Below are 114,926 nucleotides of genomic sequence, written 5' to 3'. Positions count from 1 at the left end.
CGGAGCTCTCGTTGTGGGCCACGTGCCTCCCTTGCGGCGATGAAGGGGACGGCGGACGTCGCGACGTCAGCGTGCGTCCGAGTCCGGCAAAGCCGGCAAGTCCCCCGTGGTCTCGTACGCGGAAACCATACCCAGACGACGGCTGTGGCGCGCCTCATCGGTGAACTTCGTCGCCACGAAGGTGTCGACGATCTCCTTGGCGACGTCGTCGGCCGTGAACCGCGCCCCGATGGAGACGACCTGCGCGTTGTTGTGCTCGCGCGCGAGGCTCGCGAGCTCGGCGTTGTAGGCGAGCGCCGCCCGGATGCCGCTGACCTTGTTGGCCGCCATCTGCTCGCCGTTGCCCGACCCCCCGAGCACGACGCCGAGCGAGCCCTCGTCGGCCGCGACGGCCTCGGCCGCACGGAGCACGAACACCGGGTAGTCGTCCTGGGCGTCGTACGTGAACGGGCCGTGGTCGACGACCTCGTGGCCCGCGTCGCGCAGGTGCGTGGCGAGGGACTGGTGGAGCTCGTAGGCCGCGTGGTCGCCGCCGATGTGGATGCGCATGTCCGTCCTTGGGTGCGTCGAGTGGGGAAGGGTCAGGTGAAGATGGGACCGAGAGTGCGGGTGCGCTTGAGCTCGAAGAAGCCGGGCGTGCTGGCGACGAGCACGCAGCCGTCCCAGAGGCGGGCTGCGTCCTCGCCCTTGGGCGCAGGCGTCACGACGGGGCCGAAGAAGGCGACGCCGTCGACGGCGATGATCGGCGTGCCGACGTCGGTGCCGACGAGGCTGATCCCGCGCTTGTGGCTGCGGTGCAGGGCCGCGTCGTGCTTCTTGTGGTGGGCCTCCTTGGCCAGGTCGACGGGCAGGCCCACCTCCTCGAGCGACTCGCGGATGACCTCGTCGAAGTCGTTCATCTTGCGCAGGTGGATGCGGGTGCCCATGGCGTCGTAGAGCGGCTTGATGACGGAGTCACCGTGCGCCTCGACGGCGGCGATGATGACCCGAACCGGGCCCCACGCCTCGTCCATCCGTGCCCGGTAGGCGGCGTCGAGGTCGTGACGGTGCTCGTTGAGGACCGCGAGGCTCATGACCGACCAGGTCACCTCGATGTCGCGCAGCGTCTCGACCTCCATGAGCCAGCGGGAGGTCATCCACGCCCACGGGCAGATCGGGTCGAACCACATCTCGACGGCGTCGCGGCTCGTCTTCGGGCTGTCCTTCGCATCGGCCATGCGGCCCATCATGGCACTGCCACCTGCCCGCCCATCGCGGTGGTGGACGGGTCGGGGTTCCGTGCGAGGATGGCCCGCGACGACGGCGTCCGACCGACGATCCGTCGCGCCCCCAGCACCCTTCCCAGGAGGTCCCTACGTGCCCGGCAAGAACCTGACCCGCGACGAGGCGGCGAGCCGCGCCAGCATCCTGCGCGTCGACTCCTACGACGTCCGTCTCGACCTGACGACGGGTCCGGACAACTTCCACACCGTCACCACGGTCACGTTCACCTGCTCCGAGCCCGGCGCCGACTCGTTCATCGACCTCATCGCCGACTCCGTCGAGAAGGTCACGCTCAACGGCGTGGACCTCGACCCCGCCGAGGTCTTCGCGGACTCCCGCATCGCCCTCGCCGGCCTGGCCGCCGAGAACGAGCTCACCGTCGACGCCACCGGCCGCTACACCAACACGGGCGAGGGGCTGCACCGCTTCGTCGACCCGGTCGACAACGAGGTCTACCTCTACACGCAGTTCGAGGTCCCGGACTGCCGGCGGATGTATGCCGTGTTCGAGCAGCCCGACCTCAAGGCGTCCTTCCGCTTCACGGTGACCGCCCCGGCGCACTGGAAGGTCATCAGCAACTCCCCCACGCCCGCCCCGCAGGCCGCCGGCGTGGCCGACGGCGTCGAGCGCGCGACGTGGTCGTTCGAGCCGACGCAGCGCATCTCCTCGTACATCACGGCACTCATCGCCGGCCCCTACGACGAGGTCCGTGACGAGGTCGAGACCCGCAAGGGTGTCGTGCCGCTCGGCGTCTTCTGCCGCAAGTCGCTGACGCAGTACCTCGACGCCGACAACATCTTCGACTGCACCAAGAAGGGCTTCGCGTTCTTCGAGGAGGAGTTCGACCAGCCGTACCCGTTCGAGAAGTACGACCAGATCTTCACGCCCGAGTACAACATGGGCGCGATGGAGAACGCCGGCGCGGTGACCTTCGTCGAGGTCTACATCTTCCGGTCCAAGGTGTCAGAGGCGAAGATCGAGCGCCGCGCCCTGACGATCCTGCACGAGCTGGCCCACATGTGGTTCGGCAACCTCGTGACGATGAAGTGGTGGGACGACCTCTGGCTCAACGAGTCGTTCGCCGAGTGGGCGTCGACGACGTGCCAGGCCGAGGCCACCGAGTGGACGAGCGCGTGGACGACCTTCGGGACGTCGGAGAAGGCGTGGGCCTACACCCAGGACCAGCTCTCCTCGACGCACCCGATCGCGGCCGACATGCGCCACCTCGAGGACGTCGAGGTCAACTTCGACGGCATCACGTACGCCAAGGGTGCGTCCGTGCTCAAGCAGCTCGTCGCGTATGTCGGGCGCGAGCCCTTCGTGGCCGCGCTGCGCGAGTACTTCCGCAAGCACGCGTGGGGCAACACGACGCTGGCCGACCTGCTCGGCGAGCTCGAGAAGGCCTCGGGCCGCGAGCTGACCGAGTGGAGCAAGCTGTGGCTCGAGACGGCCGGCGTCAACACGCTGCGCCCCGTCTTCGAGGTCGACGCCGACGGCCGCTACAGCTCGTTCGCGGTCACGCAGACCGCGACCGAGGAGTACCCGACGCTCCGCCCCCACCGCATCGGCATCGGGCGATATGCCGTCCGGCCGGGTCAGGGCGGCGACGTGCTCGAGCGCATCGGTTACGACGAGGTCGACATCGCGGGAGAGCGCACCGACCTGGCCGGGCTCGTCGGCCAGGAGCAGCCGGACCTGCTGCTGCTCAACGACGACGACCTCGCCTACGGCAAGATCCGCCTCGACGAGCGGTCGCTCGCGACGGCGCTCTCCCTCCCCCGCGGTTTCACCGACTCGCTGCCGCGCTCGCTCGTGCTCGGCGCGACGTGGGACATGACGCGCGACGGCGAGATGCCGGCTCGTGACTTCGTCCGCTTCGTCCTCGAGTCGATGCCGGGCGAGACGGACTCCACGCTGCTGCGGGTCCTGCTCGGCCAGGTGTCGACGGCGGCCCGGCTCTACACGGCTCCGGAGCACCGGTCCGAGGTGTCGGCTCTGCTGTCGTCGTCCCTGCGCTCGCTCGCCGAGACGGCCGAGGCCGGCAGCGACGCCCAGTTCCAGCTCGTCGAGGCCTGGGCGGGCTCGACGTCCGACCCGGCCGACGAGGCTCGCCTGCGCGCGCTGCTGACCGGGACCGAGACGCTGCCGGGCCTCACCACCGACACGGAGCTGCGGTGGACCTTCCTCAAGGCCCTCGCGGCCCTCGGGGTGGCCGACGACATCGAGATCGCGACCGAGCTCGACCGTGACCCGACGGCCACCGGCAAGGAGCGCGCCGCCGAGGCGCTCGCCGCGCGACCGACCGCCGAGGCCAAGGCCGACGCCTGGGCCAAGGCCGTCGAGCGCAACGACCTGTCCAACCAGATGGTCGAGGCGGTCAGCGCCGGCTTCCGACGCAGCCGCGACCTGACCCTGCTCGAGCCGTACGTCGAGAGCTACCACGCGATGCTCGTCGACGCGTGGGCCGAGCGCAGCGTCGCCATCGGTGAGCGGGTCGTCGGCGGCTTCTACCCGTTCTCGCTCGCCAGCCAGGAGCTCAAGGACGCCTCGGACGCGTGGCTCGCGGCCAACGCCGACGCGGCGCCCGGCCTCGTGCGCACGGTCGCCGAGAACCGCGACACCATCGCGCGCGCCCTCGTGGCGCAGGAGCGCGACCGCCGCGGCTGAGCCCGTGGTGCGGGGCCGTCCGGACGGGCCGCCCCGCACCCAGGCTCCGCCGAGCCCGACTCCGAGCCTTCCTGATCGACCCTGACCGAGACCCTTGACGAGACCCTGACCGAGACCCCTGTGATCGACGCCTTCACGAACCTGACCCCTTTCGGCTCCACCCCGACACCCAGCCCGCCACCCGCCCAGGACCCAGCCATGACGCTTTCCGTGCCCGACCTGTCGACCCTGACGTGGGCCGGGGTCGGCGACTGGCTCGCCGGTGCGCCGTTGCTGATCCTGACGACCGTCGTCCTCGGTGTCGTCGCGCGCTGGGTGCTGCACCGGCTCATCGACCGGGTGGTCGCGACGGCGACGTCCCGGCGGGCGGAGCACCTCGCGAGGATCCCCGGCGCCGGGCGGGCGCTGCAGGCGGTGGGCGGCGTCGCCAACGCCCGCCACGTGCAGCGCACCGAGACCGTCGGAGCCCTGCTCAAGAGCATCACGACGTTCGTCGTCTTCGGGATCACCGCGCTCACGGTGATGTCGCTCGTGGGCATCCCCCTCGGGCCGATGCTCGCCTCCGCCAGCGTCGGCGGCGTGGCCCTGGCCTTCGGAGCCCAGAGCCTCGTCAAGGACTTCCTCTCCGGCGTCTTCATGATCGTCGAGGACCAGTACGGCGTCGGCGACGTCATCGACACGGGTGAGGTCGTCGGCACGGTCGAGAACGTGTCGCTGCGCGTCACCCAGCTGCGCGACGCGGGCGGCATGACGTGGTACGTCCGCAACGGCGAGATCATCCGCATCGGCAACAAGACGCAGGGCTGGTCGACGGCGATCGTCGACGTACCGATCGCCTACGACCAGGACGTCGAGAAGGCGATCACCGTGATCCGCGACGTCGTCGGCGTCATGGACGACGACGACGCCTTCAAGAACATCCTCCTCGAGGAGCCGAACGTCGTCGGCGTCGAGTCGATCGCGAACGGCGTCATCACGATCCGCATCATCGCCAAGACGATCGCCAACGAGCAGTTCGGCGTGCAGCGCGAGATGCGCGAGCGGGTCAAGGCGGCCTTCGACCGTGCCGGCGTGCGCAGCCCCCAGCCCGTCATGCCGCCCTACGGCGGGGCGGCCCCGCAGTGACCGCCGGCACCGCTCTGGGAGACTGGCCGACGTGACGTTCTACGACGACTTCGGTGGCCACGAGACCTTCGACCGGCTCGTGCGCGAGTTCTACCGCGGCGTCGCGGAGGACCCGCCGCTGCGTGCTCTCTATCCCGAGGAGGACCTCGGACCGGCGCAGGAGCGCCTGCGGATGTTCTTCGAGCAGTACTGGGGCGGACCCACGACCTACTCCGAGCAGCGTGGACACCCGCGGCTGCGGATGCGCCACGTGCCGTATGCCGTGACGCCCGACATGCGTGACCGCTGGCTGCTGCACATGATGAACGCCGTCGACACGCTCGAGCTCTCCCCCGAGAACGACGACCGGCTGCGTGACTACCTCACCCGGGCGGCATACTCCCTCGTCAACGCGCCGGGACCCGACGGCACCTTCTGAGCACGGCCTCACACTCCCGAGGACTCACAGCAACTCACAGCACATTCACGGGTCACGATCCTCGAGCCGGGTGTTCTCTGGAGTCAGGTGTTTCCACGGTCGGACCACGCGTCCGACGACGACGGAGGGATGCGGCATGGTGTCGATCAACAAGAAGGTGGCGGGCGTCGCCGTGGTGGGTGCCGCGGCAGCCGCCATCGGACTCGGTGTCTCACAGGGGGCCCGCGCCGACGACGCCACGACGACGACGACGACCCCCACCCCGACGGCGACCTCGACCCAGGGAGACCCCAACCAGGGCACGACCGACAGCACGCCGGGCAACGGGCGCGGCTGGGGCCCCGGTGGCCGCCACGGCGGCATGGGACCCGGCATGGGCAAGGGCGTGGACCTCGCGGCGCTCGCAACGAAGCTCGGCGTCGACCAGACCAAGCTCGAGGATGCCCTCAAGGCCGTGCGACAGGACCTCAAGGCCAAGCCCACTCCCGGGCAGGGCACGGCGACGAAGCCCGACCCCGCGACGATGCAGGACGAGCTGGCGACGAAGCTCGCGAGCGAGCTGGGCATCGATGCCGCCAAGGTCAAGGCGGCGTTCGCCGACCTTCGCGCTGCGCACGAAGCCGATGAGCAGAAGGCGTTCGACGACCGCCTCGCGCAGGCCGTCAAGGACGGCACGCTGACCCAGGCGGAGGCCGACGCGGTCAAGAAGGCCGCCAAGGCCGGCGTCATCGACATGCACGACGGACCCCACTGACGGTGGGCTGACTGCGCCGACGCAGGGCGTCACACGGGTCCCGGGTGACGCCCTCAGCGTGTCGCGAGGTGCGCCCGCAGGGAGGGCACGACGTGGTTGCGCAGGAGCGGCGCGAGGTCGGCCGGCAGCTCGTCCTCGAGACCCAGCCAGCGCTGCTCGGCGATCTCGGCGAGCGGCGCCGGGGAGTCCTCGGGGAGCAGGTGGGTGACGTAGACCGTTGCGTCGACCCAGGCACCCGGCTCGTTCGCCGCGACGTCGTGGAACCGACCCAGCGGCTCCCCGACACCCGACACGTCGAGTCCGACCTCCTCCATCACCTCGCGGACGGCCGCCTCGCGCGCGGACTCGCCCGGGTCGATCTTGCCGCCGGGCAGCATGAACCGCGTCGAGCCGGCCTTGCGGACGGTGAGCAGGTGGCCGTCCCTCACGAGGCAGAACGCCGCGGTGACAAAGGTCGTCATGCCCCCGACGGTAGTGCCGACTCCTCGGCGGTCTGCTCCCCGGGCTCCCAACGCACCCGGTGACCCGTGATCCAGGCGCTCGAGCGCTCGGTGACGACGAAGCGGAAGACGAGCCGCATCATCGCGTCGCGGACCGCGCGGCCCGCCCGTCCCGGGATCTTCGAGCTGCTGCTGCGCGCACCGGCGGCGACGATGCGCTCGACGCGCGCCCGTCGCGCGGTGTCGTATGCCGTCAGGGCCTCCTCCACGGTGCCTGCATCGCGCAGGCACGTGGCGAGGACGACGGCGTCTTCGAGCGCCAGGGCGGCTCCCTGACCCGAGCTCGGGGACGGCGCGTGCGCGGCGTCGCCGATGACGACCATCCGGTCGCGGTGCCAGCGGGCGACACGCGGCAGGTCCTGGGTGTTGTCGGCCCAGAGCTCGAGCCGGCCGCTCCGCACGAGGTCGGCGGCAGGCCCGGCGTCGGCGGCGAGCAGCCCCTCGAGGTGGTCGCGCCACTGTTCCGGGGTGCGCGCCGCGCGTTCGGCCGGGGTGATCGCCGGGCCGGGGACGTTGACGAACCACACGACGTCGCCGTCTGGCGTCGGGTGGGCTCCGAAGAAGGCGCGCGACCCGAAGACGAAGTGCCACTCCCGGGCTGGGAGGGCGCCGGCGATCGACGTCGCCTCGGTGATGCCTCCGAAGTTCGTCAGCCCGACGTAGCGCGCCGGAGCGGCTTCGGGATGGATGGTGCGACGGACCAACGAGCGGACACCGTCGGCGCCGACGAGCAGGTCGCCCTCGAGCGTCGACCCGTCCTCGAGTGTCACCGTGACCCCGTCGGGGCGGCTCGCCACGTGCACGACCCGGCTGTCGTGACGCACGTCGATCCCGCGTCGCCCGGCCTCGTCGAGGAGAGCCGCGGCGAGGCGGGAGCGCTTCATGGTCACCGCGACGGTGCCGTCGTCGAGCGGCACGCCGAGGCTCATCGTGCCGAGCACGCGACCGGTGGCGCCGACCATGACATTGCGCTCGCTCGGGAAGCCGATCGGTGCGACGAGGTGCCGTGCGCCGAGCAGGTCGAGGGCGTGCAACCCGTTCGAGGCGAGCGTGAACCACGACCCGGCCTCGCCGTCGGACCGTGGCCAGGCCTCGAGGACGACGGGCTCGATCCCGGCCTGCTGGAGGGCGAGCGCGGCGGCCGGACCGGCGATGCCACCTCCCACGACGAGAGCCTTCATCTTGATACCCTTCCTTACGAGAATCGAATGTTTCGAGATTCGAAAGGTAAGGCCGATGTCGTCCGTCCGTCAACCCCCTGACCCCGGCAGGCGCGAGCAGCTCGTCCACGCGCTCGGGGACGCGATGCAGCAGTACCAGCGCTCGGTGCAGGCCTTCGACGACACCGTCGGGCGGGCCCTCGGCCTCGGACCGGCCGATCTGCGGTGCCTCGACTGGCTCGTCGACGGCCCGAAGTCCGCCGGCCAGCTGAGCACTGCGACGGGCCTGCGTCCGGCCGCGACGACAGCCCTCATCGACCGGCTCGCCAAGCGGGGCCTCGTGCGGCGGACGCGCTCTGAGGCCGACCGCCGCACCGTGCTCGTCGAGATGACCGAGCTCGGTCAGACGCGGACGTGGGAGGCCTACGGCCCGCTGGTCCGGGCCGGCCAGCCGATGCTCGACGAGCTGGACACCGAGCAGCTGGAGTTCATGGGCGACTACCTCCGCCGGATCACGGCGCTGACCGACGAGCACCGGACGCTGCTCGCTCGGCACCCACCCGAGCCCGCCTGACCGACGCCACCCCACGGCATACGCCGTCTGGTTCGCGCGCACGACGTGGCGGGCTCACCGGGTCGTGGGCGGACCCGCCTCGACGCGGCGGCGCACCTCGGCAAGACCGTGCGGCCCCGGCCCGAGGTCCCACCAGCTCTCGATCCACCACGTGGCGCCGGCCTGCTCCCAGGCGGCCGGCTGGGCGGGCTCGAGCGCGGTGAACGAGCCCCACGAGTCGGCCTCGATGACGACGTCGTAGGGCTCCGAGGGCAGACCCACCTCCGCACGGAGCCGGTGCACCGCATCGACCACGGCCGCGAACGCCTCGACGGTCTTCGGCTGCCCGTCGGGCGGATGGATCGCGGGGATGAGGCCCTGCCAGCGCGCCGCCCGCTCGAGCGAACGCTGACGCCCACGCCCGGGCGTCGGTGCCCCGACGACCCAGACGGGCGGGTGGGGACGCTGCGGCGTCGGAGGCGGGAGCATGAAGTCGTTGGGCCCGGCGCTGTAGTGCTCACCGGCGTACGTGAAGGTCGAGGCGTCGCCGAGCAGGCCGGCGTAGATCGCCAGGCACTCGTCGAGCTTGCGGGCGCGCACCGCACGACCCTCGTCGGCCTCGAAGGCCGTCCACCCGGGGTGGAGAGCGCCGAGACCGACCGACATGAACGCCCGTCCGCCGCTGATCCGGTCGACCGAGCCGACGCGGGAGGCGAGGTCCCACGGGCGGTGACGGGAGGCCGGCGTCAGCAGGGTGCCGAGCCGGATGCGCTCGGTGACCATGGCGGCCGCGCCGAGCTGCACCCACGCGTCGACGCCGTAGAGCGCCTCCCAGCCGAGGACGGCGTCCCATCCCCGCTCCTCGCCGAGCCGCGCCAGATCGGCGAACTCACGCTCAGTGGCATACGGGACGACGAAGCCGCTCTTCATCCTCCGTTCCTACCAAGGGGCGGTGACAGCCGGGTCCTGGCGACGCGTTGCAAGAAGTTGCAGAACTTTCTTTGAGTTTTCGGCGTGATGCGGAACGATGGTGGCCCGTGACGCGATCAGCAACCCAGACCCTGAACCACCCGGCGCGCGACCTCGAGGTGCGCGAGGACGCCACGCCCGTGCACGCCGCGGACCGCCCGGACGCCGCTTGGTGGCGCCAAGCGGTGATCTACCAGATCTACCCGCGCTCGTGGGCCGACAGCGACGGCGACGGCATCGGTGACCTCCCCGGCATCACCTCGCGCCTGCCCCACCTGCGCGCGCTCGGCGTCGACGCCATCTGGCTCTCGCCGTTCTACACCTCGCCGCAGGCCGACGCGGGCTACGACGTCGCCGACTACCGCGACATCGACCCGATCTTCGGCACGCTCGCCGATGCCGACGCGATGATCGCGCGCGCCCACGAGCTCGACCTCAAGGTCATCGTCGACATGGTGCCCAACCACTCCTCCGACGAGCACGTGTGGTTCCAGGCCGCCCTGGCCGCCGGCCCCGGCTCGGCCGAGCGCGAGCGCTACATGTTCCGTGAGGGACGCGGTGAGCACGGCGAGCTGCCCCCGAACAACTGGGAGTCCGTCTTCGGCGGAGCCGCGTGGACCCGGGTCACCGAGGCCGACGGCAAGCCCGGCCAGTGGTACCTCCACATCTTCGACACGAAGCAGCCCGACTTCAACTGGGAGCACCCCGAGGTGCGCGCCGAGTTCGAGTCGATCCTGCGCTTCTGGCTCGACCGCGGCGTCGACGGCTTCCGCGTCGACGTCGCCCACGGCCTCATCAAGGAGCAGGGCCTGCCCGACACCGAGGAGGAGCGCACGACGATGCTCGGCCACTCCGAGCACGAGCACGGCCTCGAGGGGCTGCACGAGGCCGCCCCCGTCGAGGAGGCGCCGCGGATCGACCACACGAAGCGCAGCCCGATGTGGGACCAGGACGGCGTCCACGAGATCTACCGCGCCTGGCGCCAGATCCTCGAGTCCTACGGCACGCCCGACCGCATCCTCTGCGCGGAGGCGTGGGTCGAGCCGCAGGAGCGCGCCGTCGCCTACGTCCGTCCCGACGAGATGCACCAGGCGTTCAACTTCGACTTCCTCACCGCCTCCTGGACGGCCGAGGACCTGCGCGCCGTCATCACCTCGTCGCTGCACGCCGCGGACTCCGTCGGCGCCCCGTCGACGTGGGTGCTGTCCAACCACGACGTCGTGCGCCACGCCTCGCGTCTCGGCTTCGCACCGGGCACGCCCCGCATGAACGGCATCTCGGCGACCGACCCGCAGCCGGACCGCGCGCTCGGCCTGCGCCGTGCCCGCGCGGCCACCTCGCTCATGCTCGCGCTGCCCGGTGGCGCCTACATCTACCAGGGCGAGGAGCTCGGCCTGCCCGACTCCACCGACATGCCGGCCGAGTTCCGCCAGGACCCGACCTTCGCCCGCACCCACGGCGCCGAGACCGGCCGCGACGGCTGCCGCGTCCCGATCCCCTGGTCGGTCCACGGCCCCTCGCTCGGCTTCGGCCCGAGCGACAGCACGTGGCTGCCGCAGCCCTCCGTCTACGCCGACTACGCCGTCGACCGCCAGGAGGGCGTGGCCGGCTCGACCCTCGAGCTCTACCGCTCGCTCCTCGCCGCGCGCCGCGAGCTGTCCCTCGGGACCGGCTCGCTCACGTGGGTCGAGGGGTATGCCGGCGACGTGATCGCGCTGACCAACGGCTCGTCCCGGCGTGACCGGGTGCTCGTCGTCGCCAACCTCGGAGCCGAGCCCATCGCCCTCCCTGAGGGCGCGGAGCTCATCGTGGCCTCCGGGCCGCTCGAGGACGGCCTCGTCCCGACCGACACGACGGTCTGGGCCCGCTGGTCCTGATGTCCTGACGACGGGTCCACGACCCGCCCGCACGTGAGGCCCCGTCCTGCTGGACGGGGCCTCACGGCATACCCGGGCCTGTGGATGACGGCGGAGACGGCGTCGCGGGCTCTCCTACGGTCGGGGCATGACGCGCTACGCCATCGACTCCGACGGGGTGTCCCGGGAGCGGCTCGCGCTGGCGCACGACCCGGCGGAGCTGCGCGAGTGCGCGTCGCACGTGGCCACGGCGACCGCCGGCGCGATGGCCTCGACCGGCGACGAGGGCGACGTGCTGAGGGTCGAGCTCGACCGCTTCCGGGTGGTCCATGCCCACGCACTCGACGCCGTCGCCGATGCTGCCGGCGCCCTGGCCGACCGGCTCGACCGGTCGACGCTCGAGGCCCGGTCGGTGGAGCTCTTCGTGACCGCCGGTTTTGCTGGGGTAGCGGCGAGCAGCACTGTGAATCTTGGTGATCCGGTCAGCGCAGTGGCGCCGTGAGTCGCGTCCACGAGGTCGGCCACGCGTCCGCGGCGATTCCCGGCGACGTTGCGCTTCCCCTCCCGACGGGTGACGTCGCGGGTCTTCGTGCTGCGGCGCGCTCGCTCGGCCGAGCTGCGTCCCGGGCGCGTGCGACGGCCACGATGCGGGGGACGCTGGGACCGCGGCTCTCGGCCGTCTGGACCGGGGACGCGGCGACCGCGGCTCGCTCGGAGGCGGACGAGCTGGGCGCCCGCGCACGCCGTGTCGTCGAGGCGCTGCCCGACGCCTCCCGCTCGCTGCTGACGTATGCCGCCGCGCTCGACCACGCCCAGGCGCGCATCCGCTCGTTGCAGCGGCAGTGGGACGCTCTCGACGCCGAGCACGCGCTGGCTCTCTTGCGGATCGCAGCACTCCCCGATCCGACGGGTGCCATCGGGGTGCTGGTCACTGAGCGGGCTCGGTCGGAACAGGCGGAGGGGCGGGTCCGACTGAGCCGGACGTACGCCGGCGTCCTCGACGACCTGCGCGCGACGGCTCGGCGCTGCGCGAGACTCGTGGCGCGCGCTTCCGACGTGACGTTCTCGTCCGGGGCCTCGGCCAGTGCGGGACGGGTGCGCTCTGCTGTCACCGGCGGACTGTGGTTTGCCGACGGCGTGGTCGCAGCGCGGGCATCGCGCGACGCTGCTCTCGCCGACGGCCTGATGGCACGCACGGTCATGGCCGGGGGTCGCGCGTCGGGCGGGCTCACGGACGCCGAGGTGGCCGAGCTGGCGACGCATGTCCGTGCACGAGCGGACGACCCGGTCTACGCGCAGGCGCTGCTGTCGGAGATCGGGGCCGACGGACTCGCCAGGGTGCTCATGGCCGCCGGTGTGACCCGGAGCGCGTCAGGTGCAGACGTCGACACCGTCCGTGAGCTCCTCGGGGCGTTCGGCTCGCTCGTCATCACGGGCACGAGTCACGGAGCGCCCGTCGGGACCGACCCGCGGACGCGCGCCCAGCTGGCCTCCGGGGCGGCCCTGCTCGCAGACGACCTCGTCGCCGCTGTCGACACGGTCCAGGTGGACCCCGTGGGAGGGGGCCGGGCGACCGGGGCGTGGCTGTTGGGCCAGCTCCTCTCGGGCGCTCGGACCTCGGGTGACCGCCGTCGCCTACCCGGGCGGTTCGCGCGACGTGCAGCCGCCGCGGCGGCCACCGCCGAGATCGCTGAGACGCGCGATGACGACGTCGCCCTGGCGCACGGGACGACGCTCCATGCCGACGCCGGAGCGACGTTCGCGTCGTGGTTCGACGACGGCTCGCGCACCGGTGACCCCGTCCACGCCCTGCTCGGGCACGTCGTTGACGATCCAGCCGAGACGTCGGCGCTGCTGGCCGAACCGCTTCCGGACTCGGAGGTCCCTGCCGGCGCCCTGGCCAACAGCCGGGGTGACCGGATCACCCTGGGTGAGTACCTCGTGCGTCGATGGGTCGCCTACGAGGCCAACGGGATCGAGAGTCATCCCGATCTCCGGCTCTCGACGGACGCCGACCTCGCGAGACTCCTCTCGAGCGTGTCGACCGCGACCGACGAGGGGGCCGCCGAGACCCGGTCGCGGGTGATGCTCGAGGTCTCCCGCACCAGCACCCACGCGATGCTCGAGGCCTCGACCACGCACCTCTACTCGGGTGCCACCGCACCCCTCGAGCACCTCGTCGCCGACTGGCTCTCGGCGATGCGTCAGAACGTCGACGCCGCCCTCTCGACACCACTTTTGGGCGCAGCACCTGCCACGGGCTACGTCCGGCAGACCTCAGGGGGCATGGAGCCGTGGCTCGACGCCGAGGAGCTGACCGGAGTGGTCGGCGCCCTGGCCGTCGACACCGGGATGGGCTTGCGCGCCAAGGACGCCGGCGCGGCATACAGACGACTCGTCGACCGAGAGCTCCGAGCGGCGCAGGACACCGCGGAACGTGGTGGCGACGTGCCTCGCGATGTCGTTCGGCTGGGCTTCCTCGACCAGGCGGCCTCCGCCGCGCTCGTGGCCGTCGCCCGACGGCAGGACGTGCTGAACCGCTCGGCCTGGCAGGGACTTGCAGAGGCCGGTCACGTCATCGAGGAGATCCGTCGCGGGAGCCTGGCGGGCTTGGCGTCGACGGTGCGCACCTACGTCGACGGCGGGACGACGCGCACGGCCGACGACGACCTCGTCATCGCACTGGTCCGCTCCGACGTCGAGCTGGCGCAGACCGAGCTCGACGACGCACGACGGGCCCAGCTGGTGACGCGCATCGGTGCGGTCACCGGCGGTCGCGCCGACGTGCTCCCGGCCGTGCAGCTCGGAGCCGCCCGCGCTCCCCTGCTCCTGACGGTCGCCGAGCTCCGGGCGGCCCGCGACGCCGAGATCCGTGCTGCGTTCGACGCTGCCGTCAAGGACGGCTCGCGAGGCGGCGCCACCTCGGCCGCGGAACGCCTCAAGCAGCGCACCGCCCCCACCGACCGCGTCCGCGTCACGAGCCACTCGGGCGATCCACCCATCTGGCGTCCCCGAGTCGGCAGTATCGACCTGTCTCGGGTCAAGAAGATCGAAGCCCACGAGATGAGGACGGCCGAACGGCTGGCAGCCCTGGGCCACGACATCACGTTCTTGCCCCCTACACATCGAGACAAGTCCGCGGATGGGCTCGTAGATGGGGTCACGTGGGAGTTCAAGGCTCCTGAAGGGAATTCCAAGGACACGGTGGTCCGGAACCTGCGAAAGGGGAGCATGCAGTCACCGCGCGTGGTGGTAGACCTTCAGAGGTGCCCACTTTCCACGCCTGAGGCACTGCGTCAAGCCGAGCAGGCCCTGGCTCGCTACCCTCGGCTCGAGTCGATCATGATCCTCGACCAGGCCGGCATCGTTCATGAAAGGAAGCGCCAAGGATGACGTCGTGGGACATCACCATCGAGCTGCCCCCGGACGAGGTCATCAGAGCTCTGCGGGCCCTCCCCGACGCAAGCGTCCTCGACATCCCGACCGGGATCGGGATCGAGTTCGGGGACGGTCGAGCAGCGTGGGTCGACTCCGAGCCGTTTCCGGGAGATCCCGACGACGTCACCGACATCTGCATCAAGGACTACTCGACGCTCGGCGCCTGGCAGATCTACGCCCGTCTGGAGGAGCAGACGGCTGCCCCGATGTCGATGACCGACTTCGGCGGAATCCTCGTCCGTGAGCGCCGGTGGACGCCGTTCCCCCCTGAGTACGCCTCGCGCCCGGAGGACCGACGCCTGCACACCTGGGACTCCCGCGCAGTGGGTGCGCAAGTTCTCGAACAGGTCCGCGCATCCGCGTTGTCCCCGGCCGACGCACTCGAGGTCGTCCGCGCGTCCAAGCCGCTGCCCTGGCAGCTCCTGGACCGAACCTCTGATCTTGTCGCGTCGCTCGTCGACGCTGGCTTGCTCACACCGACCCCGATTTACCTGCCTGAGCCTCCCGACCTACCGGCGTGGGATTCCCCGGATCGGTGGACGCTGCGTCAGACCGTGTCCCAGGCCCACCGGTTCTTCCCCCGAGAGGGCGAACCGCCCGCTCCCGGCGGCGCCCGGTTCGCGAGCGGTCCCGTTCTGACGATGCACGGCGACGCACCGATTTCGCGGAGCGACGTCACCGAGTGGCTTCTGCCCGAGGTGGGCTGAGCAGCCACTCGGATGCGGCGGGCTGACGGCGGAACGGCAGATACCCTCGGGCCCATGGTGACGACACGGGCCTACCTCGCACACACGCCCGTGGCGCTGGCCCACCGAGGCGGCTCGCTCTACGCGCCGAACGTCGGGCTCGAGAACACGATGACGGCCTTCGGCAACGCCGTCGACCTCGGATACACCCACCTCGAGACCGACGTCCACGTCACCCGCGACGGCGAGCTCGTCGCGTTCCACGACACGAGGCTCGACCGGGTCAGCAACGCTCGCGGGCGCATCCGCGACCTGCCCTGGTCCGAGGTCTCGCACGCCGAGGTCGGCGACGGCGGGCACGTGCCGTTGCTCACCGACGTCCTCGACGCGTGGCCCGACATCAGCCTCAACATCGACCTCAAGGCGCCGGGCACGGCCGAGCCGCTCTGGCGCATCATCGAGGAGCGCGGGCTGCACGACCAGGTCTGCGTCGGCTCGTTCTCCCAGCGCAACATCTCGCACTTCCGCCGCCTGTCCCGCGGCACCGTCGCGACTGCGGCGGCCCAGGTCGGCACGGCCCTGGCCCGCTTCGGACCCGGCGTCCTGACCTCGGTCTTCCGCACGCCGGCGGACGTCTTCCAGGTGCCTCCGTCGATCCCGCTGCGCGGACGGTCGGTGCCCGTCGTCACCCGTCGCCTCGTCGACACCGCGCACCGCTTCGGCAAACAGGTCCACGTCTGGACCATCGACGACGCCGACGAGATGCGGCGGCTGCTCGACCTCGGCGTCGACGGGCTGGTCAGCGACCGCATCGACGTGCTCAAGGACGTCCTCCTCCAGCGCGGCGCGTGGACCGGGCACGCCTGAGCCGCCTCCCCGCGCCACGTCGCGACCCCGCCGCACCCCCGACCGCGGCGGACGGCATACGCCATCGGGTCAGCGGACGAGGACGTGCCCCCGCGACGTGCTGAGGCGCGTCCACCGGCCGTGGGCCGCGATCGACGCCGGCTCGCCCGGAGCCGTGAAGCCGAGCACGTGCGCACCGAAGGCGAGTCCCGCCGCGATGGGCGGCACGGTGTCGCTCATGGCACCCCAGGTCCGCCGCCGGAGCGCGTCGACCGCGTGACCCCCGGCGTTCTCGGGAGTGCCCTCGGCGACCTGCGAGATGCCTTGGCGCGCAATGGAGTCGATGGCCCCACCGTCGAGCTGGCCAACCGGCTCCCAGCCGTCCCGCGGGGGCGTGAGCCCGCTCCACGGAGCGCGGACGGTCGTCGGCGGGACGCTCAGCAGGGCGCTCGCGCCGTCGCGGGCGAGACGGTCGGCGACCGACGCGAAGGACACGGTGGTGTCGATGGCGTCGGAGGGCGCGATCGTCACGACGCGCATGCCGAGGACGGTGCCGTCACCCATGAGCCCCGTGCCCTCGATGACCGCCACCGTGGTGACGAGGAGAGTGCCGAGCACCTGGAGGCGCACGGCACCGTCGGGGTTGGCGCGGCTCGCCCGGGCGAGGTAGGTGCCGAGGTCGGCGAGACCGCGCGGGTCGCCGAAGTCGATCTGCGGCGTGCCGGTCACCGGCGTCGCTTCCGGAAGGGCGCGGGACCGCCGACGTGGACCTGCACCGACGCGCGCTCGTCGGGGCGCATGCGCCGCGGCGCCTCGCTCGCGAAGTCGTAGAGCGCGAGCTCGGTCTCGGCGACGGCGTAGACCGGCCGCTCGCCCTCGCCGACACCGTCGGGGTCGGTGACGATGTAGGCGACGTCGAAGCCTGCGCCACCCACTCGCGAGACCCACATCTGGATCTCGACGGGGGCGTGTCGGAATCCGAGGGGGCGGCGGTACTCGATCTCGTGGCGCGACACGAGCACGCCCTCGTCGAGCAGGGTCTTGTCGCCCGCCCCCCCGCCCTCGAACCAGTCGCGGAACGCGATGACGCGCGCATCCTCGAGCAGTCGCAGGAACTGCACGTTGTTGATGTGCGCGTAGGCGTCCATGTCGGACCAGCGCAGCGACACGTGGGCGGCATACGGCGTGGCCTGCGGTTCGGTCTCCGTCATGCCCCCATCCTTCCAGCCGCCCGTCTCGCCGCTCGTCCACATCCCCTCGGTGGGACGCGGGCCCCTCCACAGCCTGGGTATGCCGGTCGGCCCGGTCGGTGGGGACCCGTAGGTTGGGTGCCATGACGTCACCCCCCGCCGCTCCCCCCGTTGCCGACGTCGACCCCGCCCTGCGCGAGCGGGCGACGACAGCGCTGCGGCGCCTCGTCGGGCGCGACGACGTCGACTTCCGCGACGGGCAGCTCGAGGCCGTCAACGAGCTCGTCGCCGGTCGTCGGCGCGTGCTCGTCGTGCAGCGGACCGGGTGGGGCAAGTCCGCCGTCTACTTCGTGTCCACCGCGCTGCGCCGTGCCGAGGGTGCCGGGCCGACCGTCATCGTCAGCCCCCTCCTCGCTCTCATGCGCGACCAGATCGCTGCCGCCGAGCGCGCCGGCATCAAGGCCGTCACCCTCAACTCGACGAACGCCGACGAGTGGGGCGCCGTGTCCGGTGCCCTCGCCCGCGGCGAGGTCGACGTCCTGCTCGTCAGCCCCGAGCGCCTCAACAACCCCCGGTTCCGCGACGAGCAGCTGCCCGCCCTCGCCGAGTCGTGCGGGCTCCTCGTCGTCGACGAGGCCCACTGCATCAGCGACTGGGGTCACGACTTCCGCCCCGACTACCGCCGCATCCGCGACCTGCTCATGACGCTGCCCGAACGGACGCCGGTCCTCGCGACGACGGCCACGGCCAACGCGCGCGTGGTGACCGACGTCGTCGAGCAGCTCGGCGCTGGTGGCCGTGACGTCCTGACCCTGCGCGGCCCCCTTGCCCGGGCGTCGCTGCGGCTCGGGGTGCTGCCGCTCGCCGCACCAGAGCAGCGTCTCGCCTGGCTCATCGCGCACCTCGGTGAGCTGCAGGGGTCGGGCATCGTCTACGCCCTGACCGTGGCCGCTGCCGAGGACGTGGCGGTCGCGCTGCGCGAGGCCGGCCACAAGGTCGCTGCTTACACCGGCCGCACCGAGCCCTCGGAGCGGATCCGCCTCGAGGAGGCCTTGCGCGACAACGAGGTCAAGGCCCTCGTCGCGACCTCGGCCCTCGGCATGGGCTTCGACAAGCCCGACCTGGGCTTCGTCCTGCACCTCGGGGCACCGTCGTCACCCGTCGCGTACTACCAGCAGGTCGGGCGAGCCGGCCGCGCCACGGAGCGCGCCGACGTCCTCCTCATGCCGGGGCCCGAGGACAAGGACATCTGGCGCTACTTCGCGTCCGCGTCCATGCCCAAGCAGGACCAGGCCGATGCCGTCGTGCGCGCCCTGTCCGAGTCCCCCCGGGCCCTGTCGACGGTCGCCCTCGAGTCCATCGTCGACGTGCGCCGCACGCGTCTCGAGCTGCTCCTCAAGGTCCTCGACGTCGACGGCGCCGTGCACCGCGTGCCCGGCGGATGGACCGCCACCGGTGAGCCGTGGACCTACGACGCCGAGCGCTATGGACGCGTCACCGAGGCGCGCGAGCGCGAGCAGCAGCTCATGGTCGACTACGAACGCACCGACCGCTGCCGCATGGCCTTCCTCCAGCAGACCCTCGACGACGACTCCGCCGAGCCCTGTGGGCGGTGCGACCGGTGCACCGATCCCTGGTTCGACACGACGATCCCCGAGGCCGCCGTGAACACCGCCCGCTCGCGCCTCGAGCGCCCCGGCGTCGTCCTCGAGTCCCGTGCGCAGTGGCCGTCGGGCATGGACCGTCTGGGCGTCCCGCTCAAGGGCAAGATCGCGCCGTCGGTCTCGATGCAGGAGGGCCGCGCCGTCGCCCGCCTCAGCGACCTCGGGTGGGGTCAGCGGCTCCGTGAGCTGCTCCGCGGCGAGGACCGTGAAGTCCCCGCCGAGGTCGTCCGCGCCTGTGTCGACGTGCTCGCCGGGTGGGGGTGGCAGGAACGGCCGGCGGCCATCGTCTCCGTGCCGTCGCGTCGGCGCCCGCTGCTCGTCGAGTCGCTGGCCGCCGGCCTCGGACAGCTGGGACGGCTCCCCTACCTCGGTGCGCTCGACCTCGTCGAGGGCGGCCCCGTCGGCGAGCCCGGCGGCAACAGCGCCTTCCGGCTCGCCAACGTGTGGGGTCGGCTCGCCGTCGGCCCCGAGCTCGCGGCCTCGCTCAACGGCGTCCCGGGTCCGGTCCTGCTGCTCGACGACGTCAGCGACTCACGGTGGACGCTCACGGTCTGTGCCGGGCTGCTGCGCGAGGCCGGTGCGCCGGCTGTCCTGCCGATGGCCCTGGCGATGGAAGGGTGACGCGCGTCGCGGGCAGCAGCGAGCACTCGTCCGGGGCCACTAGGGTCGACCTGTGAGTGCCGACGCCCCCGCCGAACCGCGCCCGCTGCCCCCACTCGAGGACCTCATCGAGGTGCTGACCCTCCGTGACGTCGGCACCGCGCAGATCGCCGTCACCGACGTCCAGGGACGTGACGCCGCGGAGTCGATCGGCGCATCATCCGCCCGGGTCTTCGAGGGGCGCAGCCAGAAGATGCCGCACGGGCGCGTCTTCGGGGGTCAGGTCCTCGCCCAGTGCGTCATGGCCGCCGGCATCACCGTGCGTGACCTCAACGACGGCGACGGCGCGCGGCCGATTCACTCGCTGCACGGCTACTTCATGCGGCCGGGCGACGACACGCTGCCGATCCGCTTCGCCGTCGAGGAGATGCGCGACGGCAACTCGTTCTCGACCCGCCGGGTCCATGCAGTCCAGAAGGGCGCGCCCATCATGTCGATGGTGTGCTCGTTCCAGGAGCGTGCAGGGGGTCTCGACCACCAGAACGCGATGCCGCAGGTCGCCGGACCCGACGGGCTCACGTCGCTGGCCGACGCGTTCCGCGGCGTCGACCACCCCGGCGCCCGGCACCTCGCCGAATCGCGACCGATCGAGCTGCGGCCGGTCGAGAGCAACATGTTCCTCGACGCCGGGCCCGAGCAGGTCGCGACGAACCACGTGTGGATGCGCGCCATCGACCGCCTGCCCGACGACCCCCTGCTGCACGCCGCGGTCCTGGCCTACTCGAGCGACTACTCGCTCCTCGAGCCGGTGCTGCGCCGGCACGGTCTGGTCTGGACCGACCGTCGCCTGCGGGTCGCGAGCCTCGACCACTCGATGTGGTTCCACCGCGACGTGCGCGTCGACGAGTGGCTGCTCTACGCCCAGCAGTCTCCGTCGGCCGTCAGCGGTCGCGGCCTCTCGATCGGTGACATCTTCAGCCAGGACGGCACCCTCGCCGCCACGACGGCCCAGGAGGGCATGGTCCGCGTCAAGGAGTCGTGACGCACCGGGGTGGGCTCCGCCAGATCGACCGGCAGTGGGCCCTGCCCCCTCGCTCGCTCGCTCGTCCGCCCGCTCGCGTCAACGCTCGGTCTCACTCGAGTGACCTCTTCACCCCACGCCTACCACCGAGGGTGGGACCAGAGTGACGTGGCGGCCACTCGAGCTGCTGGGCGCTGGGACCAGGGAGACGTGGCGGCCACTCGCGTGGCGTCTGAGGTCAGGCGGTCGTGCGCAGGACGGCGACGTCGTGGCCGTCGAGGCTGACACCGTGCGAGTCGACGATCGGCGACCGCCCCCACGAGGCGAGCACGTGCTCGACCTCGCCCGCGAACGGGACGACGCCGGCGCGGCCCGCGAGGTTGGCCACCACGTGCACCGACCCGCGCGACAGGATCATCCAGCGGGCAGTCTCGTCGAAGGTCACCGTCGTGGCACGCAGGTCACCCGAGGCGACGTCCGGCTGCGTGCGCCGGACCTTGATGAGCTCACGGTAGAAGTGGAGCATCTCGTTGTGGCCCGGCGCATTCGGCTCGCTCCAGTCGAGCACGCTGTGCGCCCGGGTCGCGGGGTCCTGGGGGTCGGGGACATCGGCCTCGTCCCACCCGTGGGCGGCGAACTCGGCACGTCGGCCGGAGCGCACCGCGTCGGCCAGCCATTCCTCCTCGAAGGAGGTGAAGAACGCGAACGGCGTGCTCGCACGCCACTCCTCGCCCATGAAGACCATGGCCGTGAACGGGGAGAGCAGGTAGAGGGCGGCGCCGATCGCCTGCTGCCCGGGCGAGACCTGGTCACTGATGCGGTCACCCGTCGCGCGATTGCCGACCTGGTCGTGGGTCTGCAGGTAGGCGAGGAACTCGTGCCCCGAGCGCGTCTCGGGGTCGACCCGCGCGCCCCAGCGCTCGCCCCGGAAGGTGGAGACCCGACCGTCGTGCAGGAAGGCGTCGGTGAGTGTCTTGGCCAGCACCGAGATGGCGCCGCCCTCGGGCCACGCCTCGTTGCCGCCGGCGAAGTCGGCGTAGTAGCCCTGCGTCTCGCCGGTCAGGGCGACGTGGAGGGCGTGGTGGATGTCGTCGTCCCACTGGGCCGTCATGCCGCGGCCGCCCTCGGCGGTGGGCGTCACCATGACGGCGTCGTTGAGGTCACTTTCGGCGATGAGGTCGAGTGGCCGGCCGAGCTCGTCTGCGAGAGAAGCGGTCTCGCCGGAGAGCTGGGCGAGGATGTGCGGCTCGGACGTGTCGCGCAGCTCGTGCACGGCATCGAGCCGAAGCGCGTCGACGTGGAAGTCGCGGAACCACCGGACGGCGTTGTCGACGACCCAGCGGCGCACCTCGTGGCTGCCGTCCGCGTCGAGGTTGACGGCGGGCCCCCACGGCGTCGTGTGGGTGTCGGTGAAGTAGGGCCCGAACTCGGCGAGGTAGTTGCCGGTGGGACCGAGGTGGTTGTAGACGACGTCGAGGCACACGCCAAGGCCCCGGACGTGGCACGCGTCGACGAAACGCTGGAAGGCGGCCGGGCCGCCGTACGTCTGCTGGACGGCATACGGCGCGACCCCGTCGTAGCCCCAGCCGTGTGTGCCGGCGAAGGCGGCGACGGGCATGACCTCGACGACGTCGACTCCGAGCTCGACGAGGTGCTCGAGGTGGGCGATCGCCGCGTCGAAGGTGCCCTCCGGCGTGAACGTCCCGATGTGCAGCTCGTAGACGACGCCGCCGAGGACGCCACGGCCGTCACGGGTGCCGCGCCACTCAGCGTCACCCCAGGTGTGAGCCGCCGCGTCGAAGGTGCGGCTCGCCGCGTGGACACCGTGCGGCAGCCAGGCACTCCGCGGGTCGGGCCTGGGGTCGCCTCCGTCGATGCTGAAGGAGTAGTCCAGGGTGACGTCGTCCGGGCGCGGCCACGTCCACCAGCCGCCGTCGCCGGCGGTCATGGCGTGCCGCTGCGCCGCCGAGGTCGGCTCGGCGCCGGACCCGTCGACCCGGGCGACGACGACGTCGACCCGTGACGCTGATGGCGCCCAGACGCTGAGGCTCTCGGGGGTCATGACTCGTCCCGTACCCGCACGAGCAGCGCGACGGGCAGGCCGTCGTCACCGACGAGGTCGGCGAGGCGCGTGCGCCCACCGTCGAAGGTGCGCGCGGACACGACGTCGGACCAGCGCCCCTCGGGCAGGTCGAGGGTGGCGTCCCCGAAGCCGCCGGCGTCGGCGAGCCGGCCGGCGAGCCGCGTCACCACGGTCACGACCTCCACGTCGTCGCCCGTGCCCCGACCGAAGGCCACGGCGTGCTCGGAGCCCGTCGCGACCGGGACATACGTTGCGTCCTCACCCGTGAAGCACTCGGGCCACTCGCGGCGCGTGCGCAGGGCGGCCGTGGTGACGAGCAGCTTCTCGTCGTCGAGGTCCGCCGGGGCACCGCCGCCGACGAGGCGGGCGAGCCGGTCGCGACGGTCGTCGTAGTCGACGAGCCGCCGGTTGTCGGGGTCGACGAGCGACAGGTCGACGAGGTCGGTCCCCTGGTAGACGTCAGGCACGCCCGGCATCGTCAGCTGGACGAGCTTCTGGCCGAGGACGTTGGCACGCGTCTCGCGCCCCGTCGAGTCGACCCAGTCCTCGACGTGGGCCACGATCTCCGGTGTCGTGACGACGCCCGAGACGAACCGCTCGACTGCCGACTCGTAGGCCTCGTTCGGCTCGGTCCAGCGCGTGAAGAGCTTCGACTCGCGGATCGCCTTGAGCGCGTAGGCCTGCAGCCGCTCCTCACTGATCGGCCACGCCCCGACGAGGGTCTGCCAGAGGAAGTACTCGGTGAGCGTGTCGAGCTCCTGGGCGCGGACCGGTGTCGCCAGCTCTCGTGCCGCGCGCACCCAGGTCGCCCACGCCTCCGGTCGTTCCGCGAGCACGAAGAGCCGCGCCCGCACGTCCTCGGACCGCTTCGTGTCGTGCGTCGAGAGCGTCGTCATCGACTGCGGCCACTCACCGAGCAGGTTCTCGGCGAACCAGTGGAAGGCGGACGTCGGCAGGCCCACCCGGGTCGGGTCGCCGCCGACCTCGTTGAGCCCGACGAGCCGGACGTACCGGTAGTACGCCGTGTCCTCGATCGCCTTGGCCATGGCGGGACCGCACGTCTGCTGGAACCGCACGACGAACTCGTCGCGCGCCGGCTCGTCCTGTGAGTCCCCCTCGCCGAGGGCGAGGTCGACGAGACCTTCGACGCACGCGCGGTCGAGCGAGTCGTAGCGGGATCCGGCTCCCTCGACGACGGCAAGCTCGAGCGGCTCGGCCGACAGACCTTCGCGTGGGTGGCCGGGGCGGATGTAGACGCGGTAGCGGTCCATGCCGACGAGCATCGCCTCGAGCACCTCGCGAGCGGCGACCTCCTCGAGGTCCGGCCGCGCCCGCGCGACGAGTCGCATGAGCCGGCTCACCTCGGTGGCAAGCATGACCTGGACGACCCACCGCTTCGACTCGGTGACGATGTCCCCGAGGTCCTGCCGCTCTCCGAGCAGCTCGGTCGACAGGTCGTCGAGGGGCTCGGCCCCGGCGGGGTCGACGAAGAGCCCGCCGATGCGTAGCAGCGCGTCGTAGCCGGTGGTGCCTGCCGTCCGCCACGAGTGCGGCAGCTGCTCCTCGCCCTCGAGGATCTTCTCGACGACAACCCACGCGCCGCCGGTCGCCTCGGCGAGCCGCTCGAGGTAGCCCTCGGGGTCGGCGAGGCCGTCCGGGTGGTCGATGCGCAGCCCGTCGATCGCGCCGGAGCGGATCCCGTCGACGAGGAGGGCGTGCGTGGCGTCGAAGACCTCGGGCTCCTCGACCCGCACCGCGATGAGCGACGTGACGTCGAAGAAGCGGCGGTAGTTCAGCTCGGAGTCGCCGACCGTCCACGACGCGAGGCGGTAGTGCTGGGCGTCGAGCAGCTCACCGATCGGCAGCCGCGGGTCCGTGCCGGGCGCGAGCGGGAAGACGTGGTCGTAGTACTGCACGACCGCCTCACCCTCGTGCTCCCCCACGGAGATGTCCCCCGCTGCGAGAACCTCGTCGAGCGGCGCCCCGAGCACCGGCATGAGGAGGTGCCCGTCCTGGGCGTCCCAGTCGACGTCGAACCACGTGGCGTATGCCGACTGCCGGCCCTCGCGGAGCACCGACCACAGCGGGCGGTTGAGCGAGAGCGGCGTCGGTGTCGTCATGTGGTTGGGCACGACGTCGACGACCACGCCGAGCCCGGCCTCGTGGGCGGCCTCGACGAGGCGGGCGAAGCCGGCGTCGCCGCCGAGCCCTGCCGCCACCGACGTGTGGTCGGTGACGTCGTAGCCATGCTTGGATCCGACGGTGGCCTGCAGGATCGGCGACAGGTAGAGGTGCGTGATCCCCAGTGCCGCAAGGTGTTTCACCTGCGCGAGCGCGTCGTCGAGGGTGAAGTCCGGCTCGAGCTGGAGCCGGTGGGTCGAGACCGGTGCGCTGGCATACCTCACGCGGTGGCCTCCTCCGTGACGCCCGGGATGATGGGCGAGACGATCTCGCGTGGGCACCTCAGCACGACGATGCTGCGGGGCTGCACCTGGATCTGCCACGTGGCGTCGAGGTGGTTGGCCTCGACCTCGTGCAGTGCCGTGTCGATGACCGGGATCCACTCGGCGCCGTACTCCTCGTCGGGCAGCGTGAACGTCAGCGGCTGGTCGTGGGCGTTGAACATCACGAGGAACGAGTCGTCGAGGATCTGCTGGCCGCGCGGGTCCGGCTCGGGGATCGCCGAGCCGTTGAGGAAGATCATGAGCGACTTGGCCAGGCCGTTGCTCCAGGCCTCCTCGTCCATGTGCTGTGCCTCGGGCGTGAACCAGGCGATGTCGCCGAGCTCGCTCTCGCCGCCGTGGTCGGCGTTGCCGGCGAAGAAGCGGCGACGACGGAACACCGGGTGCTCGCGCCGCAGCTTGACGAGCGACTGGGTGAAGACGAGAAGCTTCTGGTCGTCCTCGTCGAGGACCCACTGGATCCACGAGATGTCGTTGTCCTGGCAGTAGCCGTTGTTGTTGCCGCCCTGCGTGCGACCGAGCTCGTCGCCGTGCAGCATCATCGGCACGCCCTGCGAGAAGAGCAGCGTCGTGAGGAAGTTGCGCTGCTGGCGCAGCCGCAGGTCGCGGATGACCGGGTCGTTCGTCGGCCCCTCGACACCGCAGTTCCACGAGCGGTTGTGGCTCTCGCCGTCGTTGTTGCCCTCGCCGTTGGCCTCGTTGTGCTTGTCGTTGTAGGACACGAGGTCGCGCAGGGTGAAGCCGTCGTGCGCCGTCACGAAGTTGATCGAGGCGATCGGCTTGCGGCCCGAGTGCTCGTAGAGGTCGCTGGATCCGGTGAAACGAGAAGCAAACTCGCCGAGGGCACCACCCTCACCGCGCCAGAAGTCGCGCACCGTGTCGCGGAACTTGCCGTTCCACTCGGTCCAGAGCGGCGGGAAGTTGCCCACCTGGTAGCCGCCCTCGCCGACGTCCCACGGCTCGGCGATGAGCTTGACCTGGCTGACGACCGGGTCCTGCTGGATGAGGTCGAAGAAGGCCGACAGCTTGTCGACCTCGTGGAACTGGCGGGCCAGCGTCGCGGCGAGGTCGAAGCGGAAGCCGTCGACGTGCATCTCGGTGACCCAGTAGCGCAGGGAGTCCATGATCAGCTGCAGCACGTGCGGACTGCGCATGAGGAGGCTGTTGCCCGTGCCCGTGGTGTCGTAGTAGTGGCTGAGGTCGTCGCTGACGAGGCGGTAGTAGCTGTTGTTGTCGAGCCCGCGGAAGGCCAGCGTCGGGCCCATGTGGTTGCCCTCGGCCGTGTGGTTGTAGACGACGTCGAGGATGACCTCGATGTTCGCCGCGTGCAGCGCCTTGACCATGGCCTTGAACTCGAGCACCTGCTGCCCGCGCTGGCCACCGGCGGCGTACTCGTTGTGCGGGGCGAGGAAGCCGATGGTGTTGTAGCCCCAGTAGTTGGACAGGCCGCGGTCGACGAGCGGCGCGTCCTGGACGAACTGGTGCACGGGCATGAGCTCGATGGCGGTGATGCCGAGGTCGCTCAGGTGCTTGATCATCGCCGGGTGCGAGATGCCGGCATAGGTGCCGCGGATCTCCTCCGGGATCTCCGGGTGGAGCATCGTCAGGCCCTTGACGTGGGCCTCGTAGATGATGGTCTCGTGGTACTCGTGGCGCGGCGGGCGGTCGTCGCCCCAGTCGAAGAACGGGTTGATGACGATGGAGTGCATCGTGTGGCGCACGTTGTCGTAGGTGTTGATCTTCGTCGTCGTCGCTGCCTTGGCGTCGCCGAAGGTGTACGAGTAGAGCGACTGGTCGTTCTCGGCCTGGCCCTCGATCGCCTTGGCGTACGGGTCGAGGAGGAACTTGCTCGGGTTGCAACGGTGTCCGTTCGCGGGGTCGTAGGGTCCGTGCACGCGGAAGCCGTAGCGCTGCCCGGGCTGCACGTAGGGCACGTAGCCGTGCCACACGAAGCCGTCCGTCTCAGGCAGGTCGAAACGCGTCTCGTTCAGGTCGTCGTCGAGCAGGCAGAGCTCGATGCGTTCGGCGACCTCGGAGAAGACGGCGAAGTTGACCCCCGAGCCGTCGTACGTCGCTCCGAGTGGGTAGGGCTTGCCCGGCCAGATCTCCATGGACCTTCTTCCGTCGTTCGGTCGCGGCAACGCCGCGGCGCCACGGCGTGGCGACCTGCGGACGACGGTGGCCGCACAGCGCATTCTCCCCTGCCCGGGCCCGTCGAGCGCAAGCGGCCGTATGCCGGTCGGCGCGCCGTGCCGCGACGCGCCGTCCGGGCGGGGTGGAGAAAGGCGCTGCTCAGCCGGAGCGTCCCTGCTTCCAGTACCCCATGAAGGCGACCTGCGGACGGGGCATGCCTCGCTCGCCCACGAGGAGGCGCCGACAGGCCTTGACCGTGTCGGAGTCGCCGGCGACCCAGGCATACGTGTCGCGATCGCCTGGTCGTGGCCGCGCCCGCCGGGATGCCGTGACGTCGTCACCCGAGGAGCTGTGGGCCGGGGTCTCCCACACGGCGTCGTCGAGGTCGGTCGATGGGCCGAGGGACGAGGCGTCGGCGACGGCACGCTCCGGGTGCAGGTCCAGGCGCTCGCGCAGCACGGCGAGGGTCTGCTCGCCCCTGGGGCGGGCCCCGCGAGCGATCCAGTGACGCTCGATCCCGGCCGGGAAGCGGACGTCGAGGAAGTCCGTGGCGTCCGGCACCTCCACGACGGCCACGCCCCGGGTGCAAGCCGGCAGGGACTCGACGATGGACGCGAGCGCAGGCAGGGCCGTCTCGTCGGCGACGAGGAGCAGTCGCCCCGCGGCGCCCGGGTCGAACTCGATCCCTCCGAAGGCGTGTTCGTGACCGCGGCGCGGGGCAAGCAGGCCGACCTCGTCGCCGACGGCGGCTCGCGCCGCCCACGTGCCGGCGGGACCGGCAGCCGCGCCGCCTGCGCCGAGCGGGTTGGCCGCGCCGAGCGGGCCGTGACCGTGCAGCACGAAGTCGACGACGAGCTGGCGGTCGTCGCCCTCCCCCTCGACGCCGCGGGCCGTGTAGGTGCGCAGGTGACCACGGTCGGCCTCCGGCAGCGCGAGCCACGCGGCATACCACCCGTCGGGGTCGAGGAGCGCGCTCGGCGCCGGCCTCCCCGGCGACGGGATGAGCAGCTTCACGCGTTGGTCGAGCGTGGGCCCCTCGGGGCCGAGGTGCTCGAAACCGTTGCCGCCCAGACGGATCCGGACGAAGGACGGACTGAGTCGCTCGACCCGTCGGACGACGGCGGTCAGGAGCAGGACGGGGCTGACGGCGGTGGTGGTCACGAGGTGGCTCCGCTCTGGTGGTGGGTGGAGGTGGGCACGACGAGCGGCGAGCCGGTGACGGGGTCGGCGATGACACGGCTGCGGAGGCCGAAGACCTGCGCCACGAACTCCTCGTCGACGAGGTCGGCCGGCGCGCCGCTGCCGACGAGACGGCCGTCGCGCAGGGCAACGACGTGGTCGGCGTAGCGGGCCGCCAGATTGAGGTCGTGCAGCACCATGACGACGGTCGTCCCCCGGCTGCGGTTGAGGTCGCGCAACAGGTCCAGGACGTCGACCTGGTGCGCGAGGTCGAGGTAGGTCGTGGGCTCGTCGAGGAGCACGACGTCGGTCTCCTGGGCGAGGGTCAGGGCGATCCACACGCGCTGTCGCTGGCCGCCGGACAGCTCGTCGACGGGTCGCTCGGCGAGCTCGATGGTCCCGGTCGCCCGCATGGCCCTGGTGACAGCCTCGTCGTCGGCCCGCGACCACCGGCGGACCAGTTTGCGGTGCGGGTGCCGGCCGCGGCCGACGAGGTCGACGACGGTGATGCCCTCGGGCACGGGCGGGCTCTGCGGGAGGAGCGCGACGTGGCGGGCGAACCCCTTGGGCCGCAGCCACCAGACGTCGTCGTGGGCGCCGTCGGAGGCGAGGTGGACGCTGCCCTCGGTGGGGCGCAACAGACGTGCGAGCCCGCGCAGGAGGGTCGACTTGCCGCAGCCGTTGGGCCCGACGACGACGGTGATCCTGCCCGCCGGCACGTCGAGGTCGAGGTGCTCGACGACCCGCCGACCGTCGTAGGAGAGGGTGAGGTCGCGGGCACGCAGGGCCGTGCCGTCCACCGGGGTGGGGGCGAAGGTCGTGGAGGTCATGTCAGGCCTTTCCGGCTCGGCCCGCGGTGACGACGACCGCGAGCATGAGGGGTGCGCCGAGGGCGCCCGTGACGACGCCGACGGGGAGGTTGACGTCGGGGATGAGGTAGTCACCGGCGAAGTCCGACAGCACGACGACGACGGCCCCGATGAGCGCCGCCGCCCACAGCGAGGGGCGCCCACCGCAGAGGCGTCGCGCGATCGGCCCTGCCAGGAAGGCGACGAACGCGATGGGACCGGTCGCGCTCGTCGCGACGGCGGCGAGGGCCACGGCGACGACGAGCCCGAGACGAGCCCGACCTGCGGGCGCCCCGAGGGTCGCCGACAGGTCGTCCCCGAGCTCGGCAAGCCGCATCCACCGCGCGCACACCGCGAGCAGGGGCGCGAGCACGAGCACCGCGACCGAGAGCATCCCGATGACGGGCCACGTGGCGCGTGCGAGGCTCCCGGTGAGCCAGACGAGGGCAGCCTGCGCGTCCTGGATCGAGGTGCGCGTCATGACGAACTGGATGACGCTCGACAGGAGGGCGGCGACGCCGATGCCGACGAGCACCATGCGCTGGCCGGCGAGCGTGGTCCCCCGACCGACGGCATGCATGAGCAGGCCGACGGCCACCGCACCGACGAGGGCTGCGGCCGGCAGCCAGAGGCCCTGCGCGTCGAGGAAGGTCAGGGCGATGACTGATGCGGCGGACGCGCCGACGCTGATGCCGATGATGTCGGGGCTCGCGAGCGGGTTGCGCAAGGTGGTCTGGAACATCGCACCCGCCGCCCCGAACGCCAGACCCGCGAGGAGCCCCAGCAGGGCACGCGGCAGCTTGGCCTCCATGACGATGAAGGAGGCGCCCGGAGCGTCGGGGAGCGCCTCGCCCCGGAGGATGGGCAGCAGGTCGGTGAGCGCGACGACGTAGTCGCCGAGGAGCACGCGGACGAGGACGGCGGCGACGGCAGCCACCGCGAGGGTCGCGATGACGAGGCGCACCCGACGCGCGGGACGCCTGCGGGCTCGCACGACGCGGGCGAGGTCGGCGGGTTCTTCCGCGGCAACGGCACGCGGGTCGGCGCAGGCCCCGGTCGGGGTGAGCACGTCGGCGGTCACAGGCTCGCCATCCGTCCGCGGCGCACGAGCACGACGAAGAAGGGCACGCCGATGACAGCGGTCATGATGCCGGCCTGCACCTCGCTCGGCCGGGCCACGAGCCGTCCGACGATGTCTGCGGCGAGCAGCAGGATCGGCCCGGCGGCGAGACACACCGGGATGACCCGCCGGTGGTCGGGGCCGACGACGGAGCGGGCGACGTGCGGCACGACGAGGCCGAGGAAGCCGATCGGCCCTGCGAGCGCGGTCGAGGCGCCGCAGAGGACGGCGACGCCGACGGCGACGGTGGCCCGGGCGAGGATGACGTTCTCGCCGAGACCGCGGCCCAGGTCGTCGCCCAGCGCGAGGGCGTTGAGCCGGCGCACGGCGAGGAGGACGACGACGAGCCCCACGGCGAAGAACGGCAGCACGGTGACGACGAGGTCGAGCCCCCGGCCCCCGATGGTGCCGACCTGCCAGAAGCGGAAGGAGTCGAAGGACTGCTTGCTCGAGACGAGGAGCCCGGACGACCAGCTCGCGAGACCAGCCGCGACGGCGGCCCCGGCGAGCGTGAGGCGCAGGGGCGATCCACCACCGGCGAGCCCGGCGAGCGCGTGGACGAGGACGGCCGCGAGGCCGGCACCGGCCATCGCCCACCAGACGTAGCCGCTGAGCGAGCCGACGCCGAAGACCGAGATCGCCACGACGACGGCCAGTCCGGCGCCGGCGTTGACGCCGAGCAGTCCCGGGTCGGCGAGAGGGTTGCGGGTCAGCCCCTGCATCGCCGCGCCCGCGACGGCGAGGGCCGCACCGACGAGGACGCCCACGACCGTCCGGGCGACGCGGGCCTCGACGATGCCGCTGTCGGCCACGCCGTCGCCGTGGCCCGTGAGCACCTGCACGACGTCGCCGAGAGGAATCGCTGTGGATCCCAGCACGATCGACGCGACGACGGCCATGACGAGCACGACGAGCAGGGCGAGCAGGAGGGCTGCGAGCCCGGGGAGGGTCGCCTCGCCGGGGGCCACCCGCTCCTCCCGTGCTGCGGTCTGGGTGGCGCTCATCGGGCGGCGTCGGCCTTGTCGGCCGCGGCCGCCACGAGGGGCACGAAGAGACGGGTCATGTAGGGGATGGACAGCGGCGTCGGCGAGCTCATCGTCAGACCGACCTTCTGGTCCTTCGTCGCGACGAGCGCACCCGCCTTGATCGCGGGCACCTGGCCGACGAGCGGGTCCTTCGTCATGACCCCGACCTCGGAGTCCTCGGTGATGTACGTGAGGAAGACGTCGGCCTCGAGCGTCGAGGCACGCTCGGCGCTGACGGTCAGGTAGAACTCCTTGGAGCCCTTGGCCTGTTCCTCGACGACCGGCGCGTTCTTCATGCCGAGCTCGGTCAGCATCTGCGGCCGGAGGTCGCTCGGGGTGTAGAAGCCGATCTGCGACAGGTCGGTCGGGGCGACGTAGCCGTAGATGAAGGTCTTGCCGGCGAGCTGCGGGTACCTCGCCTTGGCCGCCTCGAGCGCCCCGACGGTCTTCGCCTCGACGGCAGCCGCCTGCTTCGAGCGCCCGAGCGCCTTCCCGATCGTCTCGAGCGAGTCCTGCCACGGCGTGCCGTAGGCGACCTCCGGGTAGGCGACGACGGGTGCGAGCTTGCTCAGCTTGTCGTACTCGTCCTTCGTGATGCCGGAGTTCGTCGCGAGGATGAGGTCGGGCTGCAGCCGGGCGATCTCCTCGACGGGGTTGCCGTCGGCGTCGTCGAAGCGTGTCGGCGCGGTGCCGCCGAAGGTGGCCAGCTGCGCGTCGAACCAGTCCGTCGAGAGGTTCGCGTTGCCGCCCCACGTCACCTTGGGGGCACCGACGGGGGCCACCCCGAGCGCCGCCACGTGGTCGGCGTCCGACCAGCCGAGGGTGACGACCCGCTGCGGCTCCTTCGTGATGGTGGCCGTCCCGAAGGCGTCCTTCAGGGTGACGGGGTATGCCGTCGGGTCGGCTCCCGTGGCGCCGGACCCTGCCGCTGCTGCGCCCGCGGGGGTCGGGGCGGAGCCCCCGGTGGGTCCGGTGGTGCAGCCGGCGAGGACGAGGGCCGCGGCGACGGCGGCGAGGAGGGCGGTGCGAAGTCGCGACACGGTGGGATCTCTCTGTCGAGTCGACGAAACATTAGGTGAGGCTTACCTTAGTAAGCCTCACCTAACTGATGTCAAACCCGACCCGGCATGCGTCCGGCCCCGTGCGCTCGCACGGGGCCGGACGGCATACGTCGTCGTCGAATCGCCTTGCGGCGGAACGAATCTCCTAGAGGGCGCCACCCAGGGTGACGCCACCGTCGATCGTCAGCGTCTGACCGGTGACCCACGACGCGTCGCCGCTCAGCAGGAAACTGACGGCGCCCGCGACGTCCTCGGGCAGGCCGAGGCGCTTCATCGGATAGGCGCGGACGACCTTCTCCTCGCGCCCCTCGTAGAGCGCCTCGGCGAACTTCGTCTTGACGACCGCGGGGGCCACGGCATTGACCCGCACGTCGGGACCGAGCTCGTAGCCGAGCTCGGTCGTCAGGTGGATGAGCGCCGCCTTGGACACGCCGTACCAGCCGATGACGCCGCTCGCGCCCTGGCCGGCGACGGAGGCGAGGTTGACGACCGACCCCGGATGGGCCTCGTCGCCGAGCCCGGCCGCGACGGCCTTCTTGATCCACGAGAAGGCGGCGACGACGTTGACGTCGAGCACCTTGCGCGCGATGTCGAGCCCGGTGTCGAGCATCGGCCCGTAGACAGGGTTGATGCCGGTGTTGTTGACGAGCAGGTGCAGCCCGCCGAACGTCTCGCGCGCCGCGCTGATGACCTCGTCCTGGTGGTCCTCGTCGGCTGCGTTGCCGGCGATGCCGAGGGCGTGCTCCGGACCGCCGAGCGTGGCGACCGCCTCGGCGAGCGCGTCCGGCTTGCGCGCCGTGATGACGACCTTGGCCCCCTCGGCGACGAGGCGCTCGGCGATGCCGAGACCGATCCCGCGGCTGGCACCGGTGATGATCGCGACGGCACCTTCGTGGCGCCCGCCGCGTGCGTCGGCCGCCATCAGAAGCCGAGGTCCCGGCCGATGAGCTCCTTCATGATCTCGTTGGAGCCGGCCCAGATCTTCGTGACGCGGGCGTCGCGCCAGGCGCGGGCCACGCGGTACTCGTTCATGAAGCCGTAGCCGCCGTGCAGCTGGACGCAGTGGTCGAGCACGTCGTTCTGCACCTCCGAGCTCCACCACTTCGCCTTGGCGGCGTCGACGGCCGAGAGCTTGCCCTCGGCGTGGGCCGCGATGCAGTCGTCGACGTAGGCCTCGGCGACCTCGATCTTCGTCACGAGCTCGGCCATGAGGAACTTGTTGTGCTGGAAGGCGCCGATCGGCTGGCCGAACGCCTTGCGGTCCTTGGCGTACTGGATCGTCTCCTCGAGGATCGCCTTGGCGTGCGCGACGTTGGAGACGGCGGCGCCGACGCGCTCCTGCGGGAGGCGCTGCATCATCGAGATGAAGCCCATGCCCTCTGGGCCGAGGCGGTTCTCGTCGGGAACGCGGACGTTCTCGAAGAAGAGCTCGGCCGTGTCGGACTCGTCCATGCCGACCTTGTCGAGCTTGCGGCCGTTCTCGAAGCCCTCCATGCCGCGCTCGACCATGAGCAGCGTGATGCCCTTGGCACCCTTGGACGGGTCGGTGCGCGCCGCCACGATGACGAGGTCGGCCTGGTAGCCGTTGGTGATGAAGGTCTTGGAGCCGTTGAGGATCCACGAGTCACCGTCCCGCACGGCGGTCGTCTTGAGCGCGGCGAGGTCGGAGCCACCGGAGGGCTCGGTCATGGCGATGGCGCAGATGAGCTCACCGCTCGCCATGCCGGGCAGCCAGCGCTGCTTCTGCTCCTCGGTGCCGAGGTCGACGATGTAGGGCGGGCACACGTCGGAGTGGATGCCGAAGCACGAGCTCGTCGCGGCGTTGAAGCGCGACATCTCCTCGGCGACGACGGCGTTGAAGCGGTAGTCGTCGACGCCGGCGCCGCCGAACTCCTCGGGGATGTCGAGGCCGAAGAAGCCCTGCTTGCCGGCCTCGAGCCAGATGTCGCGCGGGATCGACTTGCCCTCGATCATCTCCTCGGCGCGCGGCGCGAGCGTGCGGGCGACGAACTCGCGCGCGGAGGCGCGCATCGCCTCGTGGTCCTCGTCGTAGATGTTGCGGGGCATAACGTCCTCCATCGGGCGTGCTCACGGGTGCGATGCGCTGGTACCCGTCGGTAACTAAGCGCTTGCTTAGTTTCCCTCCCCTGCGGCATGCTGTCAACGTGCCGCAGCCCACCACGACCCCGCCGTCCGTCGGCGCCCGGACGTCCGACCCCGACGCCTCGACCGTCGAGCGGCTCCTCCAGGCCGCGGCCCACGCATTCGCCGACAAGGGCTTCCACGCCACGACCACCCGTGACATCGCCTCCGGGGCCGGGCTCTCGCCCGCCGGGGTCTACGTCCACTTCGGCTCCAAGGAGGAGCTGCTCTTCGCCCTGAGCCGCAGCGGCCACGAGTCCGCGCTGCGCCTCCTGCGCTCGGCCATCGCCGAGGGCTCGACGCCCGCCGAGGAGCTCGTCACCGTCATGGCGCGCTTCACCGAGTGGCACGTCGAGCAGTACCAGGTGGCCCGCGTCGTGCAGTACGAGCACCACCACCTGACCCCCGAGCACCACGCCGAGGTCCTCAAGCTGCGCAAGGAGATGGACTCCCTCGTGCGTGACGTCCTCGACCGTGGGGTGGCCGACGGCACGTTCTCCGTCGACGACAGCGCCGACACCGCGCTGGCCCTGCTCTCGATCGTCGTCGACGTGGCCCGCTGGTACTCCCCGACGATCCGACGCAGTCCCGCCGAGATCGGCGCGACGAACGCCGCACTCGCGCTGCGGCTCGTGGGCGCCGGGCACTGAGCGTGCCCCCATCGTGACCTCGGCCGTCACCGGCCACTCGGTGCTCCAGGTGCCGGTGCCGGCCCTCGAGCCGTTCGTCCTCGCCCGCACGCGGCACTACGACGCCGACTACGTCTCGGCAGACCCGGACTTCGTCCACGCGCACGTCACGGCGCTCGCGCCGTTCCTCGACCTCGAGTCCCTGACGCAGACAGCGCTCGACGTCGTCGCCGAGATCGCCGCAGCGACAGAGCCTTTCGCGTTCACGCTTGAGGCCGTCGACACCTTCCCCAACGGGATCGTCCACCTGCTGTCCGAGCCGTCGGCGCCCTTCGCCGCCCTCACCTCGCGGCTGTGGGACGCCTTCCCCCAGTGCCCGCCGTATGCCGGTCGCTTCGGTGACGTCGTGCCGCACCTGACGCTCGACGCCCTCTCCGACGTGGTCACCGAGGAGTCGACCCGCAGGCTGGCCGCTCCCCGTCTCCCGGCCCGCTGCCGGGCCGAGCGACTCGACCTCGCGTGGTACGAGCCGGGCGCCTGCAGGGTGCTCCGGTCCTGGCGCCTCACCGGCGCCTGAGACGTCAGCTCGTCGTCGAGCCCATCGCCGACGTCGGCGTCACGGGGGCGGCGGCGCCCTCCTCGGGCGCGGCGGCGCCCTCCTCGGGCGCGGCGCCGTCCTCACGCGGCGGCGCTCCCGCAGGGCCGAGGTCGATGGTCAGCCGGGGCAGGAAGAACTGGACCAACGGGCCGATCGTCACGGCATACAGCACGGTGCCGAGGCCCACGGGTCCACCGAGCAGCCAGCCGACCGCGAGCACGACGACCTCGATGGTGGTGCGGACGAGCCGGATCGACAGCCCGGTGCGCCGCGCGAAACCCGTCATGAGCCCGTCGCGGGGGCCGGGACCGAGCTGGCTGCCGATGTAGAGGCCCCCGGCGACGCCGTTGAGCACGATGCCGGAGGCGAGGAGCGCCACCCGGGCCCACATCGCCTCGGGCGGCGCGATGAGCGCGAGGCCCGCGTCGGCGGCGAGGCCGATGACGACGACGTTGGCCACGGTGCCGAGACCGGGCCACTGTCGCAGCGGCACCCAGAGCAGCAGGACGAGCGCACCGACGATGATCGTCACCTGCCCGAAGGTCAGCGGCACGTGCGTGGCGATCCCGGCATGGAAGACGTCCCACGGGTCGAGGCCGAGCGTCGAGCGGATCATCATCGCCATGGAGACGCCGTAGAGCACGAGTCCCACGAGGAGCTGGACGACGCGGCGCGGGAGGCGGCCGGCGCGCAGCTGCTGGCGCGGCGTGAGGTTCGCGAGGGGGACGTGACGTCTCATACCGTCCATGATGCCGGCCAGTGGACTGCCTTTTAAGGGCCAGTCGTGGGACAGTGGACCGGTGCGCACCATCTCGGCCCGGTCACTGGCCCTGCTTCTCGGGTCCGGTCCTCTCCCCCGGCCGGCCTATCGCGGCCTCGCCGACGGCATCCGCCGGCTCGTCTCCGACGGACGGCTCCTCGTCGGGACGCGGCTGCCGAGCGAGCGCACGCTGACGACCGAGCTGGGCCTGAGCCGCACGACCGTCGGTGCGGCCCTCGACGCCCTGCGCGACGAGGGGTTCGTCGCGACGCGGCGCGGCTCGGGAAGCGTCGTCTGCCTTCCGGCCGGGCCCTCGGGTCTCGCGCTGTCGCAGGCCGGCCTCATCCCCACCGACGTGCCGCCGGACGTCATCGACCTCACGTATGCCGCCCTCCCGGCCGCCGCCGGTGTCACCGCGGCCTACGAGCGGGCCCTTCTCGAACTGCCGCGCTTCCTCGCGACCGCAGGCTACGACCCACGCGGGCTGCCGGAGACACGCGCCGCGGTGGCCGCCTGGTTCGAGGGCCGGGGGCTGTCCACCTCCCCCGACCAGGTCGTCATCACCTCCGGTGCGCACGGCGGACTGTCGGCCGTGCTCCGCTCCCAGCTGGACACCGGTGACCGGGTCCTCGTCGAGAGCCCCACCTACCCGAACGCCATCGTGGGGGTGCGGCGTTCGGCATACCGCGCAGTGCCCGCGCAGCTGACGGCGACGGGGTGGGACGTCGAGGCGATCGAGGTCGGGCTGCGTCAGAGCGGTGCTCGGGCGGCATACCTCATCCCCGACCACCAGAACCCGACCGGACTCGTCATGGATGCGCCCACGCGACAGGCGCTGGCCGGCGTGCTGGCCCGGGCGAACACCGTCCCGGTCATCGACGAGACGTTCGTCGAGCTCGGCCTCGACGACCCGGACGGCGCGGCACGAGCGGCGCCCTTCGCGGCCTCCTCCCCCGCCGCCCACACCCTCGGCAGCGCCGGCAAGACGTGGTGGGGCGGCCTGCGCGTCGGCTGGGTGCGAGCACCCCGCGGTGGTGCCGAGGCCGTCATCGAGGCCCGCCACAGCCTCGACCTCGGCACGGCGATCCTCGAGCAGCTCGTCGTCACCGACCTGCTGCGGCAGGGTGAGTCCCTGCTGACCGAGCGCCGGCGCGAGGCGCGATCCCGGCGCGACGCCCTCGTCACGGCCCTGCGCCAGCACGTCCCCGACTGGCGCCTCACGGTGCCCTCGGGCGGCCTCAACCTCTGGTGCGAGCTGCCGGAGGCCAGGGGCGACGAGCTCGCTCGGGTCGCCGAGTCCGCCGGCGTCCGGCTGGCCCGCGGTGGACAGTTCGGGGTCGAGGGCGGTTTCACCCGCTGGGTCCGGGTGCCCTTCTGCGTCGCACCCGACGAGGCCGACGAGGTCGGCCGACGGCTCGCCACCGCCTGGCAGCTCGCGCTCGGCGAACGCCCCACGACTCGCGAGGTCACGCCCCTCATCGCCTGACCGTGCCAGCGCCTCGGGGCTGCGAGACTGGCCCGGTGAGCAACGACGGAACCGGGCGCATCACCTCCTGCCGGTGGGAGCACGGCAAGGTCGTCGACGAGGGCTTCCCGCTCGAGGACGTGTCCGAGCTGCTGGGTCGCGAGGACTCGCTCATCTGGGTCGACCTGTGCGAGCCGGACCACGCCGGCCTGCGCGCCCTGTCCGCGGAGCTCGGGCTCGACCCCCACGCCGTCGAGGACGCCATCTCCGCCGGCGAGCGACCGAAGGCGACCCGGCACGCCAAACACACCTTCCTCACCGTCTATGCCACCCGGCTCGAGCCCGGCGGCACCTCGACGGGCGCCAACGGTCCTGAGCCCCTGGGGCCGGAGTCCCGCCTGCGCACGGCACGGATCTCGGCGTTCGTGTTCCCGGGCGGCATCATCACCGTCCGCGGCAGCGACGAGGTCGACATGCAGCAGGTGCTCGACCGGTGGAACGACGACCCCGAGCTGCTCGCGCTCGGCGTCGGAGCACTCGTGCACGGGCTGCTCGACACCGTCGTCGACGGGCACTTCGAGGCGATCCAGCAGCTCGACGACGCGATCGAGGACCTCGAGGACCTCCTCTTCGACGAGAGCGGCCGCACGCACGCCGTCCAGGTGCGCACCTACCGGCTGCGCAAGGAGCTCGTCGAGCTGCGACGTGTCGTGCTGCCGATGCGCGACGTCGTCAACGCGGTGCTGCGTCACCGGGGCGAGCTCGACCAGCGGCACACCGAGCTCGACGGCTTCTACGACGACCTCTACGACCACGTCCTCCGGGCTGCCGAGTGGACCGAGTCGCTGCGCGACATGGTGACGACGATCTTCGAGACCAACCTGTCGCTGCAGGACGCCCGGCTCAACACGGTGATGAAGAAGCTCACCGGCTGGGCCGCGATCATCGCCGTCCCGACCGCCGTGACGGGATGGTTCGGCCAGAACGTGCCCTACCCCGGTTTCGGTCGACCCTGGGGCGTCCTCTTCAGCGCGGCCGTCATCGCCGGCGTGGCCGTCACGCTCTACGGCGTCTTCCGGCGCAAGGGCTGGATCTGACGCGAGAGGGCCGGGATGCGTGCATCCCGGCCCTCTCGTCGACGGCGTCGCCCTCGCTCGCGGTCAGTCGCGCGTCAGCTTGCGGTAGGTGACGCGGTGCGGACGGGCGGCCTCCGGACCGAGGCGCTCGACCTTGTTGGCCTCGTAGGACTCGAAGTTGCCCTCGAACCAGTACCAGCTGGCGGGGTTCTCCTCGGTGCCCTCGTAGGCGAGGATGTGCGTCGCGACGCGGTCGAGGAACCACCGGTCGTGGGTGATGACGACGGCGCAGCCGGAGAACTCGAGCAGCGCGTTCTCGAGGGAGCCGAGGGTCTCGACGTCGAGGTCGTTGGTCGGCTCGTCGAGGAGCAGCAGGTTGCCGCCCTGCTTGAGCGTGAGCGCGAGGTTGAGACGGTTGCGCTCACCACCGGAGAGCACGCCCGAGAGCTTCTGCTGGTCGGGGCCCTTGAAGCCGAACTGCGACACGTAGGCCCGTGAGGGGATCTCGACGTTGCCGACCTTCATGTGGTCGAGGCCGTCGGACACGATCTCCCAGAGGTTCTTCTTCGGGTCGAGACCCTCGCGGCCCTGGTCGACGTAGGAGATCTTGACGGTCTCGCCGATCCTGACCTCGCCACCGTCCGGCTCCTCGAAGCCGACGATCGTCTTGAAGAGGGTCGACTTGCCGACGCCGTTGGGGCCGATGACGCCGACGATGCCGTTGCGCGGGAGGGAGAAGGAGAGGTTGTCGATGAGGACGCGCTCGCCGAAGCCCTTCTTGAGGTTCTTCACCTCGATGACCGTCGAGCCGAGGCGCGGGCCCGGCGGGATCTGGAGCTCCTCGAAGTCGAGCTTGCGGGTGCGCTCGGCCTCGGCCGCCATCTCCTCGTAACGGGCCAGACGTGCCTTGCTCTTGACCTGACGACCCTTGGCGTTGCTGCGGACCCACTCGAGCTCGGTCTTGAGCCGCTTGGCCAGCTTGGCGTCCTTCTTGCCCTGGATCGTCAGTCGCTCGGACTTCTTCTCGAGGTAGGTCGAGTAGTTGCCCTCGTAGGGGTAGAGGCGACCGCGGTCGACCTCGGCGATCCACTGGGCGACGTTGTCGAGGAAGTAGCGGTCGTGGGTGACCGCGATGACGGCGCCGGGGTAGCCCTCGAGGTGCTGCTCGAGCCAGAGGACCGACTCGGCGTCGAGGTGGTTGGTGGGCTCGTCGAGCAGCAGCAGGTCGGGCTTCTGCAGGAGCAGCTTGCAGAGGGCCACGCGGCGGCGCTCACCTCCAGAGAGGTTGGTGACGGGCGAGTCCGGCGGCGGGCAGCGCAGGGCGTCCATCGCCTGCTCGAGCTGGCTGTCGAGGTCCCACGCGTCGGCGTGGTCGATGTCCTCCTGCAGCTTGCCCATCTCGGTGAGCAGCGCGTCGTAGTCGGCGTCGGGGTCGGCCATCTCGGCCGAGATCTCGTTGTAGCGGTCGAGCTTCGCCTTGATCTCGCCGGCGCCCTCCTCGACGTTGCCGAGGACCGTCTTGTCCTCGTTGAGGGGCGGCTCCTGCAGGAGGATGCCGACGGTCGCCCCGGGGGCCAGACGCGCCTCGCCGTTGCTCGGCTGGTCGAGTCCGGCCATGATCTTGAGGATCGTCGACTTGCCGGCGCCGTTGGGGCCGACCATGCCGATCTTCGCGCCGGGGTAGAAGGACATCGAGACGTCATCGAGGATGACCTTCTCGTTGTGTGCCTTGCGCGCACGGGTCATGGTGTAGATGTACTCGGCCATGCGCAGAAGGCTATCTGTCAGCGAGCGCGGCACCGAATCGGTGTCCGCGCTCGCGGACCCTCGTCGGCGTCAGGCCGTGAGCCGCTCGACGACCTCGTAGTCGTCGGTCTCGGGATCACCGGTGGCGAGCACCCCGCCGGCGTCGTCGCGCGCCCCGTCGGCCGGGTCCGCGCCGGGGTCGTAGTCGTCGTCGACGACCCCGTCCGCGTCGACGTGGGCGGGGCGCTGGTCGGCGACGGCCGACTCGCCCTCGGTCAGGGCGCGCACGGACGCCTGGACGTCGGGGTCGGCCGTGCGGTCCTGGCCGAGCGCGGCCGCGCGGCTGACGCGCTCGAAGCTCGCGCGTCCCCACGACAGGTCGTGACCGACGTGGTCGGCGTCGATCTCGGGCGAGGTGCGCGGCTGGCCGTCGTTGCCGACGTACTGCTTGATCGACAGGTTGCCCTCGACGATGACCGGCTGGCCCTTGCGCAGCGCCGAGGCCGCATTGGCCGCGAGCGCGTTGAACGCGATGACGCTGTAGAAGCTCGTGTCCCCGTCGACGAAGCGACCATCGGCAGTGCGGCGGTAGGGCGTCGTGGCGACGCGGAAGGTCGTGAAGATGCTGCCGTTGCGGCCGTGTCGCTCGACGGGCTCGGTCACGACGTTGCCGTGCACGGTGATGCGGGTCTCGTTCATCGCTGCTCCTCGGAGGGTTCCAGGGGCGGCCTCGCGCCGCCTGCACCCACCCTCGGACGCGACGGGCCCGGGCGACAGCGGACGTCAGCCGCCTGTGGACACCAGGACTCCGGGCCGAGGGGATGTGGACAGCGCCCCCTGCGCCCGGGGGCGCGTCAGCCGGCTGCGGCCTCGAGGTGCTCGCGGGTCTCGCGGTGACGCAGGAGGACCTCGTCGACGGGGATGAGGATGTGCTCGTCGGCCACGGCCGCCACGGACTCGGTCAGCCGCTTGCCGACGACGGTCCGCCGGTGCCGAGCCCCGACGCGCGCCCACCACCGGGACAGGATCCCGAGCCCGACACCGATCAGCACGCCGACGACGAGCATGACGAGCGGGAGCGGCAGGATGCCGACGGCGGGGGTCTCGGGGCGCGGGAGCTGCAGCAGCGCGAAGCCCCACAGCACGGCATACCAGATGAGCCCGGCCAGGGCGACGAGACCCAGCACCCACTGGAGGATGTTGACGACGAACCACCAGACCGGCCGGCGCGCGCGAAGGGAGGTGCCGATGACAGCACGGTCGAGCGAGTCGCTCAGCGCGCCGTCGCCGCCGTCGACGGCGTCCTCGACGGCCTGGGCCCAGCGGACCGGCAGCCCCTCGGACGCGTCGCGCACGAAGCTGCGCGTGGCCAGGTCGACGGCAGAGGCGGTCGACACGGTCGGGGCCGGGATCGACGACCGGCCGAGCACGGCACGCACGTCGGCGCCGTCGATCTCGACGGGGATCGGCGGCCGTCCGCCGGTGCGGTCGAGACGGAGACGACGGAGCGGGTCCGAGGCGAAGCCCTTCGTCCATCGGGCGAAGAGCCAGCCGGTGTGCGCGAACGCCTCGCGACGGTAGTCGCGCGCGACGGCGTCGAGGACGATGGGGACACCCGCTGCGCGAGCCAGCGAGGTGTCGAGGGCCTCGCGCGGGACACGGCCCACGTCCGCCTCGGAGTCGGCGACCCCGGGACGCAGCTTCGTCGCGGCACCGACGACATCGGCCTTGAGGCGCTGACGCGAAGCGGCATGTCCGGCAACGGCATTCGCCAGTCGCTGCTTGAGCTCGGGAATCCCCTGGCCGGTCAGGGCGGACGTCGCGAGCACCTTGGCGTCGGCGACTCCGTCGGCCACGAGGAGCTTCGTGAGGTCCTGGGTGAGGACCTTGACACCCTCGGCGGTCAGACGGTCGGCCTGGTTGAGCACGCCGAGGGTGACGGCGTCGTGGTGCGACAGGAGGCTCACGAACTCGTCGTGCAGGCGGGCGTCGGCGTACTTCTGTGGGTCGGTCACCCAGACGAAGACGTCGACGAGCTCGAGCACGCGCTCGGCCTCACGACGGTGCTCGAGCTCGCGGGAGTCGAAGTCCGGCAGGTCGAGGAGCACGAGCCCGTCGAGGGAACCGGCGACCTGGACGGGCCTGTCCCCCGCACCGGCCGACGACTCGACGACGTGACGGGAGGCCACCCCCAGCCACTCGAGCAGCTCGGACGCGTCGGCGTCGCCCCAGAGGCCGGCCGTCGGGCGGGACGTCGTCGGGCGACGGGCACCGATCGTGGCGACGTCGGCGCCGACGAGGGCGTTGAAGAGCGAGGACTTGCCGCTGCCCGTCGCCCCGGCGAGGGCGACCACCGTGTGGTCACCGGCGATGCCGGAACGCTCGACGGCCCGGTCGACGACCCGTCGCGCGACCTCGACGCCCGAGGGGTCGAGCTCGTCGGCACCCGACACGAGCGCCATCGACAGCTCGGTCGTGCGCGTGCCCAGCTCAGCCGCCGAGACCGTCGCCACCCGGGCGCGGCCCATCCTGATCGGGCTCATCGCGCAGCCTTGACCGCTGCAGCGGCCGCGGTCAGGTGCTCGGTCTGGTCGGTGTCGACGTGCAACGTCGTGACAGCTCCTTCGTAGCGGGCGAGCTCGGCGGCATACAGCACGTCGACGCGCGCGGTCAGCTGCTCGCGGGCCTGGCGCGCGAGCTCTCGGACGGCCTGGTCGCCGAAGACGGCCTCGAGCAGCTTCTGGCCGACGACGGCCGTGCCGCCCGCGATGCCGACCTCGGCGCCCGTGATCCCAGCCGTGCTCGCGAAGGTCACGAGCATGAGGACCACGCCGAGACCGTTGACGCCGTAGGCCATGATCCGGGCCGTCGTGCGGCGGTCGCGACCCTCGTCGCGGACCATCTGGAGGATGTCGCCCTGCCAGTCGCGGACGAGGCGCTGGATCCGCTTGTCGAGGTCGGTGCCCGAGCGCGCGAGGGCCGGGTCGGCGGTGAGCAGCTGGTCGCCGCCGGGCAGGGTGCGCCACGAACGCGAGATGGCGCCCGCCGCGAGCTCGGCGCGGTTGACCACGAGGGACTCCACACCGGACTGGAGCGCCTCGCCGAGGTGGTCGGCCCGGGCCGGCTCTCCCTTGAGGAACGACGTGAACCGGTCGCGCACCCTCGAGACGGTCGACTCGACCTGCCGGAAGAACTCTCCGGTGCCGACGAACTCCTGCCAACGGGCGAGCACCTCGCCGCGCAGCAGCGTGCCGTCGAGCATGCCCGCGTGGACCTGCGCCCTGGCCTCGTCGTAGGCCGCTGCGGCCGCGTCGACGAGCGCCCGGCCCGCCGCGGTCTGGTCCTCGGAGGCGGCCACGAGCGACTGGGTGCGGGTGTCGAGCGAGACCAGCGCCCCCTGGAGGGTCTGGCGCACGACGTCGGCGCGAGCCTGCGCATCACCGGCGAGAGCCGCGAGCCAGCCCCGCAGCCGTTCGGTCTGGTCGGCAGGCAGCAGGCCGTCGACCAGCTCGGACTCGACGACCGTGAAGATCGGCGCCTGGTCGAGCCCCTGCTCGCGCAGCATCGACGCGAAGTGCGTGCGGATCTCGTCGACGGCGCCGGCGGGCACGCGGTCGAGGACGACGGCGACGGCGGTGCCGCGTTCGAAGGCCTCGCGCAGCAGCTCCCACGGCACGGCGTCGGCGTAGCGGGCGGCCGTCGTGACGAAGACCCAGAGATCGGCGGCCGCGAGCAGCTGCGTCGCCAGGTCACGGTTGGCCTCGACGACGCTGTCGTTGTCGGGCGCGTCGAGCAGGGCCAGCCCGGCGGCGACCTCGTCCGTCGAGACGAGGCGCACCGCGCCCGGGCCGTCCGACGACGAGTGACGACCGGTGATGCGGGCGAGGGTCGGCAGGATGCGCGGACCCGAGAACCACGCGGCGTCGGAGGGGTGGTGGATGAGCACCGGCGAGCGGGTCGTCGGCCGCAGGACGCCGGGCAGGGTCACCTCGCGCCCGACGACGGAGTTGACGAGCGTCGACTTGCCGGCGCCGGTCGAGCCGCCGACGACGGCGAGGAGCGGGGCGTCGAGCGAGGTCAGGCGCGGGATGACGTAGTCGTCGAGCTGGTCGAGCAGACGGGTGCGCGCCAGGCGCGCAGCCGGGGCCGACGAGAGGTCGAGGGGCAGGGAGGCGTCGGAGACGGCAGACCGAAGTGCCTGAACGCTCGCGAGGAGACGGGCATTGCCCACCCCTGAATCACCTGCCACGCCCGTATCCTTCCGTGTCGCACTGGCACAACCAAACTGAAAGGCGGCGCGCCTCTACGACATACCCCGAGTCGTGACCTGAGAGTGCCACGCGGGCACCGGATCCGCCCGGTGGACACGGGCGTCCGGCCGCTCACTCGTCCGGCCGACCAGCCCGTTCCCGGCGCTCGGCCGCCACGGCACGGGCGACGTTGCCGTGGAGGTGGTCGGCACCGAGCCGTTCCATGACGCCGTCGAGCTCGAGCGTCGACCGCACCGAAGCCTTGAGCCTGGCCAGCCGCAGGACGACCCCGGAGTCCTCGGCCAGGTCGAGCACGTCGGCCAGCTTGGCCGACCCCTGGGAGTCGACGTAGTCGATGCCGCCGCAGTCCAGGACGATCCCCTTGACAGCCGGGTCCTCGTGGATGACCTCACGGACGCGGTCCTCGAGGGCGTCGGACGTGGCGAAGAACAGCCCGCCGTCCATCCGGATCACCACGATGCCGGGGACCGTCTCACCGTCGGGGTGGTCGGCGAGGTCGCGGTAGACGTCCGTGCCCGGCTCGCGTGCGAGCGTCGGGATGTGCGGTCGGGTGGAGACCTTGATGAGCCAGAAGATCGACAGCGCCACCCCGATGATGACGCCGGCCAGCACGCCGAAGACGAGCGCGCCGAGCAGCGCCGCGACGGCCACCGCGAAGTCGAAACGCTTGACACGGAAGAGGCGTCGCATCTCCGGGAGATCCATCATCCCCATGACGACGGCCTCGATGATGATGGCGGCCAGCACCGGCTTGGGCAGGTCGGAGAAGAGCGGCGCCAGGAGCAGCAGCGTCAGGAGGACCGCGAATCCCGTGGTGAGCGAGGCCAGCCCCGACTTGGCGCCGGAGTGGTCGTTGAGCGAGCTCGCCGACAGGCTGGTCGAGACGGGCATCCCCTGCAGGACGCCCGAACCGGCGTTGGCGAACCCCTGCGCGACCGACTCCTGGTCGATGTCGATCTGGTAGCGGTGCTTGGCGGCGAAGGCGCGCGCGTCGCCGGCGGTCTGGGAGAAGCCGATGAGCACCAGGGCGAAGGCCGCCACGGCCCCGACTCCGACGTGGTCCCACATCAGCTGCATGTCGGGCAGCACGAGGGTGGGCAGACCTCTCGGCACGTCTCCGACGAGGGCGACGCCGTGGTCACCCAGACCTAACAGCCACGAGGCGAGCAGACCGCCGACCACCAGCACGAGCGCACCCGGCACCTTCGGCGCGACGACGCGCAGACCGAAGACGACTGCCAGCGAGAGGACGCCCACCAGCACCGTCGTGCCGTGCGCGTCGCCGAGCGTCGTGAACCACGACCGCAGCTCCTGGAGCGGGTTGCTCCCCGACACCTTCGTGCCGGTGAGCTTGGGCAACTCGCCGATGACGACGTCGATCGCGGCCCCGAAGAGGAATCCGGTGACGACGGCACGGGAGAGGAACTGGGCGATCCACCCCATCTTCAGCACCGCGACGAGCAGGTAGAGGACCCCGGACGCGAGGGTGATCCCCGCGACGAACGACGCGACGGCCTTCTCGTCGGCGATGCCGGCCGCGAGGACGGCGCTCGCCGCGACGGCCGCGAGTCCCGAGCTCGGCCCGACCGAGATCTGCCGGCTCGTGCCGAAGATCGCGTAGAGGATCGCCCCGGCGGCTGCCGCGTAGAGGCCGTTCTGCACGGGAATCCCTGCGATGCCGGCATAGCCGAGGTTCTTCGGGACGACGAGCGCGAGGACGGTGACGCCGGCGATGAGGTCTCCCCTGAGCCAGCTGCGGTCGTACGAGCGCAGCCAGCCGATGATGGGGATCCTGCTGACTCCAGAGGCTCGATCCGACATGAGCGCGCCGCCCTCCCGTCAGGCGCGCGGGCGACACCGGGGGCGGTGCGATCCATCACACGCCGGCTGACGCCTCCAGCATCGCAGCCGACGACGGAGCGCGCCGAGTATTCCGGCAGGCCGGTGCACAGTGCCCCCGGCAGGACTCGAACCTGCGACCAAGAGATTAGAAGGCTCTTGCTCTATCCGCTGAGCTACAGGGGCGGGTCGCCCGATCCGGGCGCGGTCCAATGATAGGCACCGCGAGGCGCCGCGCCGGCTCAGGTCACGGGCGAGCCGACGAAGTCACGACGGTGCGACGTGATCGCCTCGAGCAGCACCAACTCGCGCTCCGACGCCCCGTCCTCGGCGGTGCCGTGGACGAGCCGCGAGCGCAGCAGCGCCAGGTCGCTCGCGCTGTCCTGGAAGGCGTCCATCGACCGCTTCGCAGGGCGACCGCCGTTCTGCCGCGCCCAGGCCCGCGCCGCACGACGCAGCCGCAGGTGGGAGAGCATCGTGACCTCGGCGTGGGTGAGCCAGCCGGCGTCGGCGTACGGCGAGAGGTAGCGCCCGATGAGCCGACCCTCCCGCCGACGCAGCCAGAGAAGGAAGCCGATGAAGGCGAGGAAGAGCGGCACCTGGTAGGAGACGTAGGCCGCGAAGAAGCCGTCCATCCCCGCGAGCGCCGAGAGGTTCCAGAGGCCGTGGAGCAGCATGGCGCAGAACCACCCGGCGAGGATCGAGACGACGCGCACCGCCGGACGTCGGGCGGACACGGCGATGCCGATCCCGATGCCGGTCAGCGACGTGAAGAGCGGGTGACCGAACGGACCCATGAGCCCACGGACGAGGAAGGTCGACGTCAGGCCCTCACCGCCGTACTCGTTGTAGGCCTGCCCGAGGTAGAGGATGTTCTCGCTGAAGGCGAAGCCCGCCCCGATGAGCCCGGCGTAGACGATGCCGTCGATGATCCCGTCGAACTCGCGCCGACGGAACAGGTAGATGAGCAGGATGCCGAGGCCCTTGAGCGTCTCCTCGGTGACCGGCGCGAGGTAGACGGCACCCGTCTCGAGCGGGTCGGTCCAGCGCGCCTCGACGAGCATCTTGAGGCCGAAGGTGTTGAGGAAGAAGGCACCGACGACGGCGACGAGCGCCCCCCAGAGGAAGGCGAAGACGATGTAGCGCGCCGGCTCCGCCTCGTAGCGGTCGAGCCAGAGGAAGGTCGGCACGATGACGAGCACCGGGATGATCGCCATGAGCGCCGACGTGACGATCGTCTGGGTCGTGAGCCGGTCGCCGAGGATGCCGAGCAGGATGAGCAGGCAGACGAGGAAGACCGACGCGGCGACGCCGATGGTGAGCGCGGTGCGCAGCATCGGCCGTCGGGTCGGGTTGCGCGCCGGGCTCCATTGCTGCTCCTGCCCGCCCGGGCTCGCGCCAGTCCCCTGTGTCGTCACGTCCCCTGAGGTCATGAGGGCAGGCTAGTGCAGCGCTGTGGCCGCCGACCGGGGCTCGTCCCCCTCAGCCTCTATGGTGGTCCGGTGAGTGACACCAACCACCGAGCCATCGCCGACCGGATCATCTGGATCGACTGCGAGATGACGGGCCTGTCCCTGAAGTCCGACGCCCTCGTGGAGGTGGCCGCCCTCGTCACGGACTTCGAGCTCAACCAGCTCGGCGACGGCATCGACGTCGTCGTCAAGCCGCCGGACGAGGCCCTCGAGCAGATGGACGACTTCGTCCGCGACATGCACACGAGCTCGGGTCTCATCACCGAGCTCGACTCCGGGGTCACGCTCAAGGAGGCCGAGCACATCGTCCTCGACTACGTCCGCACCTTCGTCCCCGAGCCGCGCAAGGCCCCGCTCGGCGGCAACACCGTCGCGACCGACCGCGGCTTCCTGTCGCGCGACATGCCCGTGCTCGAGTCCTACCTGCACTACCGCATCATCGACGTCAGCTCGATCAAGGAGCTCTCGCGCCGGTGGTACCCCCGGGTCTACTTCAACGCCCCCAAGAAGTCCGGCGGGCACCGGGCGCTCGCCGACATCCGCGAGTCGATCGCCGAGCTGCGCTACTACCGCCAGGCGGTGTTCGTGCCGCAGCCCGGCCCCGACAGCGCCACCGCCAAGGCGCTCGCGTCGCCTCACGTCATCGAGCACTGAGCGCTCCGGAGCAGCCCTTCGGGCGATGACGTATGCCGTCAGCGGTGCCGTCGACGGGGTGGTCACGAGCACCTCACGAGAGCCTGTAGCATTGTCGACGCCGTGACACGGCGCCGAGCCCTCGGGCCCGGCTCGTGTTGTGCATGGTGGGTGTAGCTCAGCTGGTAGAGCACCTGGTTGTGGTCCAGGTGGCCGCGGGTTCAAGTCCCGTCACTCACCCCAACGGTCCTGCTCGTCAGGACGAACGCATGGCCCGGCTCCCCGAGGGGAGCCGGGCCGTGCTGCATCTCGGACCGTTCCCGGGCTGAGGCAGGCCGGCGCCGATAGGCTCGTGCCAGCCGCTCACACCGGCCCGCAGCCCGCAACGCTGCTCTGCGGTCGCTTCCCCGACGACCCCGAGGTGACCCATGAACGACCCGAGCGCGCCGTCGGTGGACGCGCGGTTCTCACCGTCTGCCGGTCAGACCCTGGGCGTCGAGTGGGAGATCGGTCTGCTCGACCCGGCCACGCTCGACCTCACCTCGCGCGCTGTCGAGCTGCTCGGCCTCGCCAACGGACCCGAGGACACCGGTCACGCCCGACCGACGAAGTCGCGGTCGACCGTGACGCAGGAGCTGCTGCGCAACACCGTCGAGATCGTCACGGGCATCTGCGCGAACGCCGAGGAGGCAGCCGCGGACCTCGCCGACGGACTGGGGCGCGTCCAGCGCGCGGCCTCCGAGCTCGACGTCCTGCTCTACGGCGGCGGCGCGCACCCGTTCGCCCGGTGGGAGGACCAGGAGGTCACCGAGGGCCAGCGCTACGCGACGCTCATCGACCGCACCCAGTGGTGGGGCCGGCAGATGGTGATCTTCGGGGTCCACGTCCACGTCGGCGTCCGATCCGCCGCGAAGGTCTGGCCCCTCGTCAACGCCCTGCTGACCTACCACCCGCACCTCACGGCGCTGTCGGCGTCCTCCCCCTACGGCTCGGGGGCCGACACCGGCTACGCGAGCAACCGCACGATGCTCTTCCAGCAGCTGCCGACAGCCGGCCTGCCCTTCCAGTTCGAGACGTGGGCGCAGTACCGCGCCTACCTCCACGACGTCTTCACGACCGGGGTCGTCACCGACGCGAGCGAGCTGCGCTGGGACGTCCGGCCGTCGCTGCGCCTCGGCACCATCGAGGTCCGGGCCTGCGACGGCTTCTCGCGCCCGCAGGACGTGGCCGCCGTCGCCGCCCTCATCCACTGTCTCGTCGCCCACCTCGAGCACCAGCTCGACGAGGGCGTCCTCGCCCGCCCGCTGCCCCCGTGGCACGTGCAGGAGAACAAGTGGCGGGCGGCCCGCTACGGGCTCGACGCGATCATCATCCGCGACGCCGACAACACCGAGGTCCACGTCGTCGACGACATCCACGACCTCCTCGAGCAGCTGCAGCCGACCGCGCGGCGCCTCGCGTGCACGCGTGAGCTCGCAGGGATCGAGGACATCCTGCGCGACGGCGCGGGCTACCAGCGGATGCGCGCGGCCGTCATGGACGACGGCACCGGCGACCTGAGGGCCGCCGTGCGCGCCATGCTCGTGTCAGACGGCCGGTGACGTCCGGCGGGGCCCGGCGGGCAACCGCGTCCGCTACTCCCCGACCGTCGCCATCGCCGTGCGTGCGGTCTCGCCATCAGTGTCGGGCGGGAGCACCGTGAGGACGAGCCTGCCGTAGTTGCTCAGTGACAGCAGGACGTGGTCGGGGAAGCGACTGTGCTCGAACCAGCCGAGGTGCGTGATCCCGATCGGGCTGCGCACCGTGCGAGGTCCGTCCTCCCACCCGGCACGCTCGTAACCGAACCGTGCGATCCGAGCGCGGGTGCGGTCGTGCACGGCGACGTCGAGCAGCGGCACCTCCACTCGGAGGTCGCTCGACCTCGGCCACCACACGCCGTCGGAGGCACTCATCCCCGGATGGGGCGACAGGGCGAGGCGACTCGTGAGCTCGTCGAGCGGCGGCCCGGCCGCGGCCTTCGGGAGGGAGGTGTCGATGGGCGGGGACAGGGGCATGGCGTTCACGGTGGCTCCTCCGGGAGCATGACGAGATGGGTGGCCGCGGCTCGCTCGTCACTTCCTGCCCTGGAGGACCGACGCCGCGCAAGGGTCGGGCCTCTGCTGCCGACGGGGCACCCTGACCGGGTGACCCTGTCTCCACTTCAGCGTACGCCCGCGGCGACGCACCGGCGCCTCCGCGGCATACCGCACAATGGGGTCATGCTCATGGGGAACAAGAAGGCCCAGCGGATCACGGTCGGTGTCATCATCGGTGTCATCGTCGTCAGCCTCGCGCTGTCACTCATCTCGACGGCGAGCGCGACCCCGTAGTCACGCGAATCCGCCCGCAGCACCGGGTCGCCCGGTCGCTGCGAGGGTCCTGGTGCGGGGCTCGGGACACCTCCGAGCGACCGATTTTGTCCCGGCGCGGGACGGCTGCTAACGTTTCCCCTCGTTGCGCCGCTAGCTCAATTGGCAGAGCAAGTGACTCTTAATCACTGGGTTCGGGGTTCGAGTCCCTGGCGGCGCACTTCAAGACCCCCGTTCGGAGCGATCCGGACGGGGGTCTTCCCTTTGTCCCTCTTGATTCGCGTATCAGGCTGACAGCGCCGCGCCTCCCTTGGACGATGGAGGTTCCACCCGGGGCGCGGGTGACCGCGTCGCCGGCTCGAGGGGAGATGCGATGAGCGGCTGGGACGACGAGCTGGACCGAGGCGACCAGGGCGAGCGGGAGGTCACGCCCGACCTGCCGTGGACCGAGGAGCCACCACCCCCGGGCGGCGGCGACCGCGGCGTCACGGTGCGCGGGCCGGGAGCGAGCGTCGGCAAGGCGCGCGCCTTCACGACGTACCTTCCCGTCGGGATGTGCTGCAACTTCGTGTGGAACTGCATCGCCGCTCCGCACACCTTCGGGCTGGCCGACGCCAACGCCGCCTGGGCACGCGCGGCGCAGCGCCGCGGTGGCACCGACGCCCCTGCGGGCGCCCCCGTCTACTGGGCGGGCGGCAAGCACGGCCACATCGCCCTGTCCGTCGGCGCGGGCCGGGTCCGTTCGACGGACTGGCCCGCCAAGGGCAAGGTCGGCGAGGTCGACATCGACGTGATCACGAAGGCCTGGGGCATCACCTACCGAGGCTGGTCGGCCGACTTCGCGGGCACCGCGATCCCCGGGCTGGGCGCGGGCCAGACCGCGCTGGCCGGTGGTGGCGGCGGCGCCGTCGACGACGAGGCGATCCGGCCGGGCAAGCGCAACCCCTCGGTCCGGCGCTTCAACCAGGCGCTGTGGGACTCGATGCCCGCCGACTACCGCGCCTCTCACCAGAAGGCGTGGATGAGCGAGGCCTCCGACCTCTACGGACCGGTGTCGCAGCAGGTCTGCTTCGACAAGTACGTCATGCTCAACCAGAAGGACCCGAAGAAGTGGCCACTGCCGACCAAGCCGGTGTGGCCCGGTCCGGGACTGCTGCGCAAGCTCGGACTGCGCCCCGACTGACGCCCGACCGACGCCCGACCGATGCCCCGACCGACGGAGCGAGCCTCAGAGGTAGAGGCCGGTCTGGCCGTCCTCGACGCGTCGCGCCGCGACGGCGTGGATGTCGCGCTCGCGGAACAGGACGTAGTCCCTGCCGTGCAGCTCGACCTCGCCGCGGTCCTCCGGGTCGAAGAGGACGCGGTCGCCCAGCTCGACCTGGCGCACGTTGGCGCCGGTGGCGACGACCTCGCCCCACGCGAGGCGCTTGCCCACCGACGCGGTCGCGGGGATGAGGATGCCGCCGCCGGAGCACCGCTCGCCCTCGTTCTCGAGGGAGACGAGGACGCGGTCGTGCAGCATCCGGACGGGCAGTCGGGCCGCCGCTGCGGCAGCATCCTTCCTGGCCACGGCAGTGGGTGGGCCGGCCGGCCGGATCAGCGCCGGCGACGCAGGAGGCCGACGGCGACCACGACGACGACGGCTGCCGCCACGACGGCGCCGATGCGCTCGATGCGCAGCTCGCCGTCCTCGGTGTGGGTGGCCGCGGCGAGGCGCAGCCTGAGGCCCTGCACCTGACGCTGGGCGATGACCTGCGGCTGGGCGCGGTAGGCCAGCTCGTTGACGGTGCCCTCGAGGCGCGCGCGGGCGGCCTGGATGTCCTGCTCGATCCGTGCGGTGTCGCTCATCTGGCTTCCTTTCGGGGGACGGTTGCGACTCTAGTCGGCGATGCCGAGGTCGCGGCGGAGCTTGGCCACGTGGCCGGTCGCCTTGACGTTGTAGAACGCATGGCTGACCTTGCCCTCCTCGTCGACGACGAACGTCGACCGGATGACGCCCTCGACGGTCTTGCCGTAGAGCTTCTTCTCACCCCAGGCGCCGTATGCCGTGTGGACCGCGAGGTCCTCGTCGCTGAGCAGCGGGATGGTGAGGTGGTCGCGCTCGCGGAACTTCGCCAGCTTGGCCGGCTTGTCCTTGGAGATGCCGACCACCTCGTAGCCGTCCTTCTTCAGCGAGTCCAGCGACTCGCTGAAGTCGCAGGCCTGCTTGGTGCAGCCCGGCGTCATGGCGGCCGGGTAGAAGTAGACGATGACCTTGCGGCCCGCGAAGTCGGCGAGGCTGACGGTCTGGCCGGTGTCGTCGGTGAGGCTGAAGGCAGGCGCCTGCTCGCCGGGCTCGAGTCGTGCGGTCACGATCTGCTCCTTCGTCGTCATGTCTGCCGGGCTCGTACCCGTTCCGGACACGAGGTCGGTCCGGCTGGTGCGGACGGCGGGACTCGAACCCGCACACCTAGGGCACAGGAACCTAAATCCTGCGTGTCTACCAGTTCCACCACGTCCGCTCGCGGGGTGCGCGGCCCCCACTGTAGTTGGCGGCGCCCGGGTATCAGGAGCCGCCGTCCGCGCTCCGTCTCCCATGACCCACGGACGAGGAGGTGCGTCATGGACAGGACGAACGCATCGGTCGGGGCCGTGCTCGACACGACGACGTGCCCGGAGTGCGGAGCCCTCGCCGAGGTGACGGAGCGCACGGTGCTCGAGAGCACCGACGGGCCCGTCGAGCACGCACGGGTCCTCTGCGTGGCCCGGCACTGGTTCCTCCTGCCGGCCGCGTCCCTGTCGAGCCCACCCGCACGCTCACCGGTCAGGACTAGCCTGCGCTCATGAGGCGCAACATCGGCACGGGCGGTCCGTGGGAGGGCGTCGTCGGCTACTCGCGGGCCGTCCGCGTCGGGGACACCGTGCACGTGGCGGGGACCACGGCGATCCGCGAGGGCCGGGTCGTCGCGCCCGGCGACGCGTACACGCAGGCCAAGGTCGCGCTCGAGATCGTCGTCGAGGCGCTCGCCGAGTGCGGGGCCTCGCCCGCGGACGTCGTGCGGACCCGGATGTTCGTCACCGACATCCGTGACTGGGAGTCGGTGGGTCGCGCGCACGGCGAGGTCTTCGCCGACGTGCGGCCGGCCTCGACGATGGTCCAGGTGACCGCCCTCATCGACCCCGACCTGCTCGTCGAGATCGAGGCCGAGGCCGTCGTCGGCTCAGGGACCCCCGGCGTCACTCCACCCTGACGTTGACGACGTGGATGCCGGTGGCGCCGTCGGGTGCGGGCGGCTCCTCGAGCGGCGACTGCACCTGCCCCTTGGCGTCGTAGGCGCGCACGCGGATGTCGTGGCTGCCCGGCGTCGCGTCCCACTCGTAGACCCACTGGCGCCACGTGTCGATGCTCGCGTCGGCGGCGAGGCGAGCCTCGGTCCAGGGCTGCTGGTCGACCTGCACCTCCACCTTGGAGATGCCGGTGTGCTGCGCCCACGCGACCCCGGCGACGGCGACCGTGCCGGCCTTGACGCTCGCCCCGGCCTTGGGGACGTCGATGCGCGAGGCCGTCTTGATCGGTCCGGTCGCCGACCAGCCACGCGGCGTCCAGTAGGCCACGTCGGCGGCATACGTCGTCACCTTGAGCTCGGTGACCCACTTCGTCGCCGAGACGAAGCCGTAGAGGCCCGGCACGACGACACGCACGGGAAAGCCGTGCTCGAAGGGCAGCGGCTCGCCGTTCATCCGGATCGCGAGCAGGGCGTTGCGGTCGTCGGTGAGCGCGCCGAGCGGGGTCGAGGCGGTGAAGCCGTCGATGCTCGTCTGGAGCACCATGTCGGCACCGGCCTTGGGGCCGGCCATTGCGAGGAGCTCGCGCACGGGCCAGCCGGTCCAGACGGCGTTGCCGATGAGGTCGCCCCCGACCTCGTTGGAGACGCACGTCAGGGTGACCAGCGCCTCTTGCATCTGCTTGCCCTGCAACGTCTTCCAGTCGATCTCGACCTCACGGTCGACCATGCCGGTGACCTTGAGCTTCCAGTCGTTGGCGTCGATGCGCGGCACGACGATCGCCGTGTCGATGCGGTAGAAGTCGGCGTTCGGGACGATGTACGGCGTCAGACCCGGCACCTTGAGCTCGGCGCCGGCGGGGATGGCGAGCTTCGTGCCCTTGAGCGGCGTGCTCTTGAGCGCGTCGCGCGAGACCGTGGCGGCCGCCGAGTCGCCCCCGAGGTAGCTGCCGGCGTATGCCGCGACGGCGCCGACCGCTCCCCCGATGACCCAGCGTCGGCCGGGACCGGCAGCGCCCGTCACGCTGGACGAGGGGGCCGAGGCGCGGCTGAGGAACCAGATGCCGGCTGCGGTGCCGAGGATCGTCGGCAGGACGTCTGCCGGGCCGGCGCCCGGACGGGTGAGCACCGCGGCCGCGCCGACGACCCCGACGACGGCGAAGACGACGAGGCCGGCGACGAGGTGGCGGCTCGCGAGCACGCCGACCGCGGCACAGGTGAGGGCGAGCACGACGACGGTGCCGACGAGCAGGGCCCGCTTGTCGTTGGTGCCGAAGGTCGCGATGGCGAAGTCCTTGAGCCACGGCGGCGTCCGGTCGATGAAGGCCCCGCTGACCGCCGCGATGGGTGCCGGCTGGCCCGAGGACTGGCCGACGGCCGTCAGCAGCGCTGCGGCGAGCGTCGCGAGCCCGACCGTGAGCAGCCCGGCCACCAGCCCGTCGACGGCGCCCCACCAGAGCGGACGGGCCGGCTGCTGTGGGGCGGTCTCGGGACGGGTCGCCGGGCTGGTGGTGGTCATGGCCTCAGGTGCTCCTTCAGGTGTGGCACGAGTGCACGGAAGGCGAGCGCCCGGTGCGAGACGTGGTTCTTCTCGTCGGCGTCGTACTCCGCCAGTGTGCGTTCGTTGCCGTCCGGCTGGTCGGATGGCAGGAAGATCGGGTCGTAGCCGAAGCCGTTGGTGCCCCGCGGCTCGCGGCCCACGGTGCCGGGGAAGCGCCCGAGCTCCGCGGCCGAGCGTCCGTCCGGCAGCACGATGGCAGCGGCACAGACGAAGGCGGCGGCGCGGTGCTCGTCCCGGACGTCGCCGAGCTGTGCGAGGAGCAGCTCGAGGTTGGCGCGGTCCCCGCCCCCACCGGACCAGCGGGCGCTGAAGATGCCGGGCGAGCCGCCGAGCACGTCGACGGCCAGGCCGGAGTCGTCGGCGAGGGCGGGCAGGCCCGTCACGTGTGCCGCGGACGCGGCCTTGAGGATGGCGTTCTGCTCGAAGGTGACGCCGTCCTCGACGACGTCCGGCGCGTCGGGGAAGCCGTCGAGACCGACGATCTCGAGCCCGAGGTCGGCGCTGACGTCGGCGAGGATCTCGCGAAGCTCCTCGAGCTTGTGGGCGTTGCGCGTGGCGAGGACGACCTGCGTCACGGGGCGACCTCCCCGGCCAGGGCAGCGTGCTGCCGGTCGGTGAGGTCGGCGCAGCCCTTCGTGGCGAGGTCGAGCAGCTGGCCGAGCAGGTCGCGGTCGAAGGGCGCACCCTCGGCGGTGCCCTGGACCTCGATGAAGCGGCCGTCGCCGGTCATGACGACGTTCATGTCGGTCTCGGCGGTCGAGTCCTCGGGGTAGTCGAGGTCGAGGACGGCACGGCCCTCGACGATGCCGACGGAGACGGCTGCGACCGAGCCGGTCAGCGGCTGGGCCTTCTTGCCGATGAGGCCCTGGGAGCGGGCGTGCTCGACGGCGTCGGCCAGGGCGACGTACGCGCCGGTGATGGCGGCGGTGCGGGTGCCGCCGTCGGCCTGCAGCACGTCGCAGTCGAGGACGATGGTGTTCTCGCCCAGGGCCTTCGTGTCGATGACAGCGCGCAGGCTGCGCCCGATGAGGCGGCTGATCTCGTGGGTGCGGCCGCCGATCCGGCCCTTGACGCTCTCGCGGTCGGAACGGGTGTTGGTGGCGCGGGGCAGCATGGCGTACTCGGCGGTGACCCATCCGGTGCCCTTGCCCTTGAGCCAGCGCGGGACGCCCTCCGTGAAGGACGCCGCGCACAGCACGCGCGTGCGCCCGAACTCGACGAGGACGCTGCCCTCCGCGTGGTCGAGCCAGTTGCGGGTGATCCGCACCTCTCGGGTCTGGTCGGGGGCACGGCCGTCATGTCGGTCAGTCATGCCCACGAGGCTAGCCATGACTCCACGCTAGGCCTCAATCGCGGGTGCGGGGACGGGCCCGGACGGCTCGTTCGTGAACCGTAAGGACCCGTCCCCGCGACGCGTGACGGGCTGTTCAGTCGAGCGTCTCGGCTGAGAGTCGCTCGACCACGTCGGCCGACAGCTCGAGGTCGACGGCCTGCACCGAGTCCTGGATGCTCTCGGGACGGGAGGCGCCCGGGATGGGCACGACGGTCGGCGCGAGCGCCAGCTCCCATGCGAGGGCCACCCGCTGCGGGCTCACGTCGTGTGCCTTCGCCACCTCCGCGAACGCGTCGTGCCGGCTACCGAGGTCACCTGCCCTGCTGATGCCGCCCAGCGGGCTCCACGGCAGGAAGGCGATGCCGAGCTCGGCGCACAGGTCGAGCTCCGCGCGGCTGCTGCGGAAGGCCGGCGAGAACTGGTTCTGCACCGACGCGAGGCGGCCGCCGAGCACATCCTGCGCCTCGCGGATCTGGGCCGGGTCGGCGTTGGAGATGCCGGCCATCTCGATGACGCCCTCGTCGAGCAGGTCCACGAGCGCACCGACGGACTCGGCATACGGCACGTCGGGGTCGGGCCGGTGGAACTGGTAGAGCCCGATGGCCTCGCCGCCGAGCCGCTGGAGCGAGGCCTTGGCGGCCTCCTTGAGGTGGTCGGGGCGGCCGTTCTGGGTCCAGGACCCGTCCCCCGGGCGCAGGTGCCCACCCTTCGTGGCGACGAGGACGTCAGCCGCGCTGCCGGACCACGACGAGAGCGCCTTGGCGATGAGGGACTCGTTGTGGCCCACCTCGCCGGCGTCACGGTGGTAGGCGTCGGCCGTGTCGATGAGGGTCACGCCGGCGTCGAGCGCGGCGTGGATGGTCCGGATCGAGCGGTCCTCGTCGGGCCGCCCCTCGATGGACATCGGCATGCCGCCGAGACCGATCGCGCTGACCTTCCTCGATCCGATGGTTCGCTGCTGCAACGGTGCCTCCTTGGTTCGGTCGTTCCGGTCGTCGGCGGACGTCCGGCGACTGCCGGGCGCGCGACGCACCGTCAAGGTCCATACCCGGCTTCGGGGGCCGTCACCCGCAGCCGGATCCGTCAGAGGCGGTAGGTGGCGTCCGGCTCGGCGAGCTCGACGCAGCCCGGCCACACGGCGGCAGCCTCCGCCCGACACACCTCGGCGTCGTTCCAGGCCGGGATGTGGGTCAGCATGAGGCGACGCACTCCCCCGGCCCGGACGGCCGCCTCGGCGGCCCGGCGACCCGAGAGGTGGATGTCGGGCACCGTGTCGCGGCCCTCGACGAAGGCCGAGTCGGCGAGCACGAGGTCGGCGCCCGTCATGAGCTCGTCGAGCTGGTCGCACGTGTCGGTGTCGCCGGTGTAGGCGAGCACACGACCGTCGGCCTCGACCCGGAAGCCGTAGGCCTCGACCGGGTGGTTGACGTGCACCGGCGTGATCGTGAACGGCCCGACCGTCACGGGCTCGCGGTGGCGCAGATCGTGGAAGTCGAAGACGGACAGGACGCCCTCGGCCTCGCCACCGCCGTAGGCGCGGGCGAGGTGCACTCCGGTGCCCGCGGGGCCCCAGACCGGCATCGTCGCGCGCCCGGGCCCGCCGGGGAGGTAGCGCATCATGACGTAGAGCCCGCACATGTCGATGCAGTGGTCGACGTGCAGGTGGCTGAGCAGCACCGCGTCGACGGCATACGGCTCGATGTGGCGCTGCAGGGCGCCGAGGGCGCCGTTGCCGAGGTCGAGCACGATGCTCCACGTGCGACCCTCGTGCTCGGTGCGGACGAGGTAGGACGAGGCGGGCGAGCGTGGACCCGCGAAGGATCCCGAGCACCCGACGATCGTGACGTCCACGTGACGAGCCTAGGTGCCGGCACCGACTCCGGCCCGGCGACATGGCGTCGGGTGCGTCACACCGTGCCGTCCGGGCGCCGGCCTTCGTCGTCGTCGACGTCCTCCTCGAGGTCGTCCTCGACGTCGTCGTCGTCGTCGTATGCCGCCACGACGTCACGCAGGTCGGTTCCCATGAGCGCGTGGGTGAGGGTCTCCTGCAGCCAGGTGAGGAAGTCGTACCACGCCATCGCGTAGCCGAGCGGGTCGTCGTCGTCGATGTCGTCCATCGCGGCGTGCAGCGCCTCGGCGTCCTCCTCGGTGCGCATGCCCATGCGTTCCCCGAGCAGCAGGCGCACGTCGGTGAGCGCCATGAGGAAGGCCGGCGCCTGCGCCTCGTCGAGCACGACCCGGTTGCCGACGGCCCCGTCGACGCACGCGAGCGCGACGTCGAGGTTGCCGCTCTTGCGCTGGCGCAGGCCCTCCTCGGTGAGGCGACGGAACTCGGCCGCGATCTCGTCGTCACCGCGATGGGCCGTCGGCAGGAGCCGGTCGAGAGCCGGGTCGCGGTCGTCGAGCGACGCCGAGTCGGTCTGCTGGTCGGCTGCGCTCAGCGACAGGCCCATGGACGCCACGAGGTCGTCGAACGCGTCACCTGTCGGCTCGATCTCGGGCGAGAGCAGCAGGCGCGTCTGCTGCATGAGGCCGAGGAGCACCGTGCGCTCGGTGGACTCGAGGAGCGCGACGTAGTGGTCCTTCTCGCGCAAAAAGGCGCGGGCCATCAGCTGTCCTTCTCGAACGTGGCCCAGAGGCCGTAGCCCTGCAGCGCCTCCGCGTCGCGCTCCATCGACTCGCGGGGGCCGTTGGAGACGACCGCGCGGCCCTTGACGTGCACGTCCATCATCAGCTTCTCCGCCTTCGGACGGGCGTAGCCGAAGTAGGTCTCGAAGACCCACGTCACGTACGTCATGAGGTTGACGGGGTCGTTCCAGACGATCGTCACCCACGGCACGTCGGGTGCGACGACCTCGTCCGTGGAGGTCACCTCCTGCTCGGCGGGAGCGAGGGAGAGGGTGGCTGCGGTCACAGGGCCACCCTAGGTCCACCGAGGGCGCGAGGCAGACGGTCCCCGAGGCCCGCGACACCTAGGGTGGGCACGTGAGCCCGACGAGCCCTCGCGCCGCGAGCACGGCGCTGCTGACCGACCACTACGAGCTGACGATGCTCCAGGCCGCCCTCGCCTCGGGCGAGGCGCACCGGCGCTGCGTCTTCGAGGCGTTCGCGCGCCGGCTGCCCGACGGCCGCCGCTACGGGGTCATCGCGGGAACGGGCCGGGTGCTCGAGGCGCTCGAGCAGTTCCGCTTCGGCGACGATGAGCTGCGCTTCCTCTCCGACCGCAAGGTCGTCGACCGGGCCACCGTCGACTGGCTCGCCGACTACCGCTTCTCCGGGGACGTCAGCGGCTACGCCGAGGGCGAGTGCTACTTCCCGCAGTCACCGGTGCTCGTCGTCGAGTCCACCTTCGCCGAGGGCGTCATCCTCGAGACTCTCGTGCTCTCGATCCTCAACCACGACACGGCGATCGCGTCCGCTGCCTCGCGCATGACGACCGCCGCCATGGGCAGGCCTTGCATCGAGATGGGCTCACGACGCACCCACGAGGAGTCGGCCGTCGCGGCCGCTCGCGCGGCCTACGTCGCCGGGTTCGACGCGACGAGCAACCTCGAGGCCGGGCGTCGCTACGGCGTGCCCACGACGGGCACGGCCGCGCACGCCTTCACCCTCCTCTACGACTCGGAGAAGGAGGCCTTCACCGCGCAGGTCGAGTCGCTCGGCAAGGGCACGACCCTCCTCGTCGACACCTACGACGTGCGGACGGCCGTCGCTCTCGCCATGGAGATCGCCGGGCCCGGCCTGGGGGCGGTCCGGCTCGACTCGGGCGACCTGCTCATCCTGGCCACCGAGGTGCGCGCCCAGCTCGACGCGGCGGGCAACACCGACACCCGGATCATCGTCACCTCCGACCTGGACGAGTACGCCATCGCGGGCCTGGCTGCCGGACCCGTCAGCGGCTACGGCGTCGGCACGGCCCTCGTGACCGGCTCCGGAGCCCCCACGGCATCCATGGTCTACAAGCTCGTCCAGCGCGAGGACGCGTCCGGGCAGATGCAGGGCGTCGAGAAGAAGAGCAAGGACAAGACGTCGGTCGGGGGCCGCAAGTGGGCCATGCGGCGCCTTCGCGACGACGGGATCGCGCAGGCCGAGGTCATCGGCATCGGTGAGCAGCCGCGCGACGACGGCAACGACCGCCGGCTCATGATCGACCTCGTCCGCGCCGGCGAGGTCGTCGACCACCAGGACATCCACGAGGCCCGTGCCCGCCACGAGGCCTCGCGCGCGGAGCTGCCCCGGGCGGCGGCCCAGCTGTCGAGAGGCGAGCCCGTGATCCCCACTGTCTACGAGAAGGACTGAGCCATGGCCGGACCCACGCATGCCGACGGCGCACGGGCGCTGATCATCGTCGACGTCCAGAACGACTTCTGCGAGGGCGGGTCCCTCGCCGTCACCGGCGGCACCGACGTCGCCCGCGAGGTGAGCGAGCACGTGGGCCGGCACGCCGCGGACTACGACCACGTCGTCGTGACCGCCGACTGGCACGTCGACCCAGGACCGCACTTCTCGTCGACCCCCGACTTCGTCGACTCGTGGCCGGTGCACTGCGTCGCAGGCAGCGAGGGTGCCGAGTTCCACCCGAGGCTCGCCGGCGCCCTGGGTCACGTCGAGGCGGTCTTCCGCAAGGGCGAGCATGCGGCTGCCTACAGCGGATTCGAGGGACGGTCGGTCGACGACCAGCACAGCACCCTTGCCGCATGGCTCACCGAGCGCGGCGTCTCCCGCGTCGACGTCGTCGGCATCGCCACCGACCACTGCGTGCGGGCCACCGCGGCCGACGCGCAGCGTGAGGGCTTCGAGACCACCGTGCTGCTCGACCTCACCGCGGGAGTCTCCAGGTCCACGACCGACGCGGCCCTCGCAGAGCTGCGCGAGGAGGGTATCCGGCTGCTCGGCACACCACGGGTCGGCGGCTGACCCCGCCCCTCCCACGCGAGTGAGCGCCACGTCCCATCTGCGTTGGGTCACAAGGGAATTCGCTCTCACTCGACTGGGGCTGAGCGCTCACTCGACGGGGGGAGGGTGAGGGGTCAGCGAAGGACGGCTCGGAGGGCGCGGGCGGCGTGCTCGAGCCGCGGACCCACGGTGCGCACGTCGAGCGGCTCGAGCGAGACGACACCGACCGAGGCCTCGACGCCACCCGGGGCCGGGTCGGTGCGGGTCGACAGCGACACCGCGAGCCCGTGCGCCCCCGCCTGCAGCTCCCCGTCGGTGCCGACGACGCCGCGCTCCCCCGTCCGACCCGCGAGGATCGCCCGTCCCGCAGCGCCCTGGTCGAGCCGGTGCCGGGCGCCGGAGCGGTAGGCGACGTGGACGTCGGTCCACGACGGCTCGACGACGACGAGAGCCAGTGCCTCGTCGCCTTCGGCGATCGTCAGGTGTGCCGTCGCCCCCACGGCGTCGGCGAGCTCGCGCAGCACGGGCCGGGCCTCGCTGCGCACGACGGGAGTCACGGCCGAGGCGAGTCGGCTGATCCCCAGCGCGAGACGCACCCGCCCGTCGGATGCCCGGGAGACGAGGTGGTGGTCCTCGAGCGTCGTCACGAGACGGTAGACGACCGGCCGTCCGACGCCGAGGCCTGCCGCGAGCTCGGTGATCGTCAGACCGGCCGACCCCTCGGTGCCCGCCAGCGTCTCGAGGACGCGGATACCGCGATCGAGGGTCTGGGAGGACTCACCTCGAGGGGCGGCCGGACCGGGCACGCGGTCAGCCCTCGGAATGGGCGCCGCCGGGCGTCCTCGCGCGGCCCCCCTTGGACCACGACATCGCGTAGAGGCCGTCGTCGACGGCCACACCGCCCTCACCGAGCTCGAGCGGGCGGAACGTGTCGACCATGACGGCGAGCTCGTCGAAGCTCTCGACGCCGATCGAGCCCTCGGTCGCACCGGGCTGCGGGCCGTGCGGGTGGCCGCCCGGGTGCACCGAGACCGACCCCTTGCCGATGCCCGATCCCTTGCGGGCCTCGTAGTCGCCATCGACGTAGAACATGATCTCGTCGCTGTCGACGTTCGAGTGGTAGTAGGGAACGGGGATCGCGAGCGGGTGGTAGTCGACCTTGCGGGGCACGAAGTTGCAGATGACGAAGTTCCAGCCCTCGAAGACCTGGTGCACGGGCGGCGGCTGGTGGACGCGGCCGGTGATCGGCTCGAAGTCGCGCACGTTGAAGACGTAGGGGTAGAGGCAGCCGTCCCAGCCGACGACGTCGAGCGGGTGGAACGGCAGCGTGTGGATCGTGCCGACGACGCCACCCGGGCCGTTGCCGCGGTGCTTGATGTGGACGTCGGTCTCCTCGTCGGGGCTCGCGCCGACGTCCTCGGCGAGCAGCGGACCCTCGGGCTGGCGCAGGTCGCGCTCGCAGTAGGGGGCGTGCTCGAGGAGCTGGCCGTACTTGCTGAGGTAGCGCTTCGGAGGCGCGATGTGGCTGTTCGCCTCGATGCAGTACGCCCGCAGCGGCTCGTCGCCGGAGACCTCGGGGAGCCATCGGTGCGTCGTCGCCCTGGGGATGATGACGTAGTCGCCCTCGGCGACGTCGAAGGCGCCGAAGACCGTCTCGACGCGAGCCCGGCCGCGCTCGACGTAGACGCACTCGTCGCCGATCCCGTTGCGGTACCACGGGCTCGGCGCGCCGGCAACGGCATACGAGATGCGCACGTCGCCGTTGCCGAGGACGAGGCGGCGCCCCGTGACGACGTCGGTGCCCTCGACGGACGCGGCGTCGAAGAGGTCATGGAGCTTGAGGTGCCGAGGTGTCAGCGGGTGGTTCGGCGTCGTCGACTGGTCAGGCACCTCCCAGACGGCGGAGCCGACCGTCGTCGAGGGGATGTTGCGGTGGTAGAGCAGCGAGCTGTCGGAGCTGAAGCCCTCCTCGCCCATCAGCTCCTCGTAGTAGAGCTCGCCCGGGGCGCTCCCGGCGCCGGGTCGGCGGTGCTGGGTGTGCCGCTTGGGCGGGATGCTGCCGACCGACTGGTAGTGCGCCATGTGCGAGGGCCTCTCCGTCGAGCGCGTCCGATGAGCGGACGCTGGTGTATCGCTATTGCAACAGTGGAGTACGCTCCCGGTCATGTCAAGGACGCCGTTCGCGCCCCTCTTCGACCGCCTCGTCGACGACGCCGCGGTCTTCCCGCCAAGGCTGGCCCCGCTCGACGTGGCCGTGCGCGAGCACCTCGACCGACGCACGGGTCCGTATGCCGTCCACATCGGGCCGCTGCTCGTCCCCGCCGCGTCGGCGGGCGAGCTCGCAGCCTTCGCCGCCACGGACCCCCGCACCGCCCAGGCACCGCTCGAGGTCAGCCTCGTCGTGCGCCCCGGCAGCCCGGCGCGGCCCCTCGTCGACGCGCTCGCCTCGCTGCGCGACGACGAGCGGGTGCTCGTCACGGCAGCCGAGCTCGGATGGTCACCCGAGTGGCGGCAGGTCCTCGACGCCGAGATCCCCGTCGTCGTCGAGGTGGGCCTCGGGGACGACCAGGCTCGCGGCCTCGACGACATCGCTGCCGCCGTCGACGAGGAGCACGACGTGATGGCGAAGTTCCGCACCGGGTCGACCCCGACGTGGCCGTGGCCCGACGAGGCGACGCTCGGCGGCTTCCTCGACGCCGTCGTGCTGCACGGCCTCCCGTTCAAGCTGACCGGAGGCCTGCACCACGCGGTCCGGGGCAACCACGGCGGCGAGCCGATGCACGGGCTGCTCAACGTCCTGCTCGCGACGCACGAGGCGCTGGGCGGTGCCGAGGCGCACGACCTGGCCGGCATCCTCGCTCGTCACCACGCCGAGGTGCTCGTCACTGCTGTCTCGAGCCTGCCCACGGAGGACGCGGAGCAGGTCCGCGAGAGCTTCACCGCCTACGGCTGCTGCGGCGTGCTCGACCCCCTGACCGAGCTCGAGGCACTCGGGCTGATCACCACCGAGGAGTCCCACGCATGACGCCGCCCACCCGGCCGAGCACCTGGCTCGACGTCCTTGCCGACCACCCGTTCGGCATCGACACCCTCCCCTACGGCGTCTTCAGCACGGTAGGCGACCCGGACCGGCGCGTCGGGGTGCGCATCGGTGACCTCGTGCTCGATGCCGGAGCCGTCGCTGCGATCGGCCGCGACGCCGGGCTCGTGGGTGACGGACCCGATCTCGCGACGGCATGGCAGACGCCGAGCCTCAACGCCTTCCTCGCCCTCGGCCGCCCGGCGTGGACCGTCGCCCGGGAGTGGCTGACCGAGGTGCTCCGCGACGAGGTGCACCGCGACGGCGTCTCGCCGCACCTGCACCCCGTGGAGGAGGTCACGCTCCACCTGCCCGTCGACGTCGCCGACTACGTCGACTTCTATGCGAGCGAGGACCACGCGAGCAACGTCGGCCAGATCTTCCGCCCGGACAACGCCGCGCTCCCACCCAACTGGAAGCACCTGCCCATCGGCTACCACGGCCGCGCCGGCACCGTCGTCGTGTCGGGCACCGACGTCGTCCGCCCGACGGGCCAACGCAGGGGCCCGAACGACCCCACCCCCGTGTTCGGCCCGAGCATCCGCCTCGACATCGAGGCGGAGCTCGGCTACGTCGTCGGCGGCGCGACCGCTCTCGGGTCACGGGTCTCGGTCGACGACGCGCCCGACCACCTCTTCGGCGTCGTCGTCCTCAACGACTGGAGCGCCCGCGACATCCAGGCCTGGGAGTACGTGCCGCTGGGCCCGTTCCTCGGCAAGTCCTTCGCCACGTCGGTCTCCGCGTGGGTCACCCCGCTCGAGGCGTTGACCGCGGCCCGCGTTCCCCTTCCGGGACAGTCGGATCCGGAGCTGCTGCCGTATCTGCGCGGTGACGCCTTCGGCCTCGACGTGCACGTCGAGGTCAGCCTCAACGGCACGGTCGTCTCGCGCCCCGAGCACGCCGGGATGTACTGGTCGCCGGCACAGATGCTCGCGCACCTCACCGTCAACGGCGCCTCCCTGCGTGACGGCGACCTCTTCGGCTCGGGCACGATCAGCGGCCCGACGCGCGACACCCGGGGCAGCCTGCTCGAGCTGACGTGGAACGGCACGGAGCCGCTGACGCTCGCCGACGGCACGACCCGCGGCTTCCTCGAGGACGGCGACACGGTCACCATGACGGCCTGGGCGCCGGGACCGGACGGCTCGCGCATCGGCCTCGGCGAGGTCACCGGCACCATACGACCCGCCCGCTGAGGGCTCTGGGGGCCGGCCTCAGTGGATGACGACCGGCGCCGCCTCGGCCTGGTCGTCGAGGAAGTGCGACTCCTCGTGCTTGCGGGGCAGGAACGACGCCGGGATCAGCGTCAGCGCCACGAGGATCGCGGCGACGAGGAAGGTGGCTCCGAACGCGTCGGCGGCCTCGGCCAGGCCCTGTTGCACCGCGGCCGGCCCGCCGACGTCGTCGACGAGGGTCGGGTCGTGCAGCGCCGCGATGGCCGGGCCGGCCAGCGCCGAGGCACTGAGGTAGTTCGTGAAGACCACGGAGATGACGGCGACACCGACCGAGCTCGCGATCTGCTGGGTGATGTTGAGCAGCGTCGAGCCACGCGCCACCTGGTGGCTCTGCAGCGTCTTGAGCGCCGAGGTCATGAGCGGCATCATCGTGCCGCCCATGCCGAGACCCATGACGAAGAGCACCGGGACCATGAAGCCCCAGTACGGGGTGTCGACACCCACCTGTGTCAGCGCGAACATCCCGCCCGTGATGGCCAGCAGCCCGAAGGGCACGATGCGGCCCACCGGGATGCGGTCCGAGAGGGCGCCCGCGATCGGCATCGTCACCATCGCGCCGAGGCCCTGGGGCACCATGAGGAACGCCGCGTGGAGCGTGTCGAGTCCCCGCACCTGCTGGAGGTAGGTCGGCACGAGCAGCAGGCCACCGAAGAAGGCCGCGGCGAAGAGGAACATCGTGATCGTCGCGACGCTGAGGCGGCGGTTGCGGAAGAGCCGCAGGTCGAGCAGCGGGTGCTCGGGCCGGAAGCTGTAGAAGACGAAGGTGACGAGCATGACGAGCCCGATGCAGAGCGGGACGAGCACCTTCGTGGAGATGATCGTGCCCTCGCCGGGGATCGAGCTGATGCCGTAGAGGAAGAGCGCCAGGCCGGGCGACATGAGCAGCATGCCGACGACGTCGAAGGACTCGGAGGGCTCAGGGGCATCGGACGGCAGGGCCCACAGGGCGTAGAGCGCCGCGACGATGCCGATCGGCACGTTGATGAGGAAGATCCAGTGCCAGCTCGCGACCTCGATGAGCCAGCCACCGAGGATGGGTCCGAAGATCGGGCCGAGCAGCATCGGGACACCGAGGATCGCCATCAGCCGGCCCATCCGGGCCGGGCCGGCGGCGCGCGTCATGATCGTCATGCCGAGCGGCATGAGCATGCCCCCGCCGAGTCCCTGCAGCACGCGGAAGCCGATGAGGAACTCGATCGACCCGGCGGTGGCACACAGGGCCGAGCCGGCGGTGAAGAGCGCGACGGCGAGGACGTAGAGCCGCTTCGTGCCGAACCGGTCGGCGGCCCAGCCCGTGAGCGGGATGACCGTCGCGAGCGCGAGGGTGTAGGCCGTCACCGTCCACGCGACGGTGGAGTAGGGCAACGGCTGCTCGGGGCTCTCGGCGAAGACCGTCTGGAAGGTCGGCAGGGCGATGTTGACGACGGTGATGTCGAGGATCGACATGATCGCCCCGAGCACGACGACGCCGGCGATCTTGAGGACCGGCCCGTCGATCTTGTCGGGGTAGCTGGGCTGGCTGGTGGCGCTGGGAGCAGACACGATGACTCCGGGGGACGAGGGGTGCGCGACGGCATCGGCGCCGTGGGCGCGGGACTACCCGCGCAGTCTCCATTGTCGCGCCGACCACCGACGACGGCGCAAGGGAGTTACGCCGCCGGCCGAGCCGTCAGGGCATCAGCCCTGCTTGCGCGGCTGCTTCCCCTCGACGACCTGGGTGCTCGCGACCTTGTCGTGCAGGGCCTGGCGCTTGTCGTCCCACAGCGGCCAGAGGCCGTCGAGCAGGGACAGGAAGGGGACGAACTGACCGGCCAGCGGGACGAGCCGACGCATGACTGCGGTGCCCAGCGGCAGCGGGCCGGGCTCGGCGGCACGGCGGACGCTGATGCCGAGCGCCATCTTGCCGGGGGTCTGAGCGATCGTCGTCCAGAACACGAGGCAGTAGGCCGTCGCCACGAGCCACAGGAAGAGCGAGAACTGCACTGCGGGTCCGGTGAGCTCGTTCTGGATCTCGACGAGGCGCGCCTGGTCGCCGGCCTGGGCGGCGGTCACCATCTGGGAGAAGAGCTCGGACAGTCGAGGCGTCGCGAACCACGAGATGATCCCGCCGATGACGGCGAGGATGAGCCCGTCGACGACCCACGCCGCAAAACGCTTGCCCCACGGGGCGAGGGGCACCCCGTCGGCGGTGGTCTTGATGTTGTGCATCCACTGCGTGTTGGCGGGGGCCTGCTGGTAGTAGCTCTGCTGCGCCGGTGACTGGGTCTGCCAGCCGCTGCCCTGCGGCATCGGTGTCGTCGGCGTCGGGACGCCGGTGCGGTCCGGCGGGACCTGTCCCTGCGGGCTCTGCGGGCTCTGGTGCGGCAGGCCGATGGTGCTCTGCGCGATGGTCGGCGACTTCTTCGGGGCGGTGTGGTTGGTCCACGACACGCCGTCCCAGTAACGGAGCATGTCGGTGTTGCTGGGGTCGTCGTACCACCCGGAGGGCTGCTGGCTCATGCCCCAACTGTGCCACGGCATCGGCGTTCCCAGACCAGCGGCGCCCCGACTGGTGGCGGGTGCGCCTCGGCCCCGGCCCGTTCCCGCCCGAAGGCAGGGACCGGACCGGGGCCGAGGGTCACGTCGGTGCGACTCAGAGGTTGCCGCGCTTGTCCTGCTCGCGCTCGATGGCCTCGAAGAGCGCCTTGAAGTTGCCCTTGCCGAACCCGAGCGAACCGTGCCGCTCGATGAGCTCGAAGAAGACCGTCGGGCGGTCGCCGAGCGGCTTGGTGAAGATCTGCAGGAGGTAGCCGTCCTCGTCGCGGTCGACGAGGATCTTGCGCTTCTGCAGCTCCTCGATCGGCACCCGGACGTTGCCGATGCGCTCGCGCAGCTCGGCGTCCTCGTAGTACGAGTCAGGGGTGTCGAGGAACTCGACACCGTTGGCGCGCAGGGCATCCACCGAGGCGAGGATGTCGTTCGTCGCGACGGCGAGGTGCTGCGCGCCGGCGCCGCGGTAGAACTCGAGGTACTCGTCGATCTGGCTCTTCTTCTTCGCGATGGCCGGCTCGTTGAGCGGGAACTTGACGCGGTGGTTGCCGTTGGCGACGACCTTGCTCATGAGCGCGGAGTAGTCGGTGGCGATGTCGTCACCGATGAACTCGGCCATGTTCACGAAGCCCATGACGCGGTTGTAGAAGGAGACCCACTCGTCCATGTGGCCGAGCTCGACGTTGCCGACGATGTGGTCGAGGGCCTGGAAGAGACGCTTGGGCTGGCCCTCGCGGCGGACGATCGACGACGCGGTCGGGACGTAGCCGGGAAGGTACGGGCCGGCATACCTCTGCCCGTTCACGGCACGCTGGACGAGGGTGTGGCGGGTCTCGCCGTAGGTCGCGATGGCGGCGGTGCGCACCGTGCCGTGCTCGTCGGTGTGGTCGGTGGGCTGCTCGAGGACCGTCGCACCGGCCTTGACGGCCTGGGCGACGCACTTGTCGACGTCGGGCACCTCGAGGGCGATGTCGACGACGCCGTCGCCGTGGCGGCGGTGGTGGTCGGCGAGGGGGCTGTCAGGGTCGACGGCGCCCTTGATGACGAAGCGGATCGAGCCGCTCTTGAGGACGAACGCCTTGTGGTCGCGGTTGCCGTTCTCGGGGCCCGAGTAGGCGACGAGCTCCATGCCCCAGGCGCTCTGGTAGTAGTGCGCGCTCTGCGTGGCGTTGCCGGCGACGAAGACGATCGCGTCCCATCCGGTGACGGGGAAGACGTCGGTGTTCTCGTCGTACTCGACGAGACCGACGAGCTGCTTGAGCTGGTCGAGGTCGAGGTCGGCCTCGCGCTCCTGGTCGGTGAGGTCGGCGGCCGGAGACGGCATCGTGTCGGTCATGGAGCGAGAGTGACCGAGAGCGTCGAGGTGTGCAACAGCGGCCCTCGTGGCTGAACACAGTGCACAAAGTGTTGCCCGTATGCCAAGTGGTGATGGACACTCTGTCCATGACCTCAGGAGCGGGACCGTCGGTGCGCGCACCGGTCGACGCGCTCGACTGCCGCATCCTGCTCCTGCTGCTCACCGAGCCGGGCATCGGCGTGCTCGGCGCCTCTCGCCGCCTGGGCGTGGCCCGCGGCACCGTGCAGGCCCGGCTGGACCGGCTGCAGCGCACCGGCGTGCTCCGCTCGATGGCCCCGGACGTCGACCCGGCCGCCATCGGCTACCCCGTGACGGCGTTCTGCACCCTCGAGATCCGGCAGGGGCGCGGTGGGCACTCCCCCGTCGTCGACCACCTCGCCGCCATCCCCGAGGTGCTCGAGGCGCACACGATCACCGGCTCCGGTGACGTGCTCATCCGCATCGTCGGTCGCGACAACGCCGACCTCCAACGGGTCATCGACCGCGTCGTCGACGACGCGCACGTGACGCGGGCCTCGACCGTCATCTCGCTCGCCACGCGCCTCGACCACCGCACGATCCCGCTCGTCGAGCACCTCCTCGACACGTCGTCCTGACGTGCGACGCTCGCGCCACCTGCAGCACCGGAACGACCCACCGCACCACTCATCCCACCGAGCCGGACCAGGAGCCACCCGTGACCGCCAACCCCTACGCACCGCGGCCCGACGTCGAGCTGACCCACCCGGAGTGGAGCCACAGCGCGACGATCTACCAGATCAACCAGCGCCACCTCACGCCCGAGGGCACGTTCCGGGCCGCCGAGGCGCACCTGCCCCGCATCCGCGACCTCGGCATCGACATCGTGTGGCTCATGCCGGTGCACCCGATCGGGGAGCTGAACCGCAAGGGCGTGCTCGGCAGCCCGTACGCCGTCAAGGACTACCTCGGCGTCAACCCGGAGTTCGGCACGCTGGAGGACCTGCGCCACTTCGTCGACACGGCCCACGGTCTCGGTCTGCGCGTCATCCTCGACTGGGTCGCCAACCACACCGCGTGGGACAACCCGCTCGTCGAGGAGCACCCAGACTGGTACGCCCGTGACTGGAAGGGCGACCTGCGCCCCACGCCCTGGTGGGACTGGGACGACATCATCGACCTCGACTACGACAACCCCGACCTGCGTCGCTACATGACCGAGGCGATGAAGTTCTGGGTGCGCGACGTCGATGTCGACGGGTTCCGTTGCGACGTGGCCGGATTCGTGCCCGTCGACTTCTGGGACAACGTCCGCCGCGAGCTCGACGAGATCAAGCCGGTCTTCATGCTCGCCGAGTGGGAGTCGCGCGACCTGCACGTCCGCGCCTTCGACATGACGTACGGCTGGAGCTGGAACGAGACGCTCCACAAGATCGCCCACGGCAAGGCCGACGTCGAGGCCCTCAAGGTCTACTACGCGTGGAACGACCGCTTCTACCAGCGCGACGCCTACCGGATGCTCTTCGTCAGCAACCACGACAAGAACGCGTGGGAAGGCACCGAGTACGAGCAGTTCGGCGACGCCCTCCTTCCGGCGATCGTCCTGTCCGTCGTCAGCGAGGGCATGCCGCTCGTCTACAACGGGCAGGAGGCGGGCAGCGACAAGCGGCTCATCTTCTTCGACAAGGACGAGATCGAGTGGCGCGAGGACGAGCAGGGCGAGCTCTACCGGCAGCTCTTCGCCCTCAAGAAGGCGCACCCCGCGCTGTGGAACGGCGCCGCGGGCGGGCGCATGGTGCGCGTCCCCAACTCGGCCGAGGCGGCGGTGCTGAGCTTCGTGCGAGCCGTCGGCGACGACCGGGTCTTCGGGGCGTTCAACTTCAGCGACGAGGACCGGACCGTGACGCTCGGCGACGGCCCGCAGGCGGGCTCGTGGCGTGACGCCTTCAGCGGCGAGACCCTCGAGCTGGCGCAGGGCCAGCAGTACGCCCTGCCGGCCTGGGGCTACCAGGTCCTCGTCGGCGCCTGACGCGACGGAGCAGGGCCTCGGGCGCTCCTCCACGGGCGGCCCGAGGCCCCGGACGGCACAGGGGTCGTGTCCCGTCGACTGGTAGACGATCGAGCGCCCAGATCATGACGTGATCCCGTCGAAACCGTGCACGCAGCGGCCTTCGATCCGCGAGAATGGAGATGCGTACCCGTCGGTGCTCCCCTGTCCCGGCGGGTACGCCTCTGCCGTGCCGACGTCCCACCAACCGGTCGGCCGGGACGGGGCGTCCCGCTGAACTCCCAGGCGGCGGGACGCCCCCCGAGCGGACGGGGCAGCCGCCGGCACGGGTCAGCGGCGGCGCGCCTCGACGAGGTGTCGCGTCGAGTGGGCGACGAACGGCCGGCCCGCCCGCATCCCGGCGTCGAGACGTTCGAGGGTCTCGCGGTAGGTCTCGACGGTGAAGTCCGGGACCCACCAGACGCACCGACGCAGGAGCCACACGACGGCGCCCACGTCGTACAGCTCCATCCGGCACCGCGCGGTCTTCAGGTCGACGACGTCGAGGCCCGCCGCGCGAGCCTCCCGGGCCTCGGCCTCCGGGTCGCGACCCAGCCGCTCCCGCGGGAGCGGGCCGAGGAACTGCTCGATGAGCTCGAACGCCGAGGCCGGGCCGACGTGCTGGGCGAGGTAGGTGCCGCCGTCGACGAGCACCCGCGCGATCTCGTCCCAGGCCGGCCGCACCGGGTGGCGGCTCGTCACGAGGTCGAAGGTCGCGTCCGGGAAGGGCAGCGGGTCACCCGGCGTGACGGGCACGACCTCGACGCCGCGGGGCCCGAGCAGGGCGCGCGCCCGCTCCATGTTGGGCGCCCAGCCCTCGGTGACGACCATCCGCTCCGGCAGCACCGGAACCTGCGCGACGATCTCGCCACCGCCGGTGTCGAGGTCCAGGGCAACCGTGGCCCTCGACAGCCGAGCGGCGAGGAGCCGGGCGTAGCCCCAGACCGGCCGCTCCTCGGTGGCTCGGCCGTCGAGCCAGCCGAACCCCCAGCCGGTCACGTCGGCGTCGACCGCCTCGTCCACGAGCTCCTCGAACGCACGCATCCGCTCATCCAACCGGCCCGTGGGCCCGGCCTCCACCGGATAACCGACGACGGCACCGGCCCGGCCGGGGCATCCCGGCCGGGCCCGCGACGTCAGGGCGTGACGGTGATCGGGCTCCCGTTGCTGACGAGCTTCCAGTCGACGCTCGAGAAGGCCGCCGGGTCGATGACCTGGTTGGCGGTCGCCCAGTCGATGAGCAGCTGGCGGATCTCGATCTGACGGTTGTAGACGACCGGGGCGGCCACGACGCCCGGGAAGTTGCCGCCTCCCGACTGGCGGTAGTTGTTGATCGCGACGACGAAGCGCGCGTCCGGCGCCACCGGGCTGCCGGCATACGCGAGGTTCACGATCCGCGAGCCGACCGCCTTGGCGAGGTCGATGTCGTAGGTGAGGTCCGCGTCGAGCCCACCCATGACGTCGTAGTTGTAGTCGGGGGTCGCGTTGGCGTTGGTGATCGTGTCGGCGGCGACCGGGCCCGTCGTCGTGCAGGGCTTGAAGTACTCCGCGCTCTTCTCGAGGTACGCCTTGACCTGGGCTCCGGTGAGGACGATGCCGAGGAGGGTGTTGTCGTAGATGTAGAGGCCCGCCACGTCGCGGATCGTCACGTCGCCGGCCGGGATCGCGGCGAGCTTGTTGAACGGCGCGGCGATCGACAGGACCGGCAGGGACGCCTCGGGCGTGCCCGCGAGCGCCTTCTTGACCGCATCGGCCTGGACGTAGTTGATGAAGTCGATCGCGGCGGTGTCCTCGTAGCGCGACGTGGACGCCGACATGGCCTGCGTGCACGTCCCGATGACGCCGTTGACGTAGGTCAGCACCTTCTGGTGGGCGGCTGCGACGGCGCCGGTCACAGCGGGGTCCTCGGGCGCGACGTTGGAGTTGTAGAGCGTCGCCTCGGAGTGGACGACCTGCCACTGGCCGCGCACCTTCTGGACGTCGATCGACATCCGCGTCACGCGCATGCCCCAGTAGTAGGGCTCGGAGAGGAGGACCTTCTTGCCGGTCTGCGCGTTCGTGACGTAGCGCTGCGGGATCTCGAGGTGCGCGTGGCCGACGAGGACGGCGTCGATGCCGGGGACCTGCTCGGCGAGCAGCGCGCTCGCGTTCTCGACGTAGGGCAGCGCGTCGCCCCACGACGACTTGCCGTTGTCGCCTGAGTGGCACGCGACGATGACGATGTCGGCGCCGGCGGCCTTGAGGCGGGGCACCATGACCTTCGCCTGCTCGATGATGCCGGGGAACTTCACCTTGCCCTCGACGTTGGCCTTGTCCCAGATCGCGACGCCGGGCGTCACGAGGCCGAGGATGCCGACCTTGATCGCCTTGGTGTCGGGCAGCTTGACCGTCTTGATGACCCACGGCTTGAAGACCGGGGCGCCGGTGTTCCAGTCTACGGAGTTGGCCGACAGGAGCGGGAAGTTCAGTTGCTTCTCGAAGGCGCGCAACGTGTCGAGGCCGTAGTTGTACTCGTGGTTGCCGAGCGCGGCGGCGTCGTAGCCGACCTGGTTCATCGCCGCGGCCATGGGGTGCGTCGAGCCGCCGGTGATGGGGTCGATCTTGGCGTAGTAGTACGCGAGCGGCGTGCCCTGGATCGTGTCGCCGGCGTCGATCGTCAGGGTGCGCTCTGCGCCGACCTCGGCCCGGATCGCCTTGATGATCGAGGAGGCCTTGGCCACGCCGATGTCGTTGGCCTTGGCGTCGGTGTACTCGGCGTTCTTGAAGTAGTCCCAGTTGTAGACGTTGCCGTGCAGGTCGGTCGTGCCGAGCACGGTCAGCCGGACGACCTCGCCGTTGGTGCCCGGGGCGGTGGCCGCCGGAGCGGCGTCGGCGGGCACGGCCGAGCGCACGGCCGCGAGCCCGGCGCCGCCGACGGCGGCGAGGGCCAGCAGCTGGCGACGGGTGGTGGAGGATCCGAGGAGGTCAGGGGTGTGGTCGGTGCTCATGTCGTCCTTCGCTGTCAGGTGCTCGATCGGAGCAGTCCCGGTTCACGGTGCGCGGCTCGCCCCCGAGGCGCAGTGCACGACCATAGCCGGACACTTCCGCCCATAGGCCGACAGCACCGGTCGGTTTCGTGAACCCTCAGCGTCGGCCGACGAGCCAGAGCCGGATCTTGTCGATGCGCTCGGTGACCTGCTCGGTCGAGGCGGCCGCGAGGTCGGGTCCGCCACAGACACGCCGGAGGTCCATGTGGACGTTGGCGTGCGGCAGCCCCTTCTGACGGGCATACGTCGAGACGAGCGTGTTGAGCTCCTTGCGCTGGGCGGCAAGGGCCCGGTGGGCGGCGACGGGCATGGGGGCGGTGGCGCCCTGGGGGGCCTTCTTGACCTGACGGCTCTGCCGCTCGCGGAGCAGCGCCGACACCTGGTCGGGCTCGAGCAGGCCCGGCAGGCCGAGGTACTCCTCCTCGTCCTCCGACCCGATCTGGGCGTGCATGCCCCACTGCTGCTTGTCGAAGAGCACGTGGTCGAAGTGGGCGTCGGACTCGAGCGCCTCGAAGGCGCCCTCGTCGAGGGCCCCGCTCGCCTTGTCGGCCCGGTTGGCCTCGTCGAGCAGGCTCTGCTCCTCGGCCCACATCTGGCCGATGTCGTCGGGGTTGGGCTTGCGGTCGAGGGCGTGGTCGCGCTGCTCCTCGAGGCGCGCCGCGTGGTCGAGGACCACGGGCACCGAGGGCAGGAAGACCGACGCGGTCTCACCCCGCCGTCGGGCGCGCACGAAGCGTCCGACGGCCTGGGCGAAGAAGAGCGGCGTCGAGGTGGACGTCGCGTAGACCCCGACCGCGAGCCGCGGCACGTCGACCCCCTCGGACACCATGCGGACGGCGACCATCCAGCGCTCGTCGCTCGCCCCGAAGTCCTCGATGCGCTTGCTCGCGCCGAGGTCGTCGGAGAGGACGACCGTCGGGGCCTCGCCGGTCAACGAGCGGAGGATGGCGGCATACGCCCTCGCCTGGGTCTGGTTGGAGGCGATGACGAGGCCGCCGGCGTCCTCGACGTGGCGCCGCACCTCGGTGAGGCGCCGGTCGGCGGCGGCGAGGACCGCGGGGATCCACTCCCCCTTGGGATCGAGCGCCGTGCGCCACGCGTGGGCGACGAAGTCCTTCGTCATCGGCTCGCCGAGGCGCGCCTCGAGCTCGTCGCCGGCCTTGGTGCGCCAGCGCATGCTGCCGCCGTAGGCCATGAAGAGGACGGGTCGCACGACGCCGTCGCGCAACGCCTCGGCGTAGCCGTAGGTGTAGTCGCTCGAGCTGACGAGGGTGCCCTCGGCGTCGAGCTCGTACGTGACGAACGGGATCGGCGAGGTGTCGGAGCGGAAGGGCGTGCCGGTCAGCGAAAGCCGACGGGTCGCGGGCTCGAAGGCCTCGCGGATGCCGTCGCCCCAGCTCTTCGCGTCACCGCCGTGGTGCACCTCGTCGAGGATGACGAGGGTCGAGCGCGACGTCGTCAGCTCGCGGTGCAGCGACGGGCGCGAGGCGACCTGCGCGTAGGTCACGGCGACACCGTGGTAGTCGTCGCTGTGCCGGCCGATGCTGTTGCTGAACTTCGGGTCGAGACTGATGCCGACGCGGGCGGCGGCGTCGGCCCACTGGGTCTTGAGGTGCTCCGTGGGAGCGACGACCGTGACGCGCGAGACGATGCCCGCGCTCAGCAGCTCGGTGGCCACGCGCAGGGCGTACGTCGTCTTGCCGGCGCCCGGTGTGGCGACCGCGAGGAAGTCGCGCGGCGACTTGCCGAGGTAGAGGTCGAGTGCCTCCTGCTGCCACGCGCGCAGCTTGCTGGCGGTACCCCACGCAGCCCGCTCTGGGAAGGCGGGTGGGAGGTGGAAGGCGGCCCCTGAACTCATAGAGAGGCCACCGTAACGAATCCCCGAGGACGACATGCCGAGGCCCCGCCTTGCGGGCGGGGCCTCGGCCTGGATGGTATGCCGCTCAGTCGGTTTCGCGACGTCGAGCAGGCGCGCTGGTGGTCACCGGCCGGCGCGGTACGCCGTCCACTGGGCCTGCATGCGCGAGACCTGGCCGGTCGTGAAGGTGTTCATGCAGGAGTCGTACGTGTAGTCCATGAAGTTCTTGATCGGGTCGAGGCCGGGGCTCGTGCACGTGTCGCGGCCGGTCGGGCACTGGTAGGCGGCGCTGGCCTCGGCGGGCGTGTCGTCGACGTAGTCGCCGTTGCCGTTACAGCCGCCCTGGAAGGTGTGGTATAGCCCGACCCAGTGGCCGACCTCGTGGGTGGCCGTGTCGCCCTGGTTGTAGTTCGTCGCGCTGCCACCGGGCAGGGAGGCCGTGAGGATGACGACGCCGTCCATGGCGTCGTAGGTGCCCTTGGGGAAGGTCGCCCAGCCCAGCAGCCCCTGACCGATGTTGGCCGAGTAGAGGTTGAGGTCAGCCATCGTGCCCTTGCGGAGCGTCGTCTTCATGCTCTTCTCGGCCGCCGAGCCGGGCGTCACGGTGTACCAGGACGAGTTGCTCGTCGAGTCGGAGCCGGCGAGGCTGAAGCTGAGACCGGTCCCCGAGTAGGCCTTGTTGAGGACGCTGATCTGGCTGCTGATCGCGCTGCCGCTGACGGTGCCCTGAGTGCCGTTGGTGATGGTGTGCCAGTAGACCTTGACCGTCGTCGGTGCGAAGGTGCTGCCCGTGCCCGGCTTGCCCTGCTGGCCCTCCCTGACGACCTTGCCCGACGAGTCCCGGGTCAGCCCCTTGGCCTCGAGGGCATTGGTCAGGGCCGCCTCGTTGGCGCGCACCTGTGCGTCGGTCAGCTCGTGCGGGTCCTTGGCGGTGCCGTGGGTGCCGCGGGCTCCGACCGCGCCCACGGCCGCCGGGTCGAGGCACGCGGCGCTGCCGTGGCCCTCCATCACGGGCGCGGCCTGCGCCGGTGCGCCGAGGGATGCTGCGGCGAGTGCGAGCGGTGCCGCGAGCATCAGGGAGCGAAGCTTCATGGGGTGACCTTTCTCGTCCGACACGACGCCCGATCGGGCGACGATCCCAGCGACTGTAGGTACGCGACAGTCAGTGGCGGAGCCGGGGCGAGTAAAGAACCCTTAAGGAAAGCCCCTCGGTCGGGCGGTGGTGGTCAGGCACCCGCAGACGCGTCGCTCAGGACTGTCCGCCGCCGCCCTGGTCGCCGTCGCCGCCGTCCTGGGGGTCGCGAAGGCCTTCGTAGATCTCCTTGCAGACCGGGCAGACCGGGAACTTCTGGGGGTCGCGGCCCGGGACCCAGATCTTGCCGCAGAGGGCCACGACGGGCTCACCCGACAGCGCGCTCTCGAGGATCTTCTCCTTGCGCACGTAGTGCGAGAAGCGCTCGTGGTCACCGGGCTCCTGGAGCTCCTCGCGAACCTCCTCACGCTCGATCGTGGCCGTGCTCGTGCGCCGCAGCGGCTCGGGCTCGGGCTCGAACGGGTCGGGAGGCATCGTGCTCATGACGAGAGTGTATGCCGCCCTGCCGCACCCCGAAGGAGCCGCTCCCCCGCGGGATAGGCCCCCCACGACGCCGGGAGCGCGCCGGGTCGGCCGCTGAGCAGCACCGCCTCGACGCCGGCCTCCGGGGCGTCCGGCGCCGGCTCGAGGCCGAGGCGCCGCAGGGTCTGGCGGGCCACCGCGACGGGAGAGTCGTGGATCGTCACACCGTCCCCGAGGGCCGCGACGATCCGGTCGACGACGAGCCCGTAGTGGGTGCACCCGAGGACGAGCGAGCGCACGCCCGCGGGAGTCTGCGACGCGGCATACGCGATGCAGGCGTCGACCGCGTCGGGGTCACCGGACTCGATGGCCTCGGCGAGCCCCAGGGCCGCGACGGCACACGTCTCGACGTCGGCGGCGAAGGCGTCGACGAGGCCCCTGAGGTAGTCGCTCGACGTCGTGGCAGCCGTGGCCCACACGGCGACCGGCCCTCCCCCGGCGGCCGCCGGGCGGATGGCCGGCACCGTGCCGATGACGGGGACGGCCGGCTCGAGCTCGGCGCGGAGGGCGCCCAGCCCGTGCACCGAGGCGGTGTTGCACGCGACGACGATCGCGGCCGGCTCGTGGGGAAGGGTGGCGCGCGCCGAGGCGAGGATCAGTCGCTGGACCTCGGCGGGCGTGCGCGGGCCGTAGGGCATGTTGTCCGGGTCGAGCGACAGCACGAGCCCGAGGTCGGGCCGCAGCGCGTGGAGGGCGTCGGCGTACCCGAGGAGCCCGAGACCGCTGTCGACGAAGGCAACTCGCCTGGTCGACCTCGGCATCCCGGGATGCTCCTCGGTGTCCGGCCGCACGGGCCCCGTGACGCCCATGTCAGTTCATCGACGGGTCGTCGGGGAAGTTCGCGACGTACGCGAGGCTGTCGCGCTGGCGTCGGAGCACCTCACGCCACAGCCCCTCCGGCCGCGGCGTGAAGGCGTCGCGCACCTCCGCATCGACGACGTACCAGTCGCCGCGCAGCACCTCGTTCTCGAGCTGGCCGGACTCCCACCCGGAGTAGCCGGCGAAGATCCGCAGCCCCGCCAGCTCGGCCGCGACGACAGGGGTCGGCACGTCGAGGTCGACGAGGCCGATCGAGCCGAAGAGGCGCTTGACCCCGAGCGGCTCCGGCTCGTCGCCCGGCACCGTGACGAGCCCCAGCGCCGACGACGTCGACACCGGCCCGCCCTGGAAGAGGACGTGCGGGGCGGTCACGACACGCTGCCAGCCCGGCAGCACCGAGTCCACCTCGGCCGACAGGGGCTTGTTGAGCACGACGCCCTGGGCGCCGCCGTCGTCGTGGTGGAGCATGAGGATGACGGACCGATGGAACACGTCACCCCCGACGGACGGCGTCGCCACGAGGAGGCGGCCGGTGTGGAACATCGAGCTCACGGGCCCAGCCTTCCACACCGGCGACTGCTCAGAAGCGCGCGCCCCGCTGACCACGGCGGTCGTCGTCGCCCCAGCGGGACACGAGACCGTCACCGCGGTCGGTGCGACGGCCCCGACGGTCGTCGGAACGACCGCCACCGTGCTGCGGACGCGAGCCGCTGCGCTGGCCCTGGCGCGGACCGCGCGGACCGGCCGGCCCACGACGATGCGCCTTGGGACCGGCGATGAGGCGCTGGAACTCGTCCTCGGCGATCGCGACACCGCTCGGGGTCGTCGCACCGGTCGCCGCGATGATCGCATCGCCGGGCGTGGCCCGCACGGGCGAGATCTCGAGACCGGCGTCCTTGAGCTGACGCTCCATCGTCCGACGCTGGTGCGGCAGGGCGAGGGTCACGACGGTGCCCTTGTCACCGGCGCGAGCCGTACGACCGGAGCGGTGGAGGTAGTCCTTGTGGTCGGCCGGCGGGTCGACCTGCAGGACGACCGAGACGTCGTCGACGTGGATGCCGCGGGCCGCGACGTCGGTCGCGACGAGCACCGGGAGGGTGCCGTCACGGAACGCGCCGAGCACGCGGTTGCGCTGGCCCTGGTTGAGGCCACCGTGGAGCGCGGCCGCCATGACGCCCTGCTCGCGCAGCTGGAGCGCGATGCGGTCGGCGCCGAGCTTGGTGCGACAGAACACGACGGTGCGGCCCTCGCGGTTGGCGACCTCGGCCGTGATGACCTTCTTGTGCTGCGGGTCGATGAGCAGGACGTGGTGGTCCATGCCCTCGACCGACGCGGTGGCGTCGTTCGTCGAGTGCGTCACCGGGTCGGTGAGGTACTTCTCGACGAGCGCGTCGATGCCGCGGTCGAGCGTCGCCGAGAAGAGGAGGCGCTGGCCGTCGGACGGGATCTTGTCGAGGCTCGTCGTGATCTCGGCCATGAAGCCCATCTCGGCCATGTGGTCGGCTTCGTCGAGCACGGTGATCGCGATGTCGTCCATCTCGACGGCGCCACGCTCGAGCAGGTCGTTGAGGCGGCCCGGCGTCGCGATGAGGATGTCGACGCCCTTGTTGAGCGCGTTGATCTGCGTCGTGTAGCTGAGGCCACCGGCGACGAGCTTGTGGCGCAGGCCGGCGACGTGCACGAGCGGCTCGAGCGCGTCGGAGATCTGCATCGCGAGCTCGCGCGTCGGCGTGAGGATGAGGGCGTGCGGCTTGCGCGGGCGACGCTTGAGGTCGGCCTCGAGCAGCCGGGCGATGAGCGGCAGGCCGAAGGCAAGGGTCTTGCCCGAGCCGGTCTGGCCGCGGCCGAGGACGTCCTTGCCGGCCAGCGCGTCGGGGATCGTCGCGGTCTGGATCGGGAACGGCGAGGTGATGCCCTCCCGGGCGAGGCGCTCGACGATCCGCTCGGGCAGGCCGAGAGCGGCGAAGCCGTTGTCGGCGGCGACGTCGACGGGTCCGTCGGACACGTCCGCGCGGGTCGACTTGGTCCAGGTGTCGGCGTCCATGCGCTCGGCCTCGGCGTCGTCGAAGCTCACGGGAGCCCGGTCGGCGAAGCGGTCGGCGAAGCGGTCGGCGCCACGGTCGTCGCGGCGCTCGAAGCGCGGGCGGTCCTCGCGGCGCTGGAAGCCACCACGGTCGCCACCACGGTCATCGCGGCGCTCGAACGACGGRCGGTCCTCGCGACGCTGGAAGCCGCGGTCACCGCGGTCGTCACGACGCTGGTAACCGCCACGGTCGTCGCGGTCGCCACGGGGACGGTCGAACGACGGACGGTCCTCGCGACGCTGGAAGCCGCGGTCACCGCGGTCGTCACGACGCTGGTAACCGCCACGGTCGTCGCGGCGGTCGGACGAGGGGCGGTCGTCGCGGCGCTGGTATCCGCCACGGTCGTCGCGACGCTCGAAGCTCGGGCGGTCCTCGCGACGCTGGAAGCCGCGGTCGTCGCGGCGCTGGTAGCCACCACGGTCATCGCGGCGGTCGTCGCGGCGGTCCGAGGAACGGTGCTCGTCACGCGGGGCTCGCCACTCGCGGCCACCGACGTGCGAGGAGCCCGACGATGCTGGGCGGGAGGTCTTGGGGCCGGAGAAGGAACCGGAGGACTTCTGTCCACCCTGTCCGCGGTGCGGCTTCTTGGTCGCGGCGGCCTTCTTCTCGGTGGACCAGCGGGCCTTCTTGGGCGCGCCGGAGGAGGTGTGCTTGGGCATTGCGTATTCAACTCTCTTGACTCGATGCAGACTTCGCCTCGAGCCGTGAGTCACACCACGACCATGCAGACGAGCCTCAGGCGCAGGAATCTCTGCGCCCCATGTGTACCGGTCCCCGGCATCTGTGCCGTCCGGTGTTCGGATCCGCTCCGCGTCGGTGCCGGGCCGCGCCGTCTGCGCGGTCTTCCGGTAGGGGTGTCACCTCGTCGGACGAGCCTGCCCGCCGGGCATCCCCGGCGCCATCTCTTCCGTCGTGATCCGAGGAGACCTCGGAGTCGGATGCCGCCAAGTCTACCAGCGACGCAGCCGGGGCCCGACCACGAGCACGGCCGCCCCGAGCGCCACGCCGACGAGGTCGACCACCGCGTCCCACACGTCGCCGGAGCGCCCGGGGAGGAGGAAGTGCTGCACCAGCTCGCTCACCGGGGCATGGATCGCGAAGATGACGACCGCGGTGCGCACGGACCGCAGGGCGCGCCCCACGGCATACGTCGGCACGGCGAAGACGAGGAGGTGCACGACCTTGTCGGTCCAGCTCACCGGGCCCTCGACGGTGACGACGGGCCAGTAGAGGACGAGCAGCTGCGTCACGACGGCCGCGACCGCCAGGCCGACGACGAGGCGCGAGGTGGGGGCGGACCGTCGCGGGAGGCTCGTCATGGCACCGCAGTCTAGGTAGGTTGCGACGAGGGCCCCGACCCGCTCCGCGAGGGCCGCGACGAGAGGAACCCCATGGGCAAACGCACGGTCACCGTCAACGGCGCCGGCAGGGCCGCCGTCTCCCCCGACGTCGTGCGCCTCGACCTGCGGGTCGGGCACGACGCCGACGACGTCGCGACGGCCCTCGCCGGGGCGGCCGAGGGCATCACGAAGGTCGGGGCGGTCGTGCGCGACCACGACGTGGCCGACGCCGACATCCGCACCCTCGACGCGGGCGTCAGCCAGCGTTGGGACAACACCGGTGTCGCGGTCGGCTTCACGGCCCAGCAGCGGCTCGCCGTCACCGTGCGCCGGCTCGAGTCGGTCGGCGAGATCCTCGAGGCCGCCGCGTCCGCGGTGGGCAACGCCCTGCTCGTCGACCAGGTGCGCCTCGACGTGTCCGACCGCAGCGAGGGACTGCGGCGCGCCCGGGAGGCCGCCTTCGCCGACGCCCGCGACAAGGCGCAGCAGTATGCCGCGCTCTCCGGCGCCGAGCTCGGCGCAGTCCTCGGGGTGGCCGAGGCGGGCGCCATCCCGGTCCAGCGCCGCGAGATGAAGCTCATGGCGGCCTCGATGGACGCCGGCGGCATGCCCGTCGAGGGCGGTGACCTCGACCTCGGGGCTTCCGTCACCGTCACCTGGGAACTGCGCTGAGGGCGGAATACCCGTCACACGCCGATCGTTGGGAGAGACATGGCTACCACTGACCTGACCGCGCAGTCCTTCGAGAAGACCGTTCTCGACAACGACATCGTCCTGGTCGACTTCTGGGCGTCCTGGTGCGGCCCGTGTCGGCAGTTCGCCCCGGTCTACGACGCCGCGTCGCAGAGCGGTGACAACGAGGGCATCGTGTTCGGCAAGGTCGACACCGAGGCCGAGCAGTCCCTCGCATCGGCGGCGAACATCACCTCGATCCCGACCCTGATGGCCTTCAAGGAGGGCGTGCTCGTCTTCGCCCAGCCCGGTGCGCTGCCGCAGTCCGCGCTCCAGGACGTCATCGAGCAGGTCAAGAACCTCGACATGGCCCCGATCAAGGAGCAGATGGCGGCCGAGGCGGCCGGCGCCGCTTCCGGCGGCCAGACCGAGCAGGCCTGACGAGCCCGGACAGACGGCATACGGCACAGACGAAGAGGGCGTCCCGCGAACGGGACGCCCTCTTCGTGCTTGTCAGCGACAGCGTGACGTGGCCACCACGTGAGTGGTGGAGGTGGCGGGAATTGAACCCGCGTCCGATGACGAGAAACCAGGGCTTCTCCGGGTGCAGTGCGCTATGGCTTTTCTCGGCCCCAGGGCTCGCACGCACGCGTCCCCTGACAGGCCCAGTTGAGTAAGAGTCCCGTGCAGCCCCCCAACATGACTGCACAGCAAGTTTCCTAGCTGATGCCAGACACTGAGTCGGAAACTAGCTCAGGCTGACAGACTTCGAGGCTCGCTCAGGCGGCGAGGGCGAAGTCGGTGCGCTTGGAATTGGCACCTATGGTTTTGCAAGGAGCGTTTACGAGATAACCCTGCATCCTCGACCCGCTTCCCCTGACATGTCGACCACCGTCGAAACCGATCACCCCCATGAGGGGTGTCCACGTCACGCTGTTCACTTGTCAAGCTGCTCTGCGTCCCACCGGGGTGGAGTCCACAGTATGCAGGAGGAACGCTCGGGCGGTCCAAGCCATTCCCGTCTCGGATGGGAACACCCCTCTCGGGAGCGACAGGCCCGCCACTAGGCTGCCGACCGTGGTCGACGCGGACCACACCCGTCGCCCCCGGCACCCTGGAGGTCCGATGTTCCGCAAGGTTCTCGTCGCCAACCGAGGCGAGATCGCCGTCCGAGCCTTCCGGGCCGCCACCGAGCTCGGCGCCCGCACGGTCGCCGTCTTCCCCTACGAGGACCGCAAGAGCGAGCACCGGCTCAAGGCCGACGAGGGCTACCAGATCGGCGACGAGGGCCACCCGGTCCGGGCCTACCTCGACCACGAGGCCATCGTCGCCCAGGCCGTCGAGGCCGGGGCCGACGCGATCTACCCCGGCTACGGCTTCCTGTCGGAGAACCCCCTTCTCGCCGAGGCGTGCGACGCCGCCGGCGTCACCTTCATCGGTCCCCCGGCTTCGGTGCTGCACCTCACGGGCAACAAGGCCCGCGCCATCGCCGCCGCGCGTGACGCCGGCCTGCCGACGCTGCGCGGCTCCGAGCCCGGCACCGACCTCGACACTCTCGAGGCCGCGGCCGAGGACATCGGCTATCCCGTCTTCGTCAAGGCGGTCAGCGGTGGCGGGGGTCGGGGCATGCGCCGCGTCGAGGGCCGAGATGGTCTGCGCGACGCGCTCGAGGCCGCCCAGCGCGAGGCCGAGTCGGCGTTCGGTGACCCGACGCTCTACCTCGAGGAGGCCGTGGTCAACCCGCGCCACATCGAGGTCCAGGTGCTCGCCGACAGCACGGGTGAGGTCGTCCACCTCTACGAGCGCGACTGCTCGCTCCAGCGCCGCCACCAGAAGGTCGTCGAGATCGCGCCGGCGCCCAATCTCGACGCGGCGACGCGCGAGAGCATGTGCGCCGACGCCGTCGAGTTCGCGCGCTCGATCGGCTACGTCAACGCCGGGACGGTCGAGTTCCTCCTCGGCGAGGACGGGCGCTACGTCTTCATCGAGATGAACCCGCGCATCCAGGTCGAGCACACGGTGACCGAGGAGGTCACCGACATCGACCTCGTCGTCATGCAGATGCAGATCGCGTCGGGCGACACCTTCGCGTCGATGGGCCTGCGCCAGGACGACATCCGCACCAAGGGCTTCGCGATGCAGTGCCGGATCACGACGGAGGACCCGGCCAACGGCTTCCGCCCCGACGCGGGCACCATCACCGTCTACCGCTCGGCCGGCGGCAGCGGCGTGCGCCTCGACGGCGGGACCGTCTTCGTCGGTGCCGAGATCAGCGCCCACTTCGACTCGATGCTCGTCAAGCTCACCTGTCGTGGGATGACCTTCCCGATCGCCGTGCGCCGGGCCCAGCGCGCGCTGGCGGAGTTCCGCATCCGCGGGGTCTCGACCAACATCCCCTTCCTCGAGGCGGTCCTCGGCGACCCGGTCTTCCAGGAGGGCCTGGCCACGACGTCGTTCATCGACCAGCGTCCCGAGCTGCTCTCCGCGCGGATCAGCGCCGACCGCGCGACGAAGCTGCTCAGCTACCTCGCCGACGTCACCGTCAACCAGCCCAACGGCCCGGTCACGACGCGGATCCGCCCCCGCACCAAGCTTCCCCAGCTCCCCGACGCGCCCCTGCCGCCCGGCGCCCGCGACCGTCTCGTCGCCGACGGGCCGGCGGCCTTCGCGCGAGCGCTGCGCGAGGCGAACGACGTCGCCGTCACCGACACGACGTTCCGGGACGCACACCAGTCGCTCCTCGCGACCCGCATGCGCACCCGCGACCTGCTCCATGTCGCCAAGCACGTCTCGCACCTGACGCCGCAGCTGCTCTCGATGGAGGCCTGGGGCGGCGCGACCTACGACGTCGCGCTGCGCTTCCTGGCCGAGGACCCGTGGGAGCGGCTCGCCGCGCTCCGTGAGGCCATGCCCAACATCCCGCTGCAGATGCTGCTGCGCGGGCGCAACACGGTCGGCTACACCCCCTACCCGACGGCCGTGACCGACGCCTTCGTGCGCGAGGCCGCGTCGACGGGCCTCGACATCTTCCGCATCTTCGACTCGCTCAACGACGTGTCGCAGATGCGCCCGGCCGTCGAAGCGGTGCTCGAGACGAACACCGCGGTCGCCGAGGTGGCGCTCTGCTACACGGGCAACCTGATGAGTCCCGGCGAGAAGCTCTACACGCTCGACTACTACCTCCACCTCGCCGAGCAGATCGTCGACACCGGCGCCCACGTGCTCGCCATCAAGGACATGGCCGGGCTGCTCCGCGCTCCGGCGGCGGCGCGGCTGGTCCGCGCGCTGCGCGAACGCTTCGACCTGCCGGTGCACCTGCACACGCACGACACCGCGGGCGGCCAGATCGGCACGCTCCTTGCCGCCATCGACGCCGGGGTCGACGCCGTCGACGCGGCCACGGCGACGATGGCCGGCACGACGAGCCAGCCCTCGCTCTCGGCCCTCGTCGCGGCGACCGACGACACCGACCGCCCGACGGGGCTCGACATCGAGAACGTCTTCGCGCTCGAGCCCTACTGGGAGGCCGTGCGTCACCTCTACCGGCCCTTCGAGTCGGGACTCGACTCCCCCACCGGCCGGGTCTACTTCCACGAGATCCCCGGCGGCCAGCTGAGCAACCTCCGGCAGCAGGCGATCGCCCTCGGTCTCGGCGACCGCTTCGAGGCGATCGAGGACATGTATGCCGCGGCGAACCGGATCCTCGGCAACGTCGTCAAGGTGACGCCGAGCTCCAAGGTCGTCGGCGACCTCGCGCTCGCGCTCGTCGGCGCCGGCGCCGACCCGAAGGACTTCGAGGACGACCCCCAGCGCTTCGACATCCCGGACTCGGTCATCGGCTTCCTCAACGGCGAGCTCGGCGACCCTCCCGGTGGGTGGCCAGAGCCCTTCCGCACCAAGGCGCTCGCCGGCCGCCAGTCCAAGCCGCGCCTCACCGAGCTGACGCCGGAGCAGGAGCAGGCTCTCGTCGAGGCCCCGCGACGCACCCTCAACGAGCTGCTCTTCCCCGGACCGACCAAGGAGTTCGAGAGCTCGCGCGAGTCCTACGGCGACCTGTCGGTGCTCGGCACCGTCGAGTTCCTCCACGGCCTCGAGGCAGGTGAGGAGTACGAGGTCGAGATCGAGCCGGGCAAGCGGCTCATCCTCGGGGTCCAGTCGATCGGCGAGGCCGACTCCAAGGGGATGCGCACCGTCATGTGCACCCTCAACGGGCAGTTCCGACCCATCACCGTCCGCGACCGCTCGGTCGAGGCAGACGTCAAGTCCGCCGAGAAGGCCGACGCGGGGGTCACGGGCCAGGTCGCAGCGCCCTTCGCCGGCGTCGTCACCCTCGCAGTGTCCGAGGGTGACACCGTCGAGGCCGGCGGCGTCGTCGCGACGATCGAGGCCATGAAGATGGAGGCCAACATCACGAGCCCCACCGGAGGCACCGTCTCGCGGGTCGCCATCGGCGCGCACCAGCAGGTCGAGGGTGGCGACCTGCTCGTCGTCATCGGCTGACGTCAGCCGCGTCAGCCGCGTCAGCCGCGTCCGAGTGCACGCACGAGGCCCAGCGCCTCCTCGACCGACCCCGTGACGTCGGGGATCGGGAAGAGGGTGGCGCGCACGACACGGTCCCGGTCGACGACGAACGTCTGGCGCTTGAGCCGGGTCGTGCCGCCCGCACGGAAGGTCGGCAGGCGCAGCGCGGTCGTCAGCTCGAGGTCGGCGTCCGAGAGCAGGGGGAAGCGGATGCGGTTCGCTGCAGCGAACGCGGCCTGCTCCCCCGGTCGCTGGGTCGAGACCCCGACGACCGAGGCCCCGAGGTCGGCGAACTCGCCGAGCCGGTCGCGGTACGTGCACGACTCGAACGTGCAGCCGATGCCACCAGGGATCTCGTCGGCGCCGGGGAACGCGTTGCCGGGGTAGCAGTAGACCACCGTGAACGGCTCGTCGGTGACGGGGTCCAGGGCGTGCAGGCGCGGGATCGCCTGTCCGACGAGGCCGCTCACCCGGGTGACCTCGTTGGAGTCGGTGGCGGCACCGGCGTCGGGGCTCCCGTCGCCGAGCAGCCACGTGTCCCCGAACTCCTGCAGGGCAGCGAGGACCGGGAGCGCCCCCCGGCCGAGGGCGGTGAGGACGTACTCGTGCCGCGGCGGACGGTCGGAGTAGGCGCGGCGCTCGAGGACGCCGTCTGACACGAGGGCGTCGAGACGCTGCGCGAGGACCTTGCGCGAGATCCCCGTCTCGGCGACGAGCTGGTCGAAACGGGTGCGCCCACCGGCGACGTCGCGCAGGACGAGCAGGCTCCACGGGTCACCGAGGACGCCGACGGCGTGGGCGACGCCGCACGGGTCGACGGCGCTCGCGTGCCGCCTGGTCATGGCCTCATTCTAACTGAGTTCCTAAAAGAGACTCACTGTGGTCTGATGTTCGGGTGCGCGACCTCCGTGACCTCCCGAGCGTCGTCTGGGTGCTGGCCGCCGGGCGCTTCGTCAGCTCGGCCAGCGCCTTCCTCATGCTCTTCCTCGTGCTCTACCTCACCGGACCGCGGGGGCTGGGCGTCGTGCCGGCGGGCATCATCGCCGGCTCGAACGGTGTCGGCGCGCTCCTCGGGAACGTCACGGGCGGCCGGTTCGGCGACCGCTACGGCCACCGCCGGGTCCTGCTCCTCACGGCCAGCGTGGTCGGCGTCCTCACCGCCCTCATCCCGTGGCAGCCGGTGTGGCTGCTCGCCGTGACGATGCCGCTGACGGGCTACCTGGGCGCCGTCGCGTCCCTCGGGCAGGGTGCGCTCGCGGCACTCGCCGTGCCGGCCGGGTCACGCCGGTCGTCGGTCGCCGTGAGCCGCGCCGCCTCCAACGCGGGCTTCGTCATCGGCCCTCCCGTCGGCGCCCTGCTCGCCACGCACGGCTACGACACGCTCTTCGTGGTCGACGGCGTCCTCACCCTCGTGCTGCGCCACGCCACGTCGCGCTTCCTGCCCGACGAGGCGCCGGTGGCCGCGGAGCCCGACGCCCCGGCCGGCCTCTGGCGGGCGGTCCGGGCCGACCGGTCGCTCCTGCTCCTCCTCCCGGGCGTCGTGCTCGTCGACCTCGTCTACCGTCAGCTCTACTCGACCCTCCCCCTGCACCTGCGCGACCACGGGCAGCCGCTCGCGCTCTACACGCTCCTCGTCGCGATCGGGTCGGGGCTCATCCTCGCGCTCGAGATCCCCGTGGCCCTCTGGCTCCGAGACCGACCTGCCATTCCCATCATCGCGACCGGATACGCCCTCGTGGCAGTCGGTTTCGTCATCTTCGGGCTCACGTGGATGGGCGTCACGGCCGCAGCAGTCGTCGCCATGGTGGTGCTCACCGCCGGCGAGATCCTCTACAAGACGACGGCAACCGCGCACGTCCTCGACGCGGCGCCCGCCCACCTCGTCGGCCAGTACCAGGGCCTCTACACCGGCGCCGCCACGAGCGGGACGATGCTCTCCGCCCCGCTGGGCGGGATGGTGTATGCCGTCGCGCCCGGTCTGCTGTGGCCGCTCTGTGGCGTCGTGGCCGGCGTGGGAGCCCTGCTCGCCCTCGCGTCGCGACGACCGTCCCGAGACGCCGAGCCGGCAGCGTCGTAGCGACGGCGTGTGTCACCGGGACCTGCCCCGCACCGAGGGTCACATCGATCGTGCGGGCTACCAGGAGCCGGAGGACGACCCGCCGCCACCGCCGCCGGAGAAGCCACCGCCGCCGGAGAAGCCGGACGATCCCGACGAGCCCGGCGTCGAGGTGAAGGTGCCCGTCGACGTCGTCGAGAAGGAGTCGACACCGTCGGCGATGCTCGTGAAGTCGGGGAAGGCGTTGCCGCTCCAGACGTACCACGTCGGCATCACGAGAGGCTGGTTGGCGGCCTCGGCCGCCTTCGCGACGTCGGCGAACGTGCTGGCCCACCGGTCCGCGACACCGAAGACGACGGCATACGGCAGGTAGCGGCTGAAGATGTTGGACGCCTCCTCGAACTCGATCTGCCCGGCCTCGGCGGTCGTGAGGTACTCCTTGAAGCCGAGGGACTGGGCGAGCACGGCCGAGCCCTCGGCGGTCTTGGCGGCCATCCGCCCGCCGAGGAACCAGACGATGAGGCCGGCGACGACGAGACCGATGCCGAGGGCGACCCCGCCACCGAAGCTGCCGCCGAGGATCGCGCTGATCGCAGGTCGGCCGTAGAAGAGCATGAGCCCGCCGAGCACGGCGATGACGAGCCCGAGGCCCTGCCACGCGCCGCGCTGGGTCTGGGGCGAGGAGCGGAACCATCCCCGTGTCACGACCTCCTCGTACATCCCGGACTGGATGCGCTTGAGGGTGCTCGCGAAGGTGTTCTTCATCTCCGAGAGACGCACGACGTCGCCCCGGCTGGAGAAGATGCCGTCGAGCAGCTGGCGCTCGTAGGGCAGCAGTCGCTCGTCGGCCGGGGGCGCGAGCCGGGTCAGCGTCCAGTCGGTGCGGCTGAAGGCTCCCCCGCCGTCGCTCTCCTCGATCCGGATGAAGCCGCGCACCGCGAGGTCGATGACCGTGGCCGAGACGTCGATCGGGTTGGCGGTCTCGTCGATGATCGTGCCGACCATGCCCGGCTGCACGCCCTTCGGCGGCTGGAACTGGACGGCGACGGTGGACGACCCGCCGCGCACCGTGGCGGCACTCGGGGTCCCGTCGCCCGCCGCGCCGGTGCCGTACGCCGGCGAGAGGCCCGGCGTGAGGTCGGCGTAGCGCTCGTCCCGACCGCGGGTCCAGACGAGGGCACCCATCACGGCCAGTGCCAGCACCGGAGCGCCGATGGCGCCGGCCCAGGCGGCGGCGTTGGCGGCCGGGGCCGCGTCGGAACCGATCGAGGACGCCGAGTCACCCTGTCGGACGTCGGGGCGCACGTCGCCGAAGGCCGAGGCCGGGTAGGAGGCGAGCACCGACATGGCATCCCCCGCGGTCAGCCCGGTGGCCGCGAACCTGGCCGGGTCGCCCTTCGTCGCCTGGCAGGGCGTGTCCGACCGGTTGACGCCCTGGTAGCAGGCCACCTGGGTCGGCGTCGCCGGCGCCGTGACGGTGATCGACACGCGGTCACGCACGGTGGTCTCGTTGGTCCCGAAGACGTTGTAGTAGAGCTCGACGGTGTCGGCCGTGCTCGAGTCGGCGGCCGGCTTGCCGTCGGCGGTGATCGGGTTGAGCACGTCATGAAGCGTGTAGCTGATGGTGTAGACCTGAGTGCCGCTGGTGTACTCGTCGAGGGAGCCGATCCGGATCTCCTTGGCCGCACCGCTGTCGGTGACGCGGAAGGCGTCGGGGGCGCCGCTCGGGCTCGACACCGCGACGTCCGTCAGGTCGTAGTAGCGGTAGCGGTTCTCCTCGCCGTTCCAGCCCATCCGCACCACGACGTCGCGGAAGATGCCGTGCTTCTGCTCGCCGCTCGGGAAGCGCCACGTGATGGTCTCGGTGACCTTCATGCTGCCGTCGGGCTGCACGTCGTAGACCGCGGCGAAGGAGTCCATGCCCTCGTCGCCGGCGGCCTGCGCGGCGGCCGGTACGAGCAGGAACAGCGCGGCTGCCAGGAGCAGACCCAGCACCCCGAGTCGCCGGCCGCGCGTCACGCTCGATCGGGTCGGTCCGGTCGGTCCAGCCATCGGAGTGCCTCCACGTCGTTGGTCCCTTGCATCCTGACACCGGACGCTGCGCCGGGTCGCGCGGTTCCGGCGGAAGGGTCAGCGGCGGCGGTTGGCCGCGCTCATCGCCCGGTCGGCCTCGCGGTTGTCCTGGCGCTCGCGCAGCGCGTGGCGCTTGTCGTACTCCTTCTTGCCGGTCGCGATGGCGATCTCGACCTTGGCGCGGCCGTCCTTGAAGTAGAGGGCCAGGGGCACGATGGTGCGCCCGCTCTCACGGGTCTTGTGCGCGATCTTCGTCAGCTCGGCGCGGTGCAGGAGCAGCTTGCGCTTGCGACGCGGGGCGTGGTTGTTCCACGTGCCGTTGAGGTACTCGGGGATGTGGACGTTCTCGAGGTAGAGCTCGTCACCGGTGAACATGGCGAAGCCGTCGACGAGGGACGCGCGCCCCATCCGCAGCGCCTTGACCTCGGTGCCGGAAAGGACGATGCCCGCCTCGAAGGTGTCGTCGATGAGGTAGTCGTGTCGGGCCTTGCGGTTGCTCGCGATGAGCGACCGCCCCTTCTCCTTCGGCACCAGACCGTCCTTCCGCCTTGAGGGTGTGTGGTCAGCGCACCAACGCTACCCCGAAGGGGCCCTCGGCTCAGAGTCGGTTTTGTCCGGGAGGGTTGGTCAGAGCCACTTGCGGGGGTTGACCGGCGTGCCGTCCTCGTAGGTGCCGAAGTGCAGGTGACAGCCCGTCGAGTAGCCCGTCGTGCCGGAGTAGCCGATGAGCTGGCCGCGGTTCACGCTGCCGCCGAACTTCACGATGCTCGACAGGTGGTTGTAGCTCGTGACGAGGTCGACGCCGCGGTGGATCCCGTGGTCGATGAGGATCTGGTTGCCCCACCCGCTCGCCCGCCAACCCGCGCGGATGATGTCGCCCGGCGCCGCGGCATACACCGGCGTGCCGCACGCGATGCCCCAGTCGAGACCGTCGTGCAGCATCCACTTCTGGAGCACTGGGTGCCACCGCATGCCGAAGCCGGAGGTCGTCGGGCCGATGGCGGGGTAGCTGAGGTAGTTCGACGGAGTCGGGTCGCTCTGCACCGGCGGCGGCGTCTTGGGGATGTAGACCTGTCCGCGCTTCTTGGCGGCGGCGGCCTTGGCCCGCTCGGCGCGGATCTTCGCGGCGCGCTCGGCGCGCAGCCTGGCCTGGCGCTTCTGCTCGGCGATCCGGGCCTGGCGGGCCCGCTCGACGAGGACGGCCTGCAGGCGGGCCGACTCGGCGCGGGCGGAGGCGAGGTCTGCGGCCTCGCCCTGCTTCTGCACCGCGAGGTCGGCGGTGTAGGCCGACTGCTTGGACTTCAGCTGGTCGAGCTGCGTCTTGGCCGCCGCGGCGTTCTGCGCGGCGGTGACGGCGTTGTTCTTGGCGATGATCGCCTGGTTCTTGGCCTGAGTGGCGGCCGCGGCGGCCGCCTCGGCCCCGCGCAGGGCGGCCTCGGCCTGTCGCTTGAGCTCGGCGATCTCGCCGCGCACCGAGGTGAGGTACGAGCGGGTCGAGGTGTTGTCGGCCGTCATCGCGGCGAGCTTGTCGATGGTGTCGCTGGCGACCGCGCTCGCGGTGTCGGCCATGACGAGCCGGTTCGCGAAGTCCTCGGGTGAGGTGGATCCGAAGACCATTCCGAGCTGCGACTCCTGGCCGGACCCCTGGAAGACCTCGGCGGCGTACGAGTCGAGGGCGTCCTGGCTGCTGACGAGGTCGGCGCCGCTCTTGGCGAGCTGCTCCTTGGCGCGCTGCTCGTTGGCCTTGGCCACGGCGAGCTTCTGGGCCACGGCCTCGTTGTGGGCGCGGGCCTTCGCCTCGGCGGCGATCGCGCGGGCCTCGGTGGCCTCGGCCGCCACCTGGGCGGCCTGGGCGCGCGCCTGGGCCGCCTGCGCGGAGGTGACGCGCTGCTGGGCGATCGGGAGCGCGGCGTTGGTGCGCTGGAGGTTGACGTAGGCGCGCGCGAGCGCGGCGTTGGTGCCCTCGAGCTGCTGACCGAGCGCGGCGATCTTCTGGTCGTTGCGCTTCTTCTGGTCCGACACGGAGTCGGCACGCGCGACGAGCGCCGATCCCAAGGACACGGAACACGTGATGACGAGCCCGGCGGCCGTCAGCCTGGTCGCCGGCCCGCTCTTCTCAGAACGCCTCATGAGCCACATATGCTCCATTGGTACCACACGTCACTCGCGTTGGGGAGAAATCGTCACGATCAGGGCCGCATACGGCCCGGGACAGCATGCGACGCCGCCTCGGCCCCCTGCAGCAAATTGGGGAAATTGTGCAGTTCGGGCCGCGTCAGACGCGCAGGTAACGGCGCAGCGTCACCCAGGACGTGAGGCTCGAGAGCACGATGACGCCGACGACGACGAACGGCGCGACGTAGTAGACGTCCGCCACCCCGATGAAGGCGGTGTCCGTCAGGGTCTGGCTCAGGAAGCCGACGACGCCGTAGCGCACCGTGGCCCAGAGCATGCCCATCGCCAGGACCGCGCCGAGCACGCTCGCCAGGACGGTCTCCATGACGAACGGGAAGCGGATCGTGAAGTTCGAGGCGCCGACGAGGCGCATGATGCCGGTCTCACGCCGACGGCTGAAGGCGGTCTGGCGGATCGTCGTCGAGATGAGCATGACGGCCGCGAGGACCATGAGTGAGGAGAGCGCGATCGCCGCCCACGACACGGTGTTCATAAAGGTGAAGAACTTCTCGAGGAGCTTCTTCTGGTCCTGGACGTCGGCGACCCCGGGCATGCCCTTGATCGAGCTCGCGACGACGTCGAACTTCCCGGCGTCGTTGAGGTTGACCCGGTAGGAGTCGGCGAAGTAGGACTCCCCCGCCCGCGCGAGCGGCGAGTTCTTGTAGGTCTGCTTGAACCGCTCGAACGCCTCGTCGCGCGACTCGTAGTAGACCTCCTTGACCGTCGGCTTGAGGGCCTCGAGCTCGGCCTTGATCGCCGTGCGCTGGGCGTCGGTCGTGGCCTCGCCCGCACAGTTGGTGAAGCGGGTCTTCTCGGCGCAGAGCATCACCGTGACCTGGACGCGGTCGTACCAGTAGTCCTTCATGGTGTCGACCTGCCGCTGGCCCATGAGGCCGAGGCCGAGGAGGTACATCGAGATCATCGTGACGATGACGACCGAGACGGCCATCGAGAGGTTGCGCCGGAGGCCGTTGCCGATCTCGCCGACGAGGAACTGGAATCGCATGTCGTGTCTCGCTTCGTCTCGCGCTCAGCGGTCGCTCGTCTGGACGGCCTTGTGCCGCCGGAAGATTCCGCTCTTGCCGCGTGGCGCGTCGGCATCGCGCCCGATGGGCGGCAGGCCCTCAGACTCGCCGTCCGGGTCGTATGCCGTGGGGTCCCCGTCGTCGTAGCCATCGGACACCTCGGGCTCGGCCGCGCGACGCGGCGCCTCGGCCTCCTCGTCGAGCCGGATGCGCGGGATGGAACCGGTCGTGTAGTCGCCGGCCTCCATGTCGCTGACGAGCACGCCGCGGTCGAGGCGGATGACGCGCTTGCGCATGGCGTTGACGGTGACGGTGTCGTGGGTGGCCATGACGACGGTCGTCCCGGTGCGGTTGATGCGGTCGAGCAGCTGGACGATGCCCAGGCTCGTGTCGGGGTCGAGGTTGCCGGTGGGCTCGTCGGCGAGCAGGACCGGCGGCCGGTTCACGAAGGCCCGGGCGATGGCGACGCGCTGCTGCTCACCACCCGAGAGCTGGTGCGGCAGGCGCTTCTCCATGCCGGCCAGGCCCACGAGCTCGAGCGTCTCGGGCACCGTCTGGCGGATGCGGGCCCGGCTGCTGCCGAGAACCTGGAGGGCGTAGGCGACGTTCTGGAAGACCGTCTTGTTGGGCAGCAGGCGGAAGTCCTGGAAGACGCAGCCGATCTCGCGCCGCAGGGCCGGCACCTTGCGCTCCGGCAGCCGGTCGAGGTCGCGCCCCGCGACGAGGATGCGCCCCCGGGAGACGTCCTGCTCCTTCATGACGAGCTGCATCATCGTCGACTTGCCCGAACCGGACGTGCCGACGACGAAGGCGAACTCACCGCGCGGGATCTCGAGGCTGACGTCGTCGAGGGCCGGACGAGTCGTCCGCGGGTAGGTCTTCGTGACGTTCTCGAAGAGGATCATGCGACGGGCCTCGACTCGTACTGGACATCAGCTGGGCATCAGCGGGACGGCGGCTGGCCCCGGTGGCACGTGACGGCATACGCCGGCGTGAACAGGACCGGCTCCGAGGCTACGGGCCGACGGACGAAACCCCCGGAAAACGGCCGGCCCCGGCGTGGCGGCCGGCGATGCCCCGCCGGGGCTCAGCAGACGAGCGTCGTGAGGCCCTGGGCCGACTCCGAGCCGGCGCGGGAGAGCTTGCCCCAGCCCTGCGTGCAGAGCGAGGTCGTGCGGACCGGGGTCGAGTAGCTCAGCTGCTGGCGGCTGGCGCCCGTCGTGAAGCCGCGCGCCTCGGGCTCACCACGCACGGCGACGCCGGCGAGCGAGCGGTAGGCGAAGCCGCGCACGTGGTACTGGTCCCAGACGTAGACGGACGTGAAGTTCATCCACGCCGACCCTCGGGCGTCGCGGCACCAGCCGACGTACTGGCGGACGGTGAAGGCGGACATCCCGAGGTCGGAGACGACCTTCCGGTCGCCGATCTGGCGGACGCTGCTGCATGACGGGGAGGCGCTGGTGGCGGCCGACGCCGCGGGAGCCAGCCCGACGGTGACGGTGGCGGCGACGAGGAGGGCGGCGAGGGTCGTGACGAGGCGGTGGAGGGGTGACATGGGCGGAACCTCTCAGGCGGGAGCGTGAGCTGCGCCGACCCACCCGTGGGCGGGGGCCGTCGGGTGGAGCCGACGACGCGACCCTACGAGCGCGGAGGCCGGCGCGCCCGCCGAAAGCGGAGATCGCCCGAGATGTCAGTCCTCGCGGCGGTTCTCACCGATCTGCCACCGGATGCCCGCCTCGATGAAGCCATCGATGTCACCGTCGAAGACGGCGCTCGGGTTGCCGGTCTCGAACTCGGTGCGCAGGTCCTTGACCATCTGGTACGGGTTGAGCACGTAGGAGCGCATCTGGTCGCCCCAGCTCGCCTTGACGTCGCCCGCCATCTCCTTCTTCACCGCGGCCTCCTCGGCCTTGCGCTGCAGGAGCAGGCGCGACTGGAGGACGCGCAGGGCGGCGGCGCGGTTCTGGATCTGGCTCTTCTCGTTCTGCATCGAGACGACGATGCCGGTCGGGATGTGCGTCATGCGCACCGCCGAGTCGGTCGTGTTGACGCTCTGGCCACCGGGACCGCTCGAACGGAAGACGTCGACCTTGAGCTCGTTCTCGGGGATGTCGACCGAGTCGTCGCTCTCGATGAGCGGGATGACCTCGACAGCCGCGAAACTCGTCTGCCGACGACCCTGGTTGTCGAACGGGCTGATCCGGACGAGGCGGTGCGTGCCGGCCTCGACGGAGAGGTGGCCGAACGCATACGGCACGTTGACCTCGAAGGTGGCGGACTTGAGGCCGGCCTCCTCGGCGTACGAGGTGTCCATGACCTTCGTGGGGTAGCCGTGGCGCTCGGCCCAGCGGAGGTACATCCGCATGAGCATCTCGGCGAAGTCGGCGGCGTCGACGCCACCGGCACCGGAGCGGATCGTCACGACGGCCTCCCGCTCGTCGTACTCCCCCGACAGCAGGGTGCGGACCTCGAGCTCGCCGACGTCCTTCTTCAGCGTGGAGAGGTCGCGCTCGGCCTCCTCGAGGGTGGCGGCGTCGCTCTCCTCCTGGCCCATCTCGACGAGGGTCTCGAGGTCCTCGATGCGCGCGTCCATCCCGAGGATGCGGTCGCGCTCGGAGTTGGCGCGGGAGAGTGCGCTCGTGACCTGCTGCGCCGCGTCGGGGTCGTCCCAGAGGTCGGGGGCGGAGGCCTGCTGCTCGAGCTCGTCGATGGTCCGGGCGAGCTCGTCGAGGTTCGTGACCCCGCGCACGGAGTCCATCGTCGCGCGCAGGTCCTTGATCTCTTGCGTGAAGTCAACAGCCACGATCGAACAGCCTACGGCAGCGGCGAGCCGCCCCGCGCACGCCGGGCTGCGCGCTCCCGGGGCAGCTCCCACCCCGTGACCGGGGTCGCCGGTACGCGCATCGGGCCCACGGCATACGCCGTGGGCCCGATGTGGTTGTGGTGCAAGCTCCCCCGAGCAGTGGTGCGGGTCGATCAGTAGTTGCCGGCCATCCAGCGGATGTCGGCGGCCGTCGGCCGGGTGAGTGCCGTGTTGGAGTTCGTCGACGGGTACATGACGCTCTTGGCCGACGTCGAGTGCGGCAGGCCGCCGCAGTGGCCGAGCTCGTGGATGGCGAGGTGCTCGCCCGCGTACATGGTCGCGAACAGCGGGTCGAGACGAACGATGCAGCCCGTGATGACACCTCCACCACTGACGAGGGTTGCATCACCGATCGCGCCGTCCGAGGTCGCCTGCTGCGCGAGGACCTTGATGTTGGCCTTGGTGGCGTCGCTCGTCATGGCCACGTTCCACCCTGACTTGCGCCACTCCGAGACTGCCTCGGCGACCTTGTACGAGTTGTTTCCGCCGGTGGAGTCGTAGACGAGTGCCTGGGTCGCCCAGTGGCCCCAGTAGGCCGCCGTGACGGTGGGCGTGGGGGTGGGCTTGGCGGCCTGCGAGGGTGCGGCCGCGCCGATGGCGAGACCGACGGCTGCGAGGACGACGAAGATGATCCGCTTCATGTGCCTTCTCCTGCTGTGGGGGATGTGCTGGGGGCTCAGGACTGATGGGGCTCCATGCGGTGTGTTCGGACAGACGCCGAGACCACCCGTGGGGTAGGTGGTCTCGAGGGGAGTTGGCGCTGTTTGTCCAAATTATCGACTTCGTGACGTAATGCGGCCTTTTTGACGATCTCTTGACCATTACTGGCGCGTTGGTGGGACAACTCCCAGACATGGGGGCACGACGAAGGCCCGCCCCGGATGCGGGGCGGGCCTTCGATGTGCGGCGTCGGTCGTGCGGAGCTGGGCTCAGCAGTACTTCGCGGTGCCGCCCCCGCTCCACGCGCACGTGTCGACCGTCGTGCCCGAGGCGTTCTTGAGGTATGCCGTGTCGCCCGAGTTGTTCCAGACGTACCAGGTCTTGTTGTAGTAGCGGTGCGTCGACGTCGCGGACCCGCGGCCGGTGTGGACCGTCACGGTGGCGCCCGCCTTGAGGGTGAAGGTCGGGAACCGGTAGGTGTAGCCGGTCTTGTCGCGCAGGGTCCAGCCGGTGAGGACGCGGTTGCTGCGCGTCGTGTTCTTGATGACGACGAACTCCGCGTTGAGGCTCGTGTTGCTGCCGGTGTCGGAGCCGGGCGAGTCGTACTGGACCTTGTAGATCATGATCGCCGGGAGCGCCTGGGCCGAGCTCGCGGCGGCGATGGGTGCGGCCACGGCGAAGCCGAGACCGGCGGTGGCCACGAGGGCCTTGGTGATGAACGTGCGCATGCTTCCCTGTCTGTCGTCGCGACCCCGTGGTCGCGGCACGTGCGGATGGCGCCGCCCTTCGGACGGCGCCATCACTCCCTGTCTCGACGCGCCACGCCGCCAGGCCTTGGACGTGCTGGGCGGTGTGGGCGTCGTCGACGGACGCTAGTGCGGATCAGTCTGGCGTGTGAGCGTTTTGGGGGTTTTCACGTCGGTGAGTGGGCGATCAGGGTTGGCGACGTCCCGGGTGCGACCCAGCTTCCCCCGCGCCGGCGCGAGCCACGACCCCCGCCGCGAGGACGGTGTCGGTGTCCACGTCGAGGCACAGGTAGGACGTGGACTGGGTGCCGTCGGTCGAGAAGCGGTCGGCGAGCCAGAGTGCGCGGCTGGACGTCGTCATGGTGACGTCGCCCTTGCCGGAGCGCACGAGCACCGCGTGCGTGGTCGGCCGCTCGTGGTCGGAACATCCACCGGCTCCGGGCGCGAGGTGGAGCCACTCGAGCATGCGCGCCGTCGCCCACCCCGACCGACCCGTGGCCGGCGTGGCTTCGACCGAGACGAGGAACGCGTCGACCTGGGCGAGCACGAGCGTCCCCTTGTCGGCCACGAGCGTCACGGCGGCCAGGTGCTCCTGTCCGGCAGCGAGGCCGAGGCGCGCTACCTCGACGGCATCCTCCAGGGACTGCTCTCCGAGTCCGGGACGGGCGGGTCGGCAAGGAGGTCGGCGAGCTCGGCCTTCGCCTTGGCCAGCACAGCGGTGGCCTCGGCCAGCGCAGCGGGTGGCCTCGGCCACGGCTGCGGTGGCCTCGGCCACGGCGGTGGCTGTTCCCGCCTTGGCGGTCGCGAGTCGCCCCCAGGGCGAAGGTGCTCACGGCGGCCCGCGAGGCGACCGAGCCGTTTCTGCAGCGGACTGCGACCCAAGGTCCGGAAGGTGTCGAGGGACACCGTGCACCCGGCAGTGGCGAGTGCGTCGACCACCGCGACCGCGCACGTGGAGTCCTCGCGCGTCACGGCAGACGTCGCGCCGCGGCCTTGTCCGCCACGGCCCGGGCCTTGTCCACTGCGGCTTGCTGGGCCTCGCGCCGCAGGTCAGCCGGAAGGTGCTCGAACGGATCGGGGTCGGCCACGGGAACTCCTGTCGATCGGCGACGCGGATCAGGCGGTTGCGCCACGTATCTCCGTCACTCCTCTCGACGGACGGTGATCACGACAGGTGGTCCGTGTGCCGCGCGGCGCCGCCCCGAGTCACCCGAGCGGCGCACGGGCCCGGGACGTCACGGTGATGGTGACGCTGCCGCCGAGGGACTCGAGGACCCACCCACTCATCGGCAGCGTCGCCGTCCCCTGGATCGTGACGACGGCTGTGGCGCCTTCGCTCGTGCCGGTGTCGGGGACGACGGACCACGCGGTGATCCCGGACGGCAGCGGCGTGCGCGCCAGATGGGCCGTGGCGGCGCTGGCCACGGACTCGTCGGTGATGGCGAGCTGGTCGAGGACGCCGGCCTCGTAGGCGGCGCGCTCGTCCAGCGCGTCGGCGGCGTCGAGAGCCGCCGAGTCTGCGGCGTCGAGCAGGCGCATCCGCGCCAGCTGGGCCGCAGTGACGTCGACGGCGCCGAGGACCAGGAGGGTCGCGAGCACGAGCAGGCCGAGGGCGAGCACGCCGATCTGGCCCTCGTCGCGGACTCGACGGTGACCTGTCCGAGCGCGGAGGCGACGGACGACGGCCCGGAGGCGGACGGCATACGTGCTCGTCATCGCGCCACGAACCGGTCGACGGAGGCGACGTGGACCGACGAGATGGTCACGGAGGCCGGCACGTGCGAGGCGATGAAGTCCGGCACGAGCGGGAGCCGGACCTCGATCGTCGCCGTGGAGGTCACCGTTCCGTCGGGGCGCAGGCAGGGAGAGCCGTCGCACGCCACGGACACCGCTGCGGCGTCCTCGAAGGAGAAGTCGGTGAAGGCCAGCTGGGCCGCCGCTCGGGCGCGGGCATAGCCGTCGTCGTCGGACCGCGCCGTGACGAAGGCTCGACCGGCCTCCCGCCCGGCCAGCGACGCCGAGAAGGAGGCTGCCTGGAGCCGAGCCGCGGTGAGCACGAGATAGGTGAGCGGTAGCAGGAGCAGGAGGCCGAGGAAGATGAACTCGAGGATGGCGCGCCCAGCCTCGACGTCACTCCAGCCGGCAGCCCGACCGGCGGCCCGACCGGCGGCCCGGGCGAGGACGTCCTGCGGCCGGATCATCGGGTGCCTCCGGCCACGACCTGCTCCTCGCTGAAGGCGCGACCGGACACCGTGAGCGCGCCCGCGGGTCCGATCGGACCGATGACCGGCAGCGGCGCCGTCACGCGGACCTCCACGACGCGCACCCCCGAGGCGGTGACGGAACGGGTGGCGCTCACGTCCTGGGCGAACGTCGAGCTCAACGCCGAGGTGATGAGCGCCTCGGTGCGTGCGATGCCGTCAGCGGGCTGCGCATCGGCTCGAGCGCCGTAGCGGGCGCCCTCGGACGCGGCCGAGATCAGCGCGTTGCGGACGTAGAGCGCCAGGCCGAGCTGGAAGACCCCCATCGCCACGACCAGAAGGAGGGCAGCCACCATGACGAACTCCGCTATGGCAGAACCACGCTCGCGATCAGGTGCGCTGGTCGAGCGGTGCTCCAGTCGGGCCAGGAGCGACCCGGGCGTCACGGGCCCTTGACGTCCGAGATGGCGTCGCTGAAGAGCTGCCCGAGCTGGGGGCCGGCGAGGGCCCACAGCGCGGTGACGAGCCCTGCGGTCATGATCGTGATGAGGACCCAGCCGGGGACGTCCCCGCGGTCACGAGGGCCGGCGATCCGACGCGACACGGCGGTCGTGACGGCCGCTCGGGCTCGGGCGTGTGTGGTGATGATGCGGTTCATTCTCTTCTCCCTGTGTGGGACTGCGGTGACAGGACACTCGGTGGGCCGGGTGTCAGAGCTTGAGGTGGAGGAAGCTGAGGCCGGGGTAGAGCGCGAAAAGCACGGTCACGGGCAGGGTGAGGAAGACGATGGGGACCATCATGTAGATCTCCTTCTTCCCGCCCTCCTCCATGAGGGTGCGTCGCCCGTCCTCGCGGACGTCCTGCGCCTGGGCCCGGAGCACGTCGGCGAGCGGCGTCCCACGCTCGACGGCGACGACGATGCCGTCGACGAAACGGGTCAGGCTCATCAACCCGGTGCGGTCGGCGAGACCCTGGAGTGCCGTGGGCAGGTTGGCCCCCGCCCGAGCGTCGGCCAGGCACCGACGCAGCTCGTCGGAGAGCTCTCCGCGGGACAGGCGGCAGACGCGTTCGAGCGCGCCGACGGCACCCTCTCCCGCGCTGACGGCAAGGGCGAGCAGCTCTGCGACGGTGGGGAACTCGGTGAGCATGCGGGCCTCGCGCCGGCTCGCGGCACGGCTGAGGAGGTAGTCGCGGCCGGCGATCCCGCCGAGCACCCCGACGATCACCATCGACACGAGGACCGGCACCGGAAAGCGTCGCTGCGCGACGGCGACGACGGCAGTGAAGGCGAGACCACCCAGTCCCCCGACTGCCCCGGCCATGACCTGCTCGGCGCGAAACCGTTCGACGTCCGCGGGCTGCCCCGCGCGGAGCTGTCGACGCGCCACGGACGGGGCGCCGCCGACGAGCGCGCCCACCCCGGACCCCAACCTGGCCACGTAGGGCGCGAGCAGCTCACCGAAGCCGAACGGACCACGCGACGGGGCCGGCCGGGCGAGCAACGTCGACGGGCGGGGCGTGTCGCGCAGGTAGGGCTCCAGGCGGTCGTCGAGGGTCGGGCGGCGGCTCGCCGGCAGTCCGGCGACGACGAGAGCGACGCCCGCGACGAGGCACACGCCCGCGCTCGCGCCGACCCACGACCACCCGTCGGCGACGAGCTCGCCGAGTCGACCCGCCAGCCCGTTCACCGGAGGACCCGCTCTTCCTCGGGGAGTCGCCCGATCCACACCATGGCCCGGTAGGCCACGACGCACAGCGCAGCCCCGACCGCGAGGACAGCCCAGCCCGCTGGCGATGAGTAGGCCGCGAGCGAGCTGCCGTTGAGGGCGAGCAGCCCGAGGACGACCCACGGGGCGCCGGCAGCGAGACGGGCTGCGTTGACCGTCCAGCTCTGCCGGGTCTCGAGCTCGGAGCGGGTGCGGGCATCCTCGCGCAGGAACGACGACAGGGTGCGGAGCAGCTTCCCGAGGTCGCTGCCACCCACCTCGCGGGCGATCCGGAGCGACTCGACGATGCGGTCTCCGACCGGGTCGCTGAGCCGGTCCTTGAGCCGGTCGAGACAGTCGTGGAAACGCCCTGTCGTCCGGTAGTCCTCCGCGAACGCGGCGAAGGCCGGACGCAGCTCGGCCGGACCGCGGACGGCGAGCTGCGACAGTGCCTCGGGGAGCGCCAGGCCCGCCCGCACGCCCGACGTGATGTTGTCGACGACGTCGGGCCACAGGTCGCGAAGCTTGTTGCGGCGCTTGCGCGCTCGCATTCGCACGAGCGAGAGCGGGATCGCGCCGGCCATGAGGCTGAAGCACAACGAGATCGGGACGACGCGCGTCAGGGCGAGGACCAGGACGAAGGCCACGACGAAGAGCACCACCGACCCGGCGACGACGTTACCGGGCGTGACCGACGAGTACCCGGCCTGGGTGAGGTGGTCACGCAGCTCGACCATGAAGCCGCCCCTGTCGACCTTCTCGCGGGCGGGCTCCTGAGGCCAGGACGACCAGTAGACGAAGAAGACGCCGACACCGAGCAACAGGCCGATCGCCAGCGGCGAGATCACGAGTCCGCCTGGCCGAGAAGGGCCGCCACGTCGTAACCCGCCCGCTCGAAGGCCTCCCGGTGGGGCGGGAACCCGTCGGCCCGTCGCAGGGCACCCTCGCGCGTGACGAAGAGGTCGGCGATCTCGATGACGTCCCCCTCGGCCCGTCCGGGAACGGCAACGATCTCTCGGACCCGTCGGACGCCGTCGCGCTCGAGGGCGACGTGGACGACGACGTCGACCGCCGCCGCCACCGTCGGAACGACGAAGCGGCTCGAGACGTTCTCCCCGGCGAGCAGAGGCAGCGTGCACATCTTCGTGACGGCCTCGCGGGCGCTGTTGGCGTGCACGGTGCACATGCCCGGCACGCCGCTGTTCAGGGCGATGAGCAGGTCGAGGCTCTCCTCCTGCCGCACCTCGCCGACGATGATGCGCGACGGACGCATCCGCAGCGCCTCCTTGACGAGGCGGCGCAGCGGGACCTCGCCCGTGCCCTCGAGGCTTGGTTGGCGGCACTGCATGGCGGCCACGTCGCGCTGCGGGATCTTCAGCTCGAAGACCTCCTCGCAGGTCACGATGCGCTCGCGGGGCGGGATCGCGGCGGCGAGGCAGTTGAGCAGCGTCGTCTTGCCCGCCTGGGTGCCGCCGGCCACGAGCACGTTGAGACCGCTCGCGACGGCGGCCTCGAGGAACGTCGCCGCCTGTCGGGGCATCGTGCCGAGCCGGACGAGGTCGTCGAGGTGGTCGGCCTTGACGACGAACTTGCGGATGTTGACCTGCCAGTGCGCCCTGCTGATGTCGGGGATGACGACGTGGAGCCGCGAGCCGTCGGCGAGCGTCGCGTCGACGAAGGGACTGCTGAGGTCGACGCGCCGGCCGCTGCTCTTGAGCATCCTCTCGACGAGGTCGCGCACGTCGTCGGCCGTCAAGATCGTGGGGGTCAGCTCGGCGAACCCGCCGCGGGCCACGAAGACGCGCGAGGGCTCGTTGATCCAGATCTCCTCGACGGCGGCGTCGTCGAAGTACTGCTGGAGCGGACCGTAGCCGGCGACGACGGCGAGGATCGAGTGAACCGCGAGTCGCTGGTCTCCGAGCGTCGGCAGACCCCCGTGGAGGGAGCGCTCGTCGTAGTCCTGCACGGCGTCCTCGACGAGACGGCGTACGGCCTTGGAGTCATGTGCGGGATCGAGACCCGAGCGACGGATCAGCTCACGGACCTCGCCCTCGACGTGGCGCACCGCTTCCTGTGTGGACATGCGTTCCCCTGAACCCTGTGAGTTGCTACGCCCGACATCCTGCCCGGACTGTCGCGATCTGGCGCGTCCAAGCTAGGTCAAATGCGTCCAAACGCGTGATCTTCTTCCACAGGGTCGCCGTGGGGTGGCGCGAGCGCCGGGCACCGTAGCGGGCCCCGGGATCTCGCCGCCGCCATCGTCCACACCTGTGCACGCGGCCCAGGGCGACCGGCTCGCGGGCTGTCTCATGGGGGCACACGAGAAGGAGGATCCGGTGCGCCTGACCATGACCGTCGTCGACACCCGTGGGCTGGGCGCACGTCCGCGACACGTGACGATCGAGGCCCCGGCGGGCACATGCTTCGGCGAGATCCGTCCCGAGCTCACCGACGTCGCCGGCGTCCCGGGCTGCGGCTTCCGCACCGACGGTCGGCTCGTCACCGACGACGCCCTCGTCGGGGCACCGCCCCTCCTGCGGGGTGCCCTGCTGACCATCACCCGGCCGGGTGCTCCCATCGCGGTCGCGACGGGTCGAGGCGCCGTGCAGCTGCGGCTCGCCGGTGGCGTCGGCGCGGGGCGGGTCGTGTCCCTCGGCCGGGGCGAGCACGTCATCGGGCGAGCCGCGTCCGCGGACGTACGCCTCGACGACCCGGGCGTCTCCCGCGCCCACGCGGTCGTGACCGTGACGCCTCACCACGTCAGCGTCGTCGACCACCACCCGACCAACGGGTCATCCATCGAGGGGACGTTGCTGCCGAGCGACGGCGCGCGCCTCGAGCCCGGTCAGCTGCTGACCGTGGGGTCGACGACGCTCGTCCTGGGCGGCGTGGACGTCCGCGGCGGCCACCACGATGTCGTGGACGGCGAGGTCCGGATCCACCGCCAGCCGCGCTTCCGCGACGCGGGCGTCCCTCCGGCCGTCACCTTTCCCGAGGTCCCGTCGCGCCCGGACCGCCAGCGTGTGCCGCTCCTTGCCTCGCTGGCTCCGGTGGCGCTGTCGGCCGTGCTCGCCGCCGCGCTCTCCTCCCCCGCCCTCCTCCTCTTCGCCCTCATGTCGCCGGTCCTCCTCATCGGACAGTGGTGGAGCGACCGACGCGCTGGTCGGGTGTCGTATCGCCGGCAGGTCCGTGAGCACGCCGCGCTGCTGGCCCAGGCCCGCAGCGCCCTCGCAGAGGCCGTCGCGGCCGACGCGGCCGGCCTGCGCGCGGACCATCCCGACCTCGGCCACCTCGAGGCCGTCGCCCGTCGGCGCGGGACCCGGCTGTGGGAGCGACGGCCCTCGGACGACGACCACCTGGTGCTCCGCCTCGGGACCGCGACCCAGCCGACCCGGGTCGACGTGTCCGGTCCGGCACCCGACGGCGTACCCCACGTGAACGGGCTCCCCGCCCTGCTGGATGTCGCGACCTCGGGTGTCGTCGGGGTCGCGGGCCCCCGGGCCCACACGCTCTCGCTCGTCGGCGGCCTGCTCCTGCAGGTGGCGACGTGGCACACGCCCCGCACCGTCCAGGTCCATGTCCTCGCCGACACCCATGAGCACGCGCTCGACTGGGAGTGGGCCGCACACCTCCCCCACGTCCGGGACGACGACGGCTCGCCGGCGCGCGTCACCGGCCGCGCGGCAGACGTGGCACGCCATGTCTCGGCCCTCCGCGAGCTCGTCGACAGCCGACGTGGGGCGGACGACGGTCGCTGGACAGGTTCACGACGTCCTGCTCCCGACGTCGTCGTGCTCCTCGACGGAGCCAGCGGGCTGCGGTCCCGTCCGGGGGTCGCCGACCTGCTGCGCGACGGACCCACGGCCGGGATCGTCGCCGTCTGCGTGGACACGGACGTCTCCGCGCTTCCGGCCGAGACGCGCGCCACGGTGGAGCTGGACGCCGCCGCACCGGCGGCCACGGTTCGTGCGGAGGGGCACACCCTCACAGGGGTGGTCCCGGACCTGCCGTCGGTCGGCTGGCTCGAAGGCGTCAGCCGGGCCTTGGCGCCGTACGTCGACGCCACACCGGAGTCAGGATCGGCAGCGCTACCCCGTGACGTGTCGTTCGTCGAGCTGCACCGGGGCGCGGGCGTCGACCCCACGACCGGCGACGGCCTGGCGCTGTCGTGGGCACGCAGCACCGGTCGTCCGGTCGCCCTCCTCGGGCGGTCGACCGACGGCGACCTCATGGTCGACCTGGCGACGGACGGACCGCACGTGCTCGTCGGCGGGACCACAGGGTCGGGCAAGTCGGAGCTGCTCCAGACCCTCGTGACCGGCCTCGCCGTGAGCAACCGCCCGGACGAGCTCGGCCTGCTCCTCGTGGACTACAAGGGTGGCTCGGCCTTCGGCGACTGCGCGCGGCTGCCGCACACGGTCGGCCTCGTCACGGACCTCGACGCACACCTGACGGCGCGGGCGCTCACCTCGCTCGATGCCGAGATGAAGCGCCGTGAGCGGCTGCTCGCGCGGGCGTCCGCGCGCGACCTCGACCACTACCGGCGCTCCGCTGGCGTATGCCGTGAGCTCCCTCCGCTGTCCCGCCTCATCATCGTCGTGGACGAGTTCAAGGCCCTCGCCGACGAGTTCCCGGACTTCATCGCGGGCCTCGTGCGCGTCGCGGCCCTCGGTCGGTCGCTCGGTCTCCATCTCGTGCTGGCGACCCAGCGCCCGGCAGGCATCGTCTCCGCCGACATGCGGGCCAACATCGCCCTGCGCATCGCGCTCCGGGTCCGTGACCGCGCCGACAGCGAGGACGTCGTCGACGCCGCAGACGCCGCGTCGCTCGACCCGCGAGCGCCCGGACGAGCCTGCCTGCGCTCCGGCGACCGGAGCCTGACCATGGTGCAGACCGCCTACCTCGGCGGCGCGCTGGCCGAGGGGCCCGATTCGGCGGATCGCACCCGCGTCGTCCCGCGCGACCTGCTGGCCCCGATCGCCCCTCCCGAGGACGTCTCGGACGAGGAGCCCCGCCCCAGCGAGCTCCTCGCCGTCGTCGACGCAGCACGCGACGCCGCTCGTCGCGCCGGCATCCCCTCCCAGCCCTCTCCCTGGCTGCCGCCGCTGCCGACCGAGCTGACCCCGGCCGACCTGATGGTAGATGCGGCGACATCGTCGGGGTCGACGACGCTCGACGTGCCGATGGGTCTCGTGGACGTGCCCGACGAACAGCGACGGGACACCCTCTGGTGGCGCGCAGGCGACCGCGGCCACCTCGGCATCGCCGGTGGGCCACGCTCGGGTCGCTCCACCGCGCTGGTCACCCTCACCCTCGGCCTTGCCGGGAGCACCTCACCCGACGACCTGCACGTGCACGTGCTCCAGGGCGTCGCCGGGCCGTGCGCCGCACTCGCGTCGCTCCCGCACGTCGGGACCGTGACCGACGGCGCAGACCCGACACGCACCCGACGCCTCGTCGCCCGCCTCCTCCGACTGGTCGACGGCGACGAGCCCGCGGCCGCCCGCACCGTCGTGCTCGTCGACGGCTGGGAGTCGCTCGAAGAGGCCCTGTCGAGCCTCGACCACGGCGCCGCCGTCGACGAGCTGCACCGCCTGCTCCGAGACGGCCCCCGGGCGGGGGTGAGGTTCGCCGTCACGGGTGGCCGGGCCATCCTCTCCGGCAGGCTGCCGGGCCTGCTCGACCAGCGGTTGGCCCTCCACCTGCCCGACCCGCTCGACCTCACCCTGGCCGGAGTCTCCCCGGAGCTCGCCACCACGGCGAGGACGCCCGGACGGGCGATCGACCTCCGCACCGGCCACGAGGTGCAGCTGGCCGCGACCTCACCCGGCGAGGTCGCGGAGGCCGTGGCCCGGGCCGTGGACGTCCACCGTGCCGGCTCCCGGGACCGAGGCGGCTGCGTCCCCTGGCGCATCTCGGCGCTGCCGCAGCAGGCGCGGCTGGAGGACCTGCCACCGGTCCGGGACGGCTTGTGGGTCGGTGTCGGCGGTGACGACGCCGCACCCCTCGCCCTGCCGCTCGGGGCCGGTCACCGTCGCGTCGTCGTCGCGGGACAGAACAGGTCCGGGCGCTCGACCACCTTGGTGACCATCGGCGAGCAGCTGCTCAGGCTGGGACGAAGCGCCTGCGTCGTCAGTCCCCGCCGGTCCGTCCTGTCCCTGTGGGCGGCCGGCCGCGAGTGCCCGACCCTGACACCGCACGACGCCACAGAGCTCATCGGCATGCGACGTGACGATCCAGATCTGTGCCTGCTCGTCGACGACGCCGAGCTCGTGGACGGCAGCCGGGTCGAGGCGCCGCTCGTCGAGGCTGCTCGCCTCGTCGACGACACGGAGGGCATCGTCGTGGTCGCAGCGGAGCTGACCCGCGCGAACGGCGCCTTCCGCGGACTCCTCCCCGAGGTGTCGCGCGACGGGATCGGGATCCTGCTCGGTGCGACGGCCCCGGGCGACGGCGACGTGCTGGGTGTCCGTCTCGAGATCGACAGCACGCGCCGCGCCGGTCGCGGCCACCTCGTCGTCGACGGCCGCTCGACACCGGTCCAGGTGGCCCTGCTCGACCCCCCGGCGCACCGGACGTCGGACTCACCGCCCACGACGGCCCCCGCTCTGCCACTCTCGTGACCCACACCCCAGGCCCCCAGGAGGACCCATGCCGCGCGGCGCCCGAGAGATCACCCTGCGCTTCCTCGCCGCACCCACGGACGCGGGCTACTCCGGCACGGTCGGGGGCGGACGTGTGCTCGAGTGGATCGACAAGGCCGGCTACGCCGCGGCCGCGGGGTGGAGCGGGACGTACAGCGTCACGGCATACGTCGGCAACGTGCGCTTCACCCGGCCGGTCGAGGTCGGCGACCTCGTCGAGGCCACCGCTCGCATCATCCACACCGGAACGACGAGCATGCACATCCTCGTCACCGTCTCGGCCGGCAACCCCAAGGACGGCGACCTGCGCCCGACCACCGACTGCATCATGGTCTTCGTCGCCGTCGACGAGCACGGCCGGCCCACCCCGGTCGCCCAGCTCGTCCCGGAGGACGAGCACGACCGCGAGTGGCAGGAGAGCGCGGTCACCCGGATCGGTCTGCGCAACGAGATCGCCGCCGCCATGGCCGCCCAGACCTACAGCGACGCCGGCACCGCGCCCCGCGTCGTGCTGCGCTTCCTGGCCGCCCCGACCGACGTCAACTGGGGCGGCAAGGTGCACGGCGGCATCGTCATGCGCTGGATCGACGAGGCCGCGCACGTGCTCGCCACGCAGTGGACCGGCTCGGCGTCCAACGTCGCCGTCTACGCCGGCGGGGTCCGCTTCTACCGTCCGCTCCGGATCGGCCACCTCGTGGAGGTGGAGGCGCGACTGCTCCTCACCGGCACGTCGAGCATGCACATCAGCGTCCACGTCCGCTCCGGTGACCCCTCGACCGGCGACCTCGACCTGACGACCCACTCGCTCATCGTCTTCGTGCCGCTCGACGTCGGCGGCACGGCCCTCGCCGCGCGGCCCTGGGTGCCGGTCAGCGAGGAGGACGTGGCGCTGCGCGACCACGCGCAGGCCCTCGTCGAGATGCGCAACGAGGTCGACGCCGAGCGCCACATCCCCTGACCACGCCGCTCGCTGACGGCCGGGCCACCGCCGGACCACGTCTGGCCCAGTCAGCCACCGACGGCGATGGCCTCGACCGTGCCGACGATCGCGGACGCGTCCGGGAGCGCCGCGATCTCTTCGGCCAGCGCGCCCGCCCTGGAACGGATGGCGGTGTCGCCGAGGACCCGGGTGAGGGCGCCGGCCAGCTCGGGCATCGCCTCGTGGCGACCTCCGAGGCGAAGTCCCGCCCCGACCTCCTCGATGCGCCGGGCGTTGACCTCCTGGTCGAAGGCGAAGAGCGGCACGAGCACCTGCGGCACTCCGGCGATCAGCGCGGACATCATCGTGCCGAACCCGCCGTGACCGACCACCGCCGACGCGAGTGGCATGACGTCGTCCTGCGGCCACCACCGCTCGACGTGAGCGTTGTCCGGCCACGGCCGCAGGGTCTCGGGGTCGCCCGCGTGCCCGGTCGTGAGGAACACGCGCACGGGCAGGTCGGCGAGCGCGTCGAGCGAGAGCCGGAAGACCGAGCTCAGCGCGTCGAAGCCCGCCGTCACCGACCCGAACGTCACGTAGACGAGAGGGAGGTCGGGATCGCCCCATCCGGACGGGACCTTCCCCGAGCCGGAGCGCGCCGCACCGTCGCGATAGCGGGTGACCCTCGGGACGTCTTGAACCGCACCGTCGCTCGTGCCCGGACCGTGGTCCAGAACGTCGAGACTCGGTGGGACCTGTGACAGGACGGGCGCCGACGACATCGCCGCGGCGCACGACCCGTCGTCGAGGCCGGTGACGCCGTCGAGCTCGCCGAGCGGATCGACGAGCGCCTGCCCGGCCCACTGCTGGAGGCTCCCGAGCCCGATCGCCATCTCGACGTGCGGCACACCGGACCGCACCGCGGCGGCGAGCGACCCGAACTCGCACGGCTCGCGCAGGACGACGTCCGGCGCCCACGCGTCGACGAGCTCCTGCACCCGCGGCCAGGCCGCCTGCGCGTCGAGCCGACCGAAGACGTCCCGGACCACCGTCGCGTTGGCCTCCTCCGGGGTCATCGACGGCAGTCGCGCGAAGACCGGGCCCATGACCTCCTGCGGTACGTCGTCGAACGGCACGTGCTCGAGTCCGGCCCGCGCCACGTGGTTCGCGAAGGACTCCGGGGCCGCGACCCGCACCTCGTGCCCTGCCTCGACGCACGCCCGGGCCACCGGGACCATGGGGCCGAAGTGCCCCGTTCCCGCCGTCGTCGCGAAGAGCATCCGCATGTCGACCAGAGTCCCACCCGCGGCGGCGCGCGACGAGTGGTGTCGGACGGCATACGCCGCCTGACGAAGGGGACACGCGGAGTTCACCCGATGGCCACCGAAGGAGCACCCACCCGCTCCCCCGGCGCTCCTAACGTCACAGACGGTTCCCAGCCGCGCCGACCAGAGGGGCGCGGCGGACTCACTCGCCGAAGGAGCACCCGCGTGACCCCCAAGCTTCTCCCCCTCATCGCCACGCCACGTCACGGCTCGCGCAGCCGCATGACGTGCCACTACCGCTGCAACGACGCCTGCGACGCCCCGGTCCCCAACGAGAGCGCCAACCCCGCGATGCGCGACCTCGTCGAGGGCGCTCTCGCCCGCCGGTCCGTCCTCAAGGGCGGCGCCATCGGCGCCGGCGCACTCGTCGTCGGCGGCCTCGCGACCGCCACCCCCGCCGCGGCCGCCGGCGCCAGCGCCGCATCCGGCCGAAGCCGCACCACCGCGGACGTCGGCCGCGCCGCCTTCACGCCCGTCGCGCCCAACCGGGCCGACGCCGTCACGAACGCCCCCGAGTTCACCCACAACGTCGTCATCCGCTGGGGCGACCCGGTCGAGGCCGGCGCGCCCCGCTTCGACGCGCACGCCCAGACGCCGGAGGCCCAGGCCAAGCAGTTCGGCTACAACAACGACTACGTCGGCGTGCTGCCCCTCGAGGGTCGACGCGCCCTGCTCGTCACGAACCACGAGTACACCGACGAGACCCTCATGTTCCCGACGGGCGAGTACGACGACGCCATGATCAAGAAGATCGCGATGGCGGCCCACGGCATGTCCGTCGTCACGATCGAGCGCGGACGCGCCCAAGGATCCTGGATCCGCGCCGATCACCGGCGGGCCCACCACAACCGCCGCATCACCGTGCACACCGAGTTCGCCTTCCACGGCCCGGCCGCCGGCCACAGCCTGCTCCGCACCGCAGCCGACCCGACGGGGACCCGCGTCAACGGCACCTTCGGCAACTGCGCCGGCGGCACGACGCCGTGGGGCACCGTCCTGTCCGGCGAGGAGAACTTCAACGGCTACTTCGACGCGAGCGGCGCCGTCGACCCGGCGAACGCCACGTCGTTCAAGCGCTACGGCCTCGCCACCGCAGCCGTGACGAACCGCGGCTGGTCGACCGTCGACGAGCGCTTCGACCTCAGCAAGCACCCGCACGAGGCCTACCGCTTCGGCTGGGTCGTCGAGGTCGACCCCTTCGAGCCCGACTCGACGCCGGTCAAGCAGACGATGCTCGGCCGCTTCAAGCACGAGGGCGCCAACGTCACGATCTCCGACTCCGGCCACGCCGTCGCCTACATGGGTGACGACGAGCGCGGCGACTACCTCTACAAGTTCGTCTCGGCAGAACGCTTCCGCAAGGGCGACTCGCGCGCCGCCCGCGCGCACAACAAGACCCTCCTGACCAAGGGCACCCTCTACGTCGCGAAGTTCGTCGGCGACGGCACGGGCGACGGCGAGTTCGACGGCGCGGGCACGTGGATCGCCCTCACCTCGGACACCCGGTCCCACGTCCCCGGCATGAGCGTCGCCGAGGTGCTCGTCAACACCCGGCTCGCCGCCGACACCGTCGGCCCGACGAAGATGGACCGTCCCGAGGACGTCGAGCCCAACCCCGTCAACGGCAAGATCTACGCCGCCCTGACGAACAACTCGGACCGCGGGGTGAAGTACCCGACCGACGAGACCAACCCGCTTGCCTCGAGCATGGTCCGCGCAAGCCTGGACGCACCGCTCACG

102 protein-coding genes, 4 tRNA genes and 1 other RNA gene (1 of these 107 only partly in view) are annotated in these 114,926 nt (G+C 71.5%); 36 read left to right on the top strand and 71 right to left on the bottom strand.

Annotated elements, in window-relative coordinates; translation table 11 throughout:
• Positions 1-66: 66 nt before the first annotated feature.
• Positions 67-549 (bottom strand): ribose-5-phosphate isomerase, encoded by a 483-nt coding sequence (locus ASH01_RS11835; protein ID WP_056775923.1) that lies wholly within the window; start codon positions 547-549, stop codon positions 67-69.
• A gap of 32 nt (positions 550-581) precedes the next feature.
• Positions 582-1,217: a mycothiol-dependent nitroreductase Rv2466c family protein gene (locus ASH01_RS11830; protein WP_056775921.1), complete on the bottom strand. Its 636-nt coding sequence runs from the start codon at positions 1,215-1,217 to the stop codon at positions 582-584.
• 139 nt (positions 1,218-1,356) lie between these two features.
• Here ASH01_RS11830 and pepN point away from each other — a divergent pair, with 139 nt between their 5' ends.
• The 4 genes from pepN (at position 1,357) to ASH01_RS11810 (ending at position 6,227) form a co-directional block, all read left to right on the top strand.
• Positions 1,357-3,930: an aminopeptidase N gene (pepN, locus tag ASH01_RS11825; protein ID WP_056775919.1), complete on the top strand. Its 2,574-nt coding sequence runs from the start codon at positions 1,357-1,359 to the stop codon at positions 3,928-3,930.
• 198 nt (positions 3,931-4,128) lie between these two features.
• Entirely contained in the window at positions 4,129-5,055 is a 927-nt protein-coding gene (locus tag ASH01_RS11820; RefSeq protein WP_056777613.1) for a mechanosensitive ion channel family protein, read from the top strand.
• A 31-nt stretch (positions 5,056-5,086) separates the two neighbouring features.
• On the top strand, positions 5,087-5,473 hold the full coding sequence (locus ASH01_RS11815) for a globin (RefSeq protein WP_082619777.1): 387 nt from the start codon (positions 5,087-5,089) through the stop codon (positions 5,471-5,473).
• A gap of 136 nt (positions 5,474-5,609) precedes the next feature.
• A complete protein-coding gene (locus ASH01_RS11810) occupies positions 5,610-6,227 on the top strand; it encodes a hypothetical protein (protein WP_056775917.1) in 618 nt (205 codons plus the stop codon).
• A 53-nt stretch (positions 6,228-6,280) separates the two neighbouring features.
• Here the strand turns inward: ASH01_RS11810 and ASH01_RS11805 are convergent, their stop codons facing one another.
• Entirely contained in the window at positions 6,281-6,688 is a 408-nt protein-coding gene (locus ASH01_RS11805; protein WP_056775915.1) for an NUDIX hydrolase, read from the bottom strand.
• On the bottom strand, positions 6,685-7,908 hold the full coding sequence (locus ASH01_RS11800; RefSeq protein ID WP_056775913.1) for an FAD-dependent oxidoreductase: 1,224 nt from the start codon (positions 7,906-7,908) through the stop codon (positions 6,685-6,687). Before ASH01_RS11800 ends, ASH01_RS11805 begins: the two co-directional genes overlap by 4 nt.
• A 55-nt stretch (positions 7,909-7,963) precedes the next feature.
• On the opposite strand from ASH01_RS11800, the gene ASH01_RS11795 reads away from it, so the two are divergent.
• Positions 7,964-8,461 (top strand): MarR family winged helix-turn-helix transcriptional regulator, encoded by a 498-nt coding sequence (locus ASH01_RS11795; RefSeq protein ID WP_056775911.1) that lies wholly within the window; start codon positions 7,964-7,966, stop codon positions 8,459-8,461.
• Between the two features lie 54 nt (positions 8,462-8,515).
• Here ASH01_RS11795 and ASH01_RS11790 read toward each other — a convergent pair whose 3' ends face one another.
• The gene (locus ASH01_RS11790; RefSeq protein ID WP_056775909.1) at positions 8,516-9,370 is read right to left on the bottom strand and encodes an LLM class flavin-dependent oxidoreductase; all 855 of its coding nucleotides are present in this window, start codon (positions 9,368-9,370) and stop codon (positions 8,516-8,518) included.
• Positions 9,371-9,477: 107 nt separating this feature from the next.
• On the opposite strand from ASH01_RS11790, the gene ASH01_RS11785 reads away from it, so the two are divergent.
• From ASH01_RS11785 to ASH01_RS11765, 5 genes are all read left to right on the top strand, one after another.
• The gene (locus tag ASH01_RS11785) at positions 9,478-11,286 is read left to right on the top strand and encodes a glycoside hydrolase family 13 protein (protein ID WP_082619776.1); all 1,809 of its coding nucleotides are present in this window, start codon (positions 9,478-9,480) and stop codon (positions 11,284-11,286) included.
• A gap of 127 nt (positions 11,287-11,413) precedes the next feature.
• Complete coding sequence (locus ASH01_RS11780; protein ID WP_056775907.1) at positions 11,414-11,767, top strand: hypothetical protein; 354 nt, start codon at positions 11,414-11,416, stop codon at positions 11,765-11,767.
• Positions 11,764-14,658, top strand: coding sequence for a hypothetical protein (locus tag ASH01_RS11775; RefSeq protein WP_056775905.1), 2,895 nt, complete (start codon positions 11,764-11,766; stop codon positions 14,656-14,658). Before ASH01_RS11780 ends, ASH01_RS11775 begins: the two co-directional genes overlap by 4 nt.
• Complete coding sequence (locus tag ASH01_RS11770) at positions 14,655-15,410, top strand: hypothetical protein (protein WP_056775903.1); 756 nt, start codon at positions 14,655-14,657, stop codon at positions 15,408-15,410. The genes ASH01_RS11775 and ASH01_RS11770 overlap by 4 nt, the downstream gene beginning before the upstream one ends.
• 54 nt (positions 15,411-15,464) lie before the next feature.
• Positions 15,465-16,256: a glycerophosphodiester phosphodiesterase gene (locus ASH01_RS11765; RefSeq protein ID WP_056775901.1), complete on the top strand. Its 792-nt coding sequence runs from the start codon at positions 15,465-15,467 to the stop codon at positions 16,254-16,256.
• A 69-nt stretch (positions 16,257-16,325) separates the two neighbouring features.
• Here ASH01_RS11765 and ASH01_RS11760 read toward each other — a convergent pair whose 3' ends face one another.
• The gene (locus ASH01_RS11760; protein ID WP_056775899.1) at positions 16,326-16,964 is read right to left on the bottom strand and encodes a hypothetical protein; all 639 of its coding nucleotides are present in this window, start codon (positions 16,962-16,964) and stop codon (positions 16,326-16,328) included.
• Positions 16,961-17,446 (bottom strand): acyl-CoA thioesterase, encoded by a 486-nt coding sequence (locus ASH01_RS11755; protein ID WP_056777605.1) that lies wholly within the window; start codon positions 17,444-17,446, stop codon positions 16,961-16,963. The genes ASH01_RS11760 and ASH01_RS11755 overlap by 4 nt, the downstream gene beginning before the upstream one ends.
• Positions 17,447-17,568: 122 nt before the next feature.
• Here ASH01_RS11755 and ASH01_RS11750 point away from each other — a divergent pair, with 122 nt between their 5' ends.
• Together ASH01_RS11750 and ASH01_RS11745 are read left to right on the top strand one after the other, a co-directional pair.
• On the top strand, positions 17,569-19,710 hold the full coding sequence (locus ASH01_RS11750; protein ID WP_056775896.1) for a RecQ family ATP-dependent DNA helicase: 2,142 nt from the start codon (positions 17,569-17,571) through the stop codon (positions 19,708-19,710).
• A gap of 52 nt (positions 19,711-19,762) precedes the next feature.
• Positions 19,763-20,731: an acyl-CoA thioesterase gene (locus tag ASH01_RS11745; RefSeq protein ID WP_056775895.1), complete on the top strand. Its 969-nt coding sequence runs from the start codon at positions 19,763-19,765 to the stop codon at positions 20,729-20,731.
• 217 nt (positions 20,732-20,948) lie between these two features.
• Here ASH01_RS11745 and treZ read toward each other — a convergent pair whose 3' ends face one another.
• The 10 genes from treZ to ASH01_RS11695 form a co-directional block, all read right to left on the bottom strand.
• Entirely contained in the window at positions 20,949-22,772 is a 1,824-nt protein-coding gene (treZ, locus tag ASH01_RS11740) for a malto-oligosyltrehalose trehalohydrolase (RefSeq protein WP_056775893.1), read from the bottom strand.
• Positions 22,769-25,198: a malto-oligosyltrehalose synthase gene (gene treY / locus ASH01_RS11735; protein WP_056775890.1), complete on the bottom strand. Its 2,430-nt coding sequence runs from the start codon at positions 25,196-25,198 to the stop codon at positions 22,769-22,771. The genes treZ and treY overlap by 4 nt, the downstream gene beginning before the upstream one ends.
• Complete coding sequence (gene glgX, locus ASH01_RS11730) at positions 25,195-27,366, bottom strand: glycogen debranching protein GlgX (RefSeq protein ID WP_056775888.1); 2,172 nt, start codon at positions 27,364-27,366, stop codon at positions 25,195-25,197. The genes treY and glgX overlap by 4 nt, the downstream gene beginning before the upstream one ends.
• Before the next feature lie 181 nt (positions 27,367-27,547).
• Entirely contained in the window at positions 27,548-28,549 is a 1,002-nt protein-coding gene (locus ASH01_RS11725) for a siderophore-interacting protein (protein WP_056775885.1), read from the bottom strand.
• Complete coding sequence (locus tag ASH01_RS11720; RefSeq protein WP_056775881.1) at positions 28,546-29,397, bottom strand: ABC transporter ATP-binding protein; 852 nt, start codon at positions 29,395-29,397, stop codon at positions 28,546-28,548. The genes ASH01_RS11725 and ASH01_RS11720 overlap by 4 nt, the downstream gene beginning before the upstream one ends.
• Position 29,398: 1 nt before the next feature.
• Positions 29,399-30,496 (bottom strand): FecCD family ABC transporter permease, encoded by a 1,098-nt coding sequence (locus ASH01_RS11715; protein WP_056775879.1) that lies wholly within the window; start codon positions 30,494-30,496, stop codon positions 29,399-29,401.
• Entirely contained in the window at positions 30,493-31,539 is a 1,047-nt protein-coding gene (locus tag ASH01_RS11710) for a FecCD family ABC transporter permease (protein ID WP_056775876.1), read from the bottom strand. Before ASH01_RS11710 ends, ASH01_RS11715 begins: the two co-directional genes overlap by 4 nt.
• On the bottom strand, positions 31,536-32,600 hold the full coding sequence (locus ASH01_RS11705; RefSeq protein WP_056775874.1) for an iron-siderophore ABC transporter substrate-binding protein: 1,065 nt from the start codon (positions 32,598-32,600) through the stop codon (positions 31,536-31,538). Before ASH01_RS11705 ends, ASH01_RS11710 begins: the two co-directional genes overlap by 4 nt.
• Before the next feature lie 166 nt (positions 32,601-32,766).
• Entirely contained in the window at positions 32,767-33,543 is a 777-nt protein-coding gene (locus ASH01_RS11700; RefSeq protein WP_056775872.1) for an SDR family oxidoreductase, read from the bottom strand.
• On the bottom strand, positions 33,543-34,688 hold the full coding sequence (locus ASH01_RS11695; RefSeq protein WP_020144477.1) for an acyl-CoA dehydrogenase family protein: 1,146 nt from the start codon (positions 34,686-34,688) through the stop codon (positions 33,543-33,545). The genes ASH01_RS11700 and ASH01_RS11695 overlap by 1 nt, the downstream gene beginning before the upstream one ends.
• Positions 34,689-34,786: 98 nt before the next feature.
• On the opposite strand from ASH01_RS11695, the gene ASH01_RS11690 reads away from it, so the two are divergent.
• Both ASH01_RS11690 and ASH01_RS11685 read left to right on the top strand, forming a co-directional pair.
• Entirely contained in the window at positions 34,787-35,413 is a 627-nt protein-coding gene (locus tag ASH01_RS11690; protein ID WP_056775868.1) for a TetR/AcrR family transcriptional regulator, read from the top strand.
• A 13-nt stretch (positions 35,414-35,426) separates the two neighbouring features.
• A complete protein-coding gene (locus ASH01_RS11685; RefSeq protein WP_056775866.1) occupies positions 35,427-35,969 on the top strand; it encodes a 2'-5' RNA ligase family protein in 543 nt (180 codons plus the stop codon).
• Between the two features lie 4 nt (positions 35,970-35,973).
• Here ASH01_RS11685 and yczE read toward each other — a convergent pair whose 3' ends face one another.
• On the bottom strand, positions 35,974-36,729 hold the full coding sequence (gene yczE / locus ASH01_RS11680; protein ID WP_056775865.1) for a membrane protein YczE: 756 nt from the start codon (positions 36,727-36,729) through the stop codon (positions 35,974-35,976).
• A gap of 61 nt (positions 36,730-36,790) precedes the next feature.
• Between yczE and yczR the strand changes: the two genes are divergently transcribed.
• Positions 36,791-38,236 carry a MocR-like transcription factor YczR gene (yczR, locus tag ASH01_RS11675; RefSeq protein ID WP_056775863.1) on the top strand — a complete coding sequence of 482 codons (1,446 nt, stop codon included), beginning with the start codon at positions 36,791-36,793 and terminating at the stop codon, positions 38,234-38,236.
• A gap of 35 nt (positions 38,237-38,271) precedes the next feature.
• Positions 38,272-39,312, top strand: coding sequence for a magnesium transporter CorA family protein (locus tag ASH01_RS11670; protein ID WP_056775861.1), 1,041 nt, complete (start codon positions 38,272-38,274; stop codon positions 39,310-39,312).
• 63 nt (positions 39,313-39,375) lie between these two features.
• Here the strand turns inward: ASH01_RS11670 and ettA are convergent, their stop codons facing one another.
• The 7 genes from ettA to ASH01_RS11635 form a co-directional block, all read right to left on the bottom strand.
• Entirely contained in the window at positions 39,376-41,058 is a 1,683-nt protein-coding gene (gene ettA, locus ASH01_RS11665) for an energy-dependent translational throttle protein EttA (protein ID WP_056775859.1), read from the bottom strand.
• Positions 41,059-41,127: 69 nt separating this feature from the next.
• Positions 41,128-41,736, bottom strand: a complete 609-nt coding sequence (locus ASH01_RS11660) for a single-stranded DNA-binding protein (RefSeq protein WP_056775857.1) — start codon at positions 41,734-41,736, stop codon at positions 41,128-41,130.
• Between the two features lie 155 nt (positions 41,737-41,891).
• Complete coding sequence (locus tag ASH01_RS11655) at positions 41,892-43,580, bottom strand: GTPase (RefSeq protein ID WP_056775855.1); 1,689 nt, start codon at positions 43,578-43,580, stop codon at positions 41,892-41,894.
• On the bottom strand, positions 43,577-45,286 hold the full coding sequence (locus ASH01_RS11650) for a GTPase domain-containing protein (RefSeq protein ID WP_235509599.1): 1,710 nt from the start codon (positions 45,284-45,286) through the stop codon (positions 43,577-43,579). The genes ASH01_RS11655 and ASH01_RS11650 overlap by 4 nt, the downstream gene beginning before the upstream one ends.
• 133 nt (positions 45,287-45,419) lie before the next feature.
• Positions 45,420-47,129 carry a SulP family inorganic anion transporter gene (locus ASH01_RS11645; protein ID WP_056775852.1) on the bottom strand — a complete coding sequence of 570 codons (1,710 nt, stop codon included), beginning with the start codon at positions 47,127-47,129 and terminating at the stop codon, positions 45,420-45,422.
• A 131-nt stretch (positions 47,130-47,260) separates the two neighbouring features.
• Positions 47,261-47,333: transfer RNA gene (locus ASH01_RS11640), tRNA-Arg, on the bottom strand.
• Between the two features lie 56 nt (positions 47,334-47,389).
• Complete coding sequence (locus ASH01_RS11635; protein WP_235508763.1) at positions 47,390-48,580, bottom strand: PrsW family intramembrane metalloprotease; 1,191 nt, start codon at positions 48,578-48,580, stop codon at positions 47,390-47,392.
• Between the two features lie 69 nt (positions 48,581-48,649).
• Here ASH01_RS11635 and orn point away from each other — a divergent pair, with 69 nt between their 5' ends.
• The 3 genes from orn (at position 48,650) to ASH01_RS11620 (ending at position 50,853) form a co-directional block, all read left to right on the top strand.
• Entirely contained in the window at positions 48,650-49,273 is a 624-nt protein-coding gene (orn, locus tag ASH01_RS11630) for an oligoribonuclease (RefSeq protein ID WP_200959189.1), read from the top strand.
• Positions 49,274-49,419: 146 nt separating this feature from the next.
• Positions 49,420-49,495, top strand: a tRNA-His gene (locus ASH01_RS11625).
• Positions 49,496-49,680: 185 nt separating this feature from the next.
• Positions 49,681-50,853 carry a glutamate--cysteine ligase gene (locus tag ASH01_RS11620; RefSeq protein WP_056775848.1) on the top strand — a complete coding sequence of 391 codons (1,173 nt, stop codon included), beginning with the start codon at positions 49,681-49,683 and terminating at the stop codon, positions 50,851-50,853.
• Between the two features lie 33 nt (positions 50,854-50,886).
• Here ASH01_RS11620 and ASH01_RS11615 read toward each other — a convergent pair whose 3' ends face one another.
• Complete coding sequence (locus ASH01_RS11615) at positions 50,887-51,306, bottom strand: DUF5994 family protein (RefSeq protein ID WP_235508776.1); 420 nt, start codon at positions 51,304-51,306, stop codon at positions 50,887-50,889.
• Between the two features lie 441 nt (positions 51,307-51,747).
• Here ASH01_RS11615 and ASH01_RS11610 point away from each other — a divergent pair.
• Together ASH01_RS11610 and ASH01_RS11605 are read left to right on the top strand one after the other, a co-directional pair.
• A tRNA-Lys gene (locus ASH01_RS11610) sits at positions 51,748-51,820 on the top strand.
• Positions 51,821-51,973: 153 nt separating this feature from the next.
• Positions 51,974-52,783 carry a hypothetical protein gene (locus tag ASH01_RS11605; RefSeq protein WP_056775844.1) on the top strand — a complete coding sequence of 270 codons (810 nt, stop codon included), beginning with the start codon at positions 51,974-51,976 and terminating at the stop codon, positions 52,781-52,783.
• Between the two features lie 45 nt (positions 52,784-52,828).
• Here the strand turns inward: ASH01_RS11605 and ASH01_RS11600 are convergent, their stop codons facing one another.
• From ASH01_RS11600 to ASH01_RS11585, 4 genes are all read right to left on the bottom strand, one after another.
• Positions 52,829-53,122 carry a GroES family chaperonin gene (locus tag ASH01_RS11600; RefSeq protein WP_056775842.1) on the bottom strand — a complete coding sequence of 98 codons (294 nt, stop codon included), beginning with the start codon at positions 53,120-53,122 and terminating at the stop codon, positions 52,829-52,831.
• Positions 53,123-53,196: 74 nt separating this feature from the next.
• Positions 53,197-53,448, bottom strand: a complete 252-nt coding sequence (locus ASH01_RS11595) for a DUF3618 domain-containing protein (protein WP_056775840.1) — start codon at positions 53,446-53,448, stop codon at positions 53,197-53,199.
• Positions 53,449-53,478: 30 nt separating this feature from the next.
• Positions 53,479-53,973 (bottom strand): thioredoxin-dependent thiol peroxidase, encoded by a 495-nt coding sequence (gene bcp / locus ASH01_RS11590; protein ID WP_369793517.1) that lies wholly within the window; start codon positions 53,971-53,973, stop codon positions 53,479-53,481.
• Positions 53,974-54,017: 44 nt separating this feature from the next.
• Positions 54,018-54,101: transfer RNA gene (locus ASH01_RS11585), tRNA-Leu, on the bottom strand.
• A 100-nt stretch (positions 54,102-54,201) separates the two neighbouring features.
• Here ASH01_RS11585 and ASH01_RS11580 point away from each other — a divergent pair.
• Together ASH01_RS11580 and ASH01_RS11575 are read left to right on the top strand one after the other, a co-directional pair.
• Positions 54,202-54,426 carry a hypothetical protein gene (locus ASH01_RS11580; RefSeq protein ID WP_056775839.1) on the top strand — a complete coding sequence of 75 codons (225 nt, stop codon included), beginning with the start codon at positions 54,202-54,204 and terminating at the stop codon, positions 54,424-54,426.
• Positions 54,423-54,830 carry a RidA family protein gene (locus tag ASH01_RS11575; RefSeq protein ID WP_056775837.1) on the top strand — a complete coding sequence of 136 codons (408 nt, stop codon included), beginning with the start codon at positions 54,423-54,425 and terminating at the stop codon, positions 54,828-54,830. Before ASH01_RS11580 ends, ASH01_RS11575 begins: the two co-directional genes overlap by 4 nt.
• On the opposite strand, the gene ASH01_RS11570 is transcribed toward ASH01_RS11575, so the two are convergent.
• The 7 genes from ASH01_RS11570 to clpS all read right to left on the bottom strand — a co-directional run bounded on the left by ASH01_RS11570 (position 54,817) and on the right by clpS (position 60,671).
• The gene (locus ASH01_RS11570) at positions 54,817-56,382 is read right to left on the bottom strand and encodes a molybdopterin-dependent oxidoreductase (RefSeq protein ID WP_056775836.1); all 1,566 of its coding nucleotides are present in this window, start codon (positions 56,380-56,382) and stop codon (positions 54,817-54,819) included. The genes ASH01_RS11575 and ASH01_RS11570 overlap by 14 nt on opposite strands.
• Positions 56,379-56,999, bottom strand: a complete 621-nt coding sequence (rdgB, locus tag ASH01_RS11565; protein ID WP_056775834.1) for an RdgB/HAM1 family non-canonical purine NTP pyrophosphatase — start codon at positions 56,997-56,999, stop codon at positions 56,379-56,381. Before rdgB ends, ASH01_RS11570 begins: the two co-directional genes overlap by 4 nt.
• Positions 56,996-57,736 (bottom strand): ribonuclease PH, encoded by a 741-nt coding sequence (rph, locus tag ASH01_RS11560; RefSeq protein WP_056775832.1) that lies wholly within the window; start codon positions 57,734-57,736, stop codon positions 56,996-56,998. Before rph ends, rdgB begins: the two co-directional genes overlap by 4 nt.
• Before the next feature lie 115 nt (positions 57,737-57,851).
• Positions 57,852-58,721, bottom strand: coding sequence for an aldo/keto reductase (locus tag ASH01_RS11555; protein ID WP_200961790.1), 870 nt, complete (start codon positions 58,719-58,721; stop codon positions 57,852-57,854).
• Between the two features lie 119 nt (positions 58,722-58,840).
• Entirely contained in the window at positions 58,841-59,608 is a 768-nt protein-coding gene (locus tag ASH01_RS11550; protein WP_056775830.1) for an MBL fold metallo-hydrolase, read from the bottom strand.
• Between the two features lie 56 nt (positions 59,609-59,664).
• Entirely contained in the window at positions 59,665-60,366 is a 702-nt protein-coding gene (locus ASH01_RS11545) for a DUF2017 domain-containing protein (protein ID WP_056775828.1), read from the bottom strand.
• Positions 60,366-60,671, bottom strand: coding sequence for an ATP-dependent Clp protease adapter ClpS (gene clpS, locus ASH01_RS11540; RefSeq protein ID WP_056775827.1), 306 nt, complete (start codon positions 60,669-60,671; stop codon positions 60,366-60,368). Before clpS ends, ASH01_RS11545 begins: the two co-directional genes overlap by 1 nt.
• Before the next feature lie 71 nt (positions 60,672-60,742).
• Between clpS and ASH01_RS11535 the strand changes: the two genes are divergently transcribed.
• On the top strand, positions 60,743-62,056 hold the full coding sequence (locus ASH01_RS11535; RefSeq protein WP_056775824.1) for a nicotinate phosphoribosyltransferase: 1,314 nt from the start codon (positions 60,743-60,745) through the stop codon (positions 62,054-62,056).
• A 3-nt stretch (positions 62,057-62,059) separates the two neighbouring features.
• On the top strand, positions 62,060-62,674 hold the full coding sequence (locus ASH01_RS11530) for an isochorismatase family protein (protein ID WP_056775823.1): 615 nt from the start codon (positions 62,060-62,062) through the stop codon (positions 62,672-62,674).
• A gap of 113 nt (positions 62,675-62,787) precedes the next feature.
• Here the strand turns inward: ASH01_RS11530 and ASH01_RS11525 are convergent, their stop codons facing one another.
• Positions 62,788-63,459 (bottom strand): IclR family transcriptional regulator, encoded by a 672-nt coding sequence (locus tag ASH01_RS11525; RefSeq protein WP_056775821.1) that lies wholly within the window; start codon positions 63,457-63,459, stop codon positions 62,788-62,790.
• A gap of 4 nt (positions 63,460-63,463) precedes the next feature.
• On the bottom strand, positions 63,464-64,735 hold the full coding sequence (locus tag ASH01_RS11520) for a homogentisate 1,2-dioxygenase (protein WP_056775819.1): 1,272 nt from the start codon (positions 64,733-64,735) through the stop codon (positions 63,464-63,466).
• 82 nt (positions 64,736-64,817) lie between these two features.
• Between ASH01_RS11520 and ASH01_RS11515 the strand changes: the two genes are divergently transcribed.
• Together ASH01_RS11515 and fahA are read left to right on the top strand one after the other, a co-directional pair.
• Complete coding sequence (locus ASH01_RS11515) at positions 64,818-65,678, top strand: hypothetical protein (RefSeq protein ID WP_056775818.1); 861 nt, start codon at positions 64,818-64,820, stop codon at positions 65,676-65,678.
• Positions 65,675-66,928, top strand: coding sequence for a fumarylacetoacetase (gene fahA, locus ASH01_RS11510; protein ID WP_056775816.1), 1,254 nt, complete (start codon positions 65,675-65,677; stop codon positions 66,926-66,928). Before ASH01_RS11515 ends, fahA begins: the two co-directional genes overlap by 4 nt.
• An 18-nt stretch (positions 66,929-66,946) precedes the next feature.
• Here fahA and ASH01_RS11505 read toward each other — a convergent pair whose 3' ends face one another.
• The 3 genes from ASH01_RS11505 to hppD form a co-directional block, all read right to left on the bottom strand.
• Positions 66,947-68,509 carry a DHA2 family efflux MFS transporter permease subunit gene (locus tag ASH01_RS11505; RefSeq protein WP_056775814.1) on the bottom strand — a complete coding sequence of 521 codons (1,563 nt, stop codon included), beginning with the start codon at positions 68,507-68,509 and terminating at the stop codon, positions 66,947-66,949.
• A gap of 135 nt (positions 68,510-68,644) precedes the next feature.
• Complete coding sequence (locus ASH01_RS11500; protein WP_056775812.1) at positions 68,645-69,466, bottom strand: RDD family protein; 822 nt, start codon at positions 69,464-69,466, stop codon at positions 68,645-68,647.
• Between the two features lie 133 nt (positions 69,467-69,599).
• Positions 69,600-70,832: a 4-hydroxyphenylpyruvate dioxygenase gene (gene hppD / locus ASH01_RS11495; RefSeq protein WP_056775811.1), complete on the bottom strand. Its 1,233-nt coding sequence runs from the start codon at positions 70,830-70,832 to the stop codon at positions 69,600-69,602.
• Between the two features lie 107 nt (positions 70,833-70,939).
• On the opposite strand from hppD, the gene ASH01_RS11490 reads away from it, so the two are divergent.
• Positions 70,940-71,449, top strand: a complete 510-nt coding sequence (locus tag ASH01_RS11490; protein ID WP_056775809.1) for an Lrp/AsnC family transcriptional regulator — start codon at positions 70,940-70,942, stop codon at positions 71,447-71,449.
• Positions 71,450-71,529: 80 nt separating this feature from the next.
• Positions 71,530-72,840 carry an alpha-amylase family glycosyl hydrolase gene (locus ASH01_RS11485; RefSeq protein ID WP_056775807.1) on the top strand — a complete coding sequence of 437 codons (1,311 nt, stop codon included), beginning with the start codon at positions 71,530-71,532 and terminating at the stop codon, positions 72,838-72,840.
• A 309-nt stretch (positions 72,841-73,149) separates the two neighbouring features.
• Here the strand turns inward: ASH01_RS11485 and ASH01_RS11480 are convergent, their stop codons facing one another.
• The 9 genes from ASH01_RS11480 to ASH01_RS11440 all read right to left on the bottom strand — a co-directional run bounded on the left by ASH01_RS11480 (position 73,150) and on the right by ASH01_RS11440 (position 83,579).
• Positions 73,150-73,902 (bottom strand): methyltransferase domain-containing protein, encoded by a 753-nt coding sequence (locus ASH01_RS11480; RefSeq protein WP_056775805.1) that lies wholly within the window; start codon positions 73,900-73,902, stop codon positions 73,150-73,152.
• A 92-nt stretch (positions 73,903-73,994) separates the two neighbouring features.
• Entirely contained in the window at positions 73,995-75,845 is a 1,851-nt protein-coding gene (locus ASH01_RS11475) for a bifunctional metallophosphatase/5'-nucleotidase (RefSeq protein WP_056775804.1), read from the bottom strand.
• 136 nt (positions 75,846-75,981) lie between these two features.
• Entirely contained in the window at positions 75,982-77,742 is a 1,761-nt protein-coding gene (locus ASH01_RS11470) for a DEAD/DEAH box helicase (protein WP_056775802.1), read from the bottom strand.
• Between the two features lie 123 nt (positions 77,743-77,865).
• A complete protein-coding gene (locus tag ASH01_RS11465; RefSeq protein ID WP_056775801.1) occupies positions 77,866-78,834 on the bottom strand; it encodes a zinc metalloprotease in 969 nt (322 codons plus the stop codon).
• A 157-nt stretch (positions 78,835-78,991) separates the two neighbouring features.
• Complete coding sequence (locus tag ASH01_RS11460; protein ID WP_056775799.1) at positions 78,992-79,318, bottom strand: DUF3039 domain-containing protein; 327 nt, start codon at positions 79,316-79,318, stop codon at positions 78,992-78,994.
• Positions 79,315-80,118 carry a glutamate racemase gene (locus ASH01_RS11455; RefSeq protein WP_056777595.1) on the bottom strand — a complete coding sequence of 268 codons (804 nt, stop codon included), beginning with the start codon at positions 80,116-80,118 and terminating at the stop codon, positions 79,315-79,317. Before ASH01_RS11455 ends, ASH01_RS11460 begins: the two co-directional genes overlap by 4 nt.
• Positions 80,119-80,167: 49 nt before the next feature.
• Positions 80,168-80,719 (bottom strand): YqgE/AlgH family protein, encoded by a 552-nt coding sequence (locus tag ASH01_RS11450; RefSeq protein WP_056777592.1) that lies wholly within the window; start codon positions 80,717-80,719, stop codon positions 80,168-80,170.
• Between the two features lie 37 nt (positions 80,720-80,756).
• Positions 80,757-82,919, bottom strand: a complete 2,163-nt coding sequence (locus ASH01_RS11445) for a DEAD/DEAH box helicase (protein WP_056775798.1) — start codon at positions 82,917-82,919, stop codon at positions 80,757-80,759.
• Positions 82,920-83,210: 291 nt separating this feature from the next.
• Positions 83,211-83,579 carry a VanZ family protein gene (locus tag ASH01_RS11440; protein ID WP_056775796.1) on the bottom strand — a complete coding sequence of 123 codons (369 nt, stop codon included), beginning with the start codon at positions 83,577-83,579 and terminating at the stop codon, positions 83,211-83,213.
• A gap of 72 nt (positions 83,580-83,651) precedes the next feature.
• On the opposite strand from ASH01_RS11440, the gene ASH01_RS11435 reads away from it, so the two are divergent.
• Both ASH01_RS11435 and trxA read left to right on the top strand, forming a co-directional pair.
• Positions 83,652-84,272 (top strand): SIMPL domain-containing protein, encoded by a 621-nt coding sequence (locus ASH01_RS11435; protein WP_056775795.1) that lies wholly within the window; start codon positions 83,652-83,654, stop codon positions 84,270-84,272.
• A 39-nt stretch (positions 84,273-84,311) separates the two neighbouring features.
• On the top strand, positions 84,312-84,713 hold the full coding sequence (gene trxA, locus ASH01_RS11430; protein WP_056775794.1) for a thioredoxin: 402 nt from the start codon (positions 84,312-84,314) through the stop codon (positions 84,711-84,713).
• Positions 84,714-84,817: 104 nt separating this feature from the next.
• On the opposite strand, the gene ssrA is transcribed toward trxA, so the two are convergent.
• Positions 84,818-85,184, bottom strand: a transfer-messenger RNA (tmRNA) gene (ssrA, locus tag ASH01_RS22500).
• 213 nt (positions 85,185-85,397) lie between these two features.
• Here ssrA and ASH01_RS11425 point away from each other — a divergent pair.
• Positions 85,398-88,772 (top strand): pyruvate carboxylase, encoded by a 3,375-nt coding sequence (locus ASH01_RS11425; RefSeq protein ID WP_056775792.1) that lies wholly within the window; start codon positions 85,398-85,400, stop codon positions 88,770-88,772.
• A gap of 20 nt (positions 88,773-88,792) precedes the next feature.
• On the opposite strand, the gene ASH01_RS11420 is transcribed toward ASH01_RS11425, so the two are convergent.
• Complete coding sequence (locus ASH01_RS11420; protein WP_056775790.1) at positions 88,793-89,635, bottom strand: winged helix-turn-helix transcriptional regulator; 843 nt, start codon at positions 89,633-89,635, stop codon at positions 88,793-88,795.
• Between the two features lie 53 nt (positions 89,636-89,688).
• Between ASH01_RS11420 and ASH01_RS11415 the strand changes: the two genes are divergently transcribed.
• A complete protein-coding gene (locus ASH01_RS11415; protein ID WP_056775789.1) occupies positions 89,689-90,870 on the top strand; it encodes an MFS transporter in 1,182 nt (393 codons plus the stop codon).
• A 57-nt stretch (positions 90,871-90,927) separates the two neighbouring features.
• Here the strand turns inward: ASH01_RS11415 and ASH01_RS11410 are convergent, their stop codons facing one another.
• The 17 genes from ASH01_RS11410 to ASH01_RS11330 form a co-directional block, all read right to left on the bottom strand.
• The gene (locus tag ASH01_RS11410) at positions 90,928-92,901 is read right to left on the bottom strand and encodes a DUF2207 domain-containing protein (RefSeq protein ID WP_056775787.1); all 1,974 of its coding nucleotides are present in this window, start codon (positions 92,899-92,901) and stop codon (positions 90,928-90,930) included.
• A 78-nt stretch (positions 92,902-92,979) separates the two neighbouring features.
• Positions 92,980-93,453: an SsrA-binding protein SmpB gene (gene smpB / locus ASH01_RS11405; RefSeq protein ID WP_056775785.1), complete on the bottom strand. Its 474-nt coding sequence runs from the start codon at positions 93,451-93,453 to the stop codon at positions 92,980-92,982.
• Positions 93,454-93,549: 96 nt separating this feature from the next.
• Positions 93,550-95,052, bottom strand: a complete 1,503-nt coding sequence (locus ASH01_RS23920) for a M23 family metallopeptidase (RefSeq protein ID WP_304437924.1) — start codon at positions 95,050-95,052, stop codon at positions 93,550-93,552.
• 145 nt (positions 95,053-95,197) lie between these two features.
• Positions 95,198-96,103 (bottom strand): permease-like cell division protein FtsX, encoded by a 906-nt coding sequence (gene ftsX, locus ASH01_RS11395; protein ID WP_056775782.1) that lies wholly within the window; start codon positions 96,101-96,103, stop codon positions 95,198-95,200.
• 24 nt (positions 96,104-96,127) lie between these two features.
• Positions 96,128-97,027, bottom strand: a complete 900-nt coding sequence (gene ftsE / locus ASH01_RS11390) for a cell division ATP-binding protein FtsE (RefSeq protein WP_056775780.1) — start codon at positions 97,025-97,027, stop codon at positions 96,128-96,130.
• A 182-nt stretch (positions 97,028-97,209) separates the two neighbouring features.
• Positions 97,210-97,677 carry a hypothetical protein gene (locus ASH01_RS11385; RefSeq protein WP_056775777.1) on the bottom strand — a complete coding sequence of 156 codons (468 nt, stop codon included), beginning with the start codon at positions 97,675-97,677 and terminating at the stop codon, positions 97,210-97,212.
• A 135-nt stretch (positions 97,678-97,812) separates the two neighbouring features.
• Complete coding sequence (gene prfB / locus ASH01_RS11380; RefSeq protein WP_056775775.1) at positions 97,813-98,925, bottom strand: peptide chain release factor 2; 1,113 nt, start codon at positions 98,923-98,925, stop codon at positions 97,813-97,815.
• Between the two features lie 173 nt (positions 98,926-99,098).
• Entirely contained in the window at positions 99,099-99,626 is a 528-nt protein-coding gene (locus tag ASH01_RS11375) for a matrixin family metalloprotease (RefSeq protein WP_056775774.1), read from the bottom strand.
• 288 nt (positions 99,627-99,914) lie between these two features.
• Positions 99,915-100,373, bottom strand: a complete 459-nt coding sequence (locus ASH01_RS11370; RefSeq protein WP_056775772.1) for a lamin tail domain-containing protein — start codon at positions 100,371-100,373, stop codon at positions 99,915-99,917.
• Positions 100,374-100,578: 205 nt separating this feature from the next.
• On the bottom strand, positions 100,579-100,968 hold the full coding sequence (locus ASH01_RS11365) for a hypothetical protein (RefSeq protein WP_056775770.1): 390 nt from the start codon (positions 100,966-100,968) through the stop codon (positions 100,579-100,581).
• Between the two features lie 629 nt (positions 100,969-101,597).
• Positions 101,598-102,107: a pilus assembly protein TadG-related protein gene (locus tag ASH01_RS11360; protein ID WP_056775769.1), complete on the bottom strand. Its 510-nt coding sequence runs from the start codon at positions 102,105-102,107 to the stop codon at positions 101,598-101,600.
• The gene (locus tag ASH01_RS11355) at positions 102,104-102,592 is read right to left on the bottom strand and encodes a hypothetical protein (protein WP_056775767.1); all 489 of its coding nucleotides are present in this window, start codon (positions 102,590-102,592) and stop codon (positions 102,104-102,106) included. The genes ASH01_RS11360 and ASH01_RS11355 overlap by 4 nt, the downstream gene beginning before the upstream one ends.
• On the bottom strand, positions 102,589-102,963 hold the full coding sequence (locus ASH01_RS11350; RefSeq protein ID WP_268807401.1) for a TadE/TadG family type IV pilus assembly protein: 375 nt from the start codon (positions 102,961-102,963) through the stop codon (positions 102,589-102,591). The genes ASH01_RS11355 and ASH01_RS11350 overlap by 4 nt, the downstream gene beginning before the upstream one ends.
• A 71-nt stretch (positions 102,964-103,034) precedes the next feature.
• Positions 103,035-103,250, bottom strand: a complete 216-nt coding sequence (locus tag ASH01_RS11345; protein WP_056775764.1) for a hypothetical protein — start codon at positions 103,248-103,250, stop codon at positions 103,035-103,037.
• A 52-nt stretch (positions 103,251-103,302) separates the two neighbouring features.
• On the bottom strand, positions 103,303-104,280 hold the full coding sequence (locus ASH01_RS11340; RefSeq protein ID WP_056775762.1) for a type II secretion system F family protein: 978 nt from the start codon (positions 104,278-104,280) through the stop codon (positions 103,303-103,305).
• On the bottom strand, positions 104,277-105,143 hold the full coding sequence (locus tag ASH01_RS11335; protein ID WP_056777590.1) for a type II secretion system F family protein: 867 nt from the start codon (positions 105,141-105,143) through the stop codon (positions 104,277-104,279). The genes ASH01_RS11340 and ASH01_RS11335 overlap by 4 nt, the downstream gene beginning before the upstream one ends.
• On the bottom strand, positions 105,143-106,381 hold the full coding sequence (locus ASH01_RS11330; protein ID WP_056775760.1) for a CpaF family protein: 1,239 nt from the start codon (positions 106,379-106,381) through the stop codon (positions 105,143-105,145). The genes ASH01_RS11335 and ASH01_RS11330 overlap by 1 nt, the downstream gene beginning before the upstream one ends.
• Positions 106,382-106,634: 253 nt before the next feature.
• Between ASH01_RS11330 and ASH01_RS11325 the strand changes: the two genes are divergently transcribed.
• The gene (locus ASH01_RS11325; RefSeq protein WP_162263879.1) at positions 106,635-110,921 is read left to right on the top strand and encodes an FtsK/SpoIIIE domain-containing protein; all 4,287 of its coding nucleotides are present in this window, start codon (positions 106,635-106,637) and stop codon (positions 110,919-110,921) included.
• 28 nt (positions 110,922-110,949) lie between these two features.
• Positions 110,950-111,900: an acyl-CoA thioesterase gene (locus ASH01_RS11320; protein WP_056775756.1), complete on the top strand. Its 951-nt coding sequence runs from the start codon at positions 110,950-110,952 to the stop codon at positions 111,898-111,900.
• Positions 111,901-111,950: 50 nt separating this feature from the next.
• Here ASH01_RS11320 and ASH01_RS11315 read toward each other — a convergent pair whose 3' ends face one another.
• Entirely contained in the window at positions 111,951-113,147 is a 1,197-nt protein-coding gene (locus tag ASH01_RS11315) for a glycosyltransferase (RefSeq protein WP_156415548.1), read from the bottom strand.
• A 204-nt stretch (positions 113,148-113,351) separates the two neighbouring features.
• Here ASH01_RS11315 and ASH01_RS11310 point away from each other — a divergent pair, with 204 nt between their 5' ends.
• On the top strand, positions 113,352-114,926 hold the 5' portion of the coding sequence (locus ASH01_RS11310; RefSeq protein WP_056775753.1) for a PhoX family protein. 480 nt of this gene lie beyond the right edge of the window; the window shows 1,575 of its 2,055 coding nt (coding positions 1-1,575); its start codon is at positions 113,352-113,354; the stop codon falls past the right edge of the window.

Source organism: Terrabacter sp. Soil811, from assembly GCF_001429655.1.
In the GTDB taxonomy this organism is placed as follows: Bacteria; Actinomycetota; Actinomycetes; order Actinomycetales; family Dermatophilaceae; genus Terrabacter.
This window is presented reverse-complemented; position numbering and strand designations above follow the sequence as displayed.

Bases quoted from the DNA above. Each gene is read 5' to 3' on its own strand.
- ASH01_RS11355 (WP_056775767.1), bottom strand. From the start codon at position 102,592: ATGATCCGGCCGCAGGACGTCCTCGCCCGGGCCGCCGGTCGGGCCGCC.
- ASH01_RS11820 (WP_056777613.1), top strand. From the start codon at position 4,129: ATGACGCTTTCCGTGCCCGACCTGTCGACCCTGACGTGGGCCGGGGTC.
- ASH01_RS11770 (WP_056775903.1), top strand. From the start codon at position 14,655: ATGACGTCGTGGGACATCACCATCGAGCTGCCCCCGGACGAGGTCATC.
- ftsE (WP_056775780.1), bottom strand. From the start codon at position 97,027: ATGATCCTCTTCGAGAACGTCACGAAGACCTACCCGCGGACGACTCGT.
- treZ (WP_056775893.1), bottom strand. From the start codon at position 22,772: ATGACCCCCGAGAGCCTCAGCGTCTGGGCGCCATCAGCGTCACGGGTC.
- ASH01_RS11780 (WP_056775907.1), top strand. From the start codon at position 11,414: ATGACGCGCTACGCCATCGACTCCGACGGGGTGTCCCGGGAGCGGCTC.
- ASH01_RS11465 (WP_056775801.1), bottom strand. From the start codon at position 78,834: ATGAAGCTTCGCTCCCTGATGCTCGCGGCACCGCTCGCACTCGCCGCA.
- ASH01_RS11460 (WP_056775799.1), bottom strand. From the start codon at position 79,318: ATGAGCACGATGCCTCCCGACCCGTTCGAGCCCGAGCCCGAGCCGCTG.
- ASH01_RS11530 (WP_056775823.1), top strand. From the start codon at position 62,060: ATGGCCGGACCCACGCATGCCGACGGCGCACGGGCGCTGATCATCGTC.
- ASH01_RS11645 (WP_056775852.1), bottom strand. From the start codon at position 47,129: ATGTCGGATCGAGCCTCTGGAGTCAGCAGGATCCCCATCATCGGCTGG.
- ASH01_RS11515 (WP_056775818.1), top strand. From the start codon at position 64,818: ATGTCAAGGACGCCGTTCGCGCCCCTCTTCGACCGCCTCGTCGACGAC.
- ASH01_RS11475 (WP_056775804.1), bottom strand. From the start codon at position 75,845: ATGAGCACCGACCACACCCCTGACCTCCTCGGATCCTCCACCACCCGT.
- ASH01_RS11580 (WP_056775839.1), top strand. From the start codon at position 54,202: ATGGACAGGACGAACGCATCGGTCGGGGCCGTGCTCGACACGACGACG.
- ASH01_RS11385 (WP_056775777.1), bottom strand. From the start codon at position 97,677: ATGTCACCCCTCCACCGCCTCGTCACGACCCTCGCCGCCCTCCTCGTC.
- ASH01_RS11795 (WP_056775911.1), top strand. From the start codon at position 7,964: ATGTCGTCCGTCCGTCAACCCCCTGACCCCGGCAGGCGCGAGCAGCTC.
- ASH01_RS11375 (WP_056775774.1), bottom strand. From the start codon at position 99,626: ATGAAGCGGATCATCTTCGTCGTCCTCGCAGCCGTCGGTCTCGCCATC.
- glgX (WP_056775888.1), bottom strand. From the start codon at position 27,366: ATGGAGATCTGGCCGGGCAAGCCCTACCCACTCGGAGCGACGTACGAC.
- ASH01_RS11470 (WP_056775802.1), bottom strand. From the start codon at position 77,742: ATGAGTTCAGGGGCCGCCTTCCACCTCCCACCCGCCTTCCCAGAGCGG.
- ASH01_RS11600 (WP_056775842.1), bottom strand. From the start codon at position 53,122: ATGCTGCACGACCGCGTCCTCGTCTCCCTCGAGAACGAGGGCGAGCGG.
- ASH01_RS11660 (WP_056775857.1), bottom strand. From the start codon at position 41,736: ATGAACGAGACCCGCATCACCGTGCACGGCAACGTCGTGACCGAGCCC.
- ASH01_RS11520 (WP_056775819.1), bottom strand. From the start codon at position 64,735: ATGGCGCACTACCAGTCGGTCGGCAGCATCCCGCCCAAGCGGCACACC.
- ASH01_RS11370 (WP_056775772.1), bottom strand. From the start codon at position 100,373: ATGCGCACGTTCATCACCAAGGCCCTCGTGGCCACCGCCGGTCTCGGC.
- rph (WP_056775832.1), bottom strand. From the start codon at position 57,736: ATGACTGACCGACATGACGGCCGTGCCCCCGACCAGACCCGAGAGGTG.
- ASH01_RS11570 (WP_056775836.1), bottom strand. From the start codon at position 56,382: ATGACCACCACCAGCCCGGCGACCCGTCCCGAGACCGCCCCACAGCAG.
- yczE (WP_056775865.1), bottom strand. From the start codon at position 36,729: ATGAGACGTCACGTCCCCCTCGCGAACCTCACGCCGCGCCAGCAGCTG.
- fahA (WP_056775816.1), top strand. From the start codon at position 65,675: ATGACGCCGCCCACCCGGCCGAGCACCTGGCTCGACGTCCTTGCCGAC.
- ftsX (WP_056775782.1), bottom strand. From the start codon at position 96,103: ATGCGATTCCAGTTCCTCGTCGGCGAGATCGGCAACGGCCTCCGGCGC.
- trxA (WP_056775794.1), top strand. From the start codon at position 84,312: ATGGCTACCACTGACCTGACCGCGCAGTCCTTCGAGAAGACCGTTCTC.
- ASH01_RS11435 (WP_056775795.1), top strand. From the start codon at position 83,652: ATGGGCAAACGCACGGTCACCGTCAACGGCGCCGGCAGGGCCGCCGTC.
- ASH01_RS11750 (WP_056775896.1), top strand. From the start codon at position 17,569: ATGACGTCACCCCCCGCCGCTCCCCCCGTTGCCGACGTCGACCCCGCC.
- ettA (WP_056775859.1), bottom strand. From the start codon at position 41,058: ATGGCCGAGTACATCTACACCATGACCCGTGCGCGCAAGGCACACAAC.
- ASH01_RS11450 (WP_056777592.1), bottom strand. From the start codon at position 80,719: ATGTTCCACACCGGCCGCCTCCTCGTGGCGACGCCGTCCGTCGGGGGT.
- ASH01_RS11360 (WP_056775769.1), bottom strand. From the start codon at position 102,107: ATGACGAGCACGTATGCCGTCCGCCTCCGGGCCGTCGTCCGTCGCCTC.
- ASH01_RS11330 (WP_056775760.1), bottom strand. From the start codon at position 106,381: ATGTCCACACAGGAAGCGGTGCGCCACGTCGAGGGCGAGGTCCGTGAG.
- ASH01_RS11345 (WP_056775764.1), bottom strand. From the start codon at position 103,250: ATGAACCGCATCATCACCACACACGCCCGAGCCCGAGCGGCCGTCACG.
- ASH01_RS11490 (WP_056775809.1), top strand. From the start codon at position 70,940: ATGACCTCAGGAGCGGGACCGTCGGTGCGCGCACCGGTCGACGCGCTC.
- ASH01_RS11455 (WP_056777595.1), bottom strand. From the start codon at position 80,118: ATGCCGAGGTCGACCAGGCGAGTTGCCTTCGTCGACAGCGGTCTCGGG.
- ASH01_RS11315 (WP_156415548.1), bottom strand. From the start codon at position 113,147: ATGCGGATGCTCTTCGCGACGACGGCGGGAACGGGGCACTTCGGCCCC.
- ASH01_RS11545 (WP_056775828.1), bottom strand. From the start codon at position 60,366: ATGGCCCGCGCCTTTTTGCGCGAGAAGGACCACTACGTCGCGCTCCTC.
- ASH01_RS11800 (WP_056775913.1), bottom strand. From the start codon at position 7,908: ATGAAGGCTCTCGTCGTGGGAGGTGGCATCGCCGGTCCGGCCGCCGCG.
- ASH01_RS11480 (WP_056775805.1), bottom strand. From the start codon at position 73,902: ATGCGTGCGTTCGAGGAGCTCGTGGACGAGGCGGTCGACGCCGACGTG.
- ASH01_RS11605 (WP_056775844.1), top strand. From the start codon at position 51,974: ATGAGCGGCTGGGACGACGAGCTGGACCGAGGCGACCAGGGCGAGCGG.
- ASH01_RS11440 (WP_056775796.1), bottom strand. From the start codon at position 83,579: ATGACGAGCCTCCCGCGACGGTCCGCCCCCACCTCGCGCCTCGTCGTC.
- ASH01_RS11720 (WP_056775881.1), bottom strand. From the start codon at position 29,397: ATGACCTCCACGACCTTCGCCCCCACCCCGGTGGACGGCACGGCCCTG.
- ASH01_RS11500 (WP_056775812.1), bottom strand. From the start codon at position 69,466: ATGAGCCAGCAGCCCTCCGGGTGGTACGACGACCCCAGCAACACCGAC.
- ASH01_RS11700 (WP_056775872.1), bottom strand. From the start codon at position 33,543: ATGGCGGCCGACGCACGCGGCGGGCGCCACGAAGGTGCCGTCGCGATC.
- ASH01_RS11755 (WP_056777605.1), bottom strand. From the start codon at position 17,446: ATGACGGAGACCGAACCGCAGGCCACGCCGTATGCCGCCCACGTGTCG.
- ASH01_RS11695 (WP_020144477.1), bottom strand. From the start codon at position 34,688: ATGCCCCGCAACATCTACGACGAGGACCACGAGGCGATGCGCGCCTCC.
- ASH01_RS11810 (WP_056775917.1), top strand. From the start codon at position 5,610: ATGGTGTCGATCAACAAGAAGGTGGCGGGCGTCGCCGTGGTGGGTGCC.
- ASH01_RS11595 (WP_056775840.1), bottom strand. From the start codon at position 53,448: ATGAGCGACACCGCACGGATCGAGCAGGACATCCAGGCCGCCCGCGCG.
- ASH01_RS11655 (WP_056775855.1), bottom strand. From the start codon at position 43,580: ATGAGCCCGATCAGGATGGGCCGCGCCCGGGTGGCGACGGTCTCGGCG.
- ASH01_RS11790 (WP_056775909.1), bottom strand. From the start codon at position 9,370: ATGAAGAGCGGCTTCGTCGTCCCGTATGCCACTGAGCGTGAGTTCGCC.
- ASH01_RS11835 (WP_056775923.1), bottom strand. From the start codon at position 549: ATGCGCATCCACATCGGCGGCGACCACGCGGCCTACGAGCTCCACCAG.
- ASH01_RS11635 (WP_235508763.1), bottom strand. From the start codon at position 48,580: ATGACCTCAGGGGACGTGACGACACAGGGGACTGGCGCGAGCCCGGGC.
- ASH01_RS11765 (WP_056775901.1), top strand. From the start codon at position 15,465: ATGGTGACGACACGGGCCTACCTCGCACACACGCCCGTGGCGCTGGCC.
- bcp (WP_369793517.1), bottom strand. From the start codon at position 53,973: ATGACGACGAAGGAGCAGATCGTGACCGCACGACTCGAGCCCGGCGAG.
- ASH01_RS11620 (WP_056775848.1), top strand. From the start codon at position 49,681: ATGAACGACCCGAGCGCGCCGTCGGTGGACGCGCGGTTCTCACCGTCT.
- ASH01_RS11710 (WP_056775876.1), bottom strand. From the start codon at position 31,539: ATGAGCGCCACCCAGACCGCAGCACGGGAGGAGCGGGTGGCCCCCGGC.
- ASH01_RS11410 (WP_056775787.1), bottom strand. From the start codon at position 92,901: ATGGCTGGACCGACCGGACCGACCCGATCGAGCGTGACGCGCGGCCGG.
- ASH01_RS11830 (WP_056775921.1), bottom strand. From the start codon at position 1,217: ATGGCCGATGCGAAGGACAGCCCGAAGACGAGCCGCGACGCCGTCGAG.
- ASH01_RS23920 (WP_304437924.1), bottom strand. From the start codon at position 95,052: ATGAGGCGTTCTGAGAAGAGCGGGCCGGCGACCAGGCTGACGGCCGCC.
- ASH01_RS11320 (WP_056775756.1), top strand. From the start codon at position 110,950: ATGCCGCGCGGCGCCCGAGAGATCACCCTGCGCTTCCTCGCCGCACCC.
- ASH01_RS11575 (WP_056775837.1), top strand. From the start codon at position 54,423: ATGAGGCGCAACATCGGCACGGGCGGTCCGTGGGAGGGCGTCGTCGGC.
- ASH01_RS11425 (WP_056775792.1), top strand. From the start codon at position 85,398: ATGTTCCGCAAGGTTCTCGTCGCCAACCGAGGCGAGATCGCCGTCCGA.
- ASH01_RS11615 (WP_235508776.1), bottom strand. From the start codon at position 51,306: ATGCCCCTGTCCCCGCCCATCGACACCTCCCTCCCGAAGGCCGCGGCC.
- ASH01_RS11420 (WP_056775790.1), bottom strand. From the start codon at position 89,635: ATGACCAGGCGGCACGCGAGCGCCGTCGACCCGTGCGGCGTCGCCCAC.
- ASH01_RS11805 (WP_056775915.1), bottom strand. From the start codon at position 6,688: ATGACGACCTTTGTCACCGCGGCGTTCTGCCTCGTGAGGGACGGCCAC.
- hppD (WP_056775811.1), bottom strand. From the start codon at position 70,832: ATGACCGACACGATGCCGTCTCCGGCCGCCGACCTCACCGACCAGGAG.